Annotated in this window: 81 protein-coding genes, 1 tRNA gene and 2 pseudogenes (1 of these 84 cut by a window edge); 28 read left to right on the top strand and 56 right to left on the bottom strand. The window is 34.4% G+C overall.

All coding sequences use genetic code 11. From position 1 onward, the window contains the following. Nucleotides 1–204: 204 nt before the first annotated feature. Nucleotides 205–1,062 carry an SDR family oxidoreductase gene (locus ACFOZ1_RS03315; protein ID WP_390195819.1) on the top strand — a complete coding sequence of 286 codons (858 nt, stop codon included), beginning with the start codon at nt 205–207 and terminating at the stop codon, nt 1,060–1,062. Nucleotides 1,063–1,497: 435 nt separating this feature from the next. Next, nucleotides 1,498–2,841 (top strand): MATE family efflux transporter, encoded by a 1,344-nt coding sequence (locus ACFOZ1_RS03310; protein WP_390195817.1) that lies wholly within the window; start codon nt 1,498–1,500, stop codon nt 2,839–2,841. 197 nt (nt 2,842–3,038) lie between these two features. On the opposite strand, the gene ACFOZ1_RS03305 is transcribed toward ACFOZ1_RS03310, so the two are convergent. From ACFOZ1_RS03305 to ACFOZ1_RS03275, 7 genes are all read right to left on the bottom strand, one after another. Beyond that, nucleotides 3,039–4,430 carry an alpha-amylase family glycosyl hydrolase gene (locus tag ACFOZ1_RS03305; RefSeq protein WP_390195814.1) on the bottom strand — a complete coding sequence of 464 codons (1,392 nt, stop codon included), beginning with the start codon at nt 4,428–4,430 and terminating at the stop codon, nt 3,039–3,041. 99 nt (nt 4,431–4,529) lie between these two features. Then, complete coding sequence (locus tag ACFOZ1_RS03300) at nt 4,530–4,952, bottom strand: hypothetical protein (RefSeq protein WP_390195812.1); 423 nt, start codon at nt 4,950–4,952, stop codon at nt 4,530–4,532. A 50-nt stretch (nt 4,953–5,002) separates the two neighbouring features. Then, nucleotides 5,003–6,850: an asparagine synthase (glutamine-hydrolyzing) gene (gene asnB, locus ACFOZ1_RS03295; protein WP_390198042.1), complete on the bottom strand. Its 1,848-nt coding sequence runs from the start codon at nt 6,848–6,850 to the stop codon at nt 5,003–5,005. A gap of 152 nt (nt 6,851–7,002) precedes the next feature. Then, the gene (locus ACFOZ1_RS03290) at nt 7,003–7,356 is read right to left on the bottom strand and encodes a YisL family protein (protein ID WP_390195810.1); all 354 of its coding nucleotides are present in this window, start codon (nt 7,354–7,356) and stop codon (nt 7,003–7,005) included. 84 nt (nt 7,357–7,440) lie between these two features. After that, nucleotides 7,441–7,941 carry a GDYXXLXY domain-containing protein gene (locus tag ACFOZ1_RS03285; RefSeq protein ID WP_390195807.1) on the bottom strand — a complete coding sequence of 167 codons (501 nt, stop codon included), beginning with the start codon at nt 7,939–7,941 and terminating at the stop codon, nt 7,441–7,443. Next, nucleotides 7,938–9,131 (bottom strand): DUF2157 domain-containing protein, encoded by a 1,194-nt coding sequence (locus ACFOZ1_RS03280; RefSeq protein WP_390195804.1) that lies wholly within the window; start codon nt 9,129–9,131, stop codon nt 7,938–7,940. The genes ACFOZ1_RS03285 and ACFOZ1_RS03280 overlap by 4 nt, the downstream gene beginning before the upstream one ends. Nucleotides 9,132–9,138: 7 nt before the next feature. Further along, nucleotides 9,139–10,320 carry a DUF418 domain-containing protein gene (locus tag ACFOZ1_RS03275; RefSeq protein ID WP_390195803.1) on the bottom strand — a complete coding sequence of 394 codons (1,182 nt, stop codon included), beginning with the start codon at nt 10,318–10,320 and terminating at the stop codon, nt 9,139–9,141. A gap of 199 nt (nt 10,321–10,519) precedes the next feature. On the opposite strand from ACFOZ1_RS03275, the gene ACFOZ1_RS03270 reads away from it, so the two are divergent. From ACFOZ1_RS03270 to ACFOZ1_RS03245, 6 genes are all read left to right on the top strand, one after another. Next, nucleotides 10,520–10,738, top strand: coding sequence for a spore germination protein (locus tag ACFOZ1_RS03270; protein ID WP_390195800.1), 219 nt, complete (start codon nt 10,520–10,522; stop codon nt 10,736–10,738). A 12-nt stretch (nt 10,739–10,750) separates the two neighbouring features. After that, complete coding sequence (locus tag ACFOZ1_RS03265) at nt 10,751–10,957, top strand: spore germination protein GerPB (RefSeq protein ID WP_390195798.1); 207 nt, start codon at nt 10,751–10,753, stop codon at nt 10,955–10,957. 31 nt (nt 10,958–10,988) lie between these two features. Next, nucleotides 10,989–11,513, top strand: a complete 525-nt coding sequence (gene gerPC / locus ACFOZ1_RS03260) for a spore germination protein GerPC (protein WP_390195796.1) — start codon at nt 10,989–10,991, stop codon at nt 11,511–11,513. Nucleotides 11,514–11,520: 7 nt separating this feature from the next. Beyond that, the gene (locus tag ACFOZ1_RS03255) at nt 11,521–11,724 is read left to right on the top strand and encodes a spore gernimation protein GerPD (protein ID WP_390195795.1); all 204 of its coding nucleotides are present in this window, start codon (nt 11,521–11,523) and stop codon (nt 11,722–11,724) included. Beyond that, a complete protein-coding gene (locus ACFOZ1_RS03250) occupies nt 11,705–12,070 on the top strand; it encodes a spore germination protein GerPE (protein WP_390195793.1) in 366 nt (121 codons plus the stop codon). Before ACFOZ1_RS03255 ends, ACFOZ1_RS03250 begins: the two co-directional genes overlap by 20 nt. 77 nt (nt 12,071–12,147) lie before the next feature. Beyond that, the gene (locus ACFOZ1_RS03245; protein WP_390195791.1) at nt 12,148–12,360 is read left to right on the top strand and encodes a spore germination protein; all 213 of its coding nucleotides are present in this window, start codon (nt 12,148–12,150) and stop codon (nt 12,358–12,360) included. 219 nt (nt 12,361–12,579) lie between these two features. On the opposite strand, the gene addA is transcribed toward ACFOZ1_RS03245, so the two are convergent. The 6 genes from addA to ACFOZ1_RS03215 all read right to left on the bottom strand — a co-directional run bounded on the left by addA (nt 12,580) and on the right by ACFOZ1_RS03215 (nt 23,668). Next, on the bottom strand, nt 12,580–15,015 hold the full coding sequence (gene addA / locus ACFOZ1_RS03240; RefSeq protein WP_417398455.1) for a helicase-exonuclease AddAB subunit AddA: 2,436 nt from the start codon (nt 15,013–15,015) through the stop codon (nt 12,580–12,582). 99 nt (nt 15,016–15,114) lie between these two features. Continuing rightward, complete coding sequence (locus ACFOZ1_RS03235) at nt 15,115–16,572, bottom strand: reverse transcriptase/maturase family protein (protein ID WP_390195789.1); 1,458 nt, start codon at nt 16,570–16,572, stop codon at nt 15,115–15,117. Between the two features lie 558 nt (nt 16,573–17,130). Continuing rightward, the gene (locus tag ACFOZ1_RS03230; RefSeq protein WP_390195787.1) at nt 17,131–18,450 is read right to left on the bottom strand and encodes a UvrD-helicase domain-containing protein; all 1,320 of its coding nucleotides are present in this window, start codon (nt 18,448–18,450) and stop codon (nt 17,131–17,133) included. After that, nucleotides 18,450–21,923, bottom strand: a complete 3,474-nt coding sequence (gene addB / locus ACFOZ1_RS03225; protein WP_390195785.1) for a helicase-exonuclease AddAB subunit AddB — start codon at nt 21,921–21,923, stop codon at nt 18,450–18,452. Before addB ends, ACFOZ1_RS03230 begins: the two co-directional genes overlap by 1 nt. A 483-nt stretch (nt 21,924–22,406) precedes the next feature. Next, nucleotides 22,407–22,952: a signal peptidase I gene (lepB, locus tag ACFOZ1_RS03220; protein WP_390195783.1), complete on the bottom strand. Its 546-nt coding sequence runs from the start codon at nt 22,950–22,952 to the stop codon at nt 22,407–22,409. Nucleotides 22,953–23,008: 56 nt separating this feature from the next. Continuing rightward, complete coding sequence (locus tag ACFOZ1_RS03215; protein WP_390195781.1) at nt 23,009–23,668, bottom strand: TVP38/TMEM64 family protein; 660 nt, start codon at nt 23,666–23,668, stop codon at nt 23,009–23,011. 144 nt (nt 23,669–23,812) lie between these two features. Between ACFOZ1_RS03215 and ACFOZ1_RS03210 the strand changes: the two genes are divergently transcribed. Next, a complete protein-coding gene (locus tag ACFOZ1_RS03210; protein WP_390195779.1) occupies nt 23,813–24,184 on the top strand; it encodes a YhjD family protein in 372 nt (123 codons plus the stop codon). A gap of 180 nt (nt 24,185–24,364) precedes the next feature. Next, a pseudogene (zupT, locus tag ACFOZ1_RS03205) lies at nt 24,365–25,181 on the top strand (zinc transporter ZupT). A 59-nt stretch (nt 25,182–25,240) separates the two neighbouring features. Here zupT and ACFOZ1_RS03200 read toward each other — a convergent pair. Then, nucleotides 25,241–25,375 (bottom strand): lmo0937 family membrane protein, encoded by a 135-nt coding sequence (locus tag ACFOZ1_RS03200; protein ID WP_390195777.1) that lies wholly within the window; start codon nt 25,373–25,375, stop codon nt 25,241–25,243. Nucleotides 25,376–25,567: 192 nt separating this feature from the next. Between ACFOZ1_RS03200 and ACFOZ1_RS03195 the strand changes: the two genes are divergently transcribed. From ACFOZ1_RS03195 to ACFOZ1_RS03180, 4 genes are all read left to right on the top strand, one after another. Beyond that, nucleotides 25,568–25,641 (top strand) — tRNA-Gly (locus ACFOZ1_RS03195). A 152-nt stretch (nt 25,642–25,793) separates the two neighbouring features. Next, the gene (gene rlmD / locus ACFOZ1_RS03190) at nt 25,794–27,179 is read left to right on the top strand and encodes a 23S rRNA (uracil(1939)-C(5))-methyltransferase RlmD (RefSeq protein WP_390195775.1); all 1,386 of its coding nucleotides are present in this window, start codon (nt 25,794–25,796) and stop codon (nt 27,177–27,179) included. 260 nt (nt 27,180–27,439) lie between these two features. Continuing rightward, a complete protein-coding gene (locus ACFOZ1_RS03185; RefSeq protein WP_390195773.1) occupies nt 27,440–27,706 on the top strand; it encodes a type II toxin-antitoxin system Phd/YefM family antitoxin in 267 nt (88 codons plus the stop codon). After that, on the top strand, nt 27,693–27,974 hold the full coding sequence (locus ACFOZ1_RS03180) for a type II toxin-antitoxin system RelE/ParE family toxin (protein WP_390195771.1): 282 nt from the start codon (nt 27,693–27,695) through the stop codon (nt 27,972–27,974). The genes ACFOZ1_RS03185 and ACFOZ1_RS03180 overlap by 14 nt, the downstream gene beginning before the upstream one ends. A 413-nt stretch (nt 27,975–28,387) precedes the next feature. On the opposite strand, the gene ACFOZ1_RS03175 is transcribed toward ACFOZ1_RS03180, so the two are convergent. The 13 genes from ACFOZ1_RS03175 to ACFOZ1_RS03115 all read right to left on the bottom strand — a co-directional run bounded on the left by ACFOZ1_RS03175 (nt 28,388) and on the right by ACFOZ1_RS03115 (nt 41,640). Beyond that, the gene (locus tag ACFOZ1_RS03175) at nt 28,388–29,839 is read right to left on the bottom strand and encodes a PH domain-containing protein (RefSeq protein WP_390195769.1); all 1,452 of its coding nucleotides are present in this window, start codon (nt 29,837–29,839) and stop codon (nt 28,388–28,390) included. Beyond that, nucleotides 29,832–30,314 carry a PH domain-containing protein gene (locus tag ACFOZ1_RS03170; protein WP_390195767.1) on the bottom strand — a complete coding sequence of 161 codons (483 nt, stop codon included), beginning with the start codon at nt 30,312–30,314 and terminating at the stop codon, nt 29,832–29,834. The genes ACFOZ1_RS03175 and ACFOZ1_RS03170 overlap by 8 nt, the downstream gene beginning before the upstream one ends. Before the next feature lie 68 nt (nt 30,315–30,382). Next, nucleotides 30,383–30,976: an ABC transporter ATP-binding protein gene (locus ACFOZ1_RS03165; RefSeq protein ID WP_390195765.1), complete on the bottom strand. Its 594-nt coding sequence runs from the start codon at nt 30,974–30,976 to the stop codon at nt 30,383–30,385. Between the two features lie 49 nt (nt 30,977–31,025). Further along, nucleotides 31,026–31,766 (bottom strand): ATP-binding cassette domain-containing protein, encoded by a 741-nt coding sequence (locus tag ACFOZ1_RS03160; RefSeq protein WP_390195763.1) that lies wholly within the window; start codon nt 31,764–31,766, stop codon nt 31,026–31,028. Continuing rightward, a complete protein-coding gene (locus tag ACFOZ1_RS03155) occupies nt 31,744–32,547 on the bottom strand; it encodes an ABC transporter permease (protein WP_390198036.1) in 804 nt (267 codons plus the stop codon). Before ACFOZ1_RS03155 ends, ACFOZ1_RS03160 begins: the two co-directional genes overlap by 23 nt. 5 nt (nt 32,548–32,552) lie before the next feature. Further along, complete coding sequence (locus tag ACFOZ1_RS03150; protein ID WP_390195761.1) at nt 32,553–33,536, bottom strand: ABC transporter permease; 984 nt, start codon at nt 33,534–33,536, stop codon at nt 32,553–32,555. Between the two features lie 10 nt (nt 33,537–33,546). Next, nucleotides 33,547–35,133 (bottom strand): ABC transporter substrate-binding protein, encoded by a 1,587-nt coding sequence (locus ACFOZ1_RS03145; protein WP_390195759.1) that lies wholly within the window; start codon nt 35,131–35,133, stop codon nt 33,547–33,549. A gap of 121 nt (nt 35,134–35,254) precedes the next feature. After that, nucleotides 35,255–36,004: a nickel pincer cofactor biosynthesis protein LarB gene (gene larB, locus ACFOZ1_RS03140; protein WP_390195757.1), complete on the bottom strand. Its 750-nt coding sequence runs from the start codon at nt 36,002–36,004 to the stop codon at nt 35,255–35,257. Nucleotides 36,005–36,296: 292 nt separating this feature from the next. Further along, nucleotides 36,297–37,760: a gluconokinase gene (locus ACFOZ1_RS03135; protein WP_390195755.1), complete on the bottom strand. Its 1,464-nt coding sequence runs from the start codon at nt 37,758–37,760 to the stop codon at nt 36,297–36,299. A 24-nt stretch (nt 37,761–37,784) separates the two neighbouring features. After that, on the bottom strand, nt 37,785–38,585 hold the full coding sequence (gene larE, locus ACFOZ1_RS03130) for an ATP-dependent sacrificial sulfur transferase LarE (RefSeq protein WP_390195753.1): 801 nt from the start codon (nt 38,583–38,585) through the stop codon (nt 37,785–37,787). Between the two features lie 48 nt (nt 38,586–38,633). Further along, nucleotides 38,634–39,404, bottom strand: coding sequence for an SDR family oxidoreductase (locus tag ACFOZ1_RS03125; RefSeq protein ID WP_390195751.1), 771 nt, complete (start codon nt 39,402–39,404; stop codon nt 38,634–38,636). 19 nt (nt 39,405–39,423) lie between these two features. Then, nucleotides 39,424–40,692: a nickel pincer cofactor-dependent isomerase, group 22 gene (locus ACFOZ1_RS03120; RefSeq protein ID WP_390195749.1), complete on the bottom strand. Its 1,269-nt coding sequence runs from the start codon at nt 40,690–40,692 to the stop codon at nt 39,424–39,426. Between the two features lie 24 nt (nt 40,693–40,716). Further along, nucleotides 40,717–41,640: an AEC family transporter gene (locus ACFOZ1_RS03115; RefSeq protein ID WP_390195747.1), complete on the bottom strand. Its 924-nt coding sequence runs from the start codon at nt 41,638–41,640 to the stop codon at nt 40,717–40,719. A 245-nt stretch (nt 41,641–41,885) separates the two neighbouring features. Here ACFOZ1_RS03115 and ACFOZ1_RS03110 point away from each other — a divergent pair, with 245 nt between their 5' ends. Then, on the top strand, nt 41,886–42,590 hold the full coding sequence (locus ACFOZ1_RS03110; protein ID WP_390195745.1) for a GTP pyrophosphokinase: 705 nt from the start codon (nt 41,886–41,888) through the stop codon (nt 42,588–42,590). 96 nt (nt 42,591–42,686) lie between these two features. Here the strand turns inward: ACFOZ1_RS03110 and ACFOZ1_RS03105 are convergent, their stop codons facing one another. Both ACFOZ1_RS03105 and ACFOZ1_RS03100 read right to left on the bottom strand, forming a co-directional pair. After that, nucleotides 42,687–43,826: an alpha-hydroxy acid oxidase gene (locus ACFOZ1_RS03105; RefSeq protein WP_390195743.1), complete on the bottom strand. Its 1,140-nt coding sequence runs from the start codon at nt 43,824–43,826 to the stop codon at nt 42,687–42,689. 142 nt (nt 43,827–43,968) lie between these two features. Next, nucleotides 43,969–44,838, bottom strand: a complete 870-nt coding sequence (locus ACFOZ1_RS03100; RefSeq protein WP_390195741.1) for an ROK family protein — start codon at nt 44,836–44,838, stop codon at nt 43,969–43,971. A 185-nt stretch (nt 44,839–45,023) separates the two neighbouring features. Between ACFOZ1_RS03100 and ACFOZ1_RS03095 the strand changes: the two genes are divergently transcribed. The 5 genes from ACFOZ1_RS03095 to ACFOZ1_RS03075 all read left to right on the top strand — a co-directional run bounded on the left by ACFOZ1_RS03095 (nt 45,024) and on the right by ACFOZ1_RS03075 (nt 51,597). Beyond that, a complete protein-coding gene (locus ACFOZ1_RS03095; protein ID WP_390195739.1) occupies nt 45,024–46,739 on the top strand; it encodes an ABC transporter ATP-binding protein in 1,716 nt (571 codons plus the stop codon). 312 nt (nt 46,740–47,051) lie between these two features. After that, entirely contained in the window at nt 47,052–49,340 is a 2,289-nt protein-coding gene (locus ACFOZ1_RS03090; RefSeq protein ID WP_390195737.1) for a ribonucleoside-diphosphate reductase subunit alpha, read from the top strand. A gap of 73 nt (nt 49,341–49,413) precedes the next feature. Continuing rightward, on the top strand, nt 49,414–50,463 hold the full coding sequence (locus tag ACFOZ1_RS03085; RefSeq protein ID WP_390195735.1) for a ribonucleotide-diphosphate reductase subunit beta: 1,050 nt from the start codon (nt 49,414–49,416) through the stop codon (nt 50,461–50,463). Nucleotides 50,464–50,490: 27 nt separating this feature from the next. Next, entirely contained in the window at nt 50,491–50,934 is a 444-nt protein-coding gene (locus ACFOZ1_RS03080) for a flavodoxin domain-containing protein (protein WP_390195733.1), read from the top strand. Between the two features lie 207 nt (nt 50,935–51,141). Beyond that, on the top strand, nt 51,142–51,597 hold the full coding sequence (locus ACFOZ1_RS03075) for a DUF2269 family protein (protein WP_390195731.1): 456 nt from the start codon (nt 51,142–51,144) through the stop codon (nt 51,595–51,597). 381 nt (nt 51,598–51,978) lie between these two features. Here ACFOZ1_RS03075 and ACFOZ1_RS03070 read toward each other — a convergent pair whose 3' ends face one another. From ACFOZ1_RS03070 to ACFOZ1_RS03035, 8 genes and pseudogenes are all read right to left on the bottom strand, one after another. Continuing rightward, nucleotides 51,979–52,419 carry a hypothetical protein gene (locus ACFOZ1_RS03070; RefSeq protein ID WP_390195729.1) on the bottom strand — a complete coding sequence of 147 codons (441 nt, stop codon included), beginning with the start codon at nt 52,417–52,419 and terminating at the stop codon, nt 51,979–51,981. A 102-nt stretch (nt 52,420–52,521) separates the two neighbouring features. After that, the gene (locus ACFOZ1_RS03065; RefSeq protein ID WP_390195728.1) at nt 52,522–53,931 is read right to left on the bottom strand and encodes a SpoVR family protein; all 1,410 of its coding nucleotides are present in this window, start codon (nt 53,929–53,931) and stop codon (nt 52,522–52,524) included. 415 nt (nt 53,932–54,346) lie between these two features. Then, nucleotides 54,347–55,549 (bottom strand): annotated as a pseudogene (locus tag ACFOZ1_RS03060) (protoglobin domain-containing protein); the annotation flags it as partial. Between the two features lie 96 nt (nt 55,550–55,645). After that, nucleotides 55,646–56,059: a rhodanese-like domain-containing protein gene (locus ACFOZ1_RS03055; RefSeq protein WP_390195724.1), complete on the bottom strand. Its 414-nt coding sequence runs from the start codon at nt 56,057–56,059 to the stop codon at nt 55,646–55,648. A 29-nt stretch (nt 56,060–56,088) separates the two neighbouring features. Continuing rightward, on the bottom strand, nt 56,089–57,462 hold the full coding sequence (locus ACFOZ1_RS03050; protein WP_390195723.1) for a dipeptidase: 1,374 nt from the start codon (nt 57,460–57,462) through the stop codon (nt 56,089–56,091). Between the two features lie 115 nt (nt 57,463–57,577). After that, nucleotides 57,578–58,045 (bottom strand): S-ribosylhomocysteine lyase, encoded by a 468-nt coding sequence (locus ACFOZ1_RS03045; RefSeq protein ID WP_390195721.1) that lies wholly within the window; start codon nt 58,043–58,045, stop codon nt 57,578–57,580. A gap of 61 nt (nt 58,046–58,106) precedes the next feature. Continuing rightward, on the bottom strand, nt 58,107–58,682 hold the full coding sequence (locus ACFOZ1_RS03040; RefSeq protein ID WP_390195720.1) for a xanthine phosphoribosyltransferase: 576 nt from the start codon (nt 58,680–58,682) through the stop codon (nt 58,107–58,109). A gap of 220 nt (nt 58,683–58,902) precedes the next feature. Next, a complete protein-coding gene (locus ACFOZ1_RS03035) occupies nt 58,903–59,553 on the bottom strand; it encodes a YhcN/YlaJ family sporulation lipoprotein (protein ID WP_390195719.1) in 651 nt (216 codons plus the stop codon). Nucleotides 59,554–59,814: 261 nt separating this feature from the next. On the opposite strand from ACFOZ1_RS03035, the gene ACFOZ1_RS03030 reads away from it, so the two are divergent. Continuing rightward, complete coding sequence (locus ACFOZ1_RS03030) at nt 59,815–60,069, top strand: YhdB family protein (protein ID WP_390195717.1); 255 nt, start codon at nt 59,815–59,817, stop codon at nt 60,067–60,069. Nucleotides 60,070–60,555: 486 nt separating this feature from the next. On the opposite strand, the gene ACFOZ1_RS03025 is transcribed toward ACFOZ1_RS03030, so the two are convergent. The 4 genes from ACFOZ1_RS03025 to ACFOZ1_RS03010 form a co-directional block, all read right to left on the bottom strand. Beyond that, nucleotides 60,556–62,091, bottom strand: coding sequence for a GNAT family N-acetyltransferase (locus ACFOZ1_RS03025; RefSeq protein WP_390195715.1), 1,536 nt, complete (start codon nt 62,089–62,091; stop codon nt 60,556–60,558). 105 nt (nt 62,092–62,196) lie between these two features. Then, entirely contained in the window at nt 62,197–63,387 is a 1,191-nt protein-coding gene (locus ACFOZ1_RS03020; RefSeq protein ID WP_390195713.1) for an anti-sigma-I factor RsgI family protein, read from the bottom strand. Then, nucleotides 63,384–64,097, bottom strand: a complete 714-nt coding sequence (gene sigI / locus ACFOZ1_RS03015) for an RNA polymerase sigma-I factor (protein ID WP_390195712.1) — start codon at nt 64,095–64,097, stop codon at nt 63,384–63,386. Before sigI ends, ACFOZ1_RS03020 begins: the two co-directional genes overlap by 4 nt. A 255-nt stretch (nt 64,098–64,352) precedes the next feature. Continuing rightward, nucleotides 64,353–65,165, bottom strand: coding sequence for a S1C family serine protease (locus ACFOZ1_RS03010; protein WP_390195710.1), 813 nt, complete (start codon nt 65,163–65,165; stop codon nt 64,353–64,355). 114 nt (nt 65,166–65,279) lie between these two features. On the opposite strand from ACFOZ1_RS03010, the gene ACFOZ1_RS03005 reads away from it, so the two are divergent. After that, nucleotides 65,280–65,828: a beta-class carbonic anhydrase gene (locus tag ACFOZ1_RS03005; RefSeq protein WP_390195708.1), complete on the top strand. Its 549-nt coding sequence runs from the start codon at nt 65,280–65,282 to the stop codon at nt 65,826–65,828. Between the two features lie 67 nt (nt 65,829–65,895). On the opposite strand, the gene ACFOZ1_RS03000 is transcribed toward ACFOZ1_RS03005, so the two are convergent. Then, nucleotides 65,896–66,969 carry an undecaprenyldiphospho-muramoylpentapeptide beta-N-acetylglucosaminyltransferase gene (locus ACFOZ1_RS03000; protein WP_390195706.1) on the bottom strand — a complete coding sequence of 358 codons (1,074 nt, stop codon included), beginning with the start codon at nt 66,967–66,969 and terminating at the stop codon, nt 65,896–65,898. Between the two features lie 86 nt (nt 66,970–67,055). Here ACFOZ1_RS03000 and ACFOZ1_RS02995 point away from each other — a divergent pair, with 86 nt between their 5' ends. Continuing rightward, nucleotides 67,056–68,420 carry an MATE family efflux transporter gene (locus tag ACFOZ1_RS02995; RefSeq protein WP_390195703.1) on the top strand — a complete coding sequence of 455 codons (1,365 nt, stop codon included), beginning with the start codon at nt 67,056–67,058 and terminating at the stop codon, nt 68,418–68,420. Nucleotides 68,421–69,163: 743 nt separating this feature from the next. Here ACFOZ1_RS02995 and ACFOZ1_RS02990 read toward each other — a convergent pair. The 10 genes from ACFOZ1_RS02990 to ACFOZ1_RS02945 all read right to left on the bottom strand — a co-directional run bounded on the left by ACFOZ1_RS02990 (nt 69,164) and on the right by ACFOZ1_RS02945 (nt 87,219). Continuing rightward, the gene (locus tag ACFOZ1_RS02990) at nt 69,164–70,585 is read right to left on the bottom strand and encodes an aldehyde dehydrogenase family protein (protein ID WP_390195701.1); all 1,422 of its coding nucleotides are present in this window, start codon (nt 70,583–70,585) and stop codon (nt 69,164–69,166) included. A 169-nt stretch (nt 70,586–70,754) separates the two neighbouring features. Continuing rightward, nucleotides 70,755–71,936 carry a NupC/NupG family nucleoside CNT transporter gene (locus ACFOZ1_RS02985; protein WP_390195698.1) on the bottom strand — a complete coding sequence of 394 codons (1,182 nt, stop codon included), beginning with the start codon at nt 71,934–71,936 and terminating at the stop codon, nt 70,755–70,757. Nucleotides 71,937–72,078: 142 nt separating this feature from the next. Further along, on the bottom strand, nt 72,079–73,224 hold the full coding sequence (yhbH, locus tag ACFOZ1_RS02980) for a sporulation protein YhbH (protein WP_390195696.1): 1,146 nt from the start codon (nt 73,222–73,224) through the stop codon (nt 72,079–72,081). A 473-nt stretch (nt 73,225–73,697) separates the two neighbouring features. Continuing rightward, complete coding sequence (odhB, locus tag ACFOZ1_RS02975; protein ID WP_390195694.1) at nt 73,698–74,951, bottom strand: 2-oxoglutarate dehydrogenase complex dihydrolipoyllysine-residue succinyltransferase; 1,254 nt, start codon at nt 74,949–74,951, stop codon at nt 73,698–73,700. Further along, the gene (locus tag ACFOZ1_RS02970; protein ID WP_390195692.1) at nt 74,948–77,821 is read right to left on the bottom strand and encodes a 2-oxoglutarate dehydrogenase E1 component; all 2,874 of its coding nucleotides are present in this window, start codon (nt 77,819–77,821) and stop codon (nt 74,948–74,950) included. Before ACFOZ1_RS02970 ends, odhB begins: the two co-directional genes overlap by 4 nt. Before the next feature lie 294 nt (nt 77,822–78,115). Beyond that, complete coding sequence (locus tag ACFOZ1_RS02965; protein WP_390195689.1) at nt 78,116–80,011, bottom strand: PrkA family serine protein kinase; 1,896 nt, start codon at nt 80,009–80,011, stop codon at nt 78,116–78,118. A 269-nt stretch (nt 80,012–80,280) separates the two neighbouring features. Continuing rightward, a complete protein-coding gene (locus ACFOZ1_RS02960; protein ID WP_390195686.1) occupies nt 80,281–80,832 on the bottom strand; it encodes a hypothetical protein in 552 nt (183 codons plus the stop codon). Between the two features lie 723 nt (nt 80,833–81,555). Beyond that, a complete protein-coding gene (locus ACFOZ1_RS02955) occupies nt 81,556–83,307 on the bottom strand; it encodes a glycoside hydrolase family 13 protein (RefSeq protein WP_390195685.1) in 1,752 nt (583 codons plus the stop codon). A 165-nt stretch (nt 83,308–83,472) separates the two neighbouring features. Then, a complete protein-coding gene (locus ACFOZ1_RS02950; protein WP_390195682.1) occupies nt 83,473–85,575 on the bottom strand; it encodes an alpha-amylase family glycosyl hydrolase in 2,103 nt (700 codons plus the stop codon). A gap of 324 nt (nt 85,576–85,899) precedes the next feature. Continuing rightward, nucleotides 85,900–87,219, bottom strand: a complete 1,320-nt coding sequence (locus tag ACFOZ1_RS02945) for an ISL3 family transposase (RefSeq protein WP_390195680.1) — start codon at nt 87,217–87,219, stop codon at nt 85,900–85,902. Nucleotides 87,220–87,623: 404 nt separating this feature from the next. On the opposite strand from ACFOZ1_RS02945, the gene ACFOZ1_RS02940 reads away from it, so the two are divergent. From ACFOZ1_RS02940 to ACFOZ1_RS02925, 4 genes are all read left to right on the top strand, one after another. Beyond that, the gene (locus ACFOZ1_RS02940; RefSeq protein ID WP_390195677.1) at nt 87,624–88,940 is read left to right on the top strand and encodes an extracellular solute-binding protein; all 1,317 of its coding nucleotides are present in this window, start codon (nt 87,624–87,626) and stop codon (nt 88,938–88,940) included. Nucleotides 88,941–89,037: 97 nt separating this feature from the next. Continuing rightward, the gene (locus ACFOZ1_RS02935; RefSeq protein ID WP_390198034.1) at nt 89,038–90,315 is read left to right on the top strand and encodes a carbohydrate ABC transporter permease; all 1,278 of its coding nucleotides are present in this window, start codon (nt 89,038–89,040) and stop codon (nt 90,313–90,315) included. A gap of 5 nt (nt 90,316–90,320) precedes the next feature. Beyond that, a complete protein-coding gene (locus tag ACFOZ1_RS02930; protein WP_390198031.1) occupies nt 90,321–91,163 on the top strand; it encodes a sugar ABC transporter permease in 843 nt (280 codons plus the stop codon). Nucleotides 91,164–91,325: 162 nt separating this feature from the next. Beyond that, nucleotides 91,326–92,351: a LacI family DNA-binding transcriptional regulator gene (locus ACFOZ1_RS02925; protein WP_390195674.1), complete on the top strand. Its 1,026-nt coding sequence runs from the start codon at nt 91,326–91,328 to the stop codon at nt 92,349–92,351. Between the two features lie 41 nt (nt 92,352–92,392). On the opposite strand, the gene ACFOZ1_RS02920 is transcribed toward ACFOZ1_RS02925, so the two are convergent. Genes ACFOZ1_RS02920 through ACFOZ1_RS02905 form a run of 4 tightly spaced genes read right to left on the bottom strand, consistent with a single transcriptional unit; the run spans nt 92,393 to nt 96,554 of the window. Further along, entirely contained in the window at nt 92,393–93,169 is a 777-nt protein-coding gene (locus ACFOZ1_RS02920) for a PHP domain-containing protein (RefSeq protein ID WP_390195671.1), read from the bottom strand. 19 nt (nt 93,170–93,188) lie between these two features. Further along, nucleotides 93,189–93,998 (bottom strand): energy-coupling factor transporter transmembrane component T family protein, encoded by an 810-nt coding sequence (locus ACFOZ1_RS02915; protein WP_390195669.1) that lies wholly within the window; start codon nt 93,996–93,998, stop codon nt 93,189–93,191. Next, the gene (locus ACFOZ1_RS02910) at nt 93,982–95,679 is read right to left on the bottom strand and encodes an ABC transporter ATP-binding protein (RefSeq protein WP_390195666.1); all 1,698 of its coding nucleotides are present in this window, start codon (nt 95,677–95,679) and stop codon (nt 93,982–93,984) included. The genes ACFOZ1_RS02915 and ACFOZ1_RS02910 overlap by 17 nt, the downstream gene beginning before the upstream one ends. Further along, nucleotides 95,679–96,554, bottom strand: a complete 876-nt coding sequence (locus ACFOZ1_RS02905) for a DUF8171 family membrane protein (protein ID WP_390195664.1) — start codon at nt 96,552–96,554, stop codon at nt 95,679–95,681. The genes ACFOZ1_RS02910 and ACFOZ1_RS02905 overlap by 1 nt, the downstream gene beginning before the upstream one ends. 186 nt (nt 96,555–96,740) lie before the next feature. Here ACFOZ1_RS02905 and ACFOZ1_RS02900 point away from each other — a divergent pair, with 186 nt between their 5' ends. Beyond that, a protein-coding gene (locus ACFOZ1_RS02900; RefSeq protein ID WP_390195661.1) for a MurR/RpiR family transcriptional regulator crosses the window boundary here: on the top strand, nt 96,741–97,405 show its 5' portion. 157 nt of this gene lie beyond the right edge of the window; the window shows 665 of its 822 coding nt (coding positions 1–665); it begins with the start codon at nt 96,741–96,743; the stop codon falls past the right edge of the window.

Below are 97,405 nucleotides of genomic sequence, written 5' to 3'. Positions count from 1 at the left end.
GTAGGGCGGTTGGTGAAGTCACCTAGTTTCTGGGCACTGGAACTAGATGAACCAAAAGCGTAAGTGCCCGGTTAGAAACGTAGTGACTGGAGTAAAATAGGAACGTTATCAACGCCGAATGTTTGATAACGTTCTTTTTTTATTAAAAAATACATATCTTTCATATCTCTTCGCATACTACATGTAAAAAGTAGAGGTGTCATTATGCCAAAACAACAAAAGCAAGTACTACCAAAACAACATCAACAACGACAACCGGGTTTTGAATTTGAAATGACTCCATTGCCATTAAGCATTGGTAAAGATTACAAAGCTAGTAGCCGACTAAAAGACAAAGTTGCAGTGATTACAGGAGGAGATAGTGGCATAGGTCGTGCAGTAGCATTACATTTTGCTAAAGAAGGCGCAATAATTGCGATTATATATTATGACGAAGATGCAGATGCTACTGAAACAAAAAAACGAATTACTGATAATGGTGGAAAGTGTTCTTTATACCGTGGCGATATTGGCGAAAGCAATTTTTGTAATCAAACCATTCAAAATATTATAAAGGAATTTGGTCAAATTGATATTGTAGTTAATAATGCAGCAGTCCAGTATCCACAACAAAATTTAATAAATATCACAGATGAACAATTGGAAAAGACTTTCCGTACCAACATTTTTAGTTATTTTTATCTCACACGTGCTGCTTTACCTTATTTGAAACAAGGAAGTACAATCATCAACACTTCCTCCATTACCGCTTTTCATGGAAATGAAAGTCTCATCGATTATTCAAGTACAAAAGGTGCAATTACAACATTTACAAAGTCCTTAGCGATGTCTTTAGCAAGTAAAGGTATTCGTGTAAATAGTGTCGCACCAGGACCGATTTGGACACCACTCATCCCTGCATCATTTGATGAGAACACTGTATCCACATTTGGTTCAGATACAGAAATGGGGAGACCAGGAGAACCAGCTGAAGTTGCACCCGCATATGTTTTTTTAGCAAGTGATGATGCAAGTTATATCACAGGACAAACCATTCATATTAATGGTGGAAAAATTATCTAAGCTAACTGACCCCATTCTAATGAAGAGATTGAAACAAAAGAATTCTTTAATTGTAACAATTCAAACGATTCGGTAAATGGATTTCGAATCGTTTGGATTTTTTGCTTATTATAAGGAATAACATGTTTGATAATTTCGAGATTCATGTGTGCTTGGAAAAGTTAGCTGAAGGAAAAAGCCCATGGAAAGGGGAGTGTGCAAGCCGGAGCGAGGTATACGTACATATTCGTTTAACAATTATTAATTAGCATGGTGCCAATATCAATCTTTTATTGCAAACTAATACATAATGGCGTAGTTCGTGTTTTGTGTTAAGAACAATAGTTATGTCTCAGTCTTTTTGTTTTTTATTTTAAACATTTGTATTTCTTTTTCTTACTAAATGGTGTAAAGTATTATTCTTAATAAAAGAATTTAAGAAAGAGGATTTTACAGATGAAGCAAACAGACACAAAAAAATTAACATTATTTGCACTTACTTGGCCAATCTTTATTGAGATTCTTTTACATATGTTAATGGGGAATGCGGATACATTAATGCTCAGTCAATATTCTGATCACTCTGTTGCAGCTGTCGGGGTATCTAATCAAGTGTTATCTGTTGTAATCGTTATGTTTGGTTTTGTTGCAGCGGGTGCTAGTATTCTCGTCGCACAAAATCTCGGAGCAGAAAAAGACAAAGATGCGGCGGAAATTGCTGTCACATCCATCAGTCTTAACTTAGTTTTTTCTGCGATTATCAGTTTAGTTTTATTTCTATTTAGTGATGCCATTCTTCGTTTAATGGATTTACCTAGCGAATTAATGGATGAAGCATCTGTATATATGAATGTTGTCGGTGGATTTATGTTTGTTCAAGCATTAATCATGACAGTCTCAGCAATTCTTCGTAGTTATGGATTCACGAAAGATACCATGTATGTAACGATTGGGATGAATATCATCAATGTTATCGGAAACTACTTATTTATATTTGGTCCGTTTGGCGTACCTGTGCTTGGTGTAGAAGGTGTTGCATACTCTACGATGGCTAGTCGTTTTATTGGGTTCATCATTTTAACATTCATATTAATAAAAAGAAGTAATAAAATGCTTCCTTTCCAATCTTTTTATCGCTATCAAAAGAGACATGTGGTTGATTTACTCAAGATTGGTGTGCCTTCTGCTGGTGAGCAATTATCGTATAATACTAGCCAAATGGTGATTACTTACTTTGTGGCACAACTTGGTACAATTGCCATTACGACAAAAGTTTACGTTCAAAATATTATGATGTTTATCTTATTATTCTCTATCGCAATTGGGCAAGGTACACAAATTCTTATTGGACATATGATCGGAGCAGGAGATATTGATTCTGCATATAAGCGCTGTATCAAAAGTCTCAAAATATCTATTATAATCAGTACGTTAACAGCAATTGTAGTCTATTTATCCAGCGGGCCATTACTAAGCATTTTTACTAATGATTTATCAATCATTGAGCAAGGTGCATTCTTATTACTTGTCACTGTTATATTAGAACCAGGTAGAGCATTTAATCTTGTTGTAATCAATTGTTTGCGTGCGACCGGTGATGTTAAATTCCCTGTATTTATTGGTATAATATCTATGTGGGGTGTGAGTGTTACTTTCGCTTGGTTCTTCGGCATCTTCCTTGGATTAGGGCTTGTAGGGATATGGATAGGATTTATTGCAGATGAATGGTTAAGAGGCATACTCATGTTACGCAGATGGCGTTCCAAAGTATGGGTCAAAAAAGCATTCGTTAGAAGTTAATATACGTTATGATAACAAAAGATGAGATTCATACAAAAAAATCCAAACAATTCGTTAGCTTGTTACCGAATTGTTTGGATTTTATGCATACTAGATAACTTTATCTGGAATTTTGAGCTTTTATATGTGGCTCCGGCTTGTGTATTACCCTTGCCGTGAGTTTTTCTCCTAATTGGCACAATAAATATTAGTAATCATTAGCTCGCATTTGCTTTTTTTACTTTATAGTTATACGCAATAATAAACCCAATGAATCCTCCGAAAATGAGAATCATCATCGAAATAAATAACCAATTTAAGCCTGTGTCTTTTTCCACAATAAAGATATTACTTGATTCTCGATCTAATACGATTCGATGTGTTCCATCTTCTTGACTTCTTACAATATCATCATCTAAAGTTCCTTTTAGTTGAATCTCATTATTATTTAATGTGAGTGGAACAACTCTTGTTTCTTCATCATTATTAATTGCGATATACATCGTTTCAGATGTCGTTTCTCGTTTATACACAATCATTGCGCCATCTTCACCAACAATCTCTATATCCCCATTTTTTAATGCATCTGAATTCGCTTTAATTGCAGATAACTTTTCTACATGCTTAGTGATTTCTTCATCTGCTTTATTTAATTCTGCCATCCGATGATCTGGTTCAGCTACACCGTTATCCATCGGTACTTCTATACCTTGGTATAAGAAGGAAGAACCATTTAATGTGTATAATAATGTAGTTGCTAGTTTCCATCTTGTAACAGGATGGTAGCCTTCTTTCATCGTCTCAAATGCAAAACGATTCGTGAAGACAGATTCTAAATAATAGATTTGATTCGATTCTGTTGTCTGTTCTTTTATCAAATCTGTTAGCTTATTACCTGGTTTTTTAAGTATATCCACAGCTTTTTTTTGAAACGCATGATTCATTTGTGATGTTTCCTTATCTACATGATCCACAATTAATCCGGTAGTATTACCTAATTGTTCTTTAATACTTTCAAATAATGCTTGCTGTTGCTCATTGATATATACATGAAATCCATCTACTCCTGCATGATCTATCCAATACTGCATTGATTGAATCACATGATCTTTTGCTTCTTCTGTTGTTCTTAGACTACTTACTGTTGTACCAAATAATGAAATCTCCTCATCATCATGGTATGGATGATCTGGATGTACATATGCTAATGAAATGTCTAAAATGACTTTCATCTCTAACTCATGTGCTTCATCTACCAATTGTTTTAAATCCGTGACATTACCAAACTGCTCATCCATCTTGGCATATTGCATTGTATCAAATCCGTGATAAGATTCTGCTTCCATAATTGGACTTAAATTAATACTCGTTATCCCTAATTGCTTTAATTCTTGTACTTTATCTATGACACCTTTAATATCACCCCCATGATAACTTGTCGCATCATCAATATCAATCGTGATATCATTGGCACTATCCCCGTTCACATAGCGGTCGACAAAAATGTAATACATGTTATCATGAGTTGTCTCTGCATGTATATGTATACTTGGAATCGATAATATCGATACAATGAATAAAGCAATACCTATTTTTTTATACTGATTCATAAAATGTCCCCTTCTTTATCCTTAGTCATCTTCCATTATCCTAGACTCGATGGAAATGTCAATAACTAGACAAAGAAGAGGCTCATTTATCCGATATCATTAATCATCTCTTGTTGAGGAAAGTAATATGTGCTTATATTCTTCTCTCACCACATATAAACAAATAAGCACAAACAAAAAAATATATGGCATGATAATATAAAAAATAGACTCACTTGTCTGTGCGACATCTTTTACGTAATGTGCTCTACGATAATAGGATTCATCTGAAATCGCTAATTCCTCATGCTCATCTATTCCTTTTACTTTATACAGAATCGTCCCTATTGGATATATATTCGAATCCTGATTCGATTCGATAAATCCAACCTCATGCTCAATATCTTCGACTGTTATTCTTTCATCTGATACTTCATACATATGATGATGCCATATAATATATCCTAACTCATCCTTACCAAATGCAGGTGAAACAAAAAAGAATATGATAATACATAAGCAAATCACAGCCACTTTTTTCATCGATATTCACTCTACTTTCTTACATCATCTGGCGACTCGGTCTATCGATTTTATAGCTTTATTTTAATTTGATATGTTCTTAACCAATAATCCATTTGTGCTAAATGTGCTAATAGTTGTGGGCCTGTCATTAATTGGCCAAACCATGGTGCTTGAATATTTGTTGCTCTATCATTCACAAGTTGTTTGACTTGATGCCAATCTAATATTTCAAATAATGGGGAAGATTTGTCTGCTAGTATTTCTTCCATCCAAGCTACAACTGCTTCTGTATAACTCGGGTGATGTGTTTTCGGATATGGACTTTTTTTACGATAAAGCACTTCCTTAGGTAAAATTCCTTCCAATGCTTTACGTAAAATACCTTTTTCTCTATTTCCATATGTTTTTATTTCCCAAGGAATATTCCAAACATATTCTACTAAATTGTGATCACTGAATGGTACCCTCGCTTCAAAGCTTGCCCCCATACTCATGCGGTCTTTTCTGTCCAACAATGTTGGCATAAACCAATGCATATTTAAATAGAACATTTGTCTTCTAAAACTATCTTCTTGATTTTCTCCATCAAAGAGTGGTGTTTCATTAATTGTATCCAAATATTTAGCTAATAAATATTCTTGTAATGGTAGTTTACTTTTCATATCTTCTCGTAATAATTGTTTTCGAACTTCTTGTGAACGAATCCACGGGAAGCCTTCTCTTTCTAAATCTTCTTTTCTATAAAACCATGGATAACCTCCAAATATTTCATCTGCACACTCTCCTGACAACGCTACAGTTACACGTTTTTTCGTTTCTTTACAAAACCACAATAAAGAAGAGTCGACATCTGCCATGCCTGGCAAATCTCTATATTTAACAGCATCCTTCAATAAATGCACAAGTGAGTCATGATCCATTTCTAAATAGTGATGATTTGTCTTAAATGTTTCTACCATTTTTTCAATGTATGTCTTATCCTGCTCTGGTTGAAAAGCTGATTTCTGAAAAAATAATGCATTATCTACGTAATCAATCGAAAAAGTATTTAATTGTCCTTGATTCTTTTCTTTGAAGTAATTTGCGGCTATTGCTGTAATAGCACTAGAGTCGACTCCACCAGACAAAAACGTACCTAGCGGAACATCTGAGACTAATTGCCTCTCTACTGCATCTATTAATAAGCTTCTTATTCTCTCTGCTGTCTCTTCGATGGAATCCGTATGTCTCTCACTTTTCACATTCCAATAGCGCTTAATGTTCCAACCATGTCGATTAAATATAGCAACATGACCTGCTCTTAGTTCATGAATTTGATCAAACACCCCATTACCTGGTGTTCTAGATGGGCCAAGTGCCAATAATTCTGACAATCCCTCACTAGTGAGTACAGGTTCTACCTCTTTATGTGCAAGTATACCCTTTATTTCAGAAGCAAATAGCAGGCCATTTTGATGCATACGATAAAATAATGGTTTCACACCTAAACGGTCACGAGCAATAAATAGTTGTTGTTTTTGTTCATCCCATATCACAAATGAAAAAATGCCATTTAATTTGTCGACATGCGCTTCTCCCCATTCCATATAACTTTTCAACAACACTTCTGTATCAGAATGGGAATCGAATGTCCACCCTTTCCTTAGCAATTCTTTTCGAATATCTTCTGTATTGTATAACTCGCCATTATATACAAGCACATACTTTGATGTATTCTTTTCCTTTATCATCGGTTGTTTACCACCTACAGGATCAACAACAACTAATCGTTTATGACCAAGGCAAACATGTTCTGATTGCCAATATCCTGTTTCATCAGGCCCACGATGATGTAAGGATTTCGTCATTGCTTCTACATCATCCATTTGTTGATCAATTCTTCGTGTAAAATCTATCCAACCAACAATCCCGCACATACCAATCACCATACCTTCCATAGCCTAGTTGCTCTTACTACTCTATGCAACAACACTTAAAAAAAACACACGAGAAAAACACGCATTTGCTCATATTATGGCGAATGCGTGTTTTCTATCATGTGTCATTTCGTTTTATTTCTCAATCCAGATTACATACTTAAACGGAAGAATCCTAATACAATTGCAATAAGTAATGCAATGATTAATTGAATCCAAAAACTTTTTGCTTGTTTTTGTTTAGCTGTTTTCACGAGAATCATTTCCATTGAAATAATTACCCACAATCCTGCAAGTACTTTTACAATCAATTCTCCTAATTGCGGAAAGCCACTTTCTGCATACAATGCAAATAAATCTCCACCTGAATATAAAATCAATAAATAATCCAAGCGCAAAATCATATGTACGATTTTTCCTGCTTTACTTCCTTTTTTGTACATCGCATAGGAAATGAGCAATAAAATAATTGCTAATACCCATGATGTAATGTGTAAATGTGTCATTTCGTTACCCCCATTTTTCAAATTTATACTCTAAAAAGTATCATACCACGGACTGGCATCTTTTTCATGTATAAGCAAGTTCGATTACTCAATTGTGACAATTTTCTTTTGTCCCCATGGTGCAATTACAATTGTCACAAGTAATTCACCAGATTCTTCGTACATTTCTCCCGTATTATCTTCAATATAATAACGTCCTAATCCTAAGTCTACATGATACTTATTATCGAATGTATCAAACCACTCATACTTTGCTAATAATACCACTTCATTCTTTTTATTTTTTGGTTTAATTTGATTGACTTCCTTTATTTGATAGATATCATTAGCATTTTTCTCTAAAGTTAGGTAAATAGGATCCCCATAAGAAAGTTCCTCATCTATATCCCACTCACTACGTGTAATTCGCTCCACTTCATAATCTAAAATCAAGTAATCTCCATAAAAAGGATCTTGTGGGTCAATAGGAATTGTTTGTAATTTGATTTCTTCACCGAATGCATCCATTAAATAAAACGCACTAGCCATTCCAATTAGAAACAATGCCTGTAAACTGACAGTAATATAAAAGGCATACTTTTTCATTTGTCAGCCACCTCACTATGTTTTAATTCGCGACGTTTTCTTTCTAAAAAGTAGCCCAATAGAAATAGCAATATTCCACCAATGAAGAAAAATATAGACTTATCTAAGAACGCCCAAGCCAAATGGAAATAAGCAATAAATGTGCTAATTAAGAATGTGACAGACCCTAATGTGATTTTTTTCATATCTTCTACTCGATAACCTAGCATTAGCCAGGATAGCGACACAATGAAAAGTGCTAACATAGATAGATAATCACTATACTCGCCTGCATACGCAATCGGAATAAATAACAATAATGATGGTAAGTACATATAATGACGCCTTGTTATTTGTATCCCGACTGCAATGAGAAATAATGGAATCCATAGAAAAAAGTATATCCAATCTAACTCTATTCGTGCATAACGAAGAAATATTGTTTCAAAACATGTGAACACAAATCCAGCGAGAAGTGCAACATACTGAAATTCTTCTTTGATTCTATCTTTATTAAGAATGGCACCTGCAATAAAGAGTAGCAAGAAAATGTGTAGATAGATGTGATAATCATGGTCAGAAACTATAACAAAGACAATTCCCTGTACCAAGTAACTCCATCCGAACAAAAGGGAATAGAGCCTATTTGGTTCATGATACACATAATGTAAGCATGCTGCTACAAAGAATATAGCTAACAACCAATAAAAAGATTGATAGTTCATCCCATTGTAAATTTGTCCTATTGTTATAACAGTGACAGTGAATACAAACAATGCTGGATGTTTATAAATAACAAATAGACTAAATGCAGCAATCGACCATATTAGAAACGGTACAGCATGTAAATAAGAGTAATGATACATTTGACCTAATAGGAAAATACCCGCTCCAAATATAAATAAACCAATGATAAGGAGACTTAATCCAACTTTTGTAGATTTATAACGGTAAAAATAATTACCAATCACATAATAACCAATCATAAATAAAAGAATAATGGTTAAATTAACTAGATGTGGAATTACATGAAGATTCGATGCAACATATGTCAAAAAAACCAATCCAATAAACAAACTTGCAAATAAAAACAGTAAATATGAACGATCTTTCAGCTCATATCTATTCACAATTTTGTGAAATTGATCTTCTGTAATAATTTCTTCCTTTAGCCATTCTGTTGCTTCTTTCATAATCTCTTGTCTATTCATCCAATCATTAAGCCACCTTTCTTTTATTCGCTAGCTTTTCTTTATAAATAAAACTCCGCCACATCCATTCCATTGGTCCCCTTTTGTATCTTTTTAACCACATATAACTTAATCCTAATTGACATACATATACAACACATACAACAAGTACTGTTTCTAATGGTCCTAACTTGCCATATAAACGGAAACCAATAGAATAGAACAAAAAGACACTCACAATGGATTGAAGTAAGTAATTAGATAATGCCATTTTCCCTACATACGCAAACATTGTAAAAAATCGAGTCATATATGGATATAAGAGTGTAATAGAAAGCATGTAAAAAATACTTGAACTAATTCCTCCAATTGTATCTTGTAACAATGTGAACCAAAGTGGATTGCCAAATGCATATGGTCCTGCTTTAAATAAAACAAAGAGAACGAAGCTAATCACTAATGCTTTTATTAGTAATGGACGGTATGTAGTTACATCATGTAGCCATTTCTTTCTTGCAACAACTACACCTAAAATAAAAATAGGTAAAATATTGGAGAGAATAAAGATAAAATTAAAAGGATTGTTTGCATAAAACCAATCTGCTAAATTTTGCTTAAAAATATCTGACCATGAACCATTTCCATAATGTTGAAGAGATTGTGCTATTGCCACCCCATTACTTAAATCAGCATCTGTCATAAAGCCTTGTGCGAGGTAGAGAAGCCCTGTATATAATAATACAGGAATAAGTAAGATACATAGTGCTGTGATTAATAATGTTTGATTCTTAAGTGGGAAAAACAATAGTAAGATAAATCCAATTACACTATATGTTAATAAAATATCCCCATGCCAAATAAAAAATGCATGAATAAAACCAAACAGGAACAATAAAGATAATCTCCGTATCATGATACGATTTGGAGTTATATTCTTCCCTTCTAAGTTTTCCCAGATTATTTGCATCCCAAAGCCGAATAAAAAGGAAAATAAAGAATAGAAACTTGCTTGAAAGAATATATCTAATATCATTTGCCAAATGCTCGGCTCTCCTGTCCCCCAATAATTTTGGCCATTCCCATATAAAAAATACGGACCATTAAATGTTGGGATATTTACTAAAAATATACCGAATATGGCTATGCCTCTTGCTGCATCTATCCAAGGTAACCTCTTATTTTCTACTAATGGTCGAGCATGTTCACTCATTATTCCTACGTCCTTCCTTCGTTTATTCTTATATCTACATTGTATCGCAGAAAAATACTTTCAACTATATAAAAAAAAGATTCCTTACATAACTTTTTCACAAACCTTTCCGTTCTACATAAACTAATTCTAGATACCATCTTTATACGTTACTACAAGCGACCACTCTTCACTCCTATTAGGAAAGTTAGGTGAGAACATGCCCGCAATTGTTGGAGCTGTAAAAGTGATTAATATTGGTTCGTCAAGTATTTTCCACATTGGTGATGTGTATAAAATGGAACCATCTACACAAGCAAAAACATTTGCAGGTGGAGGTTCCTTTAATACAGGTAACGGAATTCGTATCGCGATTCAAAACTCTACTACAGGGTTTGTTGATAGCGATCAATTCGATCAAAATATTGTTGAAATATAGAAGGTGAAACATATGGAATTAACAATCAACCAATCTATTTATATTCATTTCTTAAAAGTGGGAAGTGTGTCAAATTCTTCGGTCTTACAAATTGGTAGTACCGGACAATTACATGCACTATCGCAATTATATAATACAGGTGGGTTTGCAAAGACAGCAGAAGATGTAGGTTTGGAAAGCAGTGTAGAACCATTAGTTCCATTAGCTTCTCCATCCTAAATATAGATTGCGAGTAAAGGAGGACATTATTTTGGATTATTCTCAGGTGATTTTTTATATCCAACAATTACAACAACAAGTACAACAACTCAATCTAAAAATAAACTCCTTAGAAACTCGAATACAACAATGTGAACTAATGGATCACAGTCCAAAAACAAATATAGAAAAGTTAGAGTATCATTTTGATCAACTAAAAATTGAACGTCTTGATGGCACTTTGCATATCGGTGTTACCCCTGAAGATCTAACAAAAACAGATGATTTCTCATTGCCATTACCACAACACCCTTCTGCTTCTTTGTATCAGGGATTACAACAGGCATTTGAATACAATTTACCACCATATATACAAACGTTAGAATCGGACTATGATTTCCAATTAACAGATGCTTATCGTCAAACATTATTGCAAGACATGAGAAAGCAATTGCCAAATCGTCTCACACATTATATGCAAAAAGATAAGGAACCAACAGACGAAATTATCCCTAAAATCCTTCACGACTGTAAAGAAGGTTTAATTAGATGGTTTGAACAACAAAAAAAGGAGTAGATTTCACATGCAATATCATTTTTATAACTGGAGTCTTGGTGTAGGAAATATCTCTTTACTTGGTCTCTCTGGCTCTTCTTTATTTATTGTCGGAGATTCTGAGAATATTTATTTGTCATCCCTTTTTGATACACCTCCAGAATCTTATATTGTTGGCGCCGAAATGCCTCCAATGATTGTTGGGGATGCATATGAACAAACGAACGACTAATGTGGATTGTATCGAAGTCAATAGCCTTAGCTATAGTTCCATCTTTAATATTGGAGATTGTAAATATATTGATCCAAAAGTCGATGCCATTGCTGTACAAAAGCAAGGTGGTGTGAAGTCGGATGCCGGATTTACTTTTGATCAATACCCCATTTTTAAAAGTGAATTAAAATTTCTTTCTGGAGGTCCACTAAACCAGACACATACACACTACCATAAGCAAATCACTGTTCCATATATCAATATTACTGCTGCCTCTTCATCTAGCATTATCCATCTTGGTAATGTAGACGATGTATGCGCAAAAACAAGGACAAAACATATTCGCATAATAGAGTCAGAATAATTTTTTCGTTTATGATCGACCTGTTTATTTCTAACCCACCTAAACGTTTCAAATGATGTATAGAAAGGAAGTGTGACATGCCATCAATTGTAGGTCCAATTAAAATAAATAGTGTAGGCGGAGGTATTATTAATTTTGGAGATAGCTTTTATATTTCACCATCTAGTACTTCCAAATCTGCTTCAGGAGCTGGCGCACATAATACAGGTGACTTTTTAAATACGAACACAGGATTTAATGTAACGAATACGATTGATCCAGATGTTTTTGATCAAATTTCTAATGAATAAGAATTGGGACAAAAGAATTCTATAATTACAAAAATCCAAACGATTTGAAAGCTATTTATCAAATCGTTTGGAATTTTTGCGTATTAGAAGCTAACTCTATTTGGTAATCATTTCACCATTAATAATTAGATATCATTCTTCTATTGCCAAACAACACACATGGCATAGTCCGTGTTTTGTGTTAAGAAATATGATGTCCTAATCTCCATCCTACTCTATCTATAATGACAACAATAGCGTTCGGTCAAAATAATAAACATATTTCTTCACAACAGGCTCATTCCATATCTGTTCTAATGCCTTACTATACAAATCCAGCTGTAGCTGATACTTGTTACGTAACTCGGTTTCAGTCATTTTGTCTGTAAGTTGGTCTGTTTTGTAATCTAACAATACCCATCCATCATCCACTTTAATTAAACAGTCGATAACACCTTGCAAAAAGATTCTTTCTTCATTTTCGTCTTGCCAATTTGGATAGACCTCTTTTGCTTTTAATGTCAAACTAAATGGAACTTCGCGTTCTACTTGTTCTGCGTTTTTCAATAATTGACCAATGTCTGTAGCGAAGAATGCGAGAATTGCTTGTACATTAATTACTTGGCCCTCTTCTCTAGTAAGCATTTCTTTTGCTTCTAGCATTGCTACAAATTCATGGAGACTTGTTTCATCCCACCCGCGCTCTAATGGAATATGTTGCATGACTGTATGCATTGCTGTTCCAATCTCTGCTTTCGTTAATTGCTTTTCCTTTTGCATAAATCGTGGGCGTTGTTTAATCGGTGCTCGAAATGGTGCAATAATTGCTTCATCACTGTAACTATCTTTTATCTCATGTTGGCGTTTCATTTCTGTTACAGTTTGCTTTGCCCTAAAATGAATCGCATCTTGAAATGGATACGTATAATTCAATCGCTTGTGAACCTCTTCTTGTAATTCATCTGCTTCTATATCCATCAGTGTCCATTTCTTTATTGCTGTTTCAACATCTTCTTTTTTTGTTCTATTTTGTTCATCGATTGTTTGGTACTTTCGATGATGAATACAAGTAATGGACCACTTGGACTCATCTGATATGATTTCGGTCGGTAATTGGACACTCGCACTTGTATCTTCGAATCGTAACAATTCGCCATCTTGATGTCTGACTAAACTCGCGCCGACCCAATCTAAGTAGGACATGGATTCCAGTCGGAAATAATTTGGCAATACCCACTCTGGATGGTTCGAAATTATTTCCCATTTCTTTTTTTGTTTTTCTAATGACGGGACTGTTCCAACTAATACTAGTTTCTCTCGCGCTCTCGTTAATGCAACATACAATACCCGCATTTCCTCTGCTAATAACTCTCGATGCATCTCTGTTTTTATTGCATGATAAAGTAATGTTGGATACATGACCCTTTTCACTGGATCAATATATTTTGTCGCAAATCCAAATTCTTTGTGTAATAAATACTTCTCACGTAAATCTTGTTGGTTAAACTGTTTGTTCATTGCACCGACAATAACTAATGGAAATTCCAATCCTTTACTCTTATGAATCGTCATGATTCTTACGACATCTTCTTGTTCACCTAACGCTTTTGCTGCACCTAAATCATCGCCCTTCTCTTCCATTCTTTCAATGAAACGCAAAAAGCGGAATAAGCCTCTAAATGATGTCGATTCATATCCTTTTGCACGATCATACAATGCTCTTAAATTTGCTTGACGTTGACGCCCACCAGGTATGCCACCGACAAAATCATAATAACCTGTCTCTTGATAAATTTGCCAGATTAGATGGGATAACGCTCCTTGTCTTGCTTCTTTTCTCCACTTCTTTAAAAGTGTGTAAAAATGATGCAATTTCTCTTTTAAATGTGTATTCTCTCCATTACGAAGGTATTGTTTGAGTGCATCATAGTAAGTACCTTTCTTATTCATTAAACGGATGGATGCAAGTTCATCCTCTTCTAATTGAACGATCGGTGATTTAAGGACTGCTGCCAGCGGTATATCTTGTCTTGGGTTATCAATTATTTTTAACAAACTAATCATGACTTGGATTTCGATTGCTGCAAAATAACCTGTCGATAGCTCTGCATATACTGGAATACCTTGTTTCTTAAACTCTTCCATAATCGTTGGTGCCCATGTCATTGATCGTAATAGAATAACAATATCTCGATATTCCACCGTTCTTTTTGAATTTGTACGTTTGTCCATTATTTCAAATGGTTCTTCTTCATTATGACCAATCCATGTTTTTATTTTTTTTGCGTATGCCCTTGCTTCTAATTGCGCTTTCTCTAAATCTTCTAATTGTTCTATATTGTCTTGTTCATTATCCTCGTCTTCTTTATCTTCCTTGTCAATAATTAATAATTCTGCTTCTGGTTGTTGCAATGGAACCTCATCATACGCATTATTTCCATAAATCAGTTCTTGATTCTCATCATATACAATATCTCCCACTTCTTGATCAAATAATTGTCGAAAAATGTAATTTGCAGCAGTTAATACTTCTTTTCTGCTTCTAAAATTTCGAGAAAGATCAATACGATAACCACTATTTTCTTCGTTACTAAATTGATTATATTTATGAATAAATAAGGTAGGTTCTGCATGTCTAAAACGATAGTAGGGTAAGCAAAAGGCGCCATATTGTATCTGTACAACTGGTCTCCTAATACTCCCCTCCGAACCGTACGTACTCTTCTCAGAGTATACGGCTCTCCACTTACAACACTCTATCTTCTTGCTAGTTATTTATCCATTTACATGATGCGATTGTACCTTTGCATATTTAAGGGTAGGTTTTCGATCGATATTTCTTTTATGGTTCATTTTTCGTTTTTTAAACCCTTCATTGTAAAACAAGATTAGCTTTTCTTCCGCTCCCGTGTCTATTTTCACTCCCCAATATTTTCCTTGTCTATATTTTGTTCTTATTTTCTTAACAGTAGACTTATATTTATTGGCAAGTGTCTTTAAACAACTGTATTCCATTACATGTTTCAATTGCCCCATCTTTTGCGAGACATTTTCCGCAATACAATAATATTGATATAATCCTCTTAATTCAGCATTATACAGCTGGATAATCTCTACATCTTTAAGATATAACAATTTCGTTCGATGAAGCATATCCCATTGCTTTGCCTGTATATCTTTAACCATTTTTCTATCAAGGATAAATCGTTCTATTGTTCTTTTAGAAATACGTAATTGCACTTCTCCACTTTTATGATTAGGTACATTGTGAGTCATCGTTGGTTTAATTGTGATTTCATAACCTAAAAAAGCGGTATTTTTTGAACTATGCACAATGGTGTTACGCGCTTCTTTCATTTCTAACTGAAGGTTCTCCCATAAATAATCACCAAGCATACTCTGTATTTGTTGGCAATCCTTTTTACTACCTTGTATGCCTATAAGGAAGTGCGCGCCATACCTCACATAATGTAATGATTTGTGTTGCTTACTATTATGAGAATGTGGCTGGCTCATGTTCCATTCTCTATTTTCTTCCAGCACTTTATTCGTTACATATTGGTCTAGTTCATTAAGGTAAATATTTGCTAATATCGGGCTTAGTCTTCCACCAACTGGTGTGTTACTATATGTCAGATTAAATCGCCATTCTTCTAAATATCCTGCTTTTAGAAATTTCCACATCAGTCGTATAAAACGTTCATCTTTTATCTTCTTACGCAAGATATGGATTAGAATGTGATAATCCATAGATGTATAAAAATCTTTGACTTCCCCTTGGATAAACCATTTTACCCCTTTACATGTTTGGTGAACTTGAACAAGTGCTGTCTGACAATTGCGCTTCTCTCTAAAACTATGGGAGAAAGCAGAGAATGTTGGTTCATAGATTGCATCTAACATCATTCTACATATTTCTTGAATGAGTCTATCTTGCCATTCTTTTTCTGTATCCCATTGATACGGTTGCTTTTTTGTGTTTACTTTCATGTTTCTGTTCAATGGTTGATAGGACTCATTCTTTAATAATGCAATCATCGCTTCGATTTTTTCTTCGCTAATCTGTTTATAATCGATTTGTTGTCCATTACTACCCTTACCTCTTACTACATTTTCATATGCTTTAATATAAAAATCTTTGTTATATAAATTTCGATACAACCTGTCCAATGGATATGATTCTTTGCTAGCTTGTTTCGATAGATTGTATAATACAACTTCTGAATTTTGCATAGAGCATTTCGCTCCTTTCCTCATTGTTTATACATTGTAAGCTGTTCTCCTTCGCCATGTAATAGGCTTTCCCTAGCTCAGACTACTACGAGAACTCCGTTGCCATATTAGATTTACGTCATTCATTCTAACTTAGGCAATCCCCATTTAGTATGTTACATACAGGCACAATAAGTTGTCGGAAGGAATATTCATCCTTTTCTATCTCTGATAGTGTGTCCATCCTATAAACAGAAACATTTAACATCTTTATCACAAGTATCTATTGTGTAAAGTAGAATGGATTCTAGGTAACAGACGGTTTCCTAGAAGGTCTTAACATTACCCCACTCGGACTATTCTTCAAGCAGTATAGCCTTCTTCCTCATACCTACATTTATACCTCGCCATTCAGTCGTAACAATGCCGTCTTTGTTAACTTATGACTTTACAGACATGCTACACTCTCTTTTTGGTTTCCCAATAGAAACTCTTATTCTCTATAAAAAGATAAGTCTGTCGGTATATAAACGGTTTCTGTCGTTTATTCACTGCCTATCCGTGAAATATGTAACACCCTTATGGGCGCACGATACTTTGTTTGACATCTCCTACCATAAACATATTTCCTTGACCAATTTGATTTGCAACACTTTGAACAATCGTTTCTTGTACTATATTTGTATCTTGATACTCATCAACCATAATTTCTTTATATTTTTCTTGAAGTTGTTTTGCAATTGCTGATGGTAATTTACTCTCTTTATCTTCTAATAGAATATCTAATGCAAAATGTTCTAAATCACTGAAATCAACAAGACCTCGCTCTTTCTTTTCTTCTTGGTATTGCTCGTGGAATTGTTTAATCATTTCTGTGACATGAGCTATGACAGGATATAGTGTACGCATATCTTCTAAGTGATTGCTTAGGCTTCTCTGAAACCATTCTTCACTTATTTTCTTCCAGCGTTTTTTCACATCATCTCTGATTGCTTTGACCGTTTCCTTCTTTTCTTCATTACAGTCTACCTTTTTTCTTGAAAGCTGTTGAAATTTACTTGTTGTAAAAATGGTTCGTGCTTCATCCCAGCTTATTGCCAATGCCCCTTTTGCTTGCATAAGCATTTCTTTATCTGCATCTAATTGATCCGCATAATGAAATGGGCCATCCGCTTCTTTGGTCAGTTGTAATGCTTCTTCTGTTCTTAATGTCATTACTTCTAATTGTCGTGTTACCTCTTTTTTCAAGATTGCTAACCACTCAGGCTCTGACACACTATCTCCTACATCATATGTGTTTTTTAATTGTTCTAGATATTTGTCTGGATTGGGATGTTGTATAGAGAATTCATGTAACTTTAATATAAGACTTTCTAAATCTAAGTCATTTCGATCATTAGAAAACCGATCCACCACACCGAAGAAAGTTGATTGCATATCCTCTGCTTCTTTTTCTCCATACCATAGTTCAAATAATTGTTCTAATACATCTTGACGAATTAAATCTGCCTCTACATCATCTGCAATTCGAAATTTTGGATCAATATCTAAGTGGTAAGCATATTTCCGAACCAATTCCATACAAAAACTGTGTAAAGTCGAAATCGATGCATGTTGTAGCAAGGAGAGTTGCTTTTTTAGATGATTCGATTTCGGATCATTTGCTAATGCTTCTTCTAACGCTTCACCGATTCGATTCCGCATTTCCTGTGCTGCTGCATTGGTAAATGTTACGACTAATAATTGATCAATATTTACTGGATCTTCTTTATTTAGTACTTTTTGAATGATTCGTTCTACAAGTACTGCTGTTTTTCCAGAACCTGCTGCTGCTGCAACTAAAATGTTCTTACCGGATTGATAAATAGCATCTTCTTGTTCTTTTGTCCATGTTGGCATTATTGTTCACCTCTTTTTATGCGTTCGATTACTTCTTCGTCTTTCCATTGTTTTAATCGACGATAATTATTTTCTTCCAGTGTTGGATCGAATTGACAAACAGAGCGATAAGAACAAAATGTACATGCAACATCATTTTGTTTTTGATATGGGTTTAATTCAATGTTGCCATCAAGCATATTTAACCCTGCATTCTTCATTAAAGTATGAATATATGCTTGTAAATCTTTAAATGTTTCTTCTTCCGCTACTTGTGAGCCTTTATAAAATCCACCTGTTTTACTAATACCTGCTGGGACGATATTACTTCTTCCGTATTCTAGTGACGTATCCATCATTTGTACGACAGATGCTTCATCTAATAACAGTCCCTTCATTTTGAATTGTTTAAATAATTCTTTCTCAATTTGGTCTTCACCAATTCGATCAGGAAGAGATAACATTGGATTATGCACATGAAAATACAAGACACCTGCTGGTATAGCTTTTTCTCCTAACCATGCTTCTGCATTTTGTAAAACGACATCTAAGTATGCAAGCATTTGAAGCGCTAAACCGTAATATACCTCGACTAGACTTAGTCCTCTTGCACTTGATTTATAATCAATGATTCTTAGAAATAGTTGTTCGTTTTCTCTTGCTTTATCTACACGGTCGATTCTACCTCGTAATAACAACATATAGTCATCATATATAGGTATTTCTAGTGGCTGTAATTGGTTCTCATAACCAAATCCCACTTCTAATCCAACAGGTGCGAAATTGGACTTTCTTGCTTGTTCACTCAAAATATATGTTGCTCTAGCAATCACTCGTTCTAATTTCTGTTGGATATATTTATAACGATTCGAACTATGCAAAATTTGATGCTGCAACACTGGCGCTAATGTACGCATTGCTCGATGGGCATATGCTTTCGCATCTTGTTCATATAAATCACTAAACTGCTTCTTGTCTTTGTTAATCCACTCCGTAATGTTCTTTAATGCTTCATGGAATAATTGACCTATATCTGGTGCATCTAGCTTATACGTTGCTCGTTCTTCTAATAATAAATTGTAGCGTGAGAAATGTTGATAAGAACACTTATAATACATTTCTAATCGAGATACACTTGCTTCAATTGCCTTTGGATACATTTGAGTTACCGTATTTTTAGCAAGTTTTTTTGGTTTATTTTGATAGAATAAGCTACGTAATACATGTTGATTCGTTATTTTGTTTTCTTCTGTTGCAATATACCAATTCAACACATGTTTCCATATTGAATCAATCGGATAACCTCTAAAGAAACGAGCTAATTGTGCTGTTAGTGCCCCTCTCGTCTTTGATGGTGTTGTAACAAATCGCTGTGCAATCATCATTTCTTCTGGATCTTGTAACACAAGCCGTTCTAACTGATGCGGGAACAGTTCTTCTATTCTTTTTATATACGGAGAAGGTGCTTTTGTCTTCCCTTCTTCATTACTAATCGGGTAACTAATCCACAAGTACTCTGTTGGTAACGTAAATGCTAAATAAACATAAAAACGATCATCTAATAATTGTTGTTTACTTCCTTCTGCTAATGTGAGACCAAAATTTTGTAGTACGGTTCGTTCTTCTTCAGATATCAGTCCTTCGCCACCTTGCTTCATTGGCCATGTTCCTTCATTTACACCTAATAATAATGCACATTTAATCGCCGACAATCTAGATCTATCGATAGATCCTACAACCACATGATCAATACTCGGCGGAACATGAGAGAATTGTAATGTCTCAAAACCTGTTTCAATGATGTTACGAAATGACTTTAAATCAATCGTCTCTTCTCCAGCTATTTCTGTAATTTCTTCTAACAGTTGTAGAATGGCACTCCAGACTTGCTCTTGTTCTCTACCTTTTTCTATCCTACCGTCTTCATCATACACATCTCGCATTCGTTCTAATTGTGCAGGAACATTCATTTCTTCAAGCCATTCATAAAGTACAATGACTTTGTCTGTAATCGAATGAGCTTCTCTCCATTTCTCATCAATTCTTCCAATAGTATTCGCAACTTGTTGTTTATATTGATTGATTCTTTCTTGCATGTTTTTCTCACGATCTGTTTGTGCAGATTGATCGAATCCTCTAAACCGTTGAAAGATCCATTCTTTCTCTGATAACCATCTACTACGGCCTCTTATTCCATATTCAAGTACGTAATTCTCTAATTCATCAATCGCTTCCTGTGTTAATGGATTTTCTTCATTTCCATTTGGTATAAAGCCTGTCTTTAATAATCGGAATACAGCATCATATCGCCAATCACCTTCCACCACATCTAATAGAGATCTAATACATTCAATAAGTGGATGATGTAACATCGTACGCTTTTCATCAACAAACACAGGGATATGATATTCTTCAAAAATGGTTGTAATTAAATCATGATAAACATTAGGCTCTCTTAGTAGAATGGCAATATCATGATACCGATAGTTCTCTTCCCTTACTAATCGAATGATTTCTTGTGCTACACCTTCTACTTCCGCTCGTGGATGAACTGCTTCTGCTAATTGAATTGGAGCAACTTCGGTATAAGGTATCGCTGGACGGCTATCAAAATATTGATCCATATGTCTAAATGTGGATTCTATTTGCGGATTTGTCTGTACTCGTTCTATTTCTATCTTTTTTCCATGTTTTTCTGCTAGCATTTTCATTTGTATATATGTTTCTCTTGTTACATGATAGATATTTAACGGATCATTTAGCCCATCATTTTCTTCATTTAATGTTAATGTAAGATGCATTTCTTTCCCTTTTTTCAAAATCACCTCTAATACTCGTAATTCTTGTGGTGTAAAGTGATGGAATCCATCTACATATACTGTTGTATTTTGAAGAAAATTAGTATTTTCTAATTTATCAATAAGTAGCTCTAATCGATCTTCATTATCCATATAAGCACCACTTAGCTTATTTATTAAGTTGTGATAAATATAATACAAATCTTCTAATTTATGCTTTAATGCTTTTTCTGTAATCGACTGATGCTTATATATCTCTATTGCAGCAATTTGCTCTGTTATCATCTCTGGAGTAATACAATACCGTTTAAATTCAGTAATCATGTCTTCCAATTGATCAATAAATCCTTGCTTTTCTATTGCTTTTTGAAATACATGAAAATCACTTGCTTTCTCATCAATGATTTTGCGTAGCATCATTTGTATCCCTGTAGATGTAATGAACTTTTTCGTTGCCCCACCTGTTAATTGCATCACTCGCCATGCTAATCGAGAAAAGCTAAACACTTGTGCACGTATTGAACCATTCATCTCGTCATCATTTAGCAAGGCATATTCTTGTTGAAAAGTCATTTGATCTGGCACCAAATAAATAATCGGATCCCCTTGAGGATCTTCTCTTAACTTTTGCTTTATTTCACCAATACAAGTTTCACCCTTATTCGCCGTCGAACTTCCTATAATAAAGCGCAGCAAATCAAACACCTCTAATCTAAAACATACTTTAACCAATTATAACAAACAAAAGCACTTTTCGCCGTTTAGAAACGTAGGAACTGGAGAAAATGGACTGAAATATAGGAATCACGGTGAGGGACGAACCGATGATGACTTATTGTAAGTCCATTTTCGAAGTACCCTAGTTTCTGGCGAAAAGTGCTGGCCGAATCAAAAGCACTTTTCGCCGTTTAGAAACGTAGGAACTGGAGAAAATGGACTGAAATATAGGAATCACGGTGAGGGACGAACCGATGATGACTTATTGTAGGTCCATTTTCGAAGTACCCTAGTTTCTGGCGAAAAGTGCTGGCCGAATCAAAAGCACTTTTCGCCGTTTATAGATTTTTTCGCATTTAAAAATCACTATCTGCCTGTATCGCATCTCTTCATGCTTCACAAAGCAGTTAGTGATTTTCAATAGTAATTTAATAGCACTTATAAAGTAAGCGCTTACGTAATTTATTTTGTTAAATGAAAGTTTAGTTGTGATACTGGCCAATACAATAAGTCCACTTTACCCACTACACTACTTTCATCAATAAATCCAATATCTCTACTGTCATAACTTTTTTGTCTATTATCCCCTAGCACAAACAATTTTCCTTGTGGTACCTTACGTTCACCTGTTAACATCTCTAATTCAAAGTCATGTGTTAAAATCTCTTCTCCATTTCGATAAGAAGTAAGATAGGTTTCTTCTACTACTTCTCCATTTAAAAATAACGTATCATCTTTATATTCAATATGATCTCCAGGTACCCCTATTACCCTTTTTACATAATCTTCTTCTTCATTTGCGTGGAAGACAATGACATCAAAGCGATTTATATTTTTCCAATCATAAATCATCTTATTTACCATTAATAAATTGCCATCATGTAATGTAGGCTCCATAGATTTACCATTCACTACATAACTTGCAAATAAATAGGATCGAAAGAAAAAGGCTAATAAAAGGGAAATAACAACAATTCGGATGATTGACCAAATTCTCTTCTTGTTCATTGGATTCCCTCCGACTTTTTATTACTAATTTACCCCTTTTTTCCTTTGTGTAACCCCTATTTCCAATTTTTTTCTTCTGCTTTTCTGTGTAAATATTTCTCTATATACTTACCAACCAACCAAAAAATTAAAATACCTATTGCAACGATAATTGTTTTAACTGGATTTTGGGCAAATGAAGTAATAGTATCTCCAATATAGGACACTGTAAATATCATTACTGCTTTACCTAATAATACTGCTAGTGTGAATTGATATAGGCTAATTTTTGATAATGCTGCAACTAGATTGATAACAGCAGATGGCGAAAACGGAAAACATAGCAATAAAAATAAGGGTCCAAAGCCATGCCTTTCTAACCAATTCATCACTTTTGTTACTTGTTTGTTTTTTCGGATAAAGCGAAAAAATCGAACATCTTTAAATCGACGTACAATAATAAAAACAACTACAGCTCCAGCACTTGCACCTAACCATGACAAGAGAAAACCTTCTAACAAACCATATGCTGCTGCATTTGTAATAACAAAAACAACTAAAGGCAAAAAAGGCAGGAATGCTTCTAAAAAAGGTAATAGAAAGCCAGGTATAGGACCTAAACTTTCATATGTGCTTAGTAAGAATGTCACAAGTTGGTCATATTCATTTGCTTCAATTAATTCTTTAATTTCTTCTATATCTATATTTTCGATATTACTAATATTATATGTAATCATCTTCAGAAAGAACCCCTTTTATACACGCTTATTACTTATTTTAATACTTTTTACCTTATTTTGCTAATGATTAATAAGCTATTGCATTTTATTATTTCCTTGCATATAATAGAACATATGTTCCTTTTAAGGAGGGTACCTACAGTGCGATATTTAACAGATGAAGAATGGCAAATCGCTTCACGTTTTTTATTTCTTTCATTGGCTTTACAAGTCATTAAACGTGATATTCAACAATTGGAAAGACAATCGCCATTCAAAATTACAGAACCATATATCGAATTGCTGTTACGGATTGAAAAACAAGCGACAAAAGAATCCCATTTACTAAGAAAAGAAATGTTGAAAGAAAAAATCACGATAACGATAATTAATCGTGAAGATACATTTACAACTTATTTATTTAGATGTAAAGGCAAAGAAGAAAAACGCAATTACTTTAATCCAGCTATTCGGAAAAAAGTCGAAAATATTTTGCATGAATTATTTCAAACAGTTAAGCAAGAATGCTCTTAATACTACTATATACCCTTTTTTCTATAAGCTAATACAACACCTTTCCAATACTACAAATAAAATTGTTGACCTTTTTTTAGATGAAGAGTAATATGTTTCGTAAGGGAAACTTTTTGAAGCATAGTGCATATAATTAGGTTAGCTAATTCATTCACTATATAGGGAGAGGTGTTACAACACATGACGGATCCACATGTCATATTACTTGCATTTGGTTTAACGTTGTTGGCTGGACTTGCGACAGGGGTTGGAAGTATTTTAGCATTCTTCACATCTACAACAAATACAAAGTTTTTATCATGGGCACTAGGTTTCTCAGCAGGTGTAATGATCTATGTATCTATGGTAGAGATATTCTTTAAGGCACAAGATGCTTTAGTTGCCGCAAAGGGAGATATGTTAGGTCAATGGTTAACAGTTGCTGGTTTTTTCGGTGGTATGATTTTAATTGCATTAATTGATAAATATATCCCTTCACAAGGGAATCCACACAATATAAAGAAAGTAGAAGATATGAACAGTTCTACTTCAGGCAATGGAGATAGTGCTTTATTAAAAATGGGTACATTCACTGCTTTAGCTATTGGGATTCATAACTTTCCTGAAGGGATTGCAACATTTACAGCAGCAATTCAGGATCCTGCTTTAGGTGTAGCCATTGCGATTGCAATTGCAATTCACAACATACCAGAAGGGATTGCTGTATCTGTACCAATTTATTATGCTACAGGAGATAAAAAGAAAGCATTTCGTCTTTCCTTCTTATCAGGATTAGCAGAACCTGTTGGTGCAATCATCGCATTTTTATTCTTAATGCCATTCTTATCTGATATGTTATTTGGAATCATTTTTTGCAGCAGTAGCTGGAATCATGGTATTTATTTCACTTGACGAACTATTACCAGCAGCAAAAAGATACGATGAAACACATAAATCGATTTACGGTTTAATGACAGGAATGGCAGTAATGGCAATTAGTTTATTGCTATTCATTTAATATAAGAAGAAAACGCACCATGCTCAGTTAACCAAAGCATGGTGCGTTCGTATTAGTTATCATTTTCGAATCATTTTGTAAATAAATACTACTAATGCAATGACAAGTAGGACATGAATAAGTCCACCTGCAAAGTCTAGTAAAAAGCCTACAATCCAAATTAATAATAAAATTCCAATAATTGTCCAAATCATGTTATTCTCTCCTTTTTTTTTGTTTCGTGTATTTACTCTATAAAATACCCAAAGGGAAAAAAGATAAACTTTTTTTGATAAATTGTTGCATCTACACATAGAGATTGTTATAATTAGAAACATCATTTTATTAATTTTATGTAAATTTTTGTTGAGTTTTCTCTAACTTAAAGAAAAATGTGTGTCATTTATGCGGGTGTAGTTTAGTGGTAAAACCTCAGCCTTCCAAGCTGATGTCGAGAGTTCGATTCTCTTCACCCGCTCCATACATAGGTGTGAACGTAGTGTTTCGTTTTAAATGAAGCATTACGTTTTTTTAGTTGAAAAGAAAACTCACTTGTATGTATTGTAAATTAATCTATTAATTAGTATGATGGATAGTTAGAAAGTACGTGTTTTTAGAGTAGGAGGAATTCATTTGGCAGCAAATGTTGAAACATATATCACAAAAATCGAAGAACTAGATAAAAAAGGGTCAGGTAAAGCAATTGTTTGGCGAGATACAGGTGAAGTAAATCCAAAAAAACTTAAATTGAATATTCCACAGACATTAGTAGGCGAAACGGTGAAAGTAACAGTAGAGAACCCTGAACGCAAATGGGCTATTGTTGCTGCAGATGAAATCATCGAAGAGCATCCTGAACGTGTCGAACCACCATGTCCACATTTTGACCGATGCGGAGGTTGCGTGTGGCAACATTGGTCATATACAGGGCAATTAGAAGAAAAAACAAACCATGTAAAAAAAGTGATTGCACAAGAAGGATTTGATCCATCTTTAGTTGCACACGCAATTGGAATGAACGAAGAGTGGCACTATCGAAATAAAATGGAATTTACATTTTCAAAAGATGGCTCATTAGGATTACATGAACAAGGAAATTTCAGAAAAGTTATTCCATTAGAAACATGCTTAATCGCTGGTAACGACATGGTCGATGCCACAATGGAAGTTGTAAAATGGACAAAAGAACATTGCTTGCAAGGATATGATAAAGATACACACGAGGGACTTCTACGGCATTTAATGGTACGTCAATCTTTTACAACAGGTGAAATGATGCTAGGAATATTTGCAACAGAATCACCTAGTGGTCCATTAACTACAGCCGTAGAGGACTTAGTAAGCAGAATTACAACAATGTATCCACAAGTGAAAAGTCTTCTTTGGTTAGAAAATCGAGATTGGGCTGATAGAACACAATCTGAGAATACCCATGTATTAGCTGGAAGAGACTTCATATATGATGAAATGTTAGGCTACCGTTATCGTTTATGGTTTGATACATTTTTTCAAACTAATCCAATCCAAGCACAAAAATTAGTCGAGTTGGCATTAGAAATGGCACAACCAACTAAAGACGATAAGATGATTGATTTATTCTGTGGTGTAGGTACATTTTCTTTACCATTCGCAGATAAAGTTGGCTCACTTGCAGGAATAGAAATTGTTGAAGCATCCATCGAATCAGCCAAACGTAATGCAAAAGACAACGATGTAACAAACACGTATTTCTTAGCAAAAGATGCACGAAGAGGGATTGATGAGGTACTAGAAACATTCGGTATTCCTAACCTATTATTACTCGATCCCCCTAGATCCGGAGCTGGTGGAAAGGTAATGCGTCGAATTGGCAGGGCACAACCAGATAAAATAGTATATGTGTCATGTAATCCCGATACATTTGCAACAGACATAAAAGAATTGGAACCATTTGGCTATAAACTAAAACAAGTTCAACCTGTCGATTTGTTCCCACATACTATCCATGTGGAGCTTGTAGCATTGATGTCTAGAGAATAAATAATGATATAACAACGTTCTTAAGACGAGACATCTATTTTGTCAACTTGACGAAATGGATGTCTTTTTGTTTGTGGGAACAAATCATCATACTACAAAATAAGAATATGTTGAGTTGACAGAAACAATGTTTAACTAGGGAGTGGACAGAATGGATATTGTCTTTCATTTTAACGGTCAACCATTTGAATAGATACGCTAATTAAACATAATTATGTTATAATAAAGACATGATTATGAACTGAAGTGGAGGGGTTATTATGCCGGAAATTAGACCAATTAAAGACTTAAGAAATACAAACGAAATTTCAGAACTTTGTCATGAACGTAATGAACCCGTATATATTACGAAAAATGGTTATGGTCATTTAGTTGTCATGAGTATGGAAACATATAAAGAAAAGTTGGCAAAAGCAGAGCTATATGAAAAGTTAACAGAAGCAGAAATGGAGCTTAACAATAAAGATGAACTTTTAGATGCTGAAGTAGTGTTTGAAAGGATCAAGAAGAAGTATGGTAGAGAATAATTATTCTGTCCATTTTACTAACGTTGCAATGAATGACCTAGATGACATATACTGTTATATTTCAGAAGAGTTATTTGTCGAAAGTGCTGCAACAGAGTTATTGGATCGAGTAGAAAATAGTATCATGCAATTAAAGGAATTTCCGAATTTAGGTACTCGACTCACTGATGAATATCTACGATTGAAAGGTTATAGGAGAATCATTGTTGACTCCTATATCATCTTTTATATTTTAGATGAACAGAAGAGAAAAGTGATTATTATGTGAATTTTATACGGTAAACGAAAATATGAAGATTTGCTCTGAAGAAAAGAATTATAAACTTTTCGTAAACCATGTTCTTACGATATTACGAACAAGTATTTTATAAATATAAGAAATGTAAAAGAGGGTATACAAATGAATTTGATTAATTCATTTTATAAAACAATAGCAGAAATGGGTATGGAAATACTTGAAAAGCCCGTTTTTCATATCAAGCACCTGTATGATATGTTCCCGCAGACGAGCATTTTGCTAAAAACGCAAATACATCCATTCCATCCACTCGTCGCATGTGGAATGTGTAGCAATTTTAGAAAAAGAAAGCTAATTTTACAATTTTCTAACCTATAAAAAAATGCAAGTTGGATTTGTGAAAGTAACTCCAACTTGCACTTTTGTTGTTTCATTTGACTAAGTTATTTCTTTTGATAAGAATACCAATCAGCAATTTGATACGCCTCATCTAGTTCCATTTCTCTTATTGTAATATGACGTCCGACAAATTTATTAAGGATAGCTATATTAATCGAAGCCAATTGTTGCTTTCGATGCAAAAAGTGTTGTTTCTTTTGCATTGATTGGATACGAGAATGTTTAACGATGACTGTATCTCTACTTAATAGTCTACTCTGCACAAATAAATAGTCTTTTTCTAACTGGAATTTTACTGTTTTGTACTGCCAATATCCGAACACTGCCGCTAGAATCGTTGCAATAATAGGGATATAAACCCACTCAAGTAATGTAAATGCAAGAATAATTGTTGCTAGAAGCGGAAAGAGAATAGATCTAATTAAATAATACGGTAACGACCTTTTTGGTAGTGATGTTGGTTGGTCGATTGTATAATCATATTCTGGTAATACTTCTTGCAAAAAGTCTTTTACTTTAGCTTTTTTCATTAGTGGAAAGAGTAATGTCGTTGTTTCTCCATTTTGACTAATTTCTCCACTAGCTATTTCTACATACAAGGATGCGTAACCTAGTGGTTGACGTAAGATTGATTCTTTCATTCCGATTGCTTGAATTCTCTTAAGTGGAATGGTAGATTGTTTCTTCTCTATTAATCCTCTTGTAATATACAATTCCTTCTCGTATCTAGTAACAGTGAAATCCCAATATTGAATAAGTGTCGTAACAATTCCAAGTACCCATATAAAAATGAAAACAACAATAGCAAGAGCAATCAATACTTGCAACGCTTGCGCCATTACCCATGCTGTAGCCTGATTGTAGAAATGGTCTGGGATAAATGTCTCAAGCTCAGAAAATCCGATTGCGAATAAACCAAGAATAATTCCAAAACTGCCAGAAGTCGAACCTGCAATAATAAGCGCTCGTGGAGTAACTTTTTTAAACGGATGAGCAGGCTGTTCTTTCATTTCTAAATTATGTCCTTCTGCCTCATCAGACAGCTGCTCTTTCATTTGTTTATTGTATTTCAATTGATCATGGACATAGCGCCCTTCTTCCATTGTGACAGCATGTAAAGATGCATCAATGTTATGATCACTACCTGCTGTTTCAATCTGGACCTTCGTCAATCCAAAGATACGATGAATCAAATTTTGGGATAAATCAATCGACTGAATACGGTGTTTCGATATCGTTCGTTTTTTTCTAACGATAATTCCTTGTTCAATCCTAATTTGGTCTTCTTCTAATAGATATGTATAGCGCCACCATGAAAGGAATGTGTATACTAACAAAAATACTAGAATAGCGATTGCACCAATCAGAATATACATCCATTGTTTACTACTTATAGCGATAATAAGAAGCGGTAAATAACTCAGTGCAGTTTGTTTTATTATCTTAAAAATAGACAAAAGCATACCAATTGGATGGATTCGCTTTGGTTCAGACATCATCTTGTTCCACCCTTGCTAACGCAGAGATTTGGTCACGTAAATCTGCCGCTTCTTCTTCTAGTAATGCAGGAATCTCATGCTTCGTTGCAGCTGTTGAAATTTGTAATGTTGCTAACCCATATTTCTTTAAAATCGGTCCTTGCTCTGTATCAACATGCTGTACACGAATCATCGGGACAACTGTTCTCGTTACTACAATAATGCCATGTTGTATGTAGATTTCTTGGTCATATATTTGATAACGCCATCTTCTCCATCTCAATTTCGGTACAATAAAGCAAGTGATAATCCATTCCACTATAGTGATACTTATAGCAATGATACCGATCCAATATGAAATAAAGTCAAAGAAATAAGCCGCGACAAATGCAGCAATACTTACAATTAAGAAAATAATAGCGGTTAAATGTGCTGTTATTTGCCAGGCTTTAATAGCATCTTTTGCTATTCTTTCTGTTGGTTGTTCTCTCATCATGTCTCCCCCTCTTATAAATATGCTAGTATGTATACGCAATGCGTCTACCATATGTTTCAATTATTTTATAGTAATTTCTCAAAAGTTACAATTCTTGTTGCAACATGCCCTAATAAAGCTTGGTCATGACTAATAATGAGAACACCAATATTTCTGGAACGAACATACGATAAAAAAGCTTTCCAAATTGTCACTTGAGTAATAGGGTCAAGCATTGTTGTCATCTCATCCGCAATAATATAACTTGGATTCGTCATCAATGCTCTTACAATACATATTCTCTGTAATTGTCCTCCTGACAATTGATTAGGAAATCGTTCAAGCCAAGCTCTATCAATTTGAAATAATGCAAGTAAGTCTTCATTAATTGGTCCTACTTCTGTTAAAATTCTTTTTATTCTCCATTTAGGATTTACTGCTTCTTCTGGATGTTGCCAAATTAATTGGACTGGGTGCGCCTTTCCTTTCTCTTGTGTAATGGAAAGATGACCAGCGATTGGACGTAAATATCCTGCAATGATTTTTGCTAATGTGGTTTTTCCTACACCACTTCTCCCAATTAATCCAACTATTTCGCCTTGGTCAATAGCGAAGGATACATGCTCAAAAACAATTTGGTTCGATCTATATTTATAAGATATGTCAGATAATGTTAACATGAAACCCCTCACCTCTTTTGAAAGAATAGCCATTTTAATATAGATTACTTCACTCACATGTGAAAGATTGTTCAGGTAGTGCACGCCAAAGAGCTCTTGTATATGGATGGCTAAACGATTCATCCGTAAATGCGCATCCTTCCCTTACGATACAATCTATCACACTACCATTTTTTAATACGACAATTTTATCCGCTATTTGTTGTGCAGCAAGAAAATCGTGTGTAATGAAAAGTAAGCTTTTTTTCTGCTCTTTTATTTTCAACAATAGTTGAAGCAAATCTTGACGTGCTTCCATATCTAACCCTGGAGTAGGTTCATCTGCCACCACTAATTTTGCATCACTTACTAGTGCCATAGCAATCATGACACGTCTTCGCTGACCACCCGATAATTCAAAAGGATAGCTACGCATAATCGATTCTTCTAAACCTAATTCCAACAATGTATTCTTTATCTTTTGTTTATTATTTGTTAGAGTATGAAGTTGTTTTCCAATTTTCATTAATGGATTCAGTGCTTCTACAGATTGTGGAATAAGAACAAGATCTCTCCCTCTCTTAGCTTTTGTTAGCGCTTGGGCCTGAAACGTTATTTCTCCTGACATCTTTAAATTTTCTGGTAACAAGCTAAAAATCGATTGTGCTAATAAACTTTTCCCTATACCACTAGGTCCAAGTAATGCAACAATTTCTCCATGTGGAATCGTAAAGTTGATTTCGTTAAGGATTGTATTATCCGATTTAGGATGATAAATAGATACTTGTTTAAATTGAAGTAGTGGTTTCATATGTATGGTCCTTTACCAATATTTTTTTCCATCTTGTTGCACTACTTTGCAATAACAAGATAATGATACATAACATCGCACCAGGGAAAAATGCAAGCCACCACATCCCTGTAGACAAATATTGCATCGATTCAGATAATATCACGCCGATTGCTGGCATATCTTGAGGCAAACCAAATCCTAGGAATGTAATTGCAGCTTCATGCAAAATCGCATGTGGGAAAATCACTGTAAAACCAACCAACAAATGTGGGAGTACATGTGGCAAATAATGATGGAGTGCTCGCCACCAAAATCGTTTACCCAATCGTTCCGAAAACTTAACATATGTGGATTGTTTAAGTTGTAACATTTCTATACGTAATATACGGGTAAGGTTAGGCCAATGTGTAAGCACTAATCCTATAATCACACCTTTCATTCCTCCACCTACGACAAATGAGATAAGTAGTAATGTAACTAAATGTGGCAAACTTAAGCAAACATCAATCAACCAAGAAATGACGAAATCTATTTTACGGTGAAATGTCGCAATGATTGCTAATAGAAAACTAATTATTGTTGACAATACTGCAGTCAAAAGCCCTACATTAATACTAAGTTGTAATGCTTTTAATGTACGAAAAAACATATCTCTTCCTAACCAATCTGTTCCAAACAAATGGGCTATACTTGGAGCAGAATTGCGCGATTCTAATTGCAGTGTAATAGATTCTGAATCGATCGAAATAGATAATAGATAAATGAACAAAAATAAACTAATTGGCCACATTACTTTCATACGCTTCACATCCACCCCTCATTTCTTAACCTCGGATCAATGAGGGAACTAAAGAAATCTGCAAGAAAATTACCAATAAAAACGAAGCAGGCACTAATTAAGACAATTCCTAATAAAAGTGGTATATCACCATTTAATCCAGCGTCTACAATTGCTTGTCCCATTCCAGGATAACTAAAAACTTGCTCTGCTAATATAACTCCACCGAACAATTCGCCAAATGATGCAAAATGTAATGTCATTACCGGAATAATCATATTCGGAAAAGCTTGCTGACGGAATAATGTCCACCCACTTAATCCATTTGCACGTGCTTGTCGTATGTATGGTTGATTCATTACTTCAAGTAATTTTTCTCTTGTATGTAAACAAATACTAGATACACCAATAATACTTAATGTTAATGCAGGAAGAATCGCATGATAGATTCGATCACCTATAGATACTTCCTCTCTTGTTAATCCAATCGGTGCGCTTAAACCAACAGGTAAAATATCGAGCCAAACAGCAAATAACATTAATAACACTAAGCCTAACCAAAAGCTAGGTGTTGCTAATAATACATAACAATATCCTTTAATCCATTTATCTATCCAACTATCTTTCTTTAATGCTGCAATAATACCTAGAACAATTCCAATCATACCTTGCATTACCCAAGCTAATGCCATCAATATAATAGATGCAAAGAAGCGATCTGCAATCACATCGGTCACTTCTGTTCGATAAGTAAGCGAAACACCAAAGTCTCCTGTCAATAAACTACTAAGCCAGTGCACATATTGAAGAAACATTGGTTCGTTCAATCCCCAATATGCTTCAATATTAGCCTTTTGCTCTGGACTTATCACTAATAGATCTGCTCCTATATATGCTCGAATCGGATCGATTGGGGATAAACTAATTAATACAAATGTAATCATACTTACTGCAACTAATAATAGAAGAAATCGAATTGTCTTTTTTAATAAAAATCTTACTAGTTGCATGTTATGTTCCTCATTTCTTCTTATCAGATGAATCATGCCATTCTGTAATAAAATCAGTAATTGGCCATCCATGACCATGTGGTTGAATTTTTTGTTGACCAATATCTATTTCTTCATTTATATAGTAAATGTGATTTAAGTTAACAAGCCATACCCATGGTGCATCTCCCTTCGCACTAACACCTGTGTTCCCATCCCATTGAATAGATTGCCAATATTGATTGGCTTCCACATCAGACGTTGCATGGATTGCTTTGGTGAGATATTCATCCACCACTTCATTCTCATAATAATTACTATTATAATAATCGATACCTTTCATTTCTGAACCGAATAAATAATATAATTCGATTGGGTCATGACTTCCCCATCCCATCATTACAGGATTTGCATGCATTAATTTATCAAGTTCATTCCAACTCTCAGAAGCTGTCTTCACTTCGATACCAAACTGGTTCATTTGATCAGCAAATACAAGAGACAGAGATTGTCGCATTTGATCACCTGATGGATAGTATAATGTAAAACTAGCGCGCACCCCATCTTTCTCATATATCCCATCTGCTTTCTTATCCCATCCTGCTTTATTCATAATAGTGTGCGCTTTTGTGACATCATGTTCTATTCTTGCTTCATCTGTTCCCCATGGCAGTTGATCTACACTTGAATATGCTTCCGTACCTTCCCCATTTAATATGCCGTCAACCATTGCTTGACGATCTACTGCATAATTCATTGCTTGTCTTATCGCAATATCTTGTGTTACTACATTTCCTATTTCCTCATTTTTCTCATTTACATAAGGTGCCGTTGTCGGTAACATCACACCTCGATTGTCTACACTCTGAAGGGATAACCGCTTCATTCCAGTTATCTCTGTTTGGGCATAACTAATCGGTAATGATAAAACATCTATTAGTCCTGCTTTTGCTTGTGCTAATGCTTGATCTTCTTCAGCAAATAGGAATACTAATCGCTCAAATTCAGGTTTTTTCCCATAATAATATGGATTTCTCTCCACAATTAGCTGTTCTCCTTTACGCCATTCTACAAATGTATATGGACCAGAACCTATTGGCTCTTCAGCATAAGTTTCATCATAGAGATGCGCCGGAACAATTCCTAATGTTTGTAAGACTGTAACAAATGTGGATTGTGGTTTCTTTAAGTGAAATTCTATTGTATATGTATCTATTTCCTTCATCTCTGCTAAATTAGTTAAGTCAACAATGGATTGTGAATGCTTTGCTTGATTAAATGTGAACATCACATCTTTGATTGTTACATCATTCCCATCGGAAAATTTAGCATCTTTTCGTAATGTGATTGTCCAGATTAATCCATCATCAGATACCTCATATGCAGTTGCTAAATCTGTTGTAATTTGTAAATCTTGGTCTCTTGATAATAATGTACTTTGAAATAGAGGACTTCCATATCTTCCCCAACCCGTTGTTGGATCAAATCCTTCTGGTTCTCCCCCGATAGCTAAGACTAGTTCTTTCCTTTCATACGCTTGTGATATTTCCGGTGTTTTCTCTGTACAACCAACAATAAAAAGAAGTACGAGAAATAAAAAGACAATATATTTTTTCATTAAAAACATCCTTCTCTCAACACATCTAAATGAACTTATATAATAATTGCATATATTAATCTGACAACAAAAATACATCTTATTCATTTAATTGCTAAAAGATAAGATGTATAAGCTAAAATCACGTTCTCTTATTTGCAAGTCGATGAATCAAGATTGCATTATATGCGCCACCAAATCCGTTATCAATATTTACCACGCTAATTCCTGATGCGCATGAATTGAGCATCGTAAGCAATGCAGACAGTCCTTGGAAGTTCGCACCATATCCAATACTAGTAGGCACTGCAATAATTGGATGTGAAACAAGCCCACCAACAACACTAGGTAAAGCACCTTCCATCCCTGCAATGACAACAGATACAGTGGCATCACGAATCTCATCGATATGTGCAAATAATCGATGAATACCAGCAACGCCTACATCATAAAATCTTCTCACTTCTACACCAAAGGCTTCCGCTGTTTTAGCAGCCTCTTCTGCTACAGATAAATCCGAAGTTCCCGCACATACGATAGCAATATATCCATCTAACTGATACTCTAGTTTCTCTTGATACCGCCTTACTAATGTTCTGCTTATTTGATCATATTCAAAAGATGGGATTTCTTCGCAAATAGCAGTCGCTTTCTCTTCCGATACTCTTGTAATTAATATATTTTCTTGTTTATTCATCATTGCCCGGGAAATATCGATAATTTGTGACGCACTTTTCCCTTCACCAAAGATTACTTCTGGAAATCCTTGTCGTTTTTTACGATGATGGTCCACTTTAGCAAATCCTAAATTTTCAAATGTTGCTAATTTTTCTTTTGCTTCTTCTGGTGATAGTTCTCCATTCGCTACTTGATGTAAGATATCTTCTAACATGATTAACCCCCGTTTAATGATTCAAAAGTGGAAACACCCGTTCAGAAACGTAGAGACTGGAACGCATCAACTGAAATAAAGGAATCACGGTGAGGTACGAACCGATGATGACTTATTGATAGTTGATACGTGAAGTCTCCTAGTTTCTGGGTGTTGTAGCTGGATGATTCAAAAGTGGAAACACCCGTTTAGAAACATAGAGACTGGAACGCATCAACTGAAATAAAGTGAGACTTCCATTTTTTCTCGTGACATTTTTTCACAAGTATTCATCACATAATTTTCTAACCAATCAAAAAAATTTCTCGATGTCTTTTGCGATGTGTTGATATTTCACAAAAATACGAGCATATTGTTCGTGATTTGTAAGGTTTGGTTGGACAACCTTCTCTATTGGAATATGTTGTTTAATTTGTTCAAATGACTCCACTTTATCCATTGCAACTAATGCAGTCCATGATGCTCCCCACGCAGCACCATGATGGGTACCTGATAATTGAATTTCTTTTCCAAATACATCTGCTACAATTTGTACCCATAATGCAGATTTAGAAAGCCCTCCATTTACAGAAATACTTGTCGGTGGACCAGCAATTTCTTCTAAAGATTGGCCAATTTGATATAAGTTAAACACAATCCCTTCTAATACTGCACGAACGAGATATTTTCTTGTATGTATAATCGACAAACCATAAAAATTCCCTCTTGCTTGTTGATTCCATACGGGCGCGCGCTCCCCGTTAACATACGGAACAAAAAAGAGTCCATCTGCTCCTACTGAAACTGTGTCCGCACCTTCTAAAAATTGCTCATGCGTTCCTTCAAATTCCACCATATCTTTTAACCATTGCAGTACAATTCCGCCATTGTTCGTTGGGCCTCCAACAATAGAAGTCGTATCCGTAAAGGCATAACTAAATGTTTCTCCATTATCATTCACATGCTGTCCATTAATTAATTGCCTAATTGCTCCACTCGTTCCAACAGAAATCGCTACTTCTCCAGGTTTGATTGCACCATCACCTAAGTTAGCTAACTGACCATCTGCTGCACCAATTACAAGTTTGGTACCTAAAGGCCATTGTAAATCTCTTTTGATTTCTTCCTCAACGTCAGGCAAAATCGCTGTTGGGGAAACAATTTCACTTATTTGTTTTCGCTCCACACCTGCTAACTGAAGTGCATCTTCATCCCAGTCTAATTTATGGATGTTCATAAGCCCTGTTGCAGAGGCCATGGAATAGTCTATCCAACGTTTCTTACACCATGTATATAACAAATACTCTTTCATGGACATAAAGTACGTTGCTTCATGATATTGTTGAAAATCATATTTTTTCATCCACATCAGTTTTAATAATGGTGACATTGGATGGATTGGTGTACCTGTTTTTTTGTATATTTCTTTCTTCACATTCTCATCCATTTCGTCTGCAATCTCACTACTTCTACCATCAGACCAAATCAACATATCTGTGAGTGGATTCCCATTTGCATCTACACATATCAGAGAATGCATCGCACATGACAATCCAACAGCTAATACATTACAATCTGTCGTATTTACAAAAGCTTCCCGAAGCACTTTACGTGTACTTCGTTCAATATCAAGCGGCTTTTGTTCCACATATGTTGGATTTGGATAATATGTATGAACGAAGTCTTCAAATTCTGTAACAACGTTTCCGTTCAAATCAAAAACTACAGCTTTTACACTTGTTGTACCAATATCTAATCCAATTACTACTTCTTTCATGATACCCTCCTGTACATCCAATCGTTAAGTTAATACACGATTCATGCTACCACTCTTATATCCAATTAAATCCATAGTAACAAATTTATAGCCATAGCTTTGCAGTTGTTCCGTGATACGAGTATGATGGTTTAGTAGTATATGCATGTCTTGTTGTTCTACTTCAATTCTTGCAATATCTCCATGTGTTCTGACTCTTACTTGCTTTAATCCAATCGTTTTTAGAAAGGCTTCCGAACGGTCTACCTTTGTTAACTTTGCTTGTGTTATGGTTTCCCCATACGCAATTCTTGAAGACAAACAAGCAAAAGAAGGCTTCTCCCATGTTGCTAAACCAAATTGCTTAGATAACTGCCTGATTTCTTCCTTATATAAGTTCGCTTCAGCAAGTGGTCCACGAACCCCATGTTTCTTTGCTGCCTTCATACCTGGACGATACTCACTCATATCATCTGCTATCACACCATATACCATATTTTCGAATTGATGCTTTTGCATAATTGGTAAAACATGTTCAAACAAACTATTCTTGCAAAAGTAACAACGATTCTTATTATTTTCTGTATAACCAGGAATCGCAAGTTCGCTTGTTTCGATTACAATATGTTTTGCTCCAATTGCAGATGCTAATTGTTTTGCTTCTTCTAATTCACTTGAAGGATATGTCTCAGAATCTGCTGTAACTGCAAGCACTTTCTCTTTTCCTAATGTGTCAACAGCAACCTTTAACAAAAAGGTACTGTCAACACCACCAGAAAATGCCACAACAACATTATCTAAATCTCGTAAAATAGTTTGTAACTGTTCATATTTTTCCTCAATCATCATGTATTCCTCCTTCATAGGAGATTTCTTTACTTGTACTTGCATAACTTATATCGTCATACTTCCAAATCCACCGTCAACACGGAGAAATGTACCTGTAACAAATCCACTAGCTTTATCTGATGCTAAATAAATTGCTGCACCTTGCAATTCTTCCGGTTCACCAAATCGCTTCATTGGTGTATGATCCATAATAGATTTCACTCTATCTTCACTTAAAATTTTACGGTTCTGTTCAGCAGGAAAGAATCCTGGGATAATTGCGTTCACTCGAATATTATGCGGTGCAAATTCACGTGCAAGAAATTGGGTCACGCTGTTCATCGCTGCCTTTGAAGCGGAATATGTGAATACTTTAGATAAAGGTGTCGTTGAAGATACAGATGAAATGTTAATAATGCTTCCAGAACGGTTTTCTTCTATCATTCTTTTGGCAAAAATTTGTGTAGCAAATACGACTCCTTTTAAATTCACATCCATAATTTTGTCCCATTCTTCTGTTGCTAAATCAAGAAACGGTGTCGTACTGTTCATACCAGGCGCATTTAATACAATATCCCAGCAACCTGCCCATGCTTCAATTTCTTTTGCGACAGTTGCCACTGTATTTAAATCGCTTACATCTGCGTGAAATGCTTTTGCCTCGCCACCACTTTCCCGAATGTCAGCAACAACTTGTTCTGCTGTCTCTATATTTCTCCCTACAATCGCCACTTTCGCACCATGTGTCGCAAACCCTTTTGCAATTGCTCCACCTAATGTACTGTTTCCTCCTAACGCAACTGCAACTTTACCTGTTAAATCAAATAATGTACTCATCATGTATCCCTCCAATTTATTATACTAAATCATCTGAACAATCAAAAGTGAATTCATATAAATCTGAAATTCTCTCTAAATACGGATGTTTCTCTATATCTTCTAACATATTCTCTGAAACTTCAATTTCTCCAATTTCCAATGTATTCTTTATTCTTACAACTCTTGCTTTTGTAAAATCTAAAATGTTACATGTTTTGATTGCTGCTTGAATGGCAGTTTTGTCATTTGTCATTGCTGTAGAGATATGCGTCGGTCCAACGACTGTTGATGTTAATCCATTAGCATATGTTACTTCTCGATTCATTTTGTCAACTAATTTTTGTGTTGTAAAATCGGCTGTTCCTACTCCATTTGCGTTTCCTTCTGTTTGTTTTGTTAAATCCAATACAACCATTTTACTGACATCTGGACCACCATAAGCATAAGGTGTTGGATACCTTCCTGTTATATTCGGATCCATCCCATCTCCACTAATATTTTTTCCTATTTCGTCAATGACAAGGACATCAATTTGGTCAAAGAATAACTTTGGTAAAGATTGTTTAGCTATTTTTTGTAATTCAGGTTCCCTTTGTTCTATTTCTTCAGGTAACAACACTTCCAGTAAAGCAATTCTATCAAACGCATTCTCTACTGTTGCTACTGCAAATAGAATTGGCATTTTATCAATGATAATTTTGGCCATTGCCGGAACATTCTCTGCCATATATTTAAAACCTAATTGATGACAAGCCTCTGCGCCTTTTTGTTTACCTAAACCAATACTAATCATTTTCATAATACCACTCTCTACAGGTCCACGAAAGGCTGTATGTGGCTTGACGCGATTAATTACGACAATTCCATCGGCTTCTGAAGCAAGCTTATCGACATAAATTGGTAATCCATTCTCTAATTCATCAATCTGAATGACTTCCATTGAAGAACGAATCTCTGCACCTACCGCTTCTTCTGTCACTCCTAAATGCTCTAACACCGCTTTTTGTCCATGGCTAGTTGCTCCACCATGACTCCCCATACATGGTACAATAAAAGGACGAGCACCATGTTGTTTCAGATAATCTATCGTTACTTTCGTCGTCTCTACTAATCTATCTAATCCACGACTTCCAACAGCTACAGCAATCTCCATATCTTTCTTAATACCTTTGTGTACTTCTTTCTTTTGGAGTGCTTCTTGTAGCTGTTTTGTTACATCTTCTATTTGTTCGTTATCAAAATGTTGTTTTACTTTCACCATTTTTGGAATAGGTATGTCTTTTACTAAATCATACAAAATACTCATGTTACATGCTCTCCTTTTATTAGTTTAAAATAGTATTTGCGCTAAATAGACTGTCGCTGTAACGGTAAACATACTGACAATAGTAGAAAACAAAACTGTCTGTGCTGCTAAATCTGGATAACTATTATATTCTTCTGCTATCACTGCACTATTCACAGATGTTGGCATTGCAGAAGCAATAAACAATGCTTTTGCTAATATTCCGTCTAGTTGAAATAATTGAATCAAGAAATAAGCGATAATCGGGCTACCTATAAGACGCAATATGGCACTTATATAGACAGCTTTTAACCGAATATTGAACTTCAAACGTGCTACTTGCGCACCTAAAGTGATTAGTGCAAGCGCAACCATTGCATTAGATATATATGTTGCAGAAACAAGGATTGGATCAGGTATCGCTAGGTTTAAAGTATTACATAAAACACCAGCAAGCATTGCATACAAGACAGGCATTTTAAAATAACCAAGTGCTGCTCTCCATTTACCTTCCCGTTGTGCTCTTAATGAAAATATACCATAAGAGAAAAGAAAAATATTTTGTAATGTTAAAACAATCACTTGAACAGACATTGCAAATGGATCACTCTTAAATGCTAAATCATTTACAGGTACACCATAATTACCAGAGTTAAAAAATAAGACACTATTCGTGAAAGTTAGCTGCTTCCCATCCTTGAATTTCATTAAAATTGCAAGTCCAGCTGCAATAAAAAAGAGTGCAACAACAAGTAAGACGAAAAAAAGCAATATTTGTACAAATAAATACCATTCAAATGTAGCTGTATATAATTTAACAAAAATAAATCCTGGTACAACAAAGTAAATGTTTAACTTTGATAGTGTTGCAATATCTAAAGTGAACTTTACATAAAGAATATAGCCAATGACTAATAAAATGAATACAGGTAAAATAATATCTTTAAAAATAAGTAAAACCTCTGTCAAACACTCACCTCTTCTAATTAACAACGTTGTTATTATTATCATATCACACTATAGATGAAAAAGAAATACGTTATATTTAGTTAAAATTTGTTCACATTTATCGTTCCTTTCCATTGTCATATATCCTGCTCGTTGACTTCCATATCATTGCAATTCATAATATAAATAGAAAAGAATACTATCATGTAAAAAGCATAGTGATAGTTCATTCGTACAAGACATCTAGGTAAAGGAAGGAATTACAGATGGTACAAGAAGGACATGAATTAAAACACTTAAAAGTAGACTTAATTCGATTTATGATGGCATATAAGTTCGCATTAGAAGAAGTGAACACAAAGTTTCATATATTACAGGAAGAATTTCAATATATGCATGAGTATAATCCAATAGAGCATATAAAATCTAGAATGAAATCACCCGAAAGTATCTTAAAGAAAGTAAAGAAGAAAGGATTGGAATTATCTATTCCTTCCATTCAACATCATATAAGGGACATTGCTGGCATTCGCATCAATTGTTCCTTTACAAAAGATATTTATGAAATTTGTAATATGTTAACAAGTCAAAAAGATATTACATTAATAGAGGTAAAAGATTATATTAAAAATCCAAAACCTAATGGATATAGAAGTTTACATCTCATTATTCAAGTTCCTATTTTTATGTCGGATCGGGTTGAAAATGTCTATGTGGAAATTCAGATACGTACAATTGCAATGGATTTTTGGGCAAGTCTTGAGCACAAAATTTATTATAAATATAACAAAGACGTGCCCAGCAAGCTAAAAGAAGAATTAAAGGAAGCTGCAGAACAAGCTACATTATTAGATCAAAAGATGGAAAAGTTACACATGGAGATGGATAATATTAAAGCCAAAGATTCCATAGTAAATGAAGATACACTATTGTTTCCTGTTGATATTTTTCAAGCAATGTTAAAAGGTTAATTCTTGTAAACATAACAAGATGTCGAATTGTGAAATGTATATATCCACATTCTTTTTACAGTAGCCAACATCTTGTTATGCTTTTTCTCTATACTACTACTTTTCTCTTTTCATTCCTAATCTTTCTATTTCAGCTAATCTTGCAATTCCCGCTAATCCTAATGTTACTTCTGTTTCTTGGATGAATCGCTCGATTACTTTCTCTACGCCTACCTTACCATGTGCTGCTAAACCATATAAATATGGTCTCCCTATACATACCGCATCTGCTCCTATTGCTAATGCTTTTACTGCGTCCACTCCTCGACGGACTCCACTATCAAATAGTATAGGTATTTGTTTATCTATCACTTCTTTGATTTCAGCTAATGCATCAATCGAAGCAATCACTCCATCTAGCTGTCTACCACCGTGATTCGATACAATTATTCCATCCACACCATATTTTACTGCTAGTAGTGCATCTTCTTTATGCAAGATACCTTTCAATATAATAGGTAACGTTGTACGTTTCTTTATCTCAGCAATCGCATCCCATGTTAATTGTGGATGTTGGATATGTGTGAGAATTTCTTCTATAATTGATTGTTCTTCTTTATCTTTCAGTGATGCCATAAAGACAGGATCTGTTTTGTAATTACCTGACCCATACCCTAATGATAACGGAGAAAATCCTGCTTTCATATCTCCTTCTCTCCAGCCTGCCATCACTGTATCCACCGTTACAACTATTGCCTCATATCCAGCTTTTTCTGCTCTATGGATCATACTATAAGATACTTCAGGGTTTTCATGCGACCAATATAATTGAAACCATTTCGGACCATTTGACACTTCTGCTACTTCTTCTATCGAGCAACTAGAAACCGTACTTAATATAAATGGAACCATGAATTTCTTACATGCTTGTGCCGTTGCTATCTCTCCATTAGTATGCGCTAATTTTTGCATACCGATTGGTGATAATAAAAAAGGGCTAGCATACTTATTACCTAATAATTCGGTAGTTACATCCACTGTGGATACATCATTCAACATCCGCGGTATGATAGACCATTTCTCTAATGCAGTGCGATTTCTTTTTGCTGTTTCTTCACTTCCAGCTCCTTTAGATACATATTGATATCCACCTGTAATCATCTTTTCTTTAGCTACATCTTCCCATTCCTTAAATGTTAAAGGGAATGCCATTTCATTTTCTCCTATTTCCTTCATCAACTTATCACGATTTTCCAAGTTATTACCCTACTTTCTTTATATATAGCAACTATACTCATTCAAACTACCACATAATTAAAAAACCATACCCCGATTGAGATATGGCTTTCTATATACCCTCATGCAACCTGTGGATTCTATCTCAAAACGGCCTCAGATTTTATCCATGGATTGCTAAGTATAATGCACCTTTTACACCAGCTTCATCTGTCAATCCTGGTGGAACAATATATTGATCGATTTCTTTCTCTGTAAGGTACGGAGAACTTACATATCCATTTAGCATCTCTAAAACATTTTTTCTGATTAACGGAAATAATTGCGCTTGCTTCATTACTCCCCCACCCATAATAATTCGTTCAGGTGATAAGATATAGATATAATTAGTAAGTGCTTGTGCTAAATAATATGCTTCCATTTCCCATACTTTCGCATCATCTGCTAATTCATGCCCTTTCTTTCCCCAACGTTTTTCTAATGATGGTCCTGCAGCGATTCCTTCTAAACAATCACTGTGGTATGGGCATGTACCTCTATACGTATCATCAGGATGGCGTTGGACTTTAATATGTCCCATTTCTGGATGCGATAACCCTTTCAATGTTTGACCATGGAAGTAAGCACCAGCGCCAATACCTGTCCCAACTGTAATGTACAAACAAGTATCTACATCTTTTGCATTTCCCCATTTTGCTTCTGACATTGCAGCAACATTCACATCCGTATCAATCACAACAGGAACACCCAATGTATCTTTTAACACATCTCCTAATGGATAATCTACCCAATCCACTTTAGGTGTTTTTTGTAATTTACCATATGTATCACTATTTTTATTAATATCAATTGGTCCAAATCCACCTAATCCTAAACGTTCGATTCCCTTATCTTCAAAAAATGCGATGATTTTAGGAACAGTGATTTCAGGATGTTCAGTCGGGATTGTCAGCTTGTCAAGAATTTCTCCAGCTTCATTCCCTACACCTAAAACAAATTTTGTTCCACCTGCTTCAATTGCGCCTAACAACATGATGTCATCCTCCATTTCGTCTACAACATAATATAAAACTATTGTAGCATAAAATTTGCAATTCGCTATCATAGATTTACAATCCATCTATTCCTTTTACATAAGTTGGTTTCTTTAAGAAAGCAATGTTTTCTTTTTTCTGATATAATGACTTCACACAATTTCATAAGGGAGTATTGCTACAGATGATCAAACAATTTTTTTCTTACTACAAGCCACATAAGCGGCTTTTTATTATTGACTTCTCTAGTGCGGTATTTGTCGCATTGTTAGAACTTGCTTTTCCTCTTGCAGTTCAATGGTTTATTGATGACCTATTACCAGGAAAAGATTGGAATGTAATTGTAACTGTTTCTATTCTTTTATTGCTCGTATATATATTAAGTACTTTCTTACAATTCATTGTTAGTTACTTAGGGCACAAACTAGGAATTAATATAGAAACAGATATGCGCGAAGAACTATTCACACATGTCCAAAGACAATCCTTTCGTTTTTTTGATAATACGAAAACAGGACATATTATGAGTCGAATCACGAATGATTTATTTGACATTGGAGAACTAGCACACCATGGTCCAGAAGATGCTTTCATCTCTATCATGACTTTTACTGGTGCATTTTGGATTATGTTTACCATCAATCCTGAGCTTGCACTAATCGCCTTAGTCATGGTTCCTTTATTAATTGCACTCGTGACATTTTGTAATTTTGCGATGAATCGTGCATGGCATAATATGTATAGCAATATTGCTGACGTCAATGCACGTGTAGAAGATGCAGTCTCTGGTGTCCGTGTCGTACAATCTTTTACAAATGAGGAATTTGAGATTAACCGATTCAAGATAGACAACGGGAAATTTCGTAAAGAAAAGATTCATGCATACAAAATTATGGCCGCAACGCATTCTAGTATGTATATGATGACACGATTACTTACACTTGTCGTATTGGTTGTGGGCGCTTGGTTTGTATTTACTAACCAATTAAACTACGGAGAATTAGTTGGTTTTGTATTGTATACAAATGTATTGATTAAACCAATCGATAAAGTTAGTGCATTACTCGAATTGTATCCTAAAGGGATGGCTGGCTTTAAACGTTTCCAAGAATTAATCAAAAAAGCCCCTGAAATTATAGATAGACCAAACGCAAAGAAAGTCGATCACCTAACTGGAAATATTCAATTTAATCAGGTTAGTTTTTCTTATGACAAATACCAAACCGTATTAAACAATATCGATTTACAAATAACAAGCGGAGAAACTGTAGCATTTGTTGGACCCTCCGGTGCAGGAAAGACGACAATCTGTTCATTAATTCCTCGTTTTTATGATGTAGATGATGGTGCAATAACCATTGATGGAATAGATATAAGAGATGTAACAAAACATTCTTTACGCGCCCAAATTGGAATTGTACAACAAGATGTATTTTTATTTACAGGTACTATTAAAGAAAATATTGCGTATGGGAACAGAAATGCAACAGATGACGAAATTTACCTTGCAGCTAAAAAGGCGCATTTAGACGAAGTCATTCAACAATTACCTGATGGATATGATACGCAGATTGGTGAGCGTGGACTAAAATTATCAGGTGGACAAAAACAGAGATTAGCGATTGCTCGTACTTTCTTAAAGAATCCACCAATTCTTATATTAGATGAGGCAACATCGGCACTCGATACTGAAACAGAACGTCTTATTCAACAATCATTAGACGAATTGGCTACAAATAGAACAACACTAGTGATTGCACACAGACTAGCAACAATTAAGGATGCGGATAGAGTTGTTGTCGTTACAAAAGATGGCATTGCTGAACAAGGAACGTATGAAGAACTTCTAGCGAAAAATGGCATATTCGCTAGATTACATGCAATTCAATATACACGCTAATGATTTAATGACTTGATGATAAAAAATTATAAATCTTTTTACTCATTTTCTTGTCATTTATCTTGAACAAAAAGTCCCTGCTAGTTATAATTAAATACGTTGCATCAACAATTAACAAGATAGAGCTGATTATCTTTAGCGAAAATCAGCTCATATTTTTTTGTTGTCAAAAAAGAGATTATACGATAGAATACAATATATAGATTGAAAAACAAACAACGAATCAATATATAGTATTGTTTGCAATTATTCACTTACTATTACCGCTCTGCGAATAGAGCGCTTTTATTATGTATATGGAGGTTTTTTCACATGACAACAGATGTAGAATCGATCAAGCAAAGTGTGGACGAAGCACTTAAACAAGCACAAGAAAAATACAATCTTGACACAACAGAAATTCGACAAAAAATCGAGGCTTCTACAAAATCACACCTAGACGCAACACAAGAGGCTCTATTCTATTCCTTAAATCGAATCTCCATGGATCAACCAAAATGGACATTTGTTGCTGCACACTTTCATTTAACACAATTATATGAAGAAGCAGCAAAGAACCGTAACTATCATGCTTCTAATAAATACGGGAATTTATATCAATTGTTACAGGCATTAACAGAAAAAGGTATCTATAATGCTGAATTATTAGCTAGTTATTCTGAAGAAGAAGTGAATGAATTAGAAAAAGCTATCGTACCTGAACGCGATGAATTATTTAATTATATTGGTTTATTCCTTTTAGCTGATCGCTATTTAGCTAGAGATCACAATCGTAACTTATATGAATTGCCACAAGAACGATTTATGGTTATCGCGATGACGCTTATGAAAAATGAAGCAAAAGAACAACGAGTAGCATTAATTAAAGAAGCTTACTGGGCATTAAGCCATTTATATATGACAGTTGCAACACCTACTTTATCGAATGCTGGGAAAAGCTACGGACAACTTTCTTCTTGCTTTATTGATACTGTAGATGACTCATTAGACGGTATTTACTTAAATAACTGGGATATCGCACGTTTAAGTAAAGACGGCGGTGGTATAGGTATTTATTATGGAAAGGTCAGAGCATTAGGATCTGATATTAAGAAATTCAAAGGAAATTCATCTGGTGTCGTACCATGGATTCGATTGATTAATGACACTGCTGTTAGTGTGGATCAATTAGGTCAGCGTCAAGGTGCTGTTGCTATTTACTTAGATGTATTCCATAAAGATATTATGAATGGTTTCTTAGACCTTAAAACAAACAATGGGGATGAGCGCCGAAAAGCACATGACATTTTCACTGGTGTATCCATACCTGATTTGTTTATGGAACAACTTCTTACAAAAGACGAAGCAGGAAAAAGTATTGGAGAATGGCATACATTCTGTCCACACCAAGTAAAACAAACCATGGGATGGAAAGATGCAGAAGGAAACGCACTCGGTTTAGAAGATTTTTATGATGAAGTAGATAACAAATACTTCTCAGAAAAATATTGGGAAGCAGTAAATCACCCTCTTCTACCAAGAAAAACATACCGTGCAATGGATATTATGGCACGTATTATGATTGCTCAATTAGAAACTGGAACACCATATATGTTCTATCGTGATGAAGTAAATCGTCAAAACCCAAATAAACACAAACGTGGAATTGGTCGTACATCTATTTACTGTAGTAACTTGTGTACAGAAATTGCACAAAACATGTCACCAACAACGATTTCTAAAGAGTATATCGATGAAGATGGAAATATCGTTATTATTCGTAAACCTGGCGATTTTGTTGTATGTAACTTGTCATCCGTTAATTTACCAAACGCTGTACGTAGTAACGTATTAGATCGATTAATTAAGATTCAAGTTCGTATGTTAGACAATGTTATTGACCTAAACACAATTAGTGTCGGACAAGCTGAAATGACGAACAAAAAATATCGTGCTGTTGGTTTAGGTACATTTGGTTGGCATCACCTTCTTGCATTAGAGAGTATTCACTGGGAATCAGAAGAAGCTGTTGCATATGCTGATAAAGTGTATGAAGATATTGCTTACTATACAATCAAAGCATCTATGGAATTAGCAAAAGAAAAAGGAGCTTATTCTGAATTTGAAGGCTCTGAATGGCACACAGGTGTCTACTTCGATCGTCGTAATTATGAATCAGACCGATGGAATGAATTAAGAGAAGAAGTAAAAACGAACGGAATTCGCAATGGGTGGTTAATGGCTGTTGCTCCGAACTCTTCTACTGCTAAAATTGGTGGTTCAACAGATGGGATTGACCCGTTGTATGCTGTTGAATTTGCTGAAGAAAAGAAAAACTTTAAATTTAAAGTTACTGCACCAGACTTAGATCATGTAACATACAATTATTATCGTCGTGCACGTCATGAATTGGATCAAGTATGGAGCATTAAACAAAACGCCAAACGTCAACGTCATATTGATCAAGCAATCAGCTTTAACTTCTATGTACGTCATGATATTAAAGCAAAAGATTTATTAAATTTACATGTTGCTGCATGGGAAAATAAACTAAAAACAACTTATTACGTTCGTAGTACATCACAAACAGAAATTGAAGAATGTGAAGCATGCCATAGCTAATGTTATGGCTTTGCTTCTCCCTTAATTGAACGAATGCACCATTTTTTTCGAGTGTAATAAAGGAGGATTCTACATGGCTGACATTCATCAACCATTATCAAAAATTAAACTATTAAACCCTACTTATCCAAATAAATCAACAGGTATTATCAATGGAGAATCTTCTGGTTTATTAAACTGGAATGACATTGCTTATCCTCAAATGTATGATTTGTATCAAACATTACTCTCTAACTTTTGGAAAGCACAAGAAATTAATATGCAAGATGATATTAAACAATGGGATCAACTTACAGAAACAGAAAAAGATATATTCTTACGTATTAACACACAATTGGCATCATTAGACAGTCTACAAACACCAACAATGACACATGTTATGGATTATGTAACAGATTCTAGTTTTAAATCTATATTTGCTGTCATTGCTCAACAAGAAGCTGTTCACAATGAGTCTTATTCTTATATTCTCAGTTCCCTTGTTCCTTTAAGAGAACAGAATGAGCGCTTTGATCAAGCAAAAGATGATCCAATCGTTCGAAAAAGAAATCAATTAATTCTAGATAGCTATGACGCATTTCGTGAAGAGCCAACTCCACAACGCCTATTTGAACTAGCTATCAATTCTATCAATTTAGAAGGTATTTATTTCTATGCAGGATTCGCCTTCTTCTATCATCTTGCTCGTCAACAAAAAATGTTAAAAACAAGTACCATGATTAGTTATATCCAACGTGATGAGATGCAACATGCTTACTTTATTTCTCAATTTGTTCGTATCTTATTGACAGAAAATCCTGAATTGAACACGGAAGAGAACATTCAATTTGCATATAAAACAATTGACCAAGCTGTTCAATTAGAAAAAGAATGGGCTAATTATATTTTAAAAGATATCGAAGGCATTGACCTTGAAGAATTCCACGGTTATGTCGAATATCTTGCAAATAAACGTTTCCGTCAAATTGGACTAGATAATTATTATGAAGAACGTAATAATCCAATGGAATGGATTCATGTATTCAGTGATGAAATGATGAATGAAACCAAATCAGATTTCTTTGAACAAAAATCACGCACATATACAAAAGTATCTTCATCTAATGGATTTGATGAACTTTAATTATTACACTACCAGGAGGTTCAAGTGATGAAAGCAGCCATTATATATTCATCTATTACAGGAAATACAGCAACACTTGCTGAGATTATTCATGAGAAAATGGAGAAGCAAGGATTGTCTACAGATTTAATTCCTGTCGATGAATTCAATGAAAATCAACTTTATGAATATGACGTAATTGCAATTGGAACGTATTCATGGGATAATGGCGAACTCCCGCTTGAAATGGAAGAAGTGTATGAAGCGTTCGAAATGCATGACACCAAACATATTATTACAGGAGTATTCGGTACTGGTGACAGTTTTTATCCATACTTTTGCGGTGCAGTGAATGTATTCCGAGATATGCTGTATGTTCACTCAAAATTAGCTGTAACATTAAAAGTAGAATTGACTCCACAAGAAGACGATATAAATCGTTGTGATAAATTCTGTGAACGTCTAATTAGTGAAGTAGTCGTACCAATATAAACCTAGACAAAACAGAGCATTACATCATATAATGCTCTGTTTTTTCATGTCAAAAAACAGAACTTGTGCTAGAATACGACTATGAGTGATGAATTACACAATATTACTCATATACATATGCTAAGTTAGAATATGAAATTACAATTACAGGGAGTTCATTCTATAAATGAATCATCTTATCAGATCGTTTGAGAGAGGAAGTACTATATGCAAACAATTTATTCAATACTTGTTGTTATACATATCTTCTCCGCAATTGTCGGCATTGGTCCAGGGTTTATTTTAACGACAATTGTAAAATCAGCAAAAACAATGGAAGAAATCCGACATGCATTTATATTAAAAACTAAGGTTCATGTCTTTGTTATGATTGGAGGAATACTTGTATTAGTTACAGGTTTTGCAATGGGACTTATTCGTCCATACCTTTTTAATCAAGGTTGGTACATAACGAGTATGCTTTTATATTTCCTAGCATTAGCACTAGGTCCAACTCTATTAAAAAAATACTCCTATCCAATTAAACAGATTATACAAAATAAAGATAGAAACGATGTTCCAAAAGAGTATTTCACTCATTTAAATAAATTATTAAAAGTAGAATATGTAGAAAATACGCTATTAATCTGTGTCATTATCCTAATGATTTTAAAACCATTTTGAAACAAAAGCGAAAGCGCCTGGTTAGAAACGTAGTGACTGGAGTAAATCAAACAAAATAAAGGAATCACGATGAGGGACGAATCGATGATGACTTATACTCACCAGTACAAGTGCGACTAAACCTCATGTGTCCACATGAGGTAAGTCTTCTATGTTGATGATTGATTTGCGAAGTCGCCTAGTTTCTGGGCGCTGGAGCTGGATGAAACAAAAGCGAAAGCGCCCGTTTTCTCTCGTGTTGGAAAAACCCAAGGAAAAAACGGACAAGCTGAATCGGTGGCAAAGCACATGTAAAAACTCATGATAACCTAATAAAGTTATCATGAGCTTTTTGCACAATCTATTCAATTCAAATCATACTATCCTCTAAATGCATACTGATTATACACACTGAAATGATTGAATTCGGTTTAAATCAATTCCAAAGTACACCCAATTGAATCCAGTCCAACGATAACCTGCCACAGATTGTCTCCCTACAAATGTCGGATAAAACCAGAAGCCTTGCCAACGATTTAGACGAATATAAGTATAACGATACAAACACCCTCTAATAGATCCAGGATCTACAGCTTTTACTTGTGGTCCACCAAATGATTGCATTTCAGGTATATGTTGTGGTGGCGGACCTAAAGGTGGTTGATTTGCTTGATTACCTGGTGGCTGCATTGGTGGTCCCCCTTGTAGGAAAAAGGAACCTCCACCTTGATTTGGTGGTGGATTACTTCCAGGAAAGAACGGAAAAAATGGTATTTGTCGATCATCATAAACATTTCCATTGTAATCATAATACTCTGTATGGGATGGATACATATATTCCATTGTGATTAACCCTCCTATCCCTACACTATATGATAACAAGGAAATTGGGTAATTTGTCCATATAAAAATAGGCGCATATCACAATGGTTTATTTATATTATTTCATAAATACTTCTTCACTACTTTCATACCATTCGTAGAGAATAAACATGGTTTCTCTTCCATTACTGTCTCCATATGGACATCTCTTCCCCATAATTTGTAAATGTATGGTAGTGTTTTCTCTAAATACTTTACATCCAATTCGACCCCCTCGAAATGATGCCTAATATACAATTCTCCATTACGCATATAATCCCCATCAATTACCGTTAAATAAGGAAAACCTCCATTCAATCGACTAGAAATGAGTTGATCTCGTACCTCTTCCCAATTTTTATCCACAATTTTATACTGGTGGCCTTTCTTTTGAAATACATATAAATCTTCACGTTCAACTAAATCTTTTGTTAAATAATTGCGCATAAAGGAAATATCCGACTCCAATTCTCTTACCTCAAATATCTTCTCACGTCCACTTCCTTCTTTAACACTTAGTCGTTTCATCTCATCAGTTGGATTGTTATATCTTTCTTCAATATCTTCAAACATCTTCACACCTAGATAATATGGATTTATATGTGTTTTTGCTGGTTGAACAACACTTGCATTTAATGAAGCAAAATCAATCATTTCATCACTAGTTAAATCTAATTCACGAATAATACGTTGGTGCCAAAAAGTAGCCCAACCTTCATTCATAATTTTTGTCTCTAATTGTGGCCAGAAATATAACATTTCTTCCCGCATCATTGTCAATATATCACGTTGCCACTCTTCTAGTTCTCTACTATGTTGTTCAATAAATAATAACAAGTCTTTTTCTGGTTGAGGTGGAAAGGATTGTTTCTTTTTCGAGGTACTCTTCGCTGACTGATTTGGTTCATCTAGTCCCCATAAATCGTCATACTCTGTTCGCTTTTTCTCGATAACTTCTACTTCCTCATTTTTTTCCCAATTTAATTCAGGCTTTAGAATCGTAGGATCAATATGTTCTTGAATTGCTAATACCGCATCTAGAAATTCTTCCACTTCTTTTATACTATATTTTTTTTCATAGCTTTGTACCCGTTCTGCGGTAGCTGCCATACTTTCGACCATATCTCTTTTTGTATTTTGAAACCGAACATTATTTTTAAAGAAATCACAATGTGCTAATACATGCGCTACAATTAATTTATTCTGAATTAATGTATTGGAATTTAACAAAAATGCATAGCAAGGATTCGAATTAATCACAAGTTCATATATTTTACTCAACCCTAAATCGTACTGTAACTTCATTCGATGAAATTGTTTCCCAAAACTCCAATGAGAAAAACGCGTAGGCATACCGTATGCCCCAAATGTGTAGATAATTTCAGGCGGGCATATTTCATAGCGCATCGGAAAATAATCTAATCCAAACCCCTTTGCAATCTCCGTAATTTCAGCAATGGCATACTCTAACTTTCTTTTATCCTCTTCTCGCATCTTCACACCTCCAACATATGGGACTGAACGTTACCACCACAACTCCTTACATATTGTCCACAAGTTTTAATTTTCTCATCAATAAAAACTATACTTGCACTTATACGGTGATAGATACATCATATGAAGAAAACAAGTGAAAAATACGTAATGGGTAGAACAAAAACGAAAACGTACATTTAAAAACGTAGTGAGAGGATGTCTACACTGAATATCGCTATTTCTTTGAATTTTGTCCACGAGCGTCGATTTTATAATTTTTTAATCGACAAAAAAGCCAAATGCTTTAAAATTATCGAAACATTTGGCCTTTTGTAATATGTTATTGTGTCATTGAAACTAAATCTTCCATTTCTTTTGAAATATGTTGGAAAGATTGATTTATATTATCTAAATAGGAAAAAACATCTTCCATTTCTCTTTCTACCATACTATTTTGTTCCTTCGAAGCTTGCATTCTGTCAACTAATTGTTCGAAAAAGTTATAAATTTGTTGCATCCGTTCTGTATTTGATGTAACAGATAATTGTACATCATCCACATATGAGACTACTTTCTCGACTTGATTATTTGTTTTCTCTATTAACCCAGAAACACTACTAACAGAGTGCTTTGTTTGTTCAGCTAATTTGCGAACTTCATCTGCAACAACAGCAAATCCTTTTCCTTCTTCTCCTGCTCTTGCTGCTTCGATTGCTGCATTTAATGCAAGAAGATTTGTTTGTTCGGCTATATTTGTTACCATACTTACAATGGATTCAATTTGCTTAGATATCTCAGCAAGACTCGCACTCTCCATTTTTATATCATTCATTTTAACTTCCATTTCTTGCATGGACTCTTCTTGTTTTTTTAGATCTTCACTTTGATTCTTAGATGCAATAACAACTTGTTCTGATGTATTAGAACCTGTATGAGCATATTCAGTTAGCGTTTCAAATTGGCGTATCATTTTATCTATCGATTGATTAGATTGTTCAAAAATACCCACAAGATTTTGGGATGTATCTTTTATTCGTTCATGGATGACAGCTTTTTTACGTTCCTGTGCTTGATATTCTTCATCAATTTCCTTCTGGTATGCTGCTAACACAAGTTGTTGCTCTAGATTAAGAATTTTTGATGTAGCCGAAATGGCATCATAGAGAGAAATCGTGTCTTCCAATTCCTCTTGAAAAATGCGCATTAAGGAGTTGAGTAAATCTTGAAATGCACACATATACCATTTTGGTTCTAAGCCAATTTTGAAATGTATATATGCAATGCGCATTCTTTTGTTGTAGAATGCTTCATTAATCTCACCTGAGAACATTTCTTGGATATGAATATGTAATGTTTGTTGTAATTTACTTACAGAGCTATGTTGGTTAATGATATCTGTAAGACTGTTTTCAATTTCTAAATTTACATAAAATTGACGTACAATTGGCTCGATATGTTTGGTTACAATTGGTTGTAATTGTTGCAAAATGGCTAGATCATATGAAGTTAATGAAATCATTTGAATTTGTTTCCCTAAATCAGTCTTTGCATCAATTTCTAGTATCACTTTTGATGTGTCTAACTCAAAAGATTTATTTTCAGTTTGTTTTCGTTTATTAAAAAGTGCTTTTTTCATGTTGTTACCCCGCTTATTCAGTTCTTTTTTACTAATTATATCATAATATACACATAACAAAAGACCTAACTATCATTACAAATAGTTAGGTCTTTCTTATGCAAAATGTTCTAATTTCTTTTTGCATTTACAATTTGTTAAAGTATAACCTACAATTTCATACCCTTTATTTTGCAAAAAACGAATCGCTATATTTTTCTCTAGATGATCTGTTGCTACAATATGAAGTTTACTTGATGGAATTTCATTATGGTACCTTCTTAAATATGGTACTGGGATTACGATTGCACCATCAATTACATCATTGGATGCTTGTTGATAGTCTCGAATGTCTAATGTGACGATTTCCATGTCACATTTTTTAGTATTTTCAATACATGGGATTCCCTTTACTGGTGCATAACGAACATATATAAGTTGGATGAAAAGTGCTAGAAGCGCTAATCCAACAATAAAAACAATGAACATGAACTCGCCTCCATCTTCCATAATGGAATATACATCATCCATCATATACCCTTAAAGGTATTATTGTCAAACTATTTTTCTTGACTAAGTTTATTCCAATAATTTGCGATTGTTTGCATTCCTTGATAAAAATTCGTTAATGGAAAACTTTCATTTGGTGAATGTAGACGATCATCCGGTGTACCGAAACCTAATAATACAACTGGAATATCATACATTGCATCTAGCCACTCTACAACAGGTATGGAACCACCCATCCGTACAAAAACTGGATTTTTATGAAATGTTTCTGAAAAGCTTTCTGCTGCTAATTGAATGTAACGATGATTTGGATCTATCCGATACGCTTTCGCAGATAAAGGTTCACGCTTAATAGATACGGTTATTCCTTTAGGTGTATGTTTTTCAATATGGGCTACTAACAAATCTTGTATTTTAATTGGATCTTGTCCTGGCACGAGTCGACATGTTAATTTTGCTGTAGCCGTTGACGGAATAATTGTCTTAGTCCCTTCTCCTTGATAGCCACTATATAACCCGTTAATCTCTAATGTTGGTCGAGCCATTGTATGCTCTGTTGCAGTGAACCCTTCTTCTGATACCGTATCCTTTACACCTGTTGTTATTGCATAATCTTCTGAAGGTGCTTCATTCATTAATTTTCTTTCTTCATCAGATAATGGTTCTACATCGTCATAAAAATGGGCTACTTGAACCACTTCTTTTTCATCTTTCATGGATGCAAGTATATGAGCAATAGCCATTGCAGGATTTCTTATTGCACCACCATACATACCTGAATGTAAATCATTATCAGGACCATTCACGGTAAATTCAAGACCTGTAAACCCTTTAAGTCCATATAAAATTGTCGGTTGATCATTTGCAACCATTCCCGAATCCGAAATGACGGCTAAATCTGCTTTAAACGTTTCTTTTTTCTCTTGCAAAATTTCGTATAAGTTCGCACTCCCGATTTCTTCTTCACCTTCTATACAAACCTTTACATTAATCGGTAATTTACCTGTTGTTTTAAAGAAGGCTTTAAATACTGCTAAGTGCATAAATACTTGTCCTTTATCATCACTAGAACCACGCGCATAAATACGACCTTCTCTTACTTCCGCATCAAATGGATCGCTTTTCCATTGTTCTACTGGATCAACTGGTTGTACATCATAATGTCCATAAAATAATACAGTTGGTGCACTCTCACCTGCTTCTAACCATTCCGCATATACTAAAGGATGTCCTTTTGTTTCTTCAACACTAACTGTCTGAAATCCAGCTTCTTTTAAATAATCTGCAACAAATTTTGCAGTTCGGTTCACATCTTTTTTGTATGTAGAATCAGTACTAACACTAGGAATTTTCAAAAATTGTTTCAATTCTTCTAAATGTGTACTTTTATTTTCATCAAGGTATTCACTTATACGTTCTATCATGTATGGTCACATTCCTTTCCTTTTCTAACCAAATTATAGTGTATCACGATTCGTTATAAGAAAAAACAATCTTCACCAACATTGGCTAAAGATTGTTTTTTCTATTATGCATGTATTATTCCGCAAATACAATATGCCATTCATCTTTACCTTCAAGCATTTTTTTAGCGATTGCTTTTGCACCTTCTAAGCTATGGTTCGCTGCCCAACCACATTGTACTTCATTGCATGCTGGAACTTCCTCCGCTGTTAACACATCATGAAGTGTTTTCTCTAATGCGTCAACAACATCATCAAATGAGTCATTATTCAAAATAGCTAAATAAAATCCTGTTTGACATCCCATTGGTCCAATATCTAATACGTTATCCATATGATTTCTTATGTTCTCTGCCATTAAATGCTCAATCGAATGTAACCCAGCCATATCCATATGTTCTTTGTTAGGTTGACAAAAACGAATATCATATTTATATACTTTGTCTCCATGTGTACCTGTAGTCACACCAACTAAGCGAATGTAAGGTGCCTTTACCTTCGTGTGATCTAAATTAAAGCTTTCTACGTTCATTTTTTTTACCATCTATACCTCTCCCCTCACCTATGTATGCTTTATACATATCTATTTATATTTCCATTGTACATTATTCTTTTACAAATGTAATTTGATTGGATGCTAAAGATTGAATTCTTGCTAGTGATTCAACACGATATCCTTTTTCATGTAATAACTGACGACCGTCTTGGAATGATTTTTCGATAACAATTCCAATTCCAACGACTGTTGCATCTGTTTGATTAACAAGATCAACTAATGCAAGTGCAGCTTGTCCATTTGCAAGAAAATCATCAATAATGAGAATACGATCATTTTCTTCTATAAATTTACTAGAAATTGATATTTCATTTGTCTCCTGTTTTGTAAAAGAATACACTTCTGCTGTTAATAATCCTTCTGTTAATGTTAAAGATTTTTTCTTTCTTGCAAAAATGACTGGAACACCTAATATCAATCCTGTCATTACTGCAGGAGCAATTCCTGATGATTCTAGTGTCACAATTTTTGTAATACCTTCATTTTCAAATCTTTGTGCGAATTCTTCTCCAATTTGTTTCATTAACATTGGATCTATTTGATGATTCAAAAATCTATCTACTTTAAGAACCGTATCTGATAATACGATCCCTTCATCCATAATTTTTTGTTGTAATTTTTCCATATTGTCCACCCCTGTTGACTCGTTGTTTATAAGATAAAGGAATAACTTTCGACTGCTTTTTATATGAGTCTTATCTCATGTATAGATGAGTATTATGTATAATTATCTTTCCATTGTACCATGTATTCTTACAATATGTTATAAAAACACCCCCAAAAGTTCGTTTCATTAGCTCACTTTTGAGGGTATTACATATCACTCTTTAGGAAGATATCTCCTATTATGAAGCATTATCAGGAAATACGCGTTCAATCATATTTCCCATACGATTAAATAAACCTTCAATCGGTTCTCCACTATCTACATCTTCGCTATATTGATTGACTAAATTAAGGAAATCAGGGTTTGTTGAAATATATACTTTTTCAATATCATTATCAACAGATTTTACTGCCTTCACTATTTTTTCCCTTACTTCTTTAGACAATTCATTTTCGTTTTTTGTTGTATTATTGTCTTTATCCCATGACGCAGCCACATATGCATTATTATTTGTTTTCAATACATAGACATTTTGAATAGATGGAATTTCTTTTTCAATTCGTTTTTGAGCTTTTTCGGCTATCTCATATTTCGTCTTATCTTTTGTTGTCTTATCCGTATTTAGTGGCTCAATATTATTGACACTATCCCTATCACGTTCCATCATATTTTTATTTTCTCGATTCACTCTCGTGTCTGTATCGATATTGTTACGATTATAGGAACGATCCACCATTGGATCATTAGATGTTTGATTGTAACCAATTGGGCGTGTATTGTTCATTCCATTATATTCTTCACTATTTTGTCCATATTCATTTGCACCACACGCAGTCAAAGTGATTGTTGCAGCACCAATCAGTGCTAATATATGCTTATTCTTCTTCATCCATTTCCCTCCTTTTAGTTGTTCAAGCGTTCAATAATAGTATGGAAAAATGGCAAGAGAATATCCTTGATTGTCTGGATAAAATAATGGCAATTTGCCCACAAAACGTATTGATTCATTTTCGTTCATTACGTTCATAATAGGAATGGGGAAATAGATGATGCATCTGTTTTCACTCCATAATTTTAAAGAAATCAACTGTTATTTGCCCCTTGATTGCATGAATAATGAGATGAATTTGTTTAGATAAGGGGGATTATGATGAAGAGTATAGATTATGACAAAGCACTTTATTATACATTATGGGGGCATTGGGACGATTTGTTAGTTTTGATGGTTCGAACATCGGATAATCTTTTAGCAAAGAAAATCGAGCATTTTTTACATGCATATCATTATCCGGTATCAGAACAATGGCTCCATCAAACACATAATGAGTTGTTACATTATATTGACCACGCATTGTTAACAAACTTCGACGATGCAACAATATTAATGAGCACAGAGCGACTGTAAGAATGAAAAATGGTTGAATCAAAAGAATTCTTTCATTATAAAAATCCAATCGATTCGACTACTATTTACCGAATTGATTGGATTTTATTTGTTTGAGGTATTTCTATTTGCTTACTTTGATATTCCATAACTGCTTGAAACCACTTCGGCTTGTTATACTCTATTATCTATAACAAGCCAAAATGCTAGCACTTGCAAGCACTGTAGAACTTCACTGAGCGAAGGCGCACACTCCACTCCTATGGGCCACTTTTTCCTCTTAGATCCACTTTTCCAAGTGGTTTGTGCTTGGAAAAGTTAGCAGAAGGAAAAAGCCTATGGAAAGGGGGAATGAGCAAACCGTAGCGGAATATATGCACACAATTCATTTCCTACTTACTAAATAGAGTGGTGGTGTATCATCCTACTATTGCGAACAGTATAGTTCATATTTTTTTGCGAAGAAAAATGTTGATGTCACAATTTTATGCATACGATATTGTTTCATTAGAAATTATATTTTGTCTCAAATAAATCACTTCGCCTATCCCGCAATTGTCTTACTGTACCTGATTTCCGCTGGCGACGTAGTATTTCTAAATCTACATCCCCAACAACCACTGTTTCAATATTAGGATGACACTCGCCAATAATTCCATCTCTTGCAAATTCAAAATCAGATGGAGTAAATATACCAGATTGTGCATATTGAATATCCATATTTTCTACTTGAGTAAGATTTCCAACAGTTCCCGCAATCACTGTATATACTTGATTCTCTACTGCACGCGCCTGTGCACAATACCTGACACGTAAATAGCCTTGTCGATCATCTGTACAAAATGGAACGAATATAATATTTGCACCTTGATCAACAGCATAGCGAGTTAGTTCTGGAAATTGTATGTCATAACAGATTTGAATAGCAATTTTCCCACAATCTGTATCAAAAACATGTACTTTATCTCCTGGTTGTATTCCCCACCATTTTTTCTCATTTGGTGTCACATGAATTTTATATTGTTTTTCAATTGTACCATCACGTCGGAACAAATATGCAATATTATAGATATGCTCGTCCTCTTCAACAAAATGAGACCCACCAACAATATTCACATTGTATTTCACAGCTAAGTCTGTAAATAATGCGATGTATTCCTCTGTATATTCAGAAAGCTTTCTTACAGCTTTTGATGGGACTTTCTCATCTAAGAAGGACATGAGCTGTGTAGTGAAAATTTCTGGGAAAACTGCGAAGTCTGAACCGAAATCATATGCTACATCTACATAATATTCGACTTGTTTCGCAAATTCCTCAAATGATTCGATCTGTTTCATCATATACTGAATGACAGTAATACGCACAGGAAAGGATGTTTTAAAGTGGCGCTTCGTTCTTGGCCGATAGTCAATATTATTCCATTCCATTAATGTTGCATATTTAGCAGATGCCTTATCATCTGGTAAATAACCTGGATTTATTCTCATTACAGTAAAACCATTCATTGTTTGGAATGTCAGAACTGGGTCATAAATGTTTTTACTTGCAACCTCTTCCACATACTGTCTCGGTGTTAAACTATCTTCATATTTATGATAATTTGGTATTCTTCCACCAATAATAATACTTTTCAAATTCATTTTTCGGGCTAAATCTTTTCTTGCTTCATACAATCTTTTGCCGATTTTCATCCCTTGAAATTCTGGATCTACCATTACTTCAATTCCATATAAATTATATCCTTCTGGATTATGATTCGTAATATAACCTTCATCCGTAATGTCATCCCACGTATGTTTGTCATCATATTCATCGAAGTTAATAATTAATGACGAACAACTTCCGATAATTTTCCCATCATACTCTACACAAAATTGACCTTCTGGAAATATGGATAGATGACTCTCTAAGTGTTCTCTTTTCCATGGTGCCATATTTGGGAAACATTTTGCCTGTAAAGAAAATATTTGTTCAAAGTCATCTCGTGTAATATTACGGACAATTATCTTTTTCTCAAAATTAGAAAGTTCAATTTTTGACATGTTGTTCATCCTTTCATCTAATTATAGTACTTTAGGCTTAGTAAAAATGAAACTACTCATTAATAGTCTCATTATATAATATCAACATGCCAATATCGAAATATTTTATTCAGATTTATTGATTGAGTGTGGAGAAGGCTTTTCATTTTGACTTGAATGATGGTCCTTATCTTTATGTTTGTCTTTATTTTTTGGATGCTCAGGCTTTTCTTTTTGCTTCTTACCTGAATTAGGATGTTTTTCTTCATTGACTGCTTTAGGCCCTTTATCAGGTGGAGAAGGCACATCATTTTTTTGATGATGTACCTCTTTATTGTCACTCGATTTATTTTTTAATCTATTTGCCCGTGCTGTGTCACTTGCTTGTTCAGGTAAAGGAGGAATATCTTGATCTATTTGTTCATCCGTTTCTACAGGCTCCAACGTAGATACGTCTTCTTCCGATGGGATTGATTCATCCGTAGTTTCTTCTTCCATTATTGGCTCCGTGTTGCCCTCATTTTGTACAGAATCCGATTCAGTCGTTTCTTCTTGATTAGATGTGTCTTCTTCATGATAAAAATGGTATATAAGTTCTCTTTCTTCTTCATCTAACTCAGGAAGAGCTTCTGCTGATTCTGTACCCTTTTTTGAAAAAGACGGACTGTTCTCATCTAATTCATTAGCTGCAACTGCATTTAATGAGACTTGTTCTTCTTCCGCTTGTTCTCTTATTTCATCTGGTACTTCATATATTGCAACATCGTAAGATTTCTTTAAAAAGAATGACTCTAATTCTGTCACAACAACGGTTTGTTCACTATTGCTATTATCTCCTACATAACTAACTGCCATCAAAATAGGGGCATCTTCTTCTATTTGAAAATCTCGTCTTGCAAGTTCAATAATTTCCTCTGATAATTCAGGTAATGTCCGATTATCTAGCTGCAATTGATTTACGATTTTAATAGCGTCTTTATTCATTGGGAGAATTTCTAATACATCAAAACTTTGGTCAATAGTGATATTGATACTCGGGTTGATATCCATGCTAACAATTGCAAATGTCTCCTCATCTTCACTCCAAATATAAAATGGTGTAAAGATTAACAAACATAGTGCAACCATCGTGACAAACTTCATCTGATGTCTTTTAAAAAAAAGAAAAAAAACATCATACCTTCCTGCGAGTATTTCATATCCAACTTCCTCACCAACTTCATGTGCATGTAACTTTTTTGCTTTGTGAAACATACCAGTACGATCCATCACAATGGTATAGCGTCTTTTTTGTTCCACAATAATACCTTTTTTCACAAATCTACCCCCTCCAGGTACTCTCTTAAGAATACATAATCCCCTGTAAGGATAATAAAAATCGTTAAAATAAACTTTCGATTTCTTTCTAATGTTTTTTTGCTCACAGTTACAATTTTTAATAATTTTTTGATTGGAATCCTTTTTTTCTCTAATACGTATCCTCTTAATTCCTCATCAGCAACCAATTTTTTTGCAACCTCGATTGCAGATTCTCTAGCATCTTTATGTTTGGGAGAAATTTCAGTTAGTTCTTGAAAAGAGATTTTATACTGTCTTAATTGTTCAGACAATTCCATAATTTCTTGTTTACGATACCACGACTCTTCTTTTAATTGATGAATTTTCTTTGCTTCAGAGAACTCAAGCGGGCTCTCTACTAATTCTTCATTCTCATTAAAGTCTAATGATTGTACAGATGGTTGTCTTTGTTCCTTACGAATAAAATCAATTAAGCGTCTTTTAATAATTAATTGAGCAAATGTTAAAAACGACGCACCTTTGTCTTTAGAATAAAGCTGTATCGCTTCATGAAAAGCCATCAAACCTATACTAAATTCATCATCATTTCTTTGTATGTATCGTTTACACACATCTGCTACACATTTAGCGATATACGGATGGTATGCTTTAATTATTTCATTTTCTAATCGACGATCACCCCGTTGTATCCGTTCAATTTGATCCTCTAATGTATACTCTGTATCCATTAACTGGCTCTCCAACATATTTAGCACCACCAGTCTATATATTTATTCGAATTAAATTTATTATTTATGTCGTTTATCATATCATTCACCAGTTTATTTTTTTGCACTTTATACAGAATATATGAAAACATCCGCTCATATCTACCGTAATTAGATTACAAATAATTAAAGTTTATTATCAAAAACTAATACTTTTTTACTATTTTGTAATGAAACATAAAGAAGTGGAATATTATTCCGTTTAAAAAACTCCCCTCATTCCTGGAGAGTTTTTGATACTTCAAATACATATTCGATTGGAACAGCTAGACCTATTTTCCCGTGTTCTTCGCGATTTTGTGTTGCAAAAATTACCGCAATGACTTCACCATCTTCATTAACAACAGGACTTCCGCTATTTCCACGGTAGACTGGTGCATCTATCATATATAATGGTATATCCCAATTCTCTAAATTGGTTGTACCGATAAGTTCTCCTTCATTGGCAATTCCGTTAAATCGTAATGGATTACCGATAAATAAAACATGCTTGTCATCACTTTCTAGTTGTTGATTCAATTTATCAAAAAACGGTAGTTCTTCTCCGTCTACTTTTAGTAAAGCCAAATCGATGTCAGGAAATGATTCTACTACTTCAGCTTTGTATAATCCTTCCGATTGAAATGCAACTGTAATGGACTGCTGCTCTTCAATAACATGGTGATTCGTTAGTATATACCCATCATTACTTATAGCAAAACCTGTTCCTTTATTATTTTCCCCTTCAATAACGACAACAGCTTTTCTATATTGTTGTACGGTATCATCTTGTAGTAATTTAGCAGATGTCGTAAGAAAGTCTATTGCAGGGATAGAAAATGTCTGAGGTAAAATGGCAATGACTTGAATAAACATCGCAATAGCAATTAGCCATCCAATCCATTTTGGGAAAGACTTTTTTTCTTTTTTCTCATTTCGTTCTTTCTCTAATAATTTTTCTCGCTCTATTTGAACAAGCTCATACATTTCTTCTGGATCAATCTCTTCATACAAATCTTCATCAATAATATCCCAGTCTTTTCTTTCCATACGTCACCTCAAATACATGATGCGCTTTTCGTATAATTATACAATACATTTGATGAAATAACATTTTTCCGCTATGATTAATATGAAGCACATCATTATAGAGGAGATGGAAATATGTTACTAGATGACATTCTTGCATTTAACAAGAAATTTGTGGAAAATGAATCGTACAAACAATTTGAAACAGGCAATTTCCCAAACAAACGCGCAGTAGTGTTTACATGTATGGACACACGCTTAGTTGAACTACTACCTAATGCACTGAATATTAAAAATGGCGATGTAAAAATGGTCAAAAATGCTGGTGCTATTTTAAATGATCCTTATGACAGTACAATGAAAAGTATATTAGTTGCTGTACATGCTTTACAGGCTGATGAAGTATTCGTTATTGCACATCATGGTTGCGGAATGACGAATTTCGATGCTGGAAGTTTTCTTGAGACAGCAAAAGAACGTGGAATTAGTCAAGATGCGATTGATTCTTTACAAGTAAATCCAAATGATTGGCTAGTTGGTTTTGAGGATCCTGCAAAAAATGTAGAAAACTCTGTAAAAATTATTAAAAAACATCCTTTATTACCTGAAGGGACTCCAGTACACGGATTAGTAATTGATCCGGCAACAGGTAAATTAGATTTAGTAACGAATGGCTACAAATAATATTACATTTCAAAAAAAGAACTTTTCATACTAATTCGTATGAAAAGTTCTTTTTATTTTATAGTTTCTATTGCTCTGATGCAGCATAAATAATGTCTATTACTTTTTGCTTTGCTTCTTTAGAATGATATGTGCTCATTGTATCTTTTATTGTAAATTTGTCTTCTTTTAGCTGAAGTAACGCTTGTTTTAATGTCTCTGTTGTTAAATTTTCTTCTTCAAGTACGTTCGCATATCCTTGTTTACTGAATGATTTAGCATTTACAATCTGATCTCCTCGACTTGCTTGAAGGGAAAGCGGAATAAGCAACATAGGTTTATGTAATGCAAGAAACTCAAAAATGGAATTGGAGCCTGCTCGAGAACATACTAAATCTGTTATTGCTAGTAAGTCTTTCAACTCTTCACTTACATATTCATATTGAACATACCCTTGTCGTTCATACTCTTTGGCATAATTATTCTTTCCACAAATATGGATAATATGAAAGGAGTGTAATAATGTATCTAATCCATTCCTAACAGCTTCATTTATCTTTTGAGATCCAGCACTTCCACCCATTACGAGTAAAATATTCTTATCTGCCTTAAGACCTGTTAACTGATAACCTTGTTCTCTACTACCTGTAAACAATTCATCTCTCACCACAGCACCGATCGCTTCAGCCTTCTCTTTAGGTAAATAATTCACTGTTTCTGGAAATGTAGTCAGAACTTTTTTGGAAAAGGGAATAGCGATTTTGTTAGCAAGTCCCGGTGTATAATCAGATTCGTGAATGACTGCAGGAACTTTTCTTAATTTCGCTGCAATTAACACAGGTACGGAAACAAATCCACCTTTAGAAAAAATAACACTTGGGCGCTTCGATCCAATTATACGATACGCTTGTAATGTACCCTTCATTACTTTAAATGGGTCTTTGAAATTTTCTTTAGAAAAATACCTTCTTAATTTACCTGTTGAAATAGGATGATAAGTTACACCTTCTATTGATGTAATCAGTTCCTTTTCAATACCATTCACTGATCCAATATAGTCTACTCGCCAACCATCTTTTAAAAATTCAGGGATTAACGCAATATTCACCATTACATGACCTGCTGTACCGCCACCTGTAAAAATAATTTGTTTCTTTTTCATTTATATCTATACCTCGCTTTTTTACACTCTTCTTCACAAATATATGATATAATCTCCATTACTACAATGGAAGAAGGAAATGCATAATGTATCAAACAAAAAACTTCAAAGAAAAACTTAAGCTATTTATGATTATACTTATACCTATTCTAATCACGCAAGTAAGTATGTATGCGATGAACTTTTTTGATACGATCATGTCAGGTCGTGCAGGTGCAAGTGACCTTGCTGGTGTAGCCATTGGTTCAAGTATTTGGACACCAATATCTATGTGGATTGTCGGTATTCTAATGGCACTATCACCAATCGTTGCTCAAATGATAGGCGCAAGGGAAGACAAGAAGATTCCATTTGTTGTTCAACAAGGAATCTGGTTATCTGTCATTCTTGCAGTAGGTATTATTATTATTGGATTTATTGCAATAAATCCAGTATTAGAATTAATGGATTTAGAAGCCCGAGTACAACATGTAGCTAAATTCTATTTAATCTCAATAGGGACAGGCGTATTACCTCTATTTGTGTATAATTTATTACGATGTTATATCGATGCATTAGGCCACACTAAAACATCGATGATGATCTTACTCATTTCGACACCAATTAATATTGTATTAAATTATATCTTTATTTTTGGCAAATTAGGGGTGCCTGCATTTGGTGGTATAGGAGCTGGAATTGCTTCCTCTCTTACTTATTTTATTATGATGTTTTTATCCATTTGGATTGTACACACAATTAGACCATTTCGAGAACATAAAATTTTCAAAAAAGTTGTGAAACCATCCGTGAAAGAATGGGTGGAAATGATGAAAATAGGCGTACCGATTGGTTCTTCTATCTTTTTTGAAACAAGTATCTTTTCAGCTGTAACGTTTTTATTAAGTGTATATAGTACATACACCATCGCTGCACACCAAGCTGCAATTAACTTTGCCTCACTGCTTTATATGATTCCACTTAGTATTTCCATGGCACTGACTATTGCAGTTGGATTCGAAGTAGGGGCGAAAAGATTACAAGACGCAAAAACTTATGCTTATACAGGTATTGGTGTAGGAATGTTCATTTCAATTGTCAGTGGCGCGATTATCTTTTTATTAGATGATCAAGTTGCATTCCTTTATAGTGAGGAAAAGGAAGTATTAGAACTAACGAAACAATTTCTCTACTATGCGATTTTCTTTCAATTTGCTGATGGTATCGCTGCTCCGATTCAAGGTGTACTTAGAGGGTATAAAGATGTCAATATTACATTTTGGTTGTCACTAGTATCTTATTGGCTGATTGGACTTCCAAGTGGTTGGATTTTTGCAAACTATACAAACTTAGACGCATTTGGATATTGGCTCGGATTAATCATAGGATTATTCGCCGGCGCTATCATGCTATATAGCAGAATGTATTATTTACAACGAAAGTTAAAACAAAAGCTACAAATGGCCGATTAGAAACGTAGCGACTGGAGAGAATCAAACAAAATAAAGGAATCACGATGAGCTTGCGAATCGATGATGACTTATTGATGGTTGATTATCGAAGTCGCCTAGTTTCTGGCCACTTGTACTAGACGAAACAAAAGCTACAAGTGGCCGATTAGATGAAATAATTTGTCTGCGTAGAACCCGCTCCGGCTTGTCCGTTTCCCTTTCCGTGGGTTTTTACCCTAAGCTAACTTTTTTAGCAGAGGTCGCTAAAAAAGTGGATCTTAGGGTAAAAACATCCCACAGGAGTGGAAACGGACGCCTATGCTTTTTATACTCTACCCCTTTTGTAAGTATAAAAATGTTGGCTATATTCCATATAGGCTATGATTTTGTCTTTTAATTACGTATCATAACGAACAAAACAAGCTCATATCTATAACAATCTAAAATATAAGCACTTACAAACATTGTAGAACTTCAATGAGCATAGGCGCCCACTTCCACTCCTATGGGATTCTTTTTCCTGAAGATCCACTTTTCCAAGCGGTTTGTGCTTGGAAAAGTTAGCTGAAGGAAAAAGCCCATGGAAAGGGAAGTGGGCAAGCCGGAGCGGTTACAACGCACATATAAAAATTCAAAATTACCAGATAGAGTTATATACGAATAAAATCCAAACGCTTCGGTAAATAAGTTTCGAATCGTTTGGATTTTTGTAATGGTATAATTCTTTTGTCTCCATCTCTTTCTAGCTAACTTTATCACACACCTTATCTTAAATTCAGCACTATCAATTTCTCTTCTGTCATTTCATTAATAGAGTATTTTGGCCCTTCTTTACCATTTCCACTGTCTTTCACCCCACCATATGGCATTAAATCTACTCGATACTGCGTGCCATCATTGACCATAAATCCACCGACTTCGATTGCTTTTGCCACATGAAATGCCGTATCAATATTTTGAGTGAATATGCTGCCTTGTAGGCCATAATTAGAGGCATTTACCTCTTTTATACAGGCATCTATATTTTCAAATTCCATTATCGATACTACTGGGGCAAAGATTTCTTCACAAACAACTTTCATCTTACTACTTACATTTGTCAAAACAGTTGGTTCTAGTAACGCATTCGTTCTCTTACCACCATGAGCGATTTCTGCACCATTATCCACAGCTTCCTTAATCCACTCTTCTGCTCGCTCTGCTTCTTTTACAGAAATCATCGGACCGACATCCGTCACTTCTTCATTTGGATTACCAATATGAAGCTTTGAAATTTCGTGCAAGAACGATGCTAAAAATTCTTCTTTTATCGATTCATGTACATAAATTCGTTGCACAGATATACATACTTGACCTGCAAACGCAAAACATTGACCAGCTAACGTTTTTGCTGCAAATGCCACATCCGCCTCTTTATCAATAATTACAGGCGAATTATTACCAAGTTCTAATATCAATTTGTTTAATCCCGTTTCTTGCTTTAACTTTAGACCAACTTCTGCACTACCTGTAAAAGTATACAAATTAATTCGTTTATCCTTCATCATTTCATTTCCTACAGTAGATCCTGAGCCAACTACAACTTGCAGCAATCCTTTTGGCAATCCTGCTTGTTCTAGAATTTTAGCCAATTCTAATGCTGAAAGTGGTGTTTTACTCGCTGGCTTTAATACAACTGCATTACCAGCTGCTAATGCTGGGGCAACTTTATGTGCAACTAAATTTAATGGGAAATTGAATGGACTGATTGCTCCAACAACCCCAACAGGTTGACGTATCGTAAATGCAAGACGATTCTCAGAGCCTTTTGCTGCATCTACCGGCACACCTTCTCCGCTTATCCGCTTTGCTTCTTCTGCAGCAAGAAGAAATGTTTCGGCAGATCGCTTAATCTCTGCTCTAGCTTGTTTTAATGGTTTACCTGCCTCTTTTACAATAATTTTTGCAAGTTCTTCTTCTTTTTCTAACATTAATACGGATGTTTTCTGAAGTACTTCATATCTTTCATATGGTGTTAACTTCTTTGTTTGAAATGCTTGTTTAGCACTTGTGATTGCTTGATCAACTATTTTTTCATCTGCCTTGCTTACATGTGCGTATACTTCTTGTGTATATTTATCAAGTACTTCTATTTTCTCATTAGTTTCTTTCCACTCACCGTCTATATATAATGAATATGTATTCATTCTTTCACCTCATTTAAATTATTGGTATTACTGTAATAATTCCACGGATTTACTACATTAAACATAAAACGCTTTAACAATTTATCATACAACAAGCCGAACAAATGCTTAATCCTATGCATTCACTCGGCTTGTAATTTTTCATTATTAAATTAATTCAAAGTTTCGATTATAAAAATAAACCTGCAATCGTTGCGGAAAGTATAGATCCAAGTGTTGCTCCGATTAATAATTTCAATCCGAACTTAGATACAGCTGCACCTTTTTCACTATCAATCCCTTGAACTGTACCTGCAATAATACCAATAGAAGAGAAGTTAGCAAAACTTGTTAAAAATACGGAAACAATCCCTACTGTCTTTTCAGAGAATGTACCTACAAGTGGTTGTAACTCTAACATTGCAACAAATTCATTCGTGATAATTTTTGTCCCCATAATTCCGCCGGCTTGTAATAACTCATTTGGAGAAATCCCCATAAGGAAACCAATTGGATATAAAATATAACCTAATATTTGCTGTAATGTTACACCAGAAAAGATAAAAGAAATAACGGCATTTACTAATTCTAATGACGCGATAAATGCAATAAGCATTGCTGCAACGATTAACGCAATACGTCCACCATCTAATGCTCCATTTCCCATTGCCTCAAAAAAACTCTTCGCTTCAGATACATTTTTTACATCCACTTCATCATTTTCTGCTTTAACATTTACTGGCGCGATAATGGAACCAATGATTAATGCACTAAACATGTTTAATGGAATTGCAACGAGTACATATTCTGCTGGCAGCATTTGCATATATGCACCAATAATGGATGCAGAAACTGAACCCATTGCAGATGCACTGACAATATATAATCTATTATTATTTAAGTGATGAAATTGTGATTTTATCGCAATCAATGCTTCTGATTGACCAAAAAACATACTATTTACTGCATTAAATGATTCCACCTTAGGTAGGCCAGTTATTTTCGATATAAGCCAACCGATGTATTTGATAATAAACGGTAAGATGCGTAAGTATGTTAATACAGACAAAATAGTAGAGAAGAAAATGATAATCAGCAGTACATTAAAGAAGAATACACCTTCTCCTTCAATACCACCAACTACAAAATTCACACCTTCAGTACCATAAGCAATTAACTTATTAAAAATATCAGAAATCCAATTAATGATTGCCTCTCCGATTGGTGTCATAAACATGAACCATGTTGTTAAGACTTGTGCTAGAATCATAATTCCAACACCTATAAAGTTAATGTTTTTGCGATCATTACTCATCAAATAGGCAACAGCTATAACAAATAAAATTGCAACAATCCCCAAAAGAATACCCATCTAATTTCCTCCTTTTTTCATATAATAAATGTCATTATAATCTTCCCTTTTTTTGCATAAATTAACCGCATTTTATATACTAACATGAAATAGAGTCATTTTTCATCAAAAAACAACATAATTTCAAATAAAAAAGCCACTCCTATGAGTAGCTTTTTTCTCGAAAGAAATGTTTCATTGCGAAAAATACATCTTCTTTACTTCTTAGAACAAATTGTTTAAATTTAGGATGGTTAATATCTTTAAATGCCTGTGTTAATGTGGAGTAACGATTATACTGATTCACTTCACCATAACCAAACATAGACGCATATTCAAGCAATTCATTCACGGCTTCTAATGACCTTCTATTATCAGAAGTTAAATTGTCTCCATCTGAAATGTGGAAAGGGTATATATTATATCTTGATACAGGATATTTCTCTTTTATTAACTCTAGTGCCTTTTTATAAGCAGAGGAACAAATCGTTCCACCACTTTCTCCTTTTGTAAAAAATGCTTCCTCATCTACTACTTTTGCCTCCGTATGATGCGCAATAAATTCGACATCTACTGTCTCGTATTTCTTTCGTAAAAATCGCATTGTCCAAAAGTAAAAACTTCTCGCTACATATTTTTCAAATTGACCCATAGATCCACTCGTATCCATCATCGCAAGAATTACGGCTTTAGATTCAGGCTTAATTACATTATCCCAAGTCTTAAATCGCAAATCATCTGGATATATTGGAGTAAATGAAGGGTTTCCTTCTAATGCATTTCTGCGATAAGATGCTAGCATTGTTCGTTTTTTATCAATATTACCTGTTAAGCCTTTCTTTCTAATATCATTAAATTGGACATCTGTTATTGTTATATTATCTTTCTCTTTTTCTTCTAAATTCGGTAATGCTAATTCTGAAAAAAATGCTTCTTCTAATGTCTCAAAGTCTATCTCTGCTTCATAATAATCGGTGCCTGGTTGATCTCCAGCTTTTTCCCCGGTTCCACCTTTTTGTGGTTTTCCATCTTGTGCAATCACATCACCAACTTGACTTTTGCCATTACCTTGCCCAACATGCTTATTTTTCGATTGGCTATAACGGATTTTATATTCATCTAAAGAGCGGATTGGAATACGTACAATATCCTTACCTCTTGACATGATAATACTCTCTTCACTAATAATATCAGGCAACCTCTTTTTAAGCGCTTCCTTTATTTTATCTTGATGTCGCTTTTGATCGTCAAACCCTTTTCTATGGAGGGACCAATCTTCTTCAGCAATCACAAAATTAAAATCAGTCATCCCAAAACCCTCCTCTGCTTGTATTATTTTATTCTATGCAAGAACCCTAAGAAAGATTAAGTAAACAACCAAAAAAATTAAAATAATTATCAAAAGCACTGCCAGTCGTTTAGAAACGTAGGGACTGGAGAAAATCAACTGAGATAAAGGAATCACGGTGAGCTTGCGAACCGATGATGACTTATCGTAGAGCGATTTTTGAAGTACCATAGTTTCTGACTGGCAGTGCTGGCCGCATCAAAAGCGAAAACGCCCGTTTAGAAACGTAGAGACTGGAACAAATCAACTGAAATAAAGGAATCACGGTGAGCTTGCGAACCGATGATGACTTATTGATTGTTGATTTGTGAAGTCTCCTAGTTTCTGGGCGTTGTAGCTGGATGAATCAAAAGCGAAAACGCCCGTTTAGAAACGTAGAGACTGGTGAACACAAAAAATAGCGACTAGCAATATACCTGCTAGTCGCTGTCTTATTAACCTTCTAATAATAAATCATACGGGTCTTCTAACAATTGTTTGACTCGAACAAGGAATTGTACTGCGTCTTTTCCGTCTACAATACGGTGATCATAGGATAATGCAATATTCATCATTGGTCGAACCTCAATCGAATCATCCGGCATCACTATCGCACGCTTCTGAATTGTGTGCATACCTAAAATTCCAACTTGTGGAGTATTTAAAATTGGTGTCGATAATAAAGAACCAAAAATACCTCCATTTGTAATAGTGAATGACCCACCTTGTAAATCTGCTAACTGCAATTCTTTATTGCGTGCTTTCTTACCTAGATTCGTTATTTCAGATTCAATACCTGCAAAATCTAGTCTGTCCGCATCACGTACAACAGGAACTACTAATCCATCATCTGTCGAGACAGCAATACCAATGTCATAGAATTTTTTCAAAATAATCTCATTGTCTTGAATCTCTGCATTAATATACGGAAACTCTTTTAATGCACCGACTACCGCTTTTGTAAAGAATGACATAAAACCTAACTTCACACCGTGCTTCTCAAGAAACTTATCTTTTCTTTCACTTCTAAGCTTCATCACTGCACTCATATCAACTTCATTAAAAGTTGTTAACATCGCTGCAGTATGTTGTGCTTCTACAAGTCGATTTGCGATTGTTTGGCGACGTCTTGTCATTTTTACACGTTCAACTGGTTTTTCAAATTCTTGCTCTTTTTCAGCAGAGTTAGAATTGCTTGATGTTTTTTGCTCTTGCTTTGGTTTTTCTTCTTTCAATGCATTTGATAATTTTTCCACATCTTCTGGTCTAATTCTTCCTAATGGATCATTTGTAACAACTTGCTTTAAATCAATTCCTAATTCACGTGCACGCTTTCTAGCTGCAGGTGAAGCAATCACTTTATTTTCTTTATCTGTGGAATCAGAAGTAGTTTTATCTTCTGCTTTTTCTTCTTTCTCTTTTGATACCTCTTTCGTAATTGACTGTGCATCACTACTATCTGATGAAACTTCTCCATTTTCATCAATTTTAGCAATTACTTCGCCAACTTCTACATCATCACCTGTTTGTCGAACTAATTCTACAACTACACCTGTATAATCTGCATTTACCTCTACATTTACTTTATCTGTTTCAAGTTCACAAATTGGTGCGCCTTTTTCAATTGTATCCCCTTCACTCACTAACCATTCCGCAATGGTACCTTCCGTAATTGATTCTGCTAATTCTGGGACCTTAATTTCCTTCATTTGGATTCTCCTCCTTCAGACAGCTCTAATGCTTGTTTTACTAGGCGTCTTTGCTCCGCTTTATGGATATGTGGGTCACCTACGGATGGTGATGAGCGTTCACATCGGCCAACATATTGTAATTCAATTGATCTATCTTTAACAATTCGGAACAATAATTCTTTTACAAAATTCCAGCAACCCATATTACGTGGTTCTTCTTGTACCCAAACGACTTCTTTCAAATTCGGGCAAGCGTCAATTATTTCTTGTAATTTCTTTTCAGGGAATGGATAAATTTGCTCTAATCTTAATACATGGATATTTTTATATGCTTCCATGTCTTCACCCATTTTTTCTTCGATATCTACCATTACTTTACCTGTCCCTACGATTAAACGAGTCGCATTTGTAGAAGTCCACTCTAATCCTGGTTGTGGCATCAACGGTTTAAATTTTCCTGATGTGAATTCTTCTATTTTCGAGACAACTCTTGGACTTCTTAACAAGCTTTTTGGGGTCATCACAATTAACGGCCTTGATGCCTCACTATCAACTAGTGCCGCTTGTCTTCTTAATATGTGGAATAATTGTGCACTTGATGTAACATTCGCAACAATCCAGTTATTTTCTGCTGCCATCGTTAAGAAACGTTCCACACGTCCACTTGAATGCTCAGGTCCTTGCCCTTCATAACCATGTGGTAATAAAATTACCATATTTGACCTTTCATCCCATTTCGCACGACTTGACGAAATAAATTGATCAAAAATAACTTGTGCCGCATTAGCGAAATCACCGAATTGTGCTTCCCAAATAACTAATGTTTTTGGAGCTTTCACGCTATATCCATACTCAAAACCTAACACTGCCGCTTCTGATAGTGGACTGTTATGCACATCAAAAGTAACATTTGTATTTTGTAATCCGTGTAATGAACAGTAAGTTTCGTTTGTCTCCACGTCATGTAACATTAAGTGTCTATGTGCAAATGTTCCACGCTCTGAATCTTGACCTGTTAAGCGAATTGGAATACCGTCATTTAATATAGATGCAAAAGCTAATGCTTCTCCAACAGCCCAATCCGCTTTCAAGTCTGATTCGAAACTTCGATGGCGTTTTTGTAATATTTTTTCTAATTTCTTGAATGCTTGGAATCCCTCAGGACGTCTTAACATGTCTCTATTTAAAGTAAGTAACGTATCCTTTGAAACAGCCGTCTCAATTTCACTTAAACCTTGTTGAAGTGCTTGTGGAATCGGCAATGCTTCCGGATTTTCGTTTACGTTTTCTATCATTTCATCATATATACCTTGTAATTTATTAAAAACAGCTTCGTTCATTTCCTCTAACGTATTTTCTTGAATGACCCCTTGATCTTGTAATCGTTTTGCATATACTTGTGCACATGTCGGATGATTATCAATCGCCTTATATAGACGTGGTTGCGTCGCTCTCGGTTCATCCATTTCATTATGACCATATCTGCGGTAACCAACTAAATCGATTAAAATATCCTTTTTAAATTTACTACGGTAATCATATGCAAGCACTGCAGCAGAAATACAAGCTTCTGGATCATCTGCATTCACATGAATAATCGGCACTTCAAATCCTTTTGCTAAATCACTCGCATATCTAGTAGAACGTCCTTGTTCTTGCCCTGTAGTAAATCCTACTAAGTTATTTGCAATAATATGTAGTGATCCCCCTGTACTATATCCAGGTAACGCACTTAAGTTAAACGTCTCTGCAACGACGCCTTCTCCGATAAAAGCTGCATCTCCATGTATTAAAATGCTAAATGCCTTCTTCGTGTTTTGCTGTACTTTACCTTGTTGGAAACGAGAATCTTGTGCTGCTCTTGTAAAACCTTCCACTACGGGATTAACAAACTCCAAGTGTGAAGGATTGTGCGCTAAAGTAATTTTTGTTGGTGATGGTTTTTCTTCACCTAATTGACGTTTTGCACCGAAATGATATTTCACGTCACCTGTCCAACCATATGTGATTGCACGTGATCCTGGTGATGTTGGTACAAGTTCAATATCTGCAGATGGATGAAATTCCGAGAATAACTTATCAAATGGCTTTCCTAATATATGTGTTAACACACTAAGTCGACCACGGTGTGCCATTCCCATCAGAATTTCCTCTGTTTCGTCATAAAATGATTTTTGTACAATTCGATCAAGAATTGGTACCATCATTTCCAAGCCTTCAATAGAGAAACGCTTTTGTGCGACAAATGTTTTGGCAAGGAAATTCTCAAATCCTTCCACATCTACAATTTGACCTAACAACTGACGTTTTTCATTATCAGTAAAATTAAATCGATACTCTCCAGATTCAATGCTGTTCTGGAACCAATTTCTTTCTTCATCATCGTTTACGTGATCATATTCAAATGATATCGTTCCAGCATATTGTTGCATCAAATATTCCACAACATCTTGTGCTGTATCGATACCTTTGACGGAGCGCTCCCAAATCCAATCTGACGGAATCGCTTCCAAAATATCTTTTGTTAATCCGTAATGTGCAGGATCTACTAAAGTCGTGTCACCTGATTTGCCAGTATCGACTGGATAAATCGTTGCTTTTAAGTGACCATAACGTCTAATAGCCTCAACAAGTTTGATTGCTGAGGTAAGTTGTTTTGCACTTATAGACGACGAAAGTCCACTTTGAGTAACGACCTCATTCACATCATGACTTGACATTTTAGGAGCTCCGTATTGATCGAACATCTCTTGTAGTGTTTGATCAACAGCATTCCTATCATTTAAGTAAAGTTCATATTGTTCTTCTAAATATCCCATATTGGGACCATAAAATTTTTTCCAGAATTTTTCACTGGATCCCTGCTGTGTCACTTTATATACCCCCATTAGAAGTCACTTTCTTCTACATACTTTACTCCCATCCAATATCGTAATGGATTACCATTACTTCCTTAAATATAACTCATTTTACTATGGGAAACAACATAAAAGTAAGGAATATTTGATACTTTTTTGTAAATAATCTACGCATAAAGAAAACGCTTTATAAAACAAACAATTCCTTCGTTAAAACATACAAAACGTTCTTCATCATGTGATTATATTCACAAGAATGAATATGGAAATAAATTAAAAAAGGGTATCACTTCTACACTTTAAATAGTAGAAGTGATACGAAAATCATCTATTTAGCAAACTACCTACATATCTCAATAAATCATTCGCTGATTGCGAATTGTAATTATACTCATCTATTAATGTGGCGACAACTTCATTCATTTTTTTCAATTGCTGTTCATCAGGTGTTTTCGTTGATGTTGTAATTTTAACAATATCCTTCAAATCCGCAAAAAGTTTCTTCTGTATTGCTTCACGTAAACGTTCGTGTGATTGATAGTCGAACTTTTTCCCTTTGCGGGCATATGCGGAAATTCGAATTAATATTTCTTCTCTAAATGGTTTCTTTGCATTTTCAGATATACCAATTTGTTCTTCTATAGAGCGCATTAGCTTCTCATCTGGTTGCATTTCTTCCCCTGTTAAGGGATCTTCTAACTTTGTTTTATTGCAAAATGCTTCTACATTGTCTAAATAATTATTCATCAATGTTTTTGCAGATTCTTCGTATGAATAGACAAATGCTTTTTGTACTTCTTTCTTAGCCAATTCATCGTATTCTTTTCTAGCAACTGAAATAAATTCTAAATAGTCTTCTTTCTGTTCTTTTGTAATAGAAGGATGATCATCTAACCCGTCTTTTAAGGAACGTAACACATCTAATGCATTAATTGCTTGCATTTCTTTACGTATTATCGTGGAAGAAATTCGATTAATGACATACCTTGGATCAATTCCAGACATTCCTTCATCAGCATATTCTTTCTTCAATGCAAGTACATCTTGTTCACTAAAACCTTCCACATCTTGGTCATTATACAAATACATTTTCTTTAACAAACTAATATTATTTTGCTTCGATTCTTTTAATCTCGTTAAAATCGTGAACATTGCTGCGATTTTTAATGTATGTGGTGCGATATGCACATCTTTCATATCACTTTCTTCAATCATTTTGCGATAAATTCGCTCTTCTTCATCTACTTTTAAATTATAAGGGATTGGCATTACAATCATTCGAGAATGGAGGGCTTCGTTTTTCTTGTTAGAGATAAAAGAACGGTATTCTGTTTCATTCGTGTGTGCAACAATCATTTCATCAGCGGAAATCAACGCAAATCTACCTGCTTTAAAATTCCCTTCTTGGGTTAAAGATAGTAGATGCCAAAGAAATTTTTCATCACATTTCAACATTTCTTGGAATTCCATTAATCCTCTATTTGCTTTATTTAATTCTCCATCAAAACGGTAGGCACGTGGATCTGATTCTGACCCATATGTGGCAATTGTTGAGAAATCAATGGAACCAGTTAAATCAGCGATGTCTTGTGACTTTGGATCTGAAGGACTGAATGTACCAATACCAACACGACGATCCTCTGAAAAGAAAATTCGCTCAACAATTACATCTTCTATCTGTCCATTGTACTCTTCTTCCAGTCGCAATCGATTTAATGGAGAGAGATTTCCTTCAATTCGAATCCCGTACTCTTTTTCAAAGTCTTGTCTTAAATATGGTGGAATTAAATGTAATGGATTCTCATGCATTGGACAATTTTTAATTGCATATACTGCACCCTTATCTGTTAATGTATATCGTTCGAGCCCTCTTTTTAGCATCGTTACAAGTGTGGATTTTCCACCACTAACAGGTCCCATCAATAAAAGAATTCGTTTTTTTACATCTAAACGTTTTGCTGCAGGATGAAAGTATTCTTCTACTAATTTTTCTAATGCTTCTTCTAAACCAAAAAGCTGACCGCTAAAAAAATTATATCTTCTCACACCATCTGCTTCTTCCATTCCTTCATCCTTAATCATTTGATAAATTCTAGAGTGTGCAGATTGAGCTAAATATGGTCTATCTTTTAACAATTCCAAATATTGACTAAATGTTCCTTCCCATTTCAATGCATTTTGTTTTTCTCTGTGGTGCTGTGCTTTTCTTAATATATCCATATAAAAACCTCCTAATGGCATTGTTTCTATAAAGTAAGACCATTTTGATCAGCGAAGTACATCCTCTCCAACTGATTTTATTTATGCAAACGATAATGAATCCTCCCACCACTATTCATATCTCGCTTTATCTATATGTATGATAAGTAAAAGTGAAAAATGATTTTTGTTTTTTGGAAGATATGAAAGAAGAACAAATTATATGTATATAAATATATAAAAGCCTGTAGCTAAAATTGTACCGTTAAAAATTTAGCTACAGGCTTTTATTATCTTTCATACAGTAGTTCACCTTCATTTGAGTATGCAGAAAGGATATACGGTTGTTCATCTCCTTTGTCATTTTCAGAAACAATATACCAATAAGTTGTATCGTTATTATTTATGATGTTTGCATCTTTTGTGACATTATTGTATGAAAGTGTAACATTACTTATTTTCGTATCATTTATGACCCCTAAAAATAATGTAGTATATGTGCTTTCTTGTTCCATAGAAACAGGCCCATTAATCCAAGTAGATTGTGTAAAGGAAATTGGTCGAGTAGTTGGATCCATTGTATCCGTGAAACCAGAATGTCCTTGATAACTCCATCCTTTTTCATTTAGGGAAAATTGATATACACCAAATCCATTTGTCTTCTCAAATATCGAGAATGCCGAATTTTCTAATTCTTCTGTATAAAGAATATTCGAAGATGTAATATCATTATCTAATAATTCTTGTTCAATGGTTTTTAAATCGTCAATTGCCTCCTCCTCTATATGACTACAACCTGACAAAAATAAGAATATCGTTACAAAAACAATATAGGCTTTCAAGTACACACTTCCTCTCAAATACTAATAGGGCTAATCAAATCAAGAAGTACTTCAATTATTTAATCAATTACTGTTTATTTTATAGTTAGTATAGCACATAACTTTTTACAAATTAGGAATAATAATATAATTTTTTGGAATAATCCTAAAGGACTGCTTCACAAAAATGAGATAATCCGTTATAATAATGGCAAGATAAAATAAAGCTCATTTACCGGAGTTTTTCGGACGGTCACATAGAAAAATAGGAGGGTTATTATGGGAGTAGCATTAATTATTGGTGTTAGCGTTACATTTATTGTAGCAATTTTTGCATCAGGCTATGAAGCAAAGCAGTAAAAACAATCTTTATTCATAACACGATACATATTAAATAGAAGCAAGTATAAAAGGATCTGTTATCAGAGATGATGATGGATCCTTTTGTACTTGCTTCAGCACTACGGTATTGGAAAATTACAAAATGTATTTTTTTTACATATCTACAGACATCCTAGCACTATATGACAAACTGAGATGAAAAGGAATAAACGTAGATGCAATTCAAAGAATGTTCTGTGGTACCATGTTTTCTTTTAAAGAGTAAAATGGAAATAATTATGTATTGAGAGAGAAGCCCCTAAAAGTACAAAAGCTGCCACATATGTCAATGTGGCAACTTTCTATAGAAAAATTTTTCACTTACATTCATTAATACTTTCTTTCTTATTTGAATGTATTTAATTATATTTTTTGGAAACATTTATACCCAAATGCATTTAATTTTAAAATTGCTTTATTATCTAATTTTTCGACTTCATTCGAAAATATATCTTTTACAGTACAATTGGATAAATGCTCAAGAGTGATATTCGTTTGTAAGTGACTATTATTTATAATAAAGTGTAATTCTTGATTTCCTTTCATTTTACTATAAATGACGACATTGCCTTCTGCCTTTATAAACTGAAAATTAGATAGGTTACCAAATGCTGGTACATCTCTTCTAAGTTGTATCAATGTTCTAACAAACTCAAACATTTCTTTATCTTGTTCCTCTTCATTCCACACCATACATTTCCTACAGCCAGGATCACCTCCACCATCCATACCTATCTCATCACCATAATAAATACATGGGGATCCTATAAACGAAAATTGAAATAAGAATAACAATTTCAATCTTTCTTTATTATTATTGGCCATTGTCAACACTCTTGCTGTATCGTGACTACCTAACAAATTAAACGAGACTTCATTTACATTTTGTGGATACATGTGTAGAACTTTAGTAATGGAATCCATAAACTCCGTACTATCCATTTTTTGAGTTGCAAAATAGTCTACTGCACTCTTTGTGAATGGATAATTCATTACTGCGTCGAACTGATCACCTTGCAACCACTTTATCGCATCATGCCATATCTCACCTAAAATATACACATCTTTCTTAATCTCTTTTACTGCTTTACGAAATTCACGCCAAAATGTATGATCTACTTCATTCGCTACATCTAAGCGCCATCCATCAATATCGAATTCTTCAACCCAATATTTACCGACATCAAGTAAATATTCTTTCACCTTTTGATTTGCAGTATTTAACTTCGGCATTGACGCAACAAACCCAAAAGCATCGTAATTGGGATAACCTTCTGTCTTAATTGGATAATTCCAAATATGAAACCAATCTTTAAACGGAGAGCTTTCTTGGTTTTTAATCACATCTTGAAAAGGTTCAAAATAATAGCCGCTATGATTAAATACCGCATCTAGCATTACCTTTATACCTCTATCATGACATTCTTTAATTAGTTTTCGAAATGTCTCTTTATCCCCGAACTGTGGATCAATCTCAAAATAATCGATTGTATCATACTTATGATTGGAGTATGCTTTAAATATTGGTGTCATATATATACCATTTATGCCTAGTTCTACTAGATAATCTAAATGATCAATAATTCCTTGAAAGTCTCCACCAAATATATTTGTTTGAGACGGTTCCTCACTCCCCCAAGGTAATGTACTTTCAGGATTAATTGTAGAATCTCCGTTAGCAAATCGATCAGGAAATATTTGATACCACACTGTATCTTTTACCCATTCCGGTTCTTTAAACAAATCCACAGCATGTATATACGGAAAACAAAAGTAACTATTAATATCAGTAGGTACACGATTAAAGAAACCTTTTTCAGTGTAAATAATTTCATTATCATTTATATCGATACAACGAAATCCGTAACGCAACCTTCTGAATTCAGGCTCTACAGTTATCTTCCAATAATCCAGAAGTGACGTAGAACCTGACTTATACATCTCTCTTTGGCTATATTGCCATTGATTTCCTTGAAAATGATATGGATCTGCGTAGATTAACTCTACTTTTTTGATATCATTTGCTTTTGTTTCTAACATTATATGAATTGTTTCAGCATCTTTTGCGTAAAGATATTGATCATTTGCCCTATGATGAATAGCTTCTAAAAACATATTACCATCTCCATTTTGATTTATTATATTACATACTAATTATGATGTATTATAACTCCTTCATTACTAGTAAAGTACCATTAAATAATTCACAACTAAGATAAAACCCCTCTACTAGTCGGTAGGGGGTTGTTTTAATATAAAAAAGCATTGCCCAGTATACGGTTAATTTTGCCATGTAGTTATCAATGTATGTGTACCAGAATTCGGTACAGTATATAAGTGATTAGCTCCACTTTCCCAAATAACACTTCCAGTAGCATCCTTTTTGATGAATTTATACTCTATCTTCTCATTTATCGGTAATGCTATGTCATAATACCAATTTGGGTACGTATACATTACTTGATTAAAAAATGGACCAATTGCTTTATCTGGATCCCATTCGCCTAATTCGTGAATGTTTCCAACAATATATACATCTGTACCCAGATTCGTATGTGCTTGTTCCACAACAATTCGAATAGGTAGTAACTTATTGCTTACTAATTCAAAATCACTATATATATTACTTTCCACATTGCTATGAGTAATTATTTTAATATCATAATAGCCTGCTTCTACACTAGGCGCATTAACTACGATATCCGTGTCATTCCAAGATTTAATTGTAGCTTGATTATCACCAAATAACACTATACCTTCACTCGTACCAAAGTTTTGGCCACTAATCGTTATTTCATTACCAGGTTGACCTACCATTGGACCTACGTGACCAACTTCTACATTCCCTGTACTACTAGTGTATTCCCAAACAGCTACTTCATTTGGTTGTAATTCAAAAGTGGTTACCGAGCCGTTCTGATTTACATGGATGTCACTACCATTTAACAAACTATCTAAGACATCACTATATGTGCCACTTGGTAAAGACGTTTGTAAATTCGTAATAGGATAACTAGTATTACCACTGTTAATTGCAGTAACTACAACGTTATTCCCAAATTTCCTTTCAAAAATGTACACATCATCATTTATCCAACGCTCTGTTGTATCACCGTATCCTAATGCGGTATTAGTTTGTCTAAGATTCGAAAGTTTACTTATTATATTATAAGCTCGAGTCGATTTATTAAAGCTAGGCATTTTCTTTCTATTTTCCGGATCAGATTCTCCAGTTAAATATTGCTCCGTTCCATAATAAATTGTAGGTACGCCACGAGAAGTTAATAGAATCGCTAAAGCCATATCTACATTAACTGTATTAGAATTATTAGAATGAAACCTACTCATATCATGATTATCTATAAAAGTAACTTGGTCAATCACTTCAGAATAACTTGCATTTGTATCTTCAATCATGTTGTGAAAATCTATCCAAGTACTCTGATTAGATTTCAAAACTTGTCTTAATTGCTGTCCATATCTGAAATCTAATAAACTCATTCCACTCTCATTAGCAAAGTGATGATTCTGATTATCTACTTCATTCTGACCTAGAAACCATTCTCCAAAAGTGAATACCGGCTTATACGTATATATATGATTGACTAATGTTTCCTGCCAACCTTGAGACATATGTTTCACTGCATCTACTCGAATTCCGTCAATACCTTTATCCAGCCATAATTCAATCGATTCTTTCAAATAATTATCTAAATCTTGATTTAGATAATTATAATCTGCTAAATCATATAAGTTTCTATAAATACTATCTTCATAAGATGAGAAATCTGTACCCCCATTATGATGAAAAATACCGTTTCCATCATTCGTATAATTACCTAATAACACACCATTATCATAAATCGCACCATTTTCCACATAGTTTTGGTTTGTTTCTAAAGCAGGTGAAGAATGATTTGGTGTGAAATCCATAATAACCTTTAAATTATTCGAGTGTGCAACTTCAATCAATTCATCAAAATCATTAAAATCCCCATAAAATGGATTGGTTTTTTTATAGTCTCTTGCCCAGTAACCATGATAGGAAGTATAACCTTGTGGATGTATTGCATACACATTTTCCACAGGTTGCGAAATCCACAATGCAGTTATGCCCAAATCTGTTAAATATCCATCATTGAATTTATCGACAATCCCTTGCCAATCACCACCAATATATTTATGCAAATTAGATTGACTAAACAAGTTACCTGTAGGATTATTCGATGGATTGCCATCATTAAATCTATCTGTCACAATTTGATAAATTACATCTTGAGAATAGTTCACTTTATTAGTTTTTTCTTCGGCCTTACTTTCTACAGTGTAAAGAGATAACATAAAAACAACAACAAGACTAACTGCAATCGATTTCTTTTTCAAAAATAGATAAGCCTTTCATTAGATATCTATCCCTTCTTTTTGTAATTAAACGCTTCAACAAACCTCCTCTCGTATAAAAAAAACAAACAACACCAGCTAATTATAAGCCGGGGTTGTTTGTTTTTTACAAATTCATTGCCCTCAAATTGTATTTATGTCTTTCTGTAGATGTACTCGCATTATATAACATCCTGATTCCGTGTCAATATAAAATCAATAAAATTATATACTTAATAAATTTTATTAGGCTCTTTGTCAAATAGTGTTGGTGAGAATTTTTACCCACATATTTATTTAAGATATATTCACACGCTTTCTGCTTATTTAAGCAGCTGGAGCGTGTGTTTTCTTTTGTTGTTTTTGTTCTACTGCTTTGAACTTAAAATGCAAGAGAATCCGATGTTTGTAATGATAAAAGTTACGATAGCCATATACGACACGATTGAGTACTTTGATTTTATTGTTGATGCCTTCTATACGACTATCGCTAAACGGATAGAGGAAACTGTTTTTAATGTATGGCGCGTGTTTCCGTAACGTCTTTAGACTCGTTCGCATCACATTAAAAATTACTGGATTGGTAGGTTCCTGTAAGATCTTTTCTAGTTGGTCATGATCTTTGGATTTGAATACAGTTAATAGCTTTTGGTATAAATCATAATGTGCTTTTAATTCAGAAGAATATCCTAACAGTTCTGTGACCACAGTGGTATCTAGACATTGTCCAAACAAGTGATAATACTTATATTCCGTATTCGATAAATCTTTCTCCCACTTCAACAGAAGTTTCCAATATCGTTTGAGTCTTCGGTATTTCTTTAAATCTTCTCCTTTAGATGTATGAAATGTATTCATCACTTGGACTCTTACTTTGTTCATCGAACGTGTGATTAACTGAACAAGATGGAATCGATCAATAATGATACGGGCATTGGGGAAGAGTTCTTTGATAAGGCTCACATATCCTGCATTCCTATCAATCGTAATCGTCTTTACTTGTTTGCGTTGTTTTAAACTATAATTCGTTACGAAATGATCACGAATGGTGCGTCCATCTCTTTGCGGTAAGATATCGATAATATCCCCTGATTCCGCATCGATATAAGTGAAAGCCATCTGTCCTTTGGCATACTTAAATTCATCAAACGAAAGGTTTTTAGGTAAGGTTTGATGCATACCAGTATATAATTTGCTTTCTCGATTGATGACGCGTTGCACAGTAGAAGACGATACCCCACAATCAGGTGCAATATCTTTGGATGACGCTTCCGCTGATTTAATGATGGCTTGAGCTTGTGTACCTTTTGAAATAAAGCATCCTTCATCCACTAAAGGTGTTTTAGCTGAGAAGGTGCATTGACAAGCACGACAATAAAAACGTTGCTTTTTCAACTTCAAATACGACTTTTTTACGCCATTAATCGGTAATGTAATTGTAGATGTTTTTGTTCCATGTTTAATAATAGTGTAGTTTTCATTGATTACGCCACATGCATCACAATGCGCGGGTACATAGGTAAGTAAGCCTTTCACATAACGGCAAGCATGTCCCTTTTTCGTTCCTTCGTACACACAATCTTCTTCAAATGTGATATTTGGGTCTTGAATATCCATTAACATTTTAATAGAATAAGAAATAGACAAGTGAGTTCCCTCCTAATTGTTTTGTGGTAAAAACTAATTGTACAGGGAAACTCACTTGTTTTCTATTAATAAGAAAAAAGGTGCTAGTGAATGTCTTTTGAAGAGCACCGTTCTCTCCTCAAAATTCCCTTCACCAACACCAAATATTATACAACCTTTTTTCATTCAAATAGATGCATTATTTTACAATCGTTTGCACACTATCTCTCTTTTTATCACTATTCCTCTTATCTCTTCAAATCATTACTATTCTTCACTTTTAAATAATATCGAAACAAAATCAGATAACAAAAAGAAAAAAAGGTATTGTCAAATTCCTTTGTTGTATGTATAATAAAAAACATGACATGCGCAAACGTTTTCGCAACGTGTGTCATAAAACATAAATTCGGGAGGTTAGTTAGATGAAAAAATGGTTAGGAGTATGTATTTTATTATTGTTTGTTAGTCTTTTAGTAGCATGTGGGCCAGATACAAGTAAAGAAAGCGGCAATAGTTCAGATCAAGAAACAGCTAATAATAACTCTGAAGAAAATGAAAGCGATTCATCATCAGATAGCACAATGCCTGAAAAACCTGAGAAATTAACGATTTGGGTAAATGCAGAAGAAAAACAAGAAGATGCTGTGAAACAAATCGCTGAGAAATATACAGAAGAGACAGGAATAGAAATTGAAGCTGTTCCAATTGATATGCTTGAGCAAGTAGAAAAGCTAGACGTAGAAGGACCAACTGGAAATGGACCAGATATTATTTTCCAACCACATGATCGTATTGGTGATTTAGTCTTAAGAGGGTTAATTGATCCAATTAATTTAGGAGAAAAAGAAAACGAATTCACCGAAGCTGCTATTAGCGCAGTAACTAACGAAGGTGAAACTTGGGGATATCCTGCTGTAACAGAAACATATGCACTTTTTTATAACAAATCATTAATCGAAGAAGCACCTCAAACAATGGAAGAATTAATGACAATCGCCGAAGAAAAAACAAATGCTGCGAATGATGAATTTGGTTTTCTAATGGAGGCTGCGAATTTCTATTTTACTTATCCATTCTTCTCTGGTAACGGCTCTTATGTATTTGCAGAAGAAAATGGTAATTATGACATTGACGATATCGGATTAGCAAATGAAGGAGCAGTAAAAGGTGGCGAACTTATTCAATCATGGTTTACAAATGGATACATTCCACAAGATTTAACACCAGATATCATGAATGGATTATTCAAAGAAGGGAAAGTAGCTGCTGTTATTAATGGACCATGGATGGTTCGTGAATATCAAGATGCACTTGGTGAAGATTTACAAGCAACCATTTTACCAACATTAGAAAATGGAGAGAATCCTAAGTCATTTGTTGGTGTAAAAGCTTACTTATTATCATATTACTCTGAAAATAAAGAGTGGGCACAAGACTTTATGGAATTTGTAACAAACAGCGAAAATGCAATGCTTTATTATGAAGTTGCCGGAGAGATGCCAGCTAGGTTAGATTCAATTGAAAATGAAGCAATTGCAAATGATCCAATCTATTCAGCATTTGCGCAACAAGCAACATTTGGTGAACCTATGCCAGGAATTCCTGCAATGCAACAAGTTTGGGATCCAATCAATAACGGCCTATCATTTATTTCGAAAGGTGAACCTGTTGAAGAAGTATTACAAGAAACGGTAGAAGTGATTAAAGATAATATCGCTACATCTGGAGCATCACAGTAACAACCATATATGGAACACTAAATATAGAAAGTTATAAGAAAGGGAAGTTATCTTACTTCCCTTCTCTAAAAAGGAGGGACAAATTGTGGCAACAACTATTAAAAACCAATCATTTCGTAAGCCACAAACGATTGCAACACTTTTATCCATCATTCCTGGTTTTGGACAGTTTTATAATAGAAGATTTCTTAAAGGATTCCTTCTTCTTCTCCTATCCATTTCATTTTTAGTCGTTTTTTGGAATTATTTAGATATTGGATTGTGGGGATTATTTACACTCGGTACGATTCCACGGGAACATCATTCGATTCAATTATTAATCCAAGGCCTTATTTCTCTTATCATTTTAGCTTTTGGTCTAGGTATTTATGCATACAATATATTAGATGCGAGAAAGGATGCCAAAGCTCGAGCTTTAGGAAAATCTAATCCTACGTTATTACAAGGTATAAGAGATTTTTATAATAATGGTTTTCCTTACTTTATGATTCTACCTGGATTGCTTATGCTATTGTTCATTGTAGTGTTACCTTTAATCTTCATGATTGGATTAGCATTTACCGATTACAATCAGTATAATGCACCACCAAGAAATCTTTTGAATTGGGTTGGCTTTAACAATTTTATAGATTTATTAAATATTGATATTTGGAAAGAAACATTTTTCAGTGTATTTACTTGGACAATTGTTTGGACTGTCATTGCAACTACATTACAAATTGGACTTGGATTATTCTTAGCGCTACTTGTTAATGATAAGCGAATCAAATTCAAACGAACAATCAGAACTGTTTTAATTTTGCCATGGGCAGTACCTGCATTTGTATCGATATTAATTTTTTCTGCATTATTTAATCCGACGTTCGGAGCTATCAATCGTGATATATTAAGTCAATTTAATGTCATGATTCCATGGTTATCTGATCCATTTTGGGCTAAAGTAGCGTTAATCATGATCCAAACATGGCTAGGTTTTCCATTTGTATTTGCATTATTTACAGGTGTATTGCAAAGTGTTCCACAGGATATGTATGAAGCTGCCGATGTAGATGGTGGATCAAGATGGCAGAAGTTTCGATTCATCACATTGCCACATTTATTATTTGCGACAGCACCACTATTAATCATGCAATACGCTGGTAATTTTAACAACTTTAATATTATTTATCTATTTAATGAAGGGAATCCAGCAGTAAGAGGTCAAAATGCTGGTGGAACAGATATTTTAATCTCTTGGGTATATAAATTAACATTTGAAACAAATAATTATAATATGGCAGCGGCAATTACGATTATTATGGGATTAATTGTGATGGGCTTTGCATTTTTCCAATTTAGAAAAACAGCTTCATTTAAAGAGGAGGGACGTTACTAATGGCAATGAATAGAAAAACAAAATCAAAAATCGAAGTAGCGTTCATTTACTTATTTTTCGTTTTGATGTTTATCATCATTGGTTACCCATTGATTTGGACAGTAATGATGAGTATTAATCCAGGTACAAATATGCTTGTAACACAGTTGATTCCTGAGAATCCTACACTTGAGCATTATTTATGGTTGTTTACAAATCCTAATAGTGATTATCTATTATGGTACAAAAATAGTTTAATTATTGCAGTATTAAATGCATTAGGTTCTGTTGTTATCACATCATTAATCGCATACGCTTTCTCCCGCTATTCATTTATCGGAAGAAAATATGGATTATATCTATTCTTATTGTTACAAATGTTCCCTGCTCTAATGGGGATGGTAGCTTTATATATTTTATTAACTACAATTGGTTTAGTTGATTCGATATGGGGTCTTTTATTAATCTATCTAGGTGGACAAATACCTTTTAATGCGTGGTTAGTAAAAGGGTATTATGACACCATTTCCCGTGAACTGGATGAAGCTGCTAAAATTGATGGAGCAGGTCATTTGCGTATTTTTTGGTCCATTATGTTACCACTAGCCAAACCAATTTTAGCTGTTGTAGCATTATTTAATTTTATGGCTCCATTTATGGATTTCCTATTACCAAAAATTGTGCTGACAGATCCAAATAATTATACATTAGCATTAGGTTTATATAATTTTATTAACGATCAATTCTCCACGAATTTCACAAGATTTGCAGCTGGTTCCATTCTTATTGCTATACCAATCGCACTTGTATTCTTAATGTTACAAAGATATTTAATTGGTGGATTAACACAAGGTGCAACGAAAGGATAATACATTAAACTAGCTCGGAGTATATTTAGGAATGAGCGAGAGAATGTGAAGGTGCATTTTCTCGCTTTTCTTCTCTTACGTTAACAAATAAATACTAACTTATCAGAAAACAAACACCATGATATAATGAATAGAGGAAAATGAATTAGAGGATGAACAAATATGGGTATAACGATTAAAGATGTAGCAAAGAAAGCGGGGGTTGCTCCATCTACTGTTTCAAGGGTAATTGCAGATAATCCCCGAATTAGTATAGAAACAAAGAAACGTGTAAGGAAAGCAATGAAAGAGTTAGGCTATCATCCAAATATAAATGCGCGAAACTTAGTGGCACGTTCTTCCCAAGCAATTGGCGTAATCATGCCATCCTCTGCGGATAAAGCACTACAAAATCCCTTTTTCCCTGAAGTTTTAAGAGGAATTGGCTCTTATGCACATGAAACGCAATACTCACTTTATGTTGCAACAGGTGGAAATGAAGAACAAGCGCTAGAGGAAGTCAAACGTATGGTAAATGGCAATATTGTGGATGGGCTTATTCTTTTATATTCACGCATGCACGATCCAATTCAACAATTTTTAACAGAAAAACAATTTCCGTACGTTATTGTAGGAAAGCCTTCCGAGTTAGAAAATGAAATTACGTATGTAGACAATGATAATGTAAAAGCAAGTAAAGATTTAACCACACATTTGATAGAACTTGGGCACGAGCATATTGCATTTATTGGTGGTTCAACAGAATTAACTGTAACGATTGATCGATTAATAGGATATAAAGCTGCCATACTTGAAGCGAATTTACCACTACCTACTGAATATATGGTCCATACAGAGTTTTTAAAATCTGGTGGTCGAGAAGCAGTTGCACAATTATTCCAATTAGAACAACCACCTACGGGACTCGTTGTTGCGGATGATTTAATGACATTAGGTGTGATTCATGCACTAGAAGAGGCTGGAATTAGTTGTCCTCAAGATGTTTCTATTACTTCATTTAATAACTTATATTTGGCAGAAATTACAACACCACCACTTACGACAGTAGATATTCAAATATACCAGTTAGGCGTACAATCAGCACGGTGTTTAATTGAAAAGACAAAAAACAAAGAAGAACCTGCTAAGCGAATTATCATCCCTTATGAAATTAAATATCGAAAATCGACAACAGCAATCAAAAAATAAAAAGTGTGCAAATCAATAAATGATTTGCACACTTTTTATATTTAACTCAATACAGCTTCTTTTGCATTGATATATCTTTTCATATATTTCTTTACTAAAGTAGCTGATTTTACTTTTAACTGTAAATCATTAGCAATAGTAAAGTGATAATGGTTATTTTTAATTTCTTGTTTGATTTCTTCAACTGTCACACAGTTTTTTTCAAAATGATTAATGATGCTTCCATATTGTAAGAATTGATGTGTATCACTTCCTCCTACAATTGGTAAGTTGATTAATTCTGCTAATTGTTCTAATTCTTCTTTACATGTATCGATTCCCTTTGAATATAAATCTTTTCCATTTAAATCAAGTGCATCTAATTTCTTCAATTGATCATTTGATATATTTCTAGCTAATGGTGTACTGTCACGGAACGGATGACCACCAATTTTTAATACATTATATTCATTCGCTAAATCCATCAATGCATCAAATGCGATAAAGTTCTCTTCGTCTATATGATTATCTAACCTTGCTCTGATTGCTAGAATATCTTCCCTTGGACCAATTAATAAAATATGACCATTTTCTTTCACATCTACTTCTATACCTGGAAATAATTTAAACCCGTCAATATCATAATAATTATTTACATATGTGTAATTTGCATCAATATATTCATATACATCATTAAAACGACTTGTATTAAAATGTTCTGTCATCGCTAATGCTGTTAAACCACTATCTTTTGCTTCTTGCATCATTTCTTGAAAATACTCTGGCATAAATGTAGATTTCTTTGATATTTTTACATGACTATGAAAATCAATGTTCAATGTAAGCACCCTCTTCTTTTTATAATAATACGAATAAACTGACAGCATATAAGAAAGATCCGACTAAAAACATATAATCTCTCTTTTGCATTTGCAATGTTGCTAATTTTAATTTCTTTACTTCCTTATGATTAAACCCATACATACTTCCTTTTGTCTCTAATGCCTCGACTGTCGTTCTTGCCCGTTTTGCTGTAGACAAAAGTAATGGATAGAAAGACATCATTGCTAATTTCACAAAATAAATAATGGATTTTATATAGAGAAAACCATGCTTTTCCGGTGCTTTTCCACGAAGTCGAAACGATTGAAACACATGATGGTATTCTTCAAGTAATGTTGGTAGCATACGATAACCATATGCAATACTAAATGAAACTTGTCCTGGTACACCAATCTTTAACAAACCGTTACTTAATTTATCAGGATTCATTGAACAAAACACTGTGATACTAGCTAATGAAATGACACACAACTTCAATGTTAAAGTGAGTAATGGTAGCATTGTAGCTAAACTACCACCAAAGAATAACGAGATGATTAAGAGATAACCACCTTGACCAAGTAAACCGAGACATAATATGAACATAATCAACGGACTAATCTTAGCCACATATGTCGTTATTGCCATAAATACAAACATACCTAGTAATACATATACATTATGAATAAACCATGGTGCAATTCCAAAATAAACGTACCATAAAAATAATGTTCGTGGATCTAATTTCGCTAAGAATGTATCTCCATTTCCGTAAGCTGTATTTAATAATTCTATCTTCACTTGTTCTACAGATAACTTCTCTGTAAACTTACGCGTATACTCCATGATAAGCCTCCTTCCTTCTATATTGATTAACAAATTCATCTACCGTGTATACAGGTCTCTCCCAACCTAATTGTTTAGATAGTTCATAGATTTGAGGAGATGTAAGCCCTGCTTTCTCTAATAATGTGTAGTTCTCAAACACCGTTTCCTTCGTTCCATCATGAATAATCCGCCCATCATGCATGACGAGAATACGATTAGAGAATTCACATGCTAATTGCATATCATGTGTCGCGATTACTACTGCTTCTAATTGGTCTTTCAATTGATCAAGCAATTTTGTAATATGCTTTCTTGTAGCAATATCAAGATTCGCAGTCGGTTCATCAAGTAACATGATTTTTGGCTGCATCCCTACACCAATCGCAAGTGATGCTCGACGCTGTTGACCACCACTTAATAAGCGACTGTCTCGTTCTCGTAAATGCGTCAAATCAAATTGTTCTAATAATTTTTCAACTTTCTCTTCTACATTTAGGTCTTTTCTTGCGCGCATGTAAAATCCTACATCTTTCTCCACACAGTCGTCAATAAACATTTGCTCAGGATTTTGATAGATATACGTGACTAATTCTGCTAAATGTTCTGGTGGTGTATCCCTTGTCACATGACCATCTACTAGTAAATTTCCTTTTTCTTGTTTTACTAATCCTGTCATCAAACGCATTAAGGAGGATTTACCAGCACCATTGTTCCCTACTAGCGCGATATAATCGCCTTTATGAATCGTTAAATCAATATCATGAAGTACACGTTTCTTCTCTTTTGTGATTGTCTTATAGGAGAAAGAGACATCCTCATACTTCACTAGTTCGTCTCCCTTGTCTTTTACAGACTGTTCTAAAGGTTCGAACTCTATCGAATTATTAAAGTGTGGTATTGCTTCTTCTAGAGTTGTTGGTAAAATGTCTAAATCTAAACATTTTGCACTTGCTTGCGTAACTTGCGGTGGATAGATTTGATGTTGCAACAATGCATCCACCTCATTCAACGCTTTCTGAACAGGCTTTTTAAAAGCTACATTACCTTGATTCATCAATACAACTGTCTTAGCATAGGACGCAACAAATTCTGTATGATGTTCAATCACAATAATTGTCTTGCCATGTACTTCATTTAAATGTTTCAAAATATCATAGATATCCTTCGCATGCTGCGGATCTAATTGAGCAACAGGTTCATCAATAATGATAATCTCAGGATTTAATGAAAGAATACTTGCAAGTGCTAATAAATGCTTCTGCCCCCCACTTAATTGCCAGACGAAATTGTCTTTTTGTTCCACAAGACCTACTAACTCTAGTGCGTGCATTGCACGTTCATGATAATCTTTTAGTCCATAGTGTAGAGGAGCAAAAGAGGCATCCTCTAACACTTTGGGACTCACAATTTGATTTTCAAAATCTTGATATACATATCCAACATGCTTGGATAATTCAGCAACTTTGTACTCAGATGTATGTAACCCATTTACAATAGCTTTCCCTTTATAATCCCCGACATAGTAATGTGGAATTAATCCATTAAATAACTTACACATGGTTGATTTTCCACTACCATTCCCACCAAGAATTGCAACAAAATCACCTTTTTCAATTGTCAAAGAGATGTCATTTAATACTGGCTTGTCTGCACCAGGATATTGATACGTTACATTTTCGATGCGTATAATTGGTTTCATTATGATGCTCTCTCATCCTTTTCTCTGTTAGTTTCTTGTTTTCTCTTCATCATCCAAGTAATTGTAAATGCAGCAACAATAAATGCTACAGCTATACTCACAAAAATAAACCAATCACCATACATTTCGAGAAAATCTGCTTCCCACTCTACGTTAAAATCTGTTTCTGATAAAAATTCAAACAGAAATGCAGATGCAGCTAATATAATTCCTGTCACTACTAAACGTGGACCGATAATTTCTTTTAAAGAATAACGATCATCACGTGTACGTGGTTTCATTCCTAACAGAGGTTCAATTTTTCCGTATAATCGAGGTACTAAATAAACTGTTGGTAATAATGCAAATAAAATTCCAGAGAATAATACATCATTTAAGAAAGAGAATCCTTCAATAACAACAACACTCTCTGCTAATCCTGGTACTGCTTCTAACTCTTCAACCCCAACCCATACTTTTAAAATATCTACTGTTGCACTAATAGCTTGGTGGATAATAACACCTAGCATTGCTGCTATTGCAACTTGCTTTTTGTTTTTTGGATCTCGTACAAATGTACCTGCAACATACATCGCTAAAGAAAATGCGATGAATTTCTCTAACTCTCCAAATCCTCCAAATTGTCCTAACATAATCTCACCGAAGATGACTTCACCTAATGATGCTCCGATGGCAGCATATAGTGGATGAAATAAAATACATAATGTTAAAGGTATAAATGCAAAATACTCAATCGAAAATTCAATTGGTCCAATATAAGCTTTAGGAACTAATTCTGTAATCATGTTCGATAATCCATAGAGTGACATTGACAAAATAAATACCATCATTTTTTGGGACTGTGTTAATGTATAACGTTGATTTGGGATACTCAATTTTCTTTCCTCCTTTAAACTTGTTACATACAGTTTATCTAGATATTGTTAACCACAATTACGATTAAAGTTAATTGATTGTAAATTTTTTAACTTTTTTTATCATTATGTAAATTTTTTATCATTGATATTCAAATAGTATTTTGCTTTGATACAATAAAGGAACGAATAAAGGGAGGCATTCTTATGAAATGGGATCGATATGGATTAACAGATAGTCAATGGAAAATAGCAAACTATGTACAGAAACACCTTCAACAAGTATTACTTTCAACAGAGAAAGAAATCGCACAAGAAATCGGTGTAAGTATTGCTACTGTGTCAAGATTCTGGCAAGCTATTGGTTACCAAAATTTAAAAGAGTTTAAGAAGGAAATGAAAGATAACTGGGAAGTTTCTCCTGCTGGAAAAATGAAAAATGTAAGCAAACAATTATCGAGTAAATCTATGTATGTCACCATTGAAAAATCTCTCGGTCTCTTACAAGAAACGTTAGAACATTTGGATGAGAATGAATTTCTTCAAGCAATCGACTTATTACATAAAGCAAAATCAATCCATATACTTGCTTTAGGACCTTCTAAAGGATTAGGTGAATTGCTTACATATCGAATTGCTCGTTTTGGCAAACACATTCAAACATTTCAAAAACAAGGACATGAATTATTTGAAGAAATGATTCATTTAACAGAAAAAGATGTTCTAATCATTTTTGCGTTCGGTAGATTGTTACCTGAAGCTAAAGTATTGTTATCGTATCAGCGTCAAAAACACTATCATTCTATATTAATTACAGATCAATTAGTTGCGGATTTTTCATCCTTCTCTACCATTACATTATATGCAAGTCG

It is taken from the genome of Gracilibacillus marinus (genome assembly GCF_042651725.1).
Lineage (GTDB): Bacteria > Bacillota > Bacilli > Bacillales > Amphibacillaceae > Gracilibacillus > Gracilibacillus marinus.
Note: the sequence above shows the minus strand (reverse complement) of the source record. Positions and strands in the feature narration are given on the sequence as shown.

Excerpts from the sequence above, each read along its gene's own strand:
- ACFOZ1_RS03315 (WP_390195819.1), top strand. The coding sequence starts at position 205 with ATGCCAAAACAACAAAAGCAAGTACTACCAAAACAACATCAACAACGA.
- ACFOZ1_RS03310 (WP_390195817.1), top strand. The coding sequence starts at position 1,498 with ATGAAGCAAACAGACACAAAAAAATTAACATTATTTGCACTTACTTGG.
- ACFOZ1_RS03305 (WP_390195814.1), bottom strand. The coding sequence starts at position 4,430 with ATGAATCAGTATAAAAAAATAGGTATTGCTTTATTCATTGTATCGATA.
- ACFOZ1_RS03300 (WP_390195812.1), bottom strand. The coding sequence starts at position 4,952 with ATGAAAAAAGTGGCTGTGATTTGCTTATGTATTATCATATTCTTTTTT.
- asnB (WP_390198042.1), bottom strand. The coding sequence starts at position 6,850 with ATGTGCGGGATTGTTGGTTGGATAGATTTTACACGAAGAATTGATCAA.
- ACFOZ1_RS03290 (WP_390195810.1), bottom strand. The coding sequence starts at position 7,356 with ATGACACATTTACACATTACATCATGGGTATTAGCAATTATTTTATTG.
- ACFOZ1_RS03285 (WP_390195807.1), bottom strand. The coding sequence starts at position 7,941 with ATGAAAAAGTATGCCTTTTATATTACTGTCAGTTTACAGGCATTGTTT.
- ACFOZ1_RS03280 (WP_390195804.1), bottom strand. The coding sequence starts at position 9,131 with ATGAATAGACAAGAGATTATGAAAGAAGCAACAGAATGGCTAAAGGAA.
- ACFOZ1_RS03275 (WP_390195803.1), bottom strand. The coding sequence starts at position 10,320 with ATGAGTGAACATGCTCGACCATTAGTAGAAAATAAGAGGTTACCTTGG.
- ACFOZ1_RS03270 (WP_390195800.1), top strand. The coding sequence starts at position 10,520 with ATGCCCGCAATTGTTGGAGCTGTAAAAGTGATTAATATTGGTTCGTCA.
- ACFOZ1_RS03265 (WP_390195798.1), top strand. The coding sequence starts at position 10,751 with ATGGAATTAACAATCAACCAATCTATTTATATTCATTTCTTAAAAGTG.
- ACFOZ1_RS03255 (WP_390195795.1), top strand. The coding sequence starts at position 11,521 with ATGCAATATCATTTTTATAACTGGAGTCTTGGTGTAGGAAATATCTCT.
- ACFOZ1_RS03250 (WP_390195793.1), top strand. The coding sequence starts at position 11,705 with ATGAACAAACGAACGACTAATGTGGATTGTATCGAAGTCAATAGCCTT.
- ACFOZ1_RS03245 (WP_390195791.1), top strand. The coding sequence starts at position 12,148 with ATGCCATCAATTGTAGGTCCAATTAAAATAAATAGTGTAGGCGGAGGT.
- ACFOZ1_RS03235 (WP_390195789.1), bottom strand. The coding sequence starts at position 16,572 with ATGCAAAATTCAGAAGTTGTATTATACAATCTATCGAAACAAGCTAGC.
- ACFOZ1_RS03230 (WP_390195787.1), bottom strand. The coding sequence starts at position 18,450 with ATGCCAACATGGACAAAAGAACAAGAAGATGCTATTTATCAATCCGGT.
- lepB (WP_390195783.1), bottom strand. The coding sequence starts at position 22,952 with ATGAACAAGAAGAGAATTTGGTCAATCATCCGAATTGTTGTTATTTCC.
- ACFOZ1_RS03215 (WP_390195781.1), bottom strand. The coding sequence starts at position 23,668 with ATGATTACATATAATATTAGTAATATCGAAAATATAGATATAGAAGAA.
- ACFOZ1_RS03200 (WP_390195777.1), bottom strand. The coding sequence starts at position 25,375 with ATGATTTGGACAATTATTGGAATTTTATTATTAATTTGGATTGTAGGC.
- ACFOZ1_RS03185 (WP_390195773.1), top strand. The coding sequence starts at position 27,440 with ATGCCGGAAATTAGACCAATTAAAGACTTAAGAAATACAAACGAAATT.
- ACFOZ1_RS03180 (WP_390195771.1), top strand. The coding sequence starts at position 27,693 with ATGGTAGAGAATAATTATTCTGTCCATTTTACTAACGTTGCAATGAAT.
- ACFOZ1_RS03175 (WP_390195769.1), bottom strand. The coding sequence starts at position 29,839 with ATGTCTGAACCAAAGCGAATCCATCCAATTGGTATGCTTTTGTCTATT.
- ACFOZ1_RS03170 (WP_390195767.1), bottom strand. The coding sequence starts at position 30,314 with ATGAGAGAACAACCAACAGAAAGAATAGCAAAAGATGCTATTAAAGCC.
- ACFOZ1_RS03165 (WP_390195765.1), bottom strand. The coding sequence starts at position 30,976 with ATGTTAACATTATCTGACATATCTTATAAATATAGATCGAACCAAATT.
- ACFOZ1_RS03160 (WP_390195763.1), bottom strand. The coding sequence starts at position 31,766 with ATGAAACCACTACTTCAATTTAAACAAGTATCTATTTATCATCCTAAA.
- ACFOZ1_RS03155 (WP_390198036.1), bottom strand. The coding sequence starts at position 32,547 with ATGAAAGTAATGTGGCCAATTAGTTTATTTTTGTTCATTTATCTATTA.
- ACFOZ1_RS03150 (WP_390195761.1), bottom strand. The coding sequence starts at position 33,536 with ATGCAACTAGTAAGATTTTTATTAAAAAAGACAATTCGATTTCTTCTA.
- ACFOZ1_RS03145 (WP_390195759.1), bottom strand. The coding sequence starts at position 35,133 with ATGAAAAAATATATTGTCTTTTTATTTCTCGTACTTCTTTTTATTGTT.
- larB (WP_390195757.1), bottom strand. The coding sequence starts at position 36,004 with ATGTTAGAAGATATCTTACATCAAGTAGCGAATGGAGAACTATCACCA.
- ACFOZ1_RS03135 (WP_390195755.1), bottom strand. The coding sequence starts at position 37,760 with ATGAAAGAAGTAGTAATTGGATTAGATATTGGTACAACAAGTGTAAAA.
- larE (WP_390195753.1), bottom strand. The coding sequence starts at position 38,585 with ATGATTGAGGAAAAATATGAACAGTTACAAACTATTTTACGAGATTTA.
- ACFOZ1_RS03125 (WP_390195751.1), bottom strand. The coding sequence starts at position 39,404 with ATGAGTACATTATTTGATTTAACAGGTAAAGTTGCAGTTGCGTTAGGA.
- ACFOZ1_RS03120 (WP_390195749.1), bottom strand. The coding sequence starts at position 40,692 with ATGAGTATTTTGTATGATTTAGTAAAAGACATACCTATTCCAAAAATG.
- ACFOZ1_RS03110 (WP_390195745.1), top strand. The coding sequence starts at position 41,886 with ATGGTACAAGAAGGACATGAATTAAAACACTTAAAAGTAGACTTAATT.
- ACFOZ1_RS03100 (WP_390195741.1), bottom strand. The coding sequence starts at position 44,838 with ATGTTGTTAGGCGCAATTGAAGCAGGTGGAACAAAATTTGTTTTAGGT.
- ACFOZ1_RS03095 (WP_390195739.1), top strand. The coding sequence starts at position 45,024 with ATGATCAAACAATTTTTTTCTTACTACAAGCCACATAAGCGGCTTTTT.
- ACFOZ1_RS03090 (WP_390195737.1), top strand. The coding sequence starts at position 47,052 with ATGACAACAGATGTAGAATCGATCAAGCAAAGTGTGGACGAAGCACTT.
- ACFOZ1_RS03085 (WP_390195735.1), top strand. The coding sequence starts at position 49,414 with ATGGCTGACATTCATCAACCATTATCAAAAATTAAACTATTAAACCCT.
- ACFOZ1_RS03080 (WP_390195733.1), top strand. The coding sequence starts at position 50,491 with ATGAAAGCAGCCATTATATATTCATCTATTACAGGAAATACAGCAACA.
- ACFOZ1_RS03075 (WP_390195731.1), top strand. The coding sequence starts at position 51,142 with ATGCAAACAATTTATTCAATACTTGTTGTTATACATATCTTCTCCGCA.
- ACFOZ1_RS03070 (WP_390195729.1), bottom strand. The coding sequence starts at position 52,419 with ATGGAATATATGTATCCATCCCATACAGAGTATTATGATTACAATGGA.
- ACFOZ1_RS03065 (WP_390195728.1), bottom strand. The coding sequence starts at position 53,931 with ATGCGAGAAGAGGATAAAAGAAAGTTAGAGTATGCCATTGCTGAAATT.
- ACFOZ1_RS03055 (WP_390195724.1), bottom strand. The coding sequence starts at position 56,059 with ATGGATGATGTATATTCCATTATGGAAGATGGAGGCGAGTTCATGTTC.
- ACFOZ1_RS03050 (WP_390195723.1), bottom strand. The coding sequence starts at position 57,462 with ATGATAGAACGTATAAGTGAATACCTTGATGAAAATAAAAGTACACAT.
- ACFOZ1_RS03045 (WP_390195721.1), bottom strand. The coding sequence starts at position 58,045 with ATGGTAAAAAAAATGAACGTAGAAAGCTTTAATTTAGATCACACGAAG.
- ACFOZ1_RS03040 (WP_390195720.1), bottom strand. The coding sequence starts at position 58,682 with ATGGAAAAATTACAACAAAAAATTATGGATGAAGGGATCGTATTATCA.
- ACFOZ1_RS03035 (WP_390195719.1), bottom strand. The coding sequence starts at position 59,553 with ATGAAGAAGAATAAGCATATATTAGCACTGATTGGTGCTGCAACAATC.
- ACFOZ1_RS03030 (WP_390195717.1), top strand. The coding sequence starts at position 59,815 with ATGAAGAGTATAGATTATGACAAAGCACTTTATTATACATTATGGGGG.
- ACFOZ1_RS03025 (WP_390195715.1), bottom strand. The coding sequence starts at position 62,091 with ATGTCAAAAATTGAACTTTCTAATTTTGAGAAAAAGATAATTGTCCGT.
- sigI (WP_390195712.1), bottom strand. The coding sequence starts at position 64,097 with ATGGATACAGAGTATACATTAGAGGATCAAATTGAACGGATACAACGG.
- ACFOZ1_RS03010 (WP_390195710.1), bottom strand. The coding sequence starts at position 65,165 with ATGGAAAGAAAAGACTGGGATATTATTGATGAAGATTTGTATGAAGAG.
- ACFOZ1_RS03005 (WP_390195708.1), top strand. The coding sequence starts at position 65,280 with ATGTTACTAGATGACATTCTTGCATTTAACAAGAAATTTGTGGAAAAT.
- ACFOZ1_RS03000 (WP_390195706.1), bottom strand. The coding sequence starts at position 66,969 with ATGAAAAAGAAACAAATTATTTTTACAGGTGGCGGTACAGCAGGTCAT.
- ACFOZ1_RS02995 (WP_390195703.1), top strand. The coding sequence starts at position 67,056 with ATGTATCAAACAAAAAACTTCAAAGAAAAACTTAAGCTATTTATGATT.
- ACFOZ1_RS02990 (WP_390195701.1), bottom strand. The coding sequence starts at position 70,585 with ATGAATACATATTCATTATATATAGACGGTGAGTGGAAAGAAACTAAT.
- ACFOZ1_RS02985 (WP_390195698.1), bottom strand. The coding sequence starts at position 71,936 with ATGGGTATTCTTTTGGGGATTGTTGCAATTTTATTTGTTATAGCTGTT.
- yhbH (WP_390195696.1), bottom strand. The coding sequence starts at position 73,224 with ATGACTGATTTTAATTTTGTGATTGCTGAAGAAGATTGGTCCCTCCAT.
- odhB (WP_390195694.1), bottom strand. The coding sequence starts at position 74,951 with ATGAAGGAAATTAAGGTCCCAGAATTAGCAGAATCAATTACGGAAGGT.
- ACFOZ1_RS02970 (WP_390195692.1), bottom strand. The coding sequence starts at position 77,821 with ATGGGGGTATATAAAGTGACACAGCAGGGATCCAGTGAAAAATTCTGG.
- ACFOZ1_RS02965 (WP_390195689.1), bottom strand. The coding sequence starts at position 80,011 with ATGGATATATTAAGAAAAGCACAGCACCACAGAGAAAAACAAAATGCA.
- ACFOZ1_RS02955 (WP_390195685.1), bottom strand. The coding sequence starts at position 83,307 with ATGTTTTTAGAAGCTATTCATCATAGGGCAAATGATCAATATCTTTAC.
- ACFOZ1_RS02940 (WP_390195677.1), top strand. The coding sequence starts at position 87,624 with ATGAAAAAATGGTTAGGAGTATGTATTTTATTATTGTTTGTTAGTCTT.
- ACFOZ1_RS02930 (WP_390198031.1), top strand. The coding sequence starts at position 90,321 with ATGAATAGAAAAACAAAATCAAAAATCGAAGTAGCGTTCATTTACTTA.
- ACFOZ1_RS02925 (WP_390195674.1), top strand. The coding sequence starts at position 91,326 with ATGGGTATAACGATTAAAGATGTAGCAAAGAAAGCGGGGGTTGCTCCA.
- ACFOZ1_RS02915 (WP_390195669.1), bottom strand. The coding sequence starts at position 93,998 with ATGGAGTATACGCGTAAGTTTACAGAGAAGTTATCTGTAGAACAAGTG.
- ACFOZ1_RS02910 (WP_390195666.1), bottom strand. The coding sequence starts at position 95,679 with ATGAAACCAATTATACGCATCGAAAATGTAACGTATCAATATCCTGGT.